The following is a 101,307-nucleotide window of genomic DNA, read 5'->3' as shown; positions in this document are numbered from 1 at the left end:
CTGCACCCAACAGGCCGCACATATGGATGCAAGCGATCCGGTCAAACCTCACAAAGCTCTTGTGCCACGGGGGCCGTCCACATATGGGTCCCGGCGTTCGCCGGGACGACAACCGGTGAGATAGGTCCCAGCTGCGTCAACACCTTCATTGCGAGCGCAGCGAAACAATCAAGAATCCCTCCGCGAAGAGAGCCTGGATTGCTTCGCTGCGCTCGCAATGACGGAGCATGGCGCGAAGCCGGCATTCGCCAATTCGCATTTCAAATTACAGTGACAGCTTTTTGCGGATGTGCGGCCCGCCTCCGTCAGCGCTCGTGCGGCCCAACTCCCGGTCACTTGCTTTTTGCAAGTGACTCTCCTACTTTCCCGCCATGCAGCCCAAATCCCCCTCGATCCTGGAATGCCCGGTCGGCCGTGCCGTGGAGACGGTCGGTGAATGGTGGAGCATCCTGATCCTGCGAGATGCGTTTCAGGGTGCGACGAAGTTCGACGAGTTCTCGCAAAGCCTCGGCATCGCGCCGAACATCCTGTCGCGGCGGCTTGCCCATCTCACCGCATCAGGCATGTTCGTGCGCCGCCGTTATCAGGAGCGGCCGCCGCGTTACGAATACGTTCTGACTGACAAGGCGCGGGATTTCTTCCCGGTGATCGCTACGCTGCTCGCCTTCGGCAACAAGCATCTCGCGCCCAAAGGCGAATCCATCGTGCTGGCGAACCGGAGCGACGCTCGCCCGTTCAATCCGGTCGTGGTCGACGCTGCCGACATGCAGCCGATCACGCTCGCCAATACGATCGTCGTCGCCGGTCCCCGCGCGAGCCGCGGCATGCGCAAGCGGATCGCTTCACTCAAGGCCATGAACCCGGCCGTCGCGCCGGCTGGAGAGTAATATGCGTCGGATCGTCGTGACGGGAATGGGCGCGGTATCGCCGCTCGGCTGCGGTGTCGAAACCTCATGGCGCCGGCTGCTCGCCGGCCACAGCGGACTGCGCCCTCTGCCCGAATGGGCGCAGGCGCTGCCGGCGCGCATTGCCGGACTCGTGCCCGACAAGGCCGACGATGCCGAGGGCGGCTTCGATCCCGCGCAGGCCGCCGCGCCAAAAGACCAGCGCAAGATGGATCGCTTCATCCTGTTCGCGCTGCTCGCGGCCGCCGAGGCGATCGCGCAGGCGAAATGGACGCCGCAGGACGCTGCCGCGCTGGAGCGCACCGCGACGATCATCGCCTCCGGCGTCGGCGGTTTCCCGGCGATGGCGGAGGCGGTGCGCATCACCGAGCAGCGCGGCGCGCGCCGGCTGTCGCCGTTCACGATCCCCTCCTTCCTGGCCAATCTCGCCGCCGGCCACGTCTCGATCAAATATGGCTACAAGGGCGCGCTGGGCACGCCGGTCACCGCGTGCGCCGCCGGCGTGCAGGCGATCGGCGATGCCGCGCGCATGATTCGATCAGGCGAAGTCGACATCGCGATCTGCGGCGGCGCGGAGGCCTGCATCGACATCGTCAGCCTCGGCGGCTTTGCGGCGGCTCGCGCGTTGTCGAGCGGGTTCAACGAGGAGCCGGCGCGCGCCTCACGCCCGTTCGATCGCGACCGCGACGGCTTTGTCATGGGCGAAGGCGCCGGCATTCTTGTGATCGAGGATCTGGAACATGCGCTCGCGCGCGGCGCCACGCCGATCGCAGAGTTGATCGGATACGGCACGACGGCGGACGCCTACCACATGACATCAGGCCCGCCTGACGGCGACGGCGCGCGGCGCGCCATGGAGATCGCGCTCCGGCAGGCGAGCCTTGCGCCGGCGGATCTGCAGCACCTCAACGCCCACGCGACATCGACGCCCGCCGGCGATGAGAGCGAGCTTGGCGCGATCGCGGCGCTGTTCGGCCGCAACCGCGGCATCGCCGTCAGCGCGACCAAATCGGCCACCGGCCATCTGCTCGGCGCCGCCGGCGGCCTCGAGGCGATCTTCACCGTGCTCGCTTTGCGCGACCAGATCGCGCCGCCGACGCTCAATCTCGAAAACCCCGATGCGGGCGCTGAAGGCATCGACATCGTCGCCGGCGCCGCGCGGCCGATGCCGATGCAACACGCGATCTCCAATGGCTTCGGCTTCGGCGGGGTCAATGCCAGCGTGATCTTCCGCCGCACGGGCTAAACGAGAGCCTCCCGCGCCAGAAGACTTGCAATCGCAGCCCGCTCCGTTACCAAAACAGGATGATCGAAACGAATTTCTGGCTGTTCCTGGCCGCAGCCTGTCTCATTGCCGCCGTTCCCGGCCCCGGCATCTTCTACGTCGCGGCACGGACCTTGTCGGAGGGACGCGCCAGCGGCTTCGCATCGACCGCAGGCACGGCGCTGGGCGGGCTGGTTCATGTCGTCGCGGGCAGCCTCGGCATCTCCGCAATCATTCTCGCCAGCGCCGAATTGTTCGCCGCCGTCAAATTCGTCGGCGCGCTCTACCTGGTCTGGCTCGGCATCAAGACTTTCCGCAGCGCCGGCCGCACACTGTCGCTAGAGGGAGAAGCCTTCGGCGACAAGCGCGCGTTCCGCGACGGCGTGCTGGTCGAGGCGCTGAACCCGAAGACCGCCGCGTTCTTCCTCGCTTTCATTCCGCAATTCCTCGATCCCGCGGGGTCGAGCCCCACGCTGCAATTCATCCTGCTCGGCGCGATCTCGGTGGCGTTGAACACCCTCGCCGACGTCGTCGTCGTGCTGATGGCCTCCGCGACACGCAACCAGCTGATTGGACGACCGCATCTGATGCGGCGTCTCACGCAGGGCTCCGGCGTCTTCATTGCAGGCCTCGGCCTGTCGCTGGCATTGGTGCGGCGGCCTGTGAATGGATAGCGCCCCGATGCTCACCCCGCAAAGCCGCTTCTACGAGTCCCATGGCCTGCGGCTGCATTACGCCGATTGGGGCAATGAGGGCGCGCCGCCTCTGATCCTGGTCCATGGCGGCCGCGATCATTGCCGCAGCTGGGACGTCATCGCCCGATCGCTGCAGCCGCATTTTCACGTGGTGACGCCCGACCTGCGCGGCCACGGCGATTCCGACTGGACCAGGGGCGGCAGCTACGCGCTGACCGAATATGTCTACGATCTCACCCAGCTCATCCGCACCATCGCAGCGCCTCAGGTGACCCTCGTCGGACATTCGATGGGCGGCATGGTGAGCCTGATCTTTACAGGGTCGTTTCCCGAGCAGGTCTCGAAGCTGGTCGTGCTCGACGGCGTGACCATGCTGCCGGACTCGCCGAAGCCGCCGGCACATGAGCGCATCGGCAAATGGGTGGCCCAGCTCGACAAACTGCACGACCGCATGCCGCGCCGCTATGCGACCCTCGAAGACGCGGCCGCACAGATGGTGCTTCACAACAAGCGCCTGTCCCGTGACCTCGCGCTGCATCTCGCCACCCACGGCGCACGGCAGAACGAGGACGGCACCTATAGCTGGAAGTTCGATCCCTATCAGCGCGCTAGCGCGCCGCACCGGCTCTGGCCGGACGATCACGTCGCGCTGTGGTCGCGCATCGCCTGCCCGACGCTGCTCTTGAACGCCGGCGAAAGCTTTCTCGCCGGTGCCAGGGCCGCAGGCCTGGAGCGTTACTTCCCGCAAGCGCGCGTCGAGACCATTGCCGGGGCGGGACACTGGCTGCAGCACGACAAGCCGGACGAGGTGCTGAGCGAGATCCGAAAGTTTCTCGGGCTGACCGAGCAAAGCGCGGGTTAGCCGCACTGCCGTAGGGTGGGCAAAGCGAAGCGTGCCCACGCATCTGTCTCCGTATCGGAGAGATGGTGGGCACGGCGCAAAAGCGCCTTTGCCCACCCTACGGCACCGTCTCCGGAGAGAGACTCAGCTCAATGTCCCCGCATGCACCCACCAGCCGGGGTGGTCGCGCCGGATCTTTTCGGCCGCGGCATGCGTATCTGCGGGCGAGCCGTAGATCGCAAAGCACGTCGCGCCTGAGCCGGACATGCGGGCGAGCTTGACGCCGGCGGAGCCACGCAAGGCCTCCAGCACGTCGCCGATGACAGGTTCGATACGTAGCGCAGGCTTTTCGAGATCGTTGGCAACGGTTTCGAGAACGTCGACCCAATCGGCAATCGATCCGCCCTCCTCCGGCCAGGCCGGAGCTCCCAGAACCGAGGTGGCGCCGACCAGAAGCTCGCCGTTGCGCAGGCCCAGCTCCTGGAAAACATCCTTGGTCGCCACAGGCACGCGCGGATTGACCATCACGCAAGGCATGCTCGGCAATGCGAGCGGCAGCAGCTGCTCGCCGACGCCGGTCATGTCGCAGGCGCGCGAGAGCAGGCACACCGGCACATCGGCGCCGGTCGCGAGCGCGACCTTCTGCAGGCGCGGATCGTCAAGCGACAGATTGTTGAGACGCGCCAGGAGCCGCAGCGCCGCTGCCGCATCAGCCGAGCCGCCGCCGATGCCGGCGGCAACCGGCAGCACCTTGTCGAGCGCGAAGGCGCCGAGCTTCAGGTTCGGCACAGCATCGGCCAACAGCCTGGCCGCCTTGAAGACGAGATTGTCCGCGGTATCGCCGCAAGCCGCGGCAAGCGGTCCCGTGGTGGTGAGCTTCAGCTCGCCGCCCGGCTCCAATGTCAGCCGATCGGCGCAATCGGCAAACGCGACCACACTTTCGAGATCATGATAGCCATCGGCACGACGGCCCACGACGCGAAGGCTAAGATTGACCTTCGCCCGTCCTTCTTCAATCAACGCCGGCATCGGCGACACGCCCCCAACTTCAGTTCCTTGTCGCGCATGATCTTGTCGGAAAACCGCTACACGCTTTGCGCTAGCGCGGCCCTTCGGGTCCGGATCATGCGCAAGCCTAGCCGCCCTTGCCGTCGTCCTTCTTCTTTTCCGCCTGCGCGGCCGAAGAGTTCGAATTGTCGTCGGCGAGGCCATTGGCGATCTTGGCCTCGATCTTCGGCAGCTCTTCCGGCTCGGGCTTGAGATCGCGCGCGTGCGACCACTGGAATTTGGCTTCCAGCGTGCGGCCGACCCGCCAATAGGCATCGCCGAGATGGTCGTTGATGGTGGGATCCTCGGGCTTGAGGTCGATCGCGCGCTCGAGGTTCTTCACCGCTTCCTCATAATTGCCGATGCGGTAATAGGCCCAGCCGAGGGAGTCGACGATGTAGCCGTCGTCGGGACGCTGCTCGACGGCGCGCTTGATCATCTTCATGCCTTCGTCGAGGTTCACGCCCTGGTCGATCCAGGAATAGCCGAGATAGTTGAGAACATGCGGCTGGTCGGGCTGGAGCTCGAGCGCCTTCTTCATGTCGGCCTCGGCCTTGGCCCACTGCTTGGAGCGCTCCTCGCAGATACCACGATAATAGTACCAGACGCTGTTGGCCTTGTCGTTGCCGGGCGGCAGCACGTCGACGCCTAGCGAATAGGTCGCGCCGCAGTCGCCGAACCTCTTGCGGCCGCGCTCGATGTTGCCGAGCGCCATGATCGCTTCGAGGTCCTTGGCATCCTCCGATGTAACGCCCTTGAGGATCTTGATCGCCTCGTCGGTGCGGTCGGCGGAATCCAGATCGATGGCAAGCTGGATCTGCGCATTGCGCTTGAGCGGCGAGGTCGACGGCACGCGCTCATAGACCTTGATCGCCATCTGCGGCCGCTTCACGGACTCGTAGAGATCGGCCAGCGAGAGCAGCGCCAGCGGATGGGTCGGCTGGAGGTAGAGCGAGAGCTGGAGATAGACCAGCGCCAGATCCTCGCCGCCGCGGCGGGTCAGCGTGGCGCCGATGCCGTAGAGCGCTTCGGCGGCGCCGGCCTGGGCGGAATCGACCAGCGGCGGCATTTTCTTGCCGGCCTTGGTCTCGCGCAGGCCTTCCTGGATCAGCGGATGGCGCGCGAGCTTCTTGTCGAAGGCCTGGTAGACGGTGGTCGCGGCGGCCGAATCCTTGTTGCGCGACAGCCAGCGCGCATAGGCCTCGGTCACGCGCAGCATGGAATCGTCGAGCTTGTAGGCGCGCTCGAAGCGGGTGCCGGCGTCTTTCTCCTTGCCGGAGAGCTCGAGGATCATGCCGGCGTGCAGGTCCTTGAACAGCGGGTACCATTCGGGACCTGCCAGCTTGTCGATGGTGGCGACACCGCCCTTGGCATCACCCGCGCCATAGGCAGCCCACCCCGACAGCAGCGTGGCGACGAGATCGGTGATCGGACCGCGGATCGACTGGTTGATGTTGGTCTGCGCGGCCGCGTACTTCTTCACCTTGAGATCATGCACGCCGACGACGAGACGCGCGACGCGGTTGGTCTTGTCGATGGTGAGGATGCGCTCGGCGAGCTTGACGGCTTCGTCGATGTCGCCGTCGGCGACCGACGAGATGAAGGCGCGGTCGAGCAGCTCGTTGTTCTTGGGATCGGTGCGCAGCGCCGAGCGGTAGAAGGCGGCGGCGGAGGCGGCGTCGCGCTCGACGCTGGCGTGGCGGGCAGCGAGATAGCTGCCGGCGGTGGTGAGCGACTTCAGATCGTTTCGGGTCGGAAACTGTGCCGCCGTGTCGGACGGATGATCCGGCGTCTGCGCCAGGACCCTGCCGGGGACGGTCGCGATCGCTGTGCCCATGAGGGCGATGGCGGCAACAGTCCAGCGGTTGAAACGATTTGAGAACATCAGGGCTCGCCTTGAGTTGGTAGTGCCTGGGTTTGCAGCAGAGGGCCGTATCGCATGCGAACGCGGCCGGTGGCATCGGGACCCGGAACCGTCCGGCGGACAATGCCGCTTTTGGCGCTTCGCCGCAAGGATTCGGGCCGGGCGATCCCCTCCGCACGCCTTAAATCGGCCAAGAGCGGTCCCAAGACGCTGCCAGTATGGCCTTATCGTGGCCGCGACCGGTGGCCGCAGCGGTGTCCTCACGCGAACGTGCGCCGGATCACCCTCGCGATCAGGTCCTTGTGCTCGGCCGGCTCTTACATCGCCTCATAGTTGGGACCGCCGCCGCCCTCGGGGGGAACCCAGGTGATGTTACCGTTGGGGTCCTTCACGTCGCAGGTTTTGCAGTGAACGCAGTTCTGGGCGTTGATCTGGAAGCGCGGGCTCGTGCCTTCCTCGACCCATTCATAGACGCCGGCCGGGCAATAACGATTCGAGGGACCGGCGAACACGTCGTGCTCGGAGGTCTTCTGCAGGTTCATGTCGGTAACCTTGAGATGGACCGGCTGGTCCTCCTCATGGTTGGTGTTGGACAGGAACACCGAGGACAGCTTGTCGAACGAGATCTTGCCGTCCGGCTTCGGGTAGTTCTTGGGCGCGTGGCTCTTGGCCGGATCGAGCGTGGCGCGATCGGGCTTGGCGTGCGCCTGGGTGCCGAACAGCGAAGCGCCGAACAGCGTGTTGCACCACATGTCGAAGCCGCCCAGCGCGACGCCGAGCACGGTGCCGAACTTCGACCACAGCGGCTTGACGTTGCGGACCAGGAACAGATCCTTGCCGACCGACGACGAGCGCCACGCATTCTCGTATTCGACGAGCTCGTCATTGGCGCGATCGGCGGCCAGCGCCGTCGCGACATGTTCAGCCGCGAGCATGCCGGTGCCCATCGCATTGTGCACGCCCTTGATGCGCGGCACGTTGACGAAGCCGGCCGCGCAGCCAATCAGCGCGCCGCCGGGGAAGCTGAGTTTCGGCACCGACTGGTAACCGCCCTCGGTAATGGCGCGCGCGCCATAGGCGAGACGCTTGCCGCCTTCAAAGGTGCCGCGGATCGACGGATGGGTCTTGAAGCGTTGGAATTCGTCGAACGGCGACAGGTACGGATCGTCGTAGTTGAGATGCACGACGAAGCCGACGGCGACGAGGTTGTCGTCGTAATGATAGAGGAACGAGCCGCCGCCGGTCTTCAGGTCGAGCGGCCAGCCGAAGGAATGCTGGATCATGCCCTTCTGGTGCTTGGCGGGATCGATCTGCCAGACTTCCTTGAGGCCGATGCCGAACTTCGCCGGCTCGCTCTTGGAGTCCAGCGCAAACTTGGCGATGAGCTGCTTGGTCAGGCTGCCGCGGGCGCCTTCGGCGAACAGCGTGTACTTGCCGAGCAACTCCATGCCACGAGTGAAGGAGTCCTTCGGCTTGCCGTCCCGGCCGATGCCCATGTCGCCAGTGGCAATGCCCTTGACGTTGCCGGCGTCGTCATAGAGCACCTCGGCCGCAGCAAAGCCCGGATAGATCTCGACGCCAAGCGCTTCAGCCTTGCGCGCCAGCCAGCGGCAGACATTGCCGAGCGAGCCGATGTAGCAGTGATGATTGTCCATCAGCGGCGGCATCATGAAGTTCGGCAGCTTGATCGCGCCGCCGCCCGTCATCCAGTAGAAGCGGTCGTCCTTCACCTGGGTCTTCAGCGGGCAGTCGGAATCCTCGCGCCAGTCCGGGATCAGCTTGTCGAGCCCTGCGGGGTCGATCACGGCGCCGGAGAGAATGTGCGCGCCGACCTCGGAGCCCTTCTCCACCACGACGACGTTGAGATCGGCATTGAGCTGCTTCAGCCGGATCGCGGCCGACAGGCCCGAGGGGCCGGCGCCGACGATGACGACGTCGAATTCCATGGATTCGCGCGGGGGAAGTTCTTCGGTGCTCATCTGATCTCAGCCCTTGAGACGGTCCTTGGTCATTTGCGCCCTCTTGTTTCCGATTTTTCCGGGTAGGACAACCTCGGAAATGCGTTTCGCCGGGGTGCAAGGGGGGTGCAAGGCGCCCTAAACGGGACCTCCCCGGTTCTGGTAGGCCAGAACCGGGGAAGTCCCATCTTTTTTGACGCGTTTTCTTCACGCGAACCGGGTGGCCACTTCGCTCGAAAACGCTATGCTATAATAGTCAGACTTTCCCATGATACCCGAACCCGCACCCACCGTCCGCGAGCTTCTCGCCTTCTATCTGGAGGCCGGTGTCGATTGCGCGCTCGCGGAGGAACCGATCGACCGCCTGGCGGAATTGGATGCGCCGCCGCCGGCCCCGCGCGTGGCGCCTCCGGTCGAGGCACCTCGTCCTGTCGCCGCCCCCGCGGCCATGCGCGGCGAGGCCGCACCGGCGCCGGACATCGCAATTGCCTCCGCACGCGAGGCCGCGCGCACTGCGCCGACGCTGGAAGCGCTGCGCGAGCTGATGCAGAGCTTCGAGGGCTGCGCGCTGAAACACACTGCGACGCGGCTGGTATTTGCCGACGGCAATCCGCAGGCGCGTATCATGTTCGTCGGCGAGGCGCCGGGCCGCGATGAGGACATCGAGGGGCTGCCCTTCGTCGGGCGCAGCGGCAAGCTGCTCGATCTCATGATCGGCGCCATCGGGCTCAACCGCAGCACGGCCTACATCGCCAACGTGATTCCGTGGCGGCCGCCCGGCAACCGCACGCCGACGCCGCAGGAGACGCAGATCTGCCTGCCCTTCATCCAGCGCCAGATCGAGCTGGTGAATCCCGACGTGCTGGTGACGCTCGGCAATCCCTCTACGCAGACGCTGCTCGGAACGCGCGAAGGCATCATGCGCACCCGCGGGCGCTGGTTCGACTACGACGCCGGCGGGCGCACCATCCGCGCGCTGCCGACGTTCCATCCGGCCTATCTGCTCCGCTCGCCGTCCTACAAGCGGCTGGCCTGGCAGGATCTGCGCGCGATCGCCAAGGTGCTGGCGGGCTAGCGAGCTCTCGTGTCCCGGACGCGGTGCGGCACGCAGCTCTCGTAGGATGGGCAAAGCGAAGCGTGCCCACCACCTATCGTGGGCACGGCGCGTTGCGCCTTTGCCCACCCTACGATTTCAGCGTCCGTAACAACGCGCGCGGCTCACGTCCCCTTCGGCCGCACGATGGCCCAGCCGACGCGCAGGAGCTGCTGACGACCGGTCACCAGCCATTCGAAGGCGCGCGGCACTTCCGGCACGATGCCGGGAAAGCGCTTGAGGATATCCGGCGGCGGCGTGCCGGCCGTATCGGAGGCGCGCCAGACCACGACGCCGCCGGTCTCGCTGAATTTTGCCTGGTTGATCCACGGCGTGCGCGCAGGGTCGGCATCGATGAAGAGATGCGGCCGGCCGGAATGCAGCGTGATCAGGCTCGCAAGCTGCGTCTCGCCGGCCACCGCACGCAGGCGATGGTTGGTGCGGCGGGCAAAGCTCTCGTCGAAGAAGTCCGAGATCGCGCGCGCCGGCATCGAGGTCGCGATCTCGTTCGTGCCGGTCCAGGGCAGCAGCAGGACGGCGAGCACGACGCCGACGGCCGGCGCCACGACGGCGGCGGCCCAGACCGTCCGCAGCATCCGCGCACGGCGCATCGCGATGAGATCGCCGGCTGCGACCACCACGGCAAGCCCGGACACAACCACCACGACGCCGGCGCCGCCGACGACAGACTCGAGCCCGAGCAGGCCGGAGATCAGCACCGCGCCCAGCGCAGGCGCCAGCGCGAAGAAATAGACGAAGTTGCGCCCCAGCGGCTCGACCGGCGGCCGATAGATGATCGGCGGCTCCTCGCCCTTGCCGGCGAACAGGCCGGCGTTGAGGAAGGTCAGCGCCGGGATCGCAGCGGCCCCGAGCACGAGGCCGCCGAACAGCCAGGCCGCATGCAGGGCGCGGGCATTCAGTTCCGCAACTTGCGGCAGGGCCGGCATCACGAGAGTCTCGGCACGCATCAGCCAGACCGCATAGGGCAGCGCCAGCACCGCGACGACAACAAGCGCGAACAGCGGATCGAGCGCGCGCAGCGTCCGGCGGCCGCCGGCGGTCGAGACCGCGAAGACAACGAGCAGCAGCAACAGGAAAATCGCCGCGGGCGTCGTCAGCAGCAGGAGACCGGCCTCGATCGACCAGGCGAACCAGGCATTGCCGCGGCGCTGGCCGATGATCTGCCAGGAGTGCAGCAGCAGCAGCGCCCACAGCGGCCGGGCCAGGACAAGCGGGCCGAAGTCGAGCGTCGACGAGGAGAAGGCGAGCACCGTCATGGTCAAGAGCACCGCGAGCACTGCCTGCTGCGAGCCGACCACGGCGCGGGAGAGATGATAGAGCGCAATGAACGTCGCGATCTCGCAGAGCTCGGCCAGCACATAGACGCCGAACATGTGGCCGCCGGCGGCGCGATAGGCGATGTCGGCGAGCCAGACCGGCAAGGGCGGACCGAGATCGGTGCCGACCTGGTATTCACGTCCGAAAGCCAGGAGCGTCGCGAGGCTGCCGGGCGGGCTGCGGTAGAACACCAGCGCCACGAACAGCCACATCGCGGCCTGCAGCAGCACGGCGATCCAGACGATCAGCCGCGGCCGGGCGCGAATGAGCTCGATGACCAGGGAGGTAAACCGCATGCAACGTCCGAAAGATGCAGCCAACCCGTCCAGCCGGCCCTATTCGCTCACAAACACTTTGATAAGGGGCGTCACGCGTCGTGGCAACGACGGTGTGCTCCCTCTCCCCGTTCTTAAGGGGCGCGACGAGCTTCGCTCGCGCTGGGAGGGTCGGGGTGAGGGGCTGCGTCGGCAATCACGGTGACAGATGGACTCGCGGAGGCTCCCCCTCACCCGCATCCCATCTTGGATGGGAAGCGGCCTCTCCCCGCAGGCGGGAGAGGCGAAGAGGGCAGCGGAGAGAGCCGTTAGAGACCCGCCGACGCGTCGACCTCGACGCTGGCTTCCACCGGCACCTCAACCTCGGTCACCGTAAACAGATCCGGCACCGGCTCGACGGTCCACGGCATGTGCTTGGCACGCGCCGCCGCAACCGGGGCGAAGAAGCGGCGGTGATGGACCGAGGGGCCGAGACGGTCGAGCGCGTCGAGGTGCTCGGGGACGGCGTAGCCCTTGTGCTGCTCGAAGCCATAGCCTGGGCAGTCCTGCGCCAGCGCGCACATCAGGCGGTCGCGCGTCACCTTGGCGATGATGGAGGCCGCCGCGATCGACAGCACGATGCCATCGCCGCCGATCACGGCTTCGCAATCGCAAGGAGTGTCGAGCCGGTCGCGGCCGTCGACGAAGACGTGCCTCGGCGCCTCCGGCAGTGCCACCACGGCGCGCTTCAGCGCCCACAATGAGGCGCGCAATATGTTGTCGCGGTCGATTCGCGAGGGCGAGGCGACGGCGACCGAGACCTGGGCGATGGCGCAGATCTTGTCGAACAGTTTTTCGCGTTCCTCGGCGGTCAGGCGCTTGGAATCGTCAATGCCGCGCGGAATCCGGTCGGGGTCGAGAATCACGGCCGCGGCTACCACGGGGCCGGCGAGCGGCCCGCGGCCGGCTTCGTCGCAGCCGGCGACCGGCCAGACGCCGCGCTTGATCAGCGCGCGCTCGCGCCGGAAGCTCGGCGGTGCGACCGCGATGATGCCTTTCTTGCCTGCGGGAACGGTCGTTGTTTTGGTCGCAGGCGCTTTGCCGGCCTTGGCGGGCGCTGCCTTCTTCGCAGCGTCCTTCCTTGGCGCGTCTTTGGCCGGTGTCTTGGCGGACTTGTCCCGAATCATGGCGGGGATCGTGCGCAAGCGGCCCGGCCGGCGCAACCGGGAACCCCGCGCAATTCCCGTTATTCAGGCTGCCCTATTGCGCCAGATGCACCCGCCGATCCTCGCCGACCTCGATGCCGGGTGCGACCACGACCTCCCAGGGATGGCCGTCGGGATCGGCAAAATAACCGGAATAGCCGCCATAATCGGTCTCGTGCGCGGCCTTCAGCAGCTTTGCCCCCTTGCCGAGAGCAAAGGCCAGCACCGCATCGACTTCCTCTCGGGTCCGACAGTTCCAGGCGATCGTGATGCCGCGGAAGGTCGATGGCCTCGGCTGGTCCGGCAACGTCGCGTCGGCCGAGAGCTGATCCCAGGGATACAGCGCGAGCACCGGGCCACCGGTATCGTAGAAAGCGACGGCCTCGCCGGTCGCCTTTAGCCGGCGCGCAAAACCGAGCGCGTCGTAAAAAGCGATGCTGGCACGGATATCGCTGACGCCAAGCGTGATGACAGTGAGCCGCGGCACCGGCGGGTGAAGTTCCTTGACCATGCGACGCCTCTTCCACTTCCCCGATCAGAACAGGCTGAGCTGATCGCCGTTCCGATTCGGTCGCGCGAAGTGATCGGTCGTCAGCTTGGAGCGCCGTTTGTTGAGGCCGAGCCTGTCGCAGGCGATCTCGAAGCGGCGGCCGATGGTCCAGGCCATTGGTCCGGTGCCCTTCATCCGTTCGCCCCATTTCGCATCGTAGTCGCGGCCGCCGCGCATGTCGCGGATCAGCGTGAAGACGTGGCGATAGCGGTCGGGATAGTTCGCCATCAGCCATTCGCGGAAGAGATCGCGCACCTCCAGCGGCAGCCGCAGCAGCACATAGGAGGCTTCCTTGACGCCGGCATGGGCGGCAGCATCGAGGATGCGCTCGATCTCGGAATCGTTCAGCGCGGGGATCACGGGCGCAACCATCACCGTGGTGGGAATGCCAGCGTCCGAGAGCTGCTTCAGCGCCTCCAGCCGCTTCGGCGGCGTCGAGGCGCGCGGCTCCATGGTGCGCGCGAGCTTCGGATCGAGCGAGGTGACGGAGATCGCGACCTTGGCGAGGTTGCGCTTGGCCATCCGCGCGAGGATATCGATGTCGCGCACCACCAGCGCCGACTTGGTGACGATGCCGACGGGATGGCCGGCACCCTCGAGAACCTCGAGGATGCCGCGCATGATTTTGCGCTCGCGCTCGATCGGCTGATAGGGATCGGTGTTGGTGCCGATCGCGATCATCCGGGGCTCATAGCCGGTCGCGGCGAGCTCTTTCTCCAGCAGCGCCGGCGCCTCGGGCTTGACGAACAGCTTTGACTCGAAGTCGAGCCCGGGCGACAGGCCGAGATAGGCATGGGTCGGCCGCGCGAAGCAGTAGACGCAGCCATGCTCGCAGCCGCGATAGGGATTGATCGAGCGGTCGAAGCCGATATCGGGGGAATCGTTGCGGGTGATCACCTTGCGCGAGGTGTCGACCCCCACACTGGTCTTGAACGGCGGCAGCTCTTCCAGGCTCTGCCAGCCGTCGTCGAAGGCCACGCGCGCCTCCGCCTCATAGCGGCCGCTGGCATTCGACTGTGCCCCCCGCCCCCGCCTGCGTGCGCGGTCGATGGCGACGCCAAGCTCTGGAAAGTCAGAGTCCACACCCGCCGGCTCGGAGGGCGCCTTGACCGGCGGGTGTTTGAGAGCATGAGAGGATGCTGCTGGACTCATGAAGCCAAGATAGCACGACAACGGAACAAATCAAGAACACAAACAAAAAATGGGAAAACAACCCCATGCAAAGTAGCCGCTCAAATTTCGGGCGCGGTCCTTTGACCTCACGCAACACACCCGTCGCAACGATTTCGTTTGATGCCGGCCAGGGATCAATCGTCGCGGAACAATGTTGGTGACGATCGCCGGGTGAAGGTCAGCAGGAACATGACAAATCAACAACAATCGGCCGCGGCAAGCAGCAACCTCGACCTCCTCGATCGCTACTGGCGCGCCGCGAACTACCTCTCCGTCGGGCAAATCTACCTGCTCGACAATCCGCTGCTGCGCGAGCCCTTGCAGGCCGAGCACATCAAGCCGCGTCTGCTCGGCCATTGGGGCACGACGCCCGGCCTGAACTTCATCTACGCCCATCTCAACCGCGTCATCCGCGCGCTGGATGTCAGCGTGCTCTATGTCTGCGGTCCCGGCCATGGCGGGCCGGGCATGGTCGCCAACACCTATCTGGAAGGCAGCTACAGCGAGATCTATCCCGACATCGCGCGCGACACGGACGGATTGCGCAAGCTGTTCAGGCAGTTCTCCTTTCCCGGCGGCATTCCGAGCCACGCGGCGCCGGAAACGCCGGGCTCGATCCACGAGGGCGGCGAGCTCGGCTACGCGCTGGTGCACGCCTACGGTGCGGCGCTGGACAATCCCGACTTGATCGTGGCTTGCGTGGTTGGTGACGGCGAAGCGGAAACCGGCCCGCTCGCGGCCTCCTGGCACTCCAACAAGTTCCTGAACCCCGCGCATGACGGCGCGGTGCTGCCGATCCTGCATCTGAACGGCTACAAGATCGCCAACCCGACCGTGCTCGGGCGGATGCGGGACAGCGAGATCCGCGACCTGTTCCGCGGGTTCGGCCACGAGCCGCTGTTCGTCGCGGGCGACGATCCCAAATTGATGCATCAGGCCATGGCGGATGCGCTCGACGTTGCGCTCGCCAGCATCCGCTCGATCCAGCAGCACGCCCGCGACGGCCGCAAGGCAGTCGAGCGGCCGCGCTGGCCGATGATCGTGCTGCGCAGCCCGAAGGGTTGGACCGGCCCGAAAGAGGTCGACGGCAAGAAGGTCGAGGGTTTTTGGCGCGCGCATCAGGTGCCGGTGGCGGGCTGTCGCGAGAACCCGGCGCACCTCAAAGTGCTCGAAAACTGGATGCGCAGCTACGAGCCCGAAAAGCTGTTCGACCAGAGCGGGGCGCTCATTCCAGAACTTCAGGCGCTCGCGCCCGAAGGCATTCGCCGCATGGGCGCCAATCCGCATGCCAATGGCGGCCTGCTCAAGAAGGAGCTGAAGCTGCCAGACTTCCGCAGCTTCGCCATCGAGGTGCCGCAGCCCGGCGGCGTCGCAGCCGAAGCGACGCGCGAGCTCGGCAAATTCCTGCGCGACGTCATCCGCCTCAACGCGAAGGAGCGCAATTTCCGCATCATGGGCCCGGACGAAACCGCGTCAAACCGGCTGGATGCGGTGTTCGAGGAGACCGAGCGGGTCTGGATGGAGCCGATCGAGCCTTACGACGTGCACCTCGCGCAGGACGGCCGCGTCATGGAAGTGCTGAGCGAGCATCTCTGTCAGGGCTGGCTCGAGGGCTATCTGCTCACCGGACGCCACGGCTTCTTCTCCTGCTACGAGGCCTTCATCCACATCGTGGATTCCATGTTCAACCAGCACGCCAAATGGCTGAAGGTCACGCGCGATCTGCCGTGGCGGCGCCCGATCGCCTCGCTCAACTATCTCCTGACCTCGCATGTCTGGCGGCAGGACCATAACGGCTTCAGCCATCAGGATCCCGGCTTCGTCGATCTCGTCGCCAACAAGAAGGCCGATATCGTTCGTATCTACTTCCCGCCTGACGCCAACACGCTGCTGTGGATCGCCGATCACTGCCTGCGGACCTATAACCGCATCAACGTCATCGTCGCCGGCAAGCAGCCGGCGCCGCAATGGCTCTCGATGCAGGAAGCAGCCACGCATTGCGATGCCGGCATCGGCATCTGGACCTGGGCGGGGACGGAAGATGCAACGGGCGAGCCCGACGTGGTGATGGCCTGCGCCGGCGATGTGCCGACGCTGGAGACGCTCGCCGCCGTCGATCTGTTGCGCAAGGCGCTGCCGAACCTGAAAATCCGCGTCGTCAACGTCGTCGACCTCATGACGCTGCAACCGAGGGATCAGCATCCGCACGGCCTGTCCGACCGCGACTTCGACAGCCTGTTCACGCGCGACAAGCCTGTCATCTTCGCCTATCACGGCTACCCCTATCTGATCCACCGCCTGACCTATAACCGCACCAACCATGCCGGCCTGCATGTGCGCGGCTTTGCCGAGGAAGGCACCACGACGACGCCGTTCGACATGGTCGTGCTCAACGAGCTCGACCGCTACCACCTCGCGATCGAGGCGATCGAACGCGTGCCCGGGCTGGCGGCTAGGGCCGCGCAGGCCAAGCAGCAATTCCGCGACAAGCTGATCGAGCATGCGCGCTACGTGCGCGAGCACGGCGAGGACATGCCTGATGTCCAGGGCTGGGTCTGGCCCAACAGCTCCGGCGGCACTACCCCGACTGAGGCCGGCGACTAGCCATGCCGGACACGGTCCTCGTCCTCAACTCGGGATCGTCGAGCATCAAGTTCGGCCTGTTCGATATCTCTGCTGTTGAACCCAGCCTGCTCTGCAAGGGGCTGCTCGACGAGCACGAGGCAAAGCCCCGGCTGGTGGTGAAGAGCCCGGCGGGCGAAGACCTGTTCGAGACACGAAGAGAAGCGGCGGACGCCGACGGCGACCATCTGTTCGTCGATGTGCTCGCCTTCATCGAGGACCGGTTCGGCGGACATCATCTGCGCGCCGTCGGCCATCGCATCGTTCATGGCGGGCCGGACTATTCAGGCCCGGTCGCGCTGACGGACGACGTCACCGCGAAGCTGGAGGCATTGACCCCGCTGGCGCCACTGCACCAGCCGCGGTGCCTCGCGCCAATTCGCGCGCTCGCGGCGATCCGTCCAGCGCTGAGGCAGATCGCCTGCTTCGATACGGCGTTCCATCACGGCCTGGCGCCGCCGGCGAGCCGCTTCGCCATTCCGAGGCGCTATGAGGAACGAGGCGTGCGACGCTACGGATTTCACGGACTCTCCTTCGAATATGTCGCGGGACGCCTCGCCGAGGTTGCGCCGGAGCTCGTTGCGAAGCGCAGCGTCATCGCGCATCTCGGCAACGGCGCCAGCCTGTGCGCGTTACACCACGGGCGCAGCGTCGACACCACCATGGGACTGACGCCGCTCGACGGCCTGGTGATGGGCACACGCTGCGGCACGATCGATCCCGGCGTGCTGCTCTATCTGCAACAGCACGAAAAGATGTCGATCGAGGATGTCCAGCACCTGCTCTATCACCAGTCGGGCCTGCTCGGCGTCTCCGGCATCTCCGCGGACATGCGCACGCTGCTGGCGAGCGGCGAGATTGCCGCACGGGAGGCGGTCGATCTCTTCACCTTCCGCGCGGCGCAGCAGGTCGCGATGATGGCGACCACGCTTGGCGGCCTCGATTGTCTGGTCTTCACCGGCGGCATCGGCGAGCACGCCAAGGAGATCCGCAGCGCGATCGGCGAGCGGCTCGGCTGGCTCGGCGTGCGGATCGATGCGACGGCGAATGACGCGGCGCGCGAGCGGATCAGCGGGGGCGGAAACGCCGTCGACGTGTTCGTCATCCCGACGGATGAGGAGATGACGATCGCACGCCACTGTGCAGCGGTGCTGCAACCTAAAGGGACAATATCGTAGGGCGGGCAAAAGGCGCAAAAAGCGCCGTGCCCACGATCTTTCTCCCGCGGCGACAGCTGGTGGGCACGGCGCAAGAGCGCCTTTGCCCACCCTACGACACCGGACTCGTGGAGATTGAGGCACAACAGCGCGCGAAAAAAACGCTCAATGCGTTCCCGACCAGATCTGAAAACACCCGATCGCGACCTCGATCACGATCAGCACCACGACCGCGATCTCCAGGCGCAGCGAGCGCTGGGTGTCGATGATGTCGGTCAGCGCGTTGGCGGTCTCCGACACCGCGGTGAGCTTGCGCTCGAGCGTGTCGAGGCGTTCTTTCAGCTCGTACTCGTCCTCGAGGCGGGAATAGAGCCGGTCGAGCTCGGGCTTCTCCCAGAGCACGTCGGGCTTCTCGGCGATCGCGACGCGGCCGGCGACGCGCTGCTGCATCAGCAGTGCATTGCCGATCAGTTGCAGGATGCCCTTGCGACGGCGCGGCGTGCGGCCGTGCTCGGCGAGCTCCCGCGCAAACGGCTCGATCACATCGAAGACCGCGGCGACGCGGCGCTCGTCGCGCGCCAGCGACGTGCTCTTGGCGAGCGCGTCCGCAACCAGCAGCAACCGGTCGTCGGAGAACTTTGCGAGGCAGATCGGCCCGCCCGGCTGGATCGCTTCAGCGCTTTCATCCTTGCAGAGCTGTGCCTGCGCAATCTCTTCCTCATACGGGCTGAGCTCGCCGATCACCCGCGGCTTCAGGCTGTCGATCAGCACTTTCTCCTCGGACGGGAGCAGCCCGATCAGCACCACGACGCCGTAACGGAAGATCACGGCAAGGCCGGCATGGACGCGGAAGGCGGCGGGCGTCGACGAGACCAGCGTGCCGATCTCGAGACCGGCGGCGTTGATGCGGTCGCCCAGCATCAGCGCGCGGATCCGCAAGGTCGGCGCAGCCTCCGGCTTCGGCGACGTTGACGCCGTGCCAACAGCGAGTTGATCGGCGTTCACAGGAAGCCTCCGCCGGCACCAAAGTCACACATTTCCCGTTCGAACCTTTCTTGCAGGGCGCACCCTCCCTGCAGGAGCCGGCTACCCGCGCGCCGCGCAATGTCGCCGTAAAACTCCGGGTTAATACCCCCGGGACGCGCTTGTGCCGAAACATTCGGCAACATCGCCAACCCGCGCGTGACACATTTGGCTGCGAGGACTGGCTGCAGTTTACCATCGCACGCCGAAGCGCGGCCGGAAAGTTGCACTCGGCAACGCCACGTGTTTATGACAACATATAACAAGCTACGCTTCTCCCGAAGTGCAGACATTGAAGCCTCAATCATGCTGAGCGTCATCATTCCGACCGAAGGCGTCGAGCAGACCGCCGTGGCGACTCTGGCCGCGCTGGTCCCCGGGGCCGCCGCCGGCGTCATCCGCGAGGTGCTTCTGGTCGACGGCACCCGCAACGGCGTCATCGAGCGGGTTGCCGACGTCGCAGGCTGCCGTTTCGTCTGCTTCGAGGGATCTTCGCAAGGCGCCGCGCTCGCGGCCGGCGCGCTCCAGGCCCGCTCGCCGTGGCTGATGTTCCTGCCCGCAGGCGCCGTGCTCGAAACCGGCTGGATCGAGGAAACCACCCAGTTCATCCAGGCCGTCGCGACCAGCGGACGGGACCGTGCTGCCGTGTTCCGCTATGCGCGCTCGCCTTACGCCGATACCGGATTGCGCGACGTCCTCCGGGCCGTGGTGCGCAGGGTGATCGGCCCGCTCGGCGATCAGGGTCTTTTGATTGCGCGTGATCATTACGACCGGATCGGCGGTTACCCGCCGCAGGCCCGCCGTTCCGAGGCACGGCTGCTGCGCCGGCTCGGCCGCTCGTCCCGGACCATGCTGCGCAGCCGGATCGTCATGGTCGGCTGAAGTCACCGCATACTTGCCAAAGTCAAATAATTAATTGACAATGGCAAGTATCGAGGTGCCCCATGCCATCAAGCTCTTCCCCATCAGCCCTTGCGATCGAACAGGTCGCTGACGATCGCATCGCGGCGGTCCGCGCCTTCAACCGCTTCTATACTCGCAAGCTCGGTGTGCTCGACCAGCATCTCGGAAAGAGCCCGTTCTCGCTCAGCGAGGCCCGGGTGCTCTACGAACTCGCGCATCGCGACGAGCTGGCGGCAAAGGAGATCGGAAACGAGCTTGGCCTCGACCCCGGCTATCTCAGCCGCATCGTGCAAAGCTTCGACGAAAAGGGGCTGATCACGCGAAGGCCCCTGCCCGCCGATCGCCGGCAATACCAGCTCAGCCTCACCGCCAAGGGCCGCCAGACCTACGCCAAGCTGAACCTGAGCTCGCAAAACGAGGTCGCCGCAATGCTGGCCCAGCTTTCGGCCAGCGATGCAACGCGGCTCACGCAGGCCATGGCGACCATCGAGGCCGTGCTGGAGCAACGTCGAACCCAGCCTGCGGCTTTCATGCTGCGCAGCCACCGCGTCGGTGACATGGGCTGGGTCATCTCCAAGCAGGCCGCCGCCTATGCCGCGGACTACAACTGGGACATCAGCTACGAGGCGCTGGTCGCCGAGATCTGCGCACAGTTCATCAAGAACTATGACGCCGCGCGCGAGCACTGCTGGATCGCGGAAGTGGGCGGCGAGCCGGTCGGCTCGATCTTCCTGGTCAAGGCCACCGACGAGATCGCCAAGCTGCGCCTGTTGCAGGTGGAGAAGAAGGCGCGCGGGCTCGGTGTCGGTCGTGCGCTGGTCGAGCAATGCATCCAGGGCGCTCGCGAGCGGGGCTACAGCAGGATGACGCTGTGGACGCAAAGCATCCTGGTTGCCGCACGCGGCATCTATCAAAGTGCAGGCTTCAAGCTCGTGAAGGAAGAGAAGCACCACAGCTTCGGTGCCGATCTGGTCGGCGAGACCTGGGAGCGGGATCTCTGATTTTGCGACGAGCGCGATGCGCATGAATGTGCCCTCGCCCCTTGTGGGAGAGGGCAGCGACGCCGGCAGACACAGGCTCACTTGGGTGAGGGGTGTGTCTCAGCGTATTCCGTGCGGATAGATACCCCTCATCCGGCGCTTCGCGCCACCTTCTCCCACAAGGGGAGAAGGGAGAAAGCAATCACACCGTCGCGCCTTGCGCCTTCGGCCTTCGCAGATGCTCGTCCAGCCGCGGCATGATCTCGACAAAATTGCAGGGGCGCGTGCGGTAGTCGAGCTGAGCGGCGAGGATGCCGTCCCAGCCGTCGCGGCAGGCGCCGGGGGAGCCTGGCAGGCAGAAGATGTAGGTCGCACCCGCGACGCCGGCGGTGGCGCGGCTCTGGATCGTCGACGTGCCGATCTTGGCGTGGCTGAGCAGGTGGAACGCGATCGAGAAACCGTCCATCCGCTTTTCGAACAACGGCTCGATCGCCTCCGGCGTGACGTCGCGCCCGGTGAAGCCGGTGCCGCCGGTGGTGATGACGACGTCGATGCCGGCATCCGCGATCCAGCGGCGAACGACGGCGCGGATCGCCTCGACATCGTCGGTGACGATCTCGCGGGCGGCGAGGCGATGGCCCGCTGCGGCAAGGCGGTCGGCGAGCGTCTGGCCGGACTTGTCATCCGCGAGCGCACGGGTGTCGGACACGGTGAGCACCGCGATGTCGAGCGGGATGAATTGTTTTGCTTCGTCGATGGAGGCCACGACTTCACTCCTGTTTCCTGCCCACCGCCGTCATCCTGAGGTGCGCGCCGTGCGGTGCAAGGGCACCGCAGGGCGAGCCTCGAAGGATGGGCCGCAAGCTCCGCCATCCTTCGAGGCTCGCCAAGTGGCGAGCGCCTCAGGATGACGCCACTAATAGCTTACTACTGCCCGCCGCCGAACGTGTTGCAGGCCTGGACCGTGCCCTGCTGATAGCCGGTCATGAACCACTGCTTGCGCTGCGCGGCCGAGCCGTGGGTGAAGGAATCGGGCACGACGCGTCCCGTGGCCTGGCGCTGCAGCGTGTCGTCGCCGATCGCGCTCGCCGTGGTCAGCGCGGCGTCGATGTCGCCGGGCTCGAGGAAGTTTGGACGCTTCTTCGCCTCGCGATTGACCCAGACGCCGGACAGGCAATCGGCCTGCAATTCGACCTTCACCTGGAGCGCGTTGGCCTCCGCCTTCGAGCCGGCCTGCTGCTGCAGCCGCGTCACGCGCGGAATGATGCCGAGCAGGTTCTGGATGTGATGGCCGGCTTCATGGGCGATGATGTAGGCGGTGGTGAAATTGCAGGCGGACTTGCCGGAGCAACCGCGGAAGCGCGTCTCGACCTCGCGGAAGAACGAGGTGTCGAGGAAGATGGTGCGATCCGGCGGACAATAGAACGGCCCCATCGCCGACTCTGCCCGGCCGCAGCGGCCCCCATTGGTGACGTTGCGGAACAGCACGACCTTCGGACCAGTGTAGGACTGGCCGGAGGCCTGGAAGATTTCGCTCCAGCGATCGTCGATCTCGCCGAGAATGCCGGAGATCATGCTCCCCATCTCGTCCGTCGGCGCCCCGCGCTTGCCTGACGAGGCCTGGCGATCGGTCTGATAGCTCGGCGCCTGGCCGCCGCCGGTGAGAATCTCGGCACCGCCGATCAGGATGCGCGGATCGATGCCGAAGGCATAGCCGACGAGGCCGAGCACGATGATGGTGCCGATGCCGAGCCCGCCGCCGCCCATCGGCAGGCCGAACCCACCGCCTCCACCGCCGCCACCCTCGTCGCGACGATCCTCGATGTCGTCGCTGCGGCGGAAGTCATCGTAACGCATGGCGGCCTTCCCTTTGGAGCCCCCGATTCCCGGGACCCCTGATTCAGTTTCGTCGGCGCGCAGGAGCGCGAAAGCTCAACGCGCCACACACGTAAAATTTCCCTTGCCTTTATCAATATCGTGGCCGGCAAAAATTGCCTAGTGCGGCAACATGGCGATGCCAGCAATTTTTTCCGAGGGTCGAGCAATTTTTTCCGAGAGAAATTTGGGGCTTTTTTGGCGCCGGGGCTGCTCCCGCAACGCGAAGAATTGCGAAATACACTGTAAAACACGACGAATGCGCACGACGACCAGCGCGCCGGACGCGGTGCGGGGACTGCTCACGAAAGCGGCGGGTTAAGTCGATTTTTACTTTGCCGCTTCAATGTAACGGTCAGTCGGTTGTTTGGTCCCGCGTCGCCGACAGCGTCGCCTGAGTCAGAGTTCTTGAGTCATGGTAGAGTCGCGTCGCGGGGCGTCTGCAAGGGCGCCCCGCACAAACTTTGAGTCCGCCTCGCATCGCATCATTCTCGGTGATTGCGTCGCCGAGATGTCGAAGCTTGAGGCTGGTTCGGTCGATCTCGTGTTCGCCGATCCGCCCTACAATCTCCAGCTCAAGGGCGATCTCAAGCGCCCCGACGAATCCCATGTCGACGCCGTCGACGACGACTGGGACAAGTTCGATTCGTTCTCCGCCTATGACGATTTCACCCGCGCCTGGCTGCTTGCCGCGCGCCGCGCGATGAAGCCGTCGGCGACGATCTGGGTGATCGGCTCCTATCACAACATCTTCCGCGTCGGCACGATCATGCAGGACCTCGGCTTCTGGCTCCTGAACGACATCGTCTGGCGCAAGTCGAACCCGATGCCGAATTTCCGCGGCCGCCGCTTCACCAACGCGCACGAGACCATGATCTGGGCCGCGCGCGACGAAAAGGCCAAGGGCTACACGTTCAATTACGAGGTGCTGAAGGCCGCGAACGAGGACGTGCAGGCACGCTCCGACTGGCTGATCCCGCTCTGCACCGGCGAGGAGCGCCTCAAGGGCGCCGACGGCAAGAAAGTGCATCCGACGCAGAAGCCGGAAGGCCTGCTCGCACGCGTGCTGCTGTCCTCATCCAAGCCGGGCGATCTCGTGATCGATCCCTTCAACGGCACCGGCACCACCGGCGCGGTCGCAAAACGCCTCGGCCGCTCCTATATCGGCTTCGAGCGCGACAAGACCTATGCGAAGGCCGCGGAAGCCCGCATCGCCAAGGTCGAGCCGCTGCCGGAGGAGAGCCTCGCCCCGTTCATGACTGCGCGCGAAGCACCGCGGGTCGCATTCTCCGAGCTGATCGAGCGCGGCATGATCATGCCCGGCACGAAGCTGTTCGACGCCAAGAAGAAGCTCGGCGCATTGGTGCGTGCCGACGGCGCCATCATGTTCGGCGACAAGGTCGGCTCGATCCACCGCATCGGCGCGGTGGCGCAGGGCGCGCAAGCCTGCAACGGCTGGACCTTCTGGCACGTCGAGACCAAGAAGGGTCTCAAGCTGATCGACGAGCTCCGCGCCGAGATCCGCGCCGGCATGGCGGCGGAGTAGCCGCTTCCCACGATCTTCTAGGGTGGGCAAAGCGACTTGTCCGCCATAGCTCGAAGAGCGACGGCGGAAGCGTGCCCACGTCCTGCCCAATTGACGCGAAGACGTGGGCACGGCGCAAACGCGCCCTTGCCCACCCTACGGCGCCTTGAATGGGGCGGCAGTCGGGACTAGATTTGCCCGGTCAGCTCCCGTCCTGACCGGTGGGCCCCATGCGACGACAGTCCGAGACATTGCTGTTGGTGCCGCTGCTGCCGATCTTCCTGCTCGGCATGTTTCCGATGTTCCTGATCGCCCTGCTGGGATTCTTCGGCCTCGCGCTGTTCGGGGTGCTCGTGATCTGCGTCGGGCTCGCCAGCAGCAACGAGGCTCACGACAATTTCAATCACGACGTCATCGTTCACGGCTATGCGCGCGGATCGGAGCGCGCGGCGCGGGCCTCCGACATGCATCTGGCCACGCGGCTCGGGCTGCGGCTGGAAGCGGTCGGCGCCGCGATGGTCATTACGGCGGCAATCGGCCTTTGTTACGCCGGCTGATCTGCGTGGCGCGCAGATACCGCCCGGCAAACTCGCCGGTTGCCCTCCCGCAACGGGTTCAGGCAAGACAGGCGGCGCGGCGATGACGCTGCGTTCGCGCCTTGCAACAAACATTGGGGAGATCGATGCTCAAATTCTATTTCAACGGATCGCCGAACCCGACCAAGGTTGCGCTCTATCTCGAAGAGTCCGGCCTGCCCTTCGAGCCGGTGAAGGTCGACACCCGCAAGGGCGAGCAGTTCACGCCGGAATTCCTCAAGATCAATCCGAATGCCAAGGTCCCGGCGATCGACGATGGCGGCACCATCGTGTTCGACAGCAACGCCATCCTGCTTTATCTCGCCGAGAAGACCGGCAAGTTCCTGCCCGCCGCGAGCGTGCGCGGCGAGACGCTGTCATGGTTGATGTTCATCGCCACCGGCGTCGGGCCGTATTCGGGGCAGGCCGTGCACTTCAAGCATTTTGCGCCGAAGGACCAGAACCACGACTACGCCCATAACCGCTACCAGTACGAGACCGACCGCCACTACAAGATTCTCGACGCTCACCTCAAAGGGCGCAGCTACATGGTCGGCAACAGCTATTCGATCGTCGACATGGCGCTGTGGGGCTGGGCGCGGATGCTGCCGTTCAAGCTCGGCGACGACGCCTTTGCGCGCTACCCCAACGTGAAGCGGCTGGTCGACGAGATCTCGGCGCGCCCGGCGGCTGCGCGTGCGATCGCTCTGAAGGACAAGTTCACCTTCAAGGCCGAGATGGACGACGAGGCGCGCGCCAATATGTTCAAGCACATGGCGACCAAGGTCGCCTGAGCGCACCGCGCCGCTCTTCGAGGCCACGCGCATGCGCGTGGCCTTTTGTGTTTGGGATTCAGGCGGCGTGGACCGAGTTCAGGAACTTGGCCACTTCGAGCTTGAGGCGGTTGCTGTCGGCCGACAGCGAGCGCGCTGCCGACAGCACCTGCGATGAGGCCGACCCGGTTTCGGAGGCGCCGCGCTGCACGTCGCCGATGTTGGACGACACCCTTTGCGTGCCATGAGCCGCCTGCTGGACGTTGCGGGAAATCTCCTGCGTTGCCGCGCCCTGCTGCTCCACGGCGGCCGCGACCGTCGACGAAATCTCCGACAGCCGCTCGATGGTGCCGCTGATCTCCCTGATGGAGCCGACCGATTCCTCCGTCGCGGCCTGGATGCCCGACACCTGCTGGGCGATCTCGCCGGTGGCCTTCGCAGTCTGCTCGGCGAGCGCCTTGACCTCGGAGGCGACCACGGCAAAGCCGCGGCCGGCTTCGCCCGCGCGCGCCGCCTCGATGGTGGCATTCAGCGCCAACAGATTGGTCTGGCCGGCGATGGTGCTGATCAGTTCGACCACGTCGCCGATCCGCGCGGCGGCCTTGGAGAGCGCGCCGACCCGGTCATTGGTCCTGCTCGCCTGACCGACGGCCTCGACCGCGATACGGGCGGATTCCTGCACCTGGCGGGCGATCTCGGACACCGAGGAGGACAGCTCCTCGGTCGCCGAGGCAACCGCCTGCACATTGGCCGAGGCCTCCTGCGAGGCGCTGGCGACCTCCGTCGACAGGTCCTGGGCCCGCGAGGCGGTCGTGGTCAAGGTGCCGGCGGAGGCTTCGAGCTCGTTCGATGCCGACGACACGGTGTTCACGATCTCGCCGACCGCCTGCTCGAACTGATCGGCGAGCCTGACCATGTCTTTCTTGCGGCTTTCCTCCTGCCGCGCCTCGATCTCGGTCTGCTCGGCGCGCAGGCGCTCAGTCTCGACCATGTTGTCCCTAAACACCTGGATCGCCTTGGCCATGTCGCCGATCTCGTCGGCCTTGCCGCGTCCGGGGATCTCGACCTCGAGATTGCCGCCCGCGATCAGTCCCATCGCGCGCGTCATCGAGGTCAGGGGACCGACGATGCTGCGGGCGATCAGGAAGGCGACGATGCCGCCGAAGAGGATGGCGAGGCCGCCGGCGATCTCCTGAATGGTCGTCGTACCGGCGATCACGGCTTCGGCGGTCATACGCGATTCCTGGTAGTCCTTCTTCAGGGTCGTTTCCGCGGCCTTGAGCCGGCCGACGCTGTCGACGATGAGAGGCGCGAGGGTCTTGTGGTAGATCTCGTCGGCCTGAAGCATCGCGGCGGATGTCGTCTCGAACGCCGATTTGTAGATTCCAAGCGAGGTCTTCACCGGCGCGAGCGTGGATCGCAATTCCGCTGCCTGCGGGCTCTTTTCGAGAGCCGCGAGCCGTTGCGCCGCCCGGTCTACGCTCGCCCTGAAATTCGTGGGTCCCTGCGCGTCGCGCAAGGCCAGGAAACGCCAGTTTGCGACCCGAACAAGGAGGACCCTGGATTCGAGGTCGGCGACGAGGGCCGCGGTGTCTTCGTCGACGGCTGCGCGCGCCGCATCGACCAGCTTGCCCATCTTGACGGCCAGCTCTTCGCCGCTCGGCAGCAACGTGGCCTTGCCCGTTCTCGCCTCGTTGACGGCGTCGCCGAGGTTGTCACGCAAGCGTCGCATCTTGGCAATGTCGTCGATGAGGCCGTTGTAGAGCGCTCGCCGATCCTCCGAGAGCGTCCCCTTGGCGCCGACCCGCAACAGCTCGATCGCAGCGGTTTCCCGCTCTTGCGCCTCCTTCATCGCGGGCTCGTTGGCGTCGTAGACGTAACGCAGATTGGCCCGCTGGATCGCCTGAAGATGGGTCGATATTTCCAAAACCCGCGCCGTGCTGTCCGAAAGTGCGGATTGTCTCGCGACCTGATCCTGCACCGCCCGCAAATTCCAGACGGCAACCACCGCCATCGCGAGACCGACCGCCACCAAGGCCATGAAGCCTGCGTACAGGCGTCCCCTGATCCGCAAACGAAACTTCGGCATTCCCACTGTCCACCCAGATGCATTTCACTTCGAGTGGCCGAACAAGTCCGGCAAAATCGTCACGACCACCCTGGCAGCCGCGCGTCTTTGCGACCCACGCTGCACCGCGACACAATGGGGGACACTCGTTAATTGAACCTTCCCATTTTTCGCGCGCATCAAAGCGGCGCGCACAATATCTGCTGATTTTATAGCCAGTTGCGCTACGCCCTTGGCGCAAGGCGTGCGACCCATGCAGATAGATACCTGCATGGGGCGCCCGGATGCATGCCTGCCTACGTGGTGGCCTGCTGCAATTGCCGCCCTGAATCCCTCCGTTCTCTCGATATTTTCAATTCCGCCGGAAGGGCTTCTTCAGCTCGTACTCAATCTCCGAACGAGACATCCCGCATTCCAGAAGCTCCCGATCGCTCATCATGACGAGCTGACGGCGCGCCGAAGACCGCTCGCGCCTGATACGGACGATCTCCGCCAGTCTTTGCCAGACCGACGCGACCATCGCCCACGGTGACGGACGTCGCCGGCGGGCGGACCAGATCATGCTCAAGTCGGTCAGCCCGCGGCTCTGACGCCCCCTTGCGGAAAAGAACCGAGCGCCCGCTCGGTCAGGATCGAGTCGCAGTACTCGCGGATCTCCTTGATCTTGCCGTCCTCGAGACGAAACACCAGGCAATAGTCATTGTCGTAGCGCACGCCGTCAGGCGTGACGTTGTCGCCCTTGGCCTCCACGACGACCACATCGCCGTCGGCGATGAAGCGGTGCGCGACGGTGCGCGTGCGGTCGCGCAGGCGGGTGCGCACATAGCCGTGCAGATCGTTGAGGATCGACTCCTTGCCTGAGAAGGTGCGCGACCAGGAATACTGGCCGGTCACGACCCATTTGGCATCTTCGGCAAGACTTGCGGCGAACAGGGCGCGATCGCGCGCGGCCGGATCGGGATTGGCGGCGGCGGCGAAAATATCCTGCATCAGTTTCTTGTTGGCGCTCGCGTTCATGGCGGCATCTCCGTTTGGTGGGAATGCGGAGATCATCGCCGCAGCATCAGAATTCTTCAAATCGATAGGGAATATGATATCTATTCGCTTGATGAATTTGAATTCGCTTGACCTCAACCTGCTGACCGCGCTCGACGCCCTGCTGCGCGAGGCCAGTGTCAGCCGCGCCGCGCTTCGAATGGGCCTGTCGCAGCCGGCGGCCAGCCACGCACTGCAGCGCCTGCGCGACATTCTCGGCGATCCGCTGCTGGTGCGCACCGGCGCGCGGATGGAGCTGACGCCGCGGGCACAGGCCCTGCGCGCGCCGCTGGCGCAGGCGCTCGATCAGGTGCGCGGCCTGTTCGTGCCCGATGACTTCGATGCCGCACGCAGCGAACGGCAATTCCGCCTGATGATGCCGGATCTCGCAGTCGAGCTGCTGATGCCGCCGCTGATGGAGAAGGTGACGCGGGCCGCGCCCAACGTCCGCATCGACATCGTGCCATGGCGGGGATCGGCGATCTTCCATGCCGAATTCGCCCGCACCATCGACCTCGTGATCTCGATCGGCAACGCCTTCAAGGGTTTTCACCGCCAGCTGCTCTACGTCGACAGCGACGCGCTGGCGGTGCGGCGCGGCCACCCCTTGGCCGCGAAGCTGAAGCGTCGCGAGACGTTCCTGGCCGCGCGCCATGTCGGCGTGATCATCCGAGGCAGCAACGAGGATCTGATCGACACCTGGCTCAGGGCCAAGGGCATCGAGCGGCACATCTCGCTAGTCGTGTCAGGCTATCTCGAAGCGCTGCACGTCGCCGCCCGCACCGATCTCGTCGCCTTCGTGCCACGCCGGCTGATCGCGGCACTGTCGAAACAGCTCGGCCTCGTCACAGCGACCCCGCCGCTCGACCCCGGGATCGACGAGCAGTTCATGTTCTACCCGACCCGCGCGCAGATGGACCCCGGCTCGATCTGGCTGCGGCGGCTGATGCTGGAGACGGGGCGGGAATTGGAGAAGCGGAAGGCCGGGTAGCTCCCGTAGGGTGGGCAAAGCGAAGCGTGCCCACCACCTGTCGCCGCCGGAAAATGATCGTGGGCACGGCGCTTTGCGCCTTTGCCTACCCTACAAGAGCCGGGCTCTTACGCCTTCTGCGCGGCCATCACCTTTGCTACGGCGGGGCGGTCAGACATGCGCTTGAAATGATCGGCGATCTTCGGCGTCGCGTTGATGTCGACGCTGTCGCCTTCGAGCCAGGTCGAGAGCGTGTAGAGATAGGGATCGCAGATCGTGAACTGATCGCCCATCACCCAGGGCCCCCGAAACATCTTCTGCTCAATCAGGGCGAAGCAGGCGCCCATGGTCTTCGGGACCATCGCCTTCATGTCGGCGAACGAGCTCTCCTGCGTCGCCCAGCGCGGACCGCGCATCTTGTGGGCATGATTGATGTGCACGGTCGAGCAGAGGTAGGAGTTGAACGACTGCACCTGGGCGAAGTCGAAGGGATCATCGAGCGGCGCGAGCTTCGCCTTCGGGAAGGTCTGCGCAAGATAGACCAGCATCGCCGGCGTCTCGGTGAGGACGCCGCGATCGGTCACCAGCGCCGGCACGCGCCCCTTCGGGTTGATCTTGAGATAGTCCGGGCTGTTTTGCTGGTTGTCCTTGAAGCTCAGCCGTTCAGCCGTGTAGTCGGCACCCGCCTCCTCCAGGGTGATGTAGGTGGCGAGCGCGCAGGTGCCGGTCGCGTAGTAGAGCTTGAGCATGTCGGACCTCATGGGGGAAAACCCGAGGTTAACGGCCCTCCGCCGCCCCGTCCATAGGGACCTCTTCGCAGTTGCCCACGGCCGCCCGGCCGTGCGAAGACGCCGTCAATCGGAGGGGATTTAGACATGACCGTACTCATCGCCGGTGGCGGCATCGGCGGGCTGACGCTTGCGCTCAGCCTGCAGCAGATCGGCGTTCCCGCAAAAGTGTTCGAGAGCGTCGCGGAGCTGAAGCCGCTCGGCGTCGGCATCAACGTGTTGCCGCATGCAGTGCGCGAGCTAATCGAGCTCGGGCTGATGGACAGACTGGACGCCAGCGGGGTGCGGACGCGCGAGCTCGCCTATTTCTCCAAGCACGGCAAGCCGATCTGGAGCGAGCCGCGCGGGCTGGAGGCCGGCTACAAATGGCCGCAATTCTCGATTCATCGCGGCACGCTGCAACAGCTCCTGCTCGACACCGCGATCGAGCGGCTCGGCCGTGACAACATCCTCACCAGCCACCATCTGACCGGCTGGACGGAGACGGCAGACGGCGTGCGCGCCGACTTCATCGATCGGGCGACCGGCAAGGCCGCCGGGAGTTACGACGGCGCGATCCTGATCGCCGCCGACGGCATTCATTCCGCCGCGCGCGAAAAGCTCTATCCCAATGAGGGTCCGCCGATCTGGAACGGCCGCATCCTCTGGCGCGGCGTCACGCCGTCCAAGGCCTTCCTGACCGGCCGCACCATGATCATGGCCGGCCACGAGATCCTGAAATTCGTCTGCTATCCGATCAGCAAGACGCCGGACGCGGCGGGCAACCATCTGATCAACTGGGTCGCCGAGCGCCACATGCCGCCGACCTATCAGTGGCGGCGCGAGGACTATAACCGCACCGCGCGGCTGGAGGAGTTTCTGCCCTGGTTCGAGAGCTGGCAGTTCGACTGGCTCGACGTGCCCGGCCTGATCAAGAACTGCCCGCACGCCTATGAATATCCGCTGGTGGACCGCGATCCGGTCTCGCAATGGACCTTCGGCAAGGTCACGCTGATGGGCGATGCCGCGCATCCGATGTACCCGATCGGCTCGAACGGCGCCTCGCAGGCCATCCTCGATGCTCGCACCATCACCCGCGAGATTCTCGCGCATGGACCGACGACCGCGGCGCTGCTCGCCTATGAGGCCGAGCGCCGGCCCGCTACCACCGACCTCGTCCTGCTCAACCGCAAGAACGGACCCGAGCAGGTCATGCAACTGGTCGAGGAGCGCGCGCCCGACGGCTTTGAGGTCGTCACCGACGTGCTGTCGCAGCAGGAACTGGAAGACATCGCCGCCAACTACAAGCGCGTTGCGGGCTTCCAGGTCGAGGCGCTGAACGCGAAGCCGCCGATCGTCAGGGGAGATGCGAAGCGCGAGCGCCTGAAGGCGGGGCGGTAAGAGTTGTCCAACCGCCCCGCGTCCGTCACGGCCCATCAATATCCATACTGTCCGGAACACACCCAATTGCCATAGGCATCGTAGCAACGGTTGTTGTAGTAGCCGTATGCACCTGCCGCCGCCGCTCCGACTCCGACTGCCGCGGCTCCGTATGCGGCTCCCCGGTAGACGCCTCTACGCGCCGCAGTACGTGCTACGGGGTACCCTGCTATTGGCCGGGAGACGTGAGCGCGGCCGTAGCGACCAGCGTGAACGGCACCGCCTCTGTAGTGCGCGCCTCCTCCGTGAAATCCCCCTCCCCGATAAGCGCCACCTCCTCCGCGGCCGCCGCGGGCGAGTGCGTCATCGGGAACAAGGCTTGCGCCGACAAGAGCGGCTGCGGCCAAGCCAACCAGAGCATATCGAAACATGGGCGTCCTCCCGTCATTGGAGTGCCGGTTCTATCCGCAGGGTGATGCCGTCAACGGGACAGGCACTTGCCCCATCATTTGGCGCGCCCTGCATGTCCAATTGACCTAGATCAACGCCCGTCTGTTTCAAAGACCCGAATTGGTCCAGCGCTTTCAGGCCGAGGCTGAAGACCATGAGCGGCCGCAACCGCCCGCTGGTGCGCTTCGATCTAAGCCAATCCTTGGATGCGAGAGAAATTTGTCCATTCGATAGACGAATAACCGAGGCTGCGATCATGAAGTTCCGGGCGGGGTTGCTTGCGGCGGCTATCTTGCTGACCGAAATGCACGCAAGTCATGCGGCGATACGGATCGCCGGCGATCGTGGCGGGCTAATCGACGCCTATGTTGACAGATATGAGCGCCTGCGCACTTCCGGAGAGACCGTCATCATCGATGGACTCTGTGCCTCATCGTGCACCATCGTTCTCGGTGCAGTTGCCGCTGACAAAATCTGTGTGACCTCGAAGGCCGCTCTCGGCTTCCACGCTGCTTGGGATTTCGGTCGGAAGGGAAGGACGATTACCGACCATGACGCCACCAATTACCTATACTCCATGTATCCCGGGCCGGTGCAGCGTTGGATCGCGGCACGCGGCGGGTTGAGGCCGCAACTCATCTTGCTGCGCGGCAAAGCACTTCAGGCGCTGTATAAGCCTTGCGCGCAGCACTCCGCGACACGGCCCCGACGGTAACGACTACCGCACCACCCTCGCCGCTTCCAGCAACCGCTCGGTCGCGCTTGCCGTTGCCAGCAAGGCGCCGTCCGCAGCCGTCAGCTTGGCCTCGACGAACGCAATCGTCTTGCCGAGCTGCGTCACCTTCGCCTCCCCGATGATCGGACCGGGCTTGGCGGGGCTGAGGAAATTCACGGTCATGCTGATGGTGGTGGTGTAGAGCCGGCCCTCACTCATCACCAGCACCGCCGGGCCCATGGTGTCGTCGAGCATGGCCGAGAGCATGCCGCCCTGGATGAAGCCCGCCGGATTGCAGAACTCTGGCTTGCCCTCGAAGCCGAGCTTGATCCAGCCCTCCTCGGGGCGGGCATCGAGCAGGCGCCATCCCAACAGCTCCGCACAGGGTGGCCTTGGAAAATTGTCGAGCGCGGTCTTGACCATTGGCAGCCTCCGTTTCGCACCCGATAGCTTAGCGCTGCTGCCAGCGTGCTGTCAGGAGGACGAGCCCGCTGAAAGGTTGAGCGCGTGCGCGATGACCTTGCGCATGACATTGGGCAGCGCCTCGTCCCTAAGGGTGGCGAGCGGCACCCAGCGCATGCCCTCGGGCGCGCGGGTGCGGGCTGCGGCTTTCGCCGTGTAGACCACCAGCTCCAGCGGAAAATGCGTGAAGACGTGGGTGACGACGCCCATTTTGCGCTGCCAGCGCGACAGCCCCTTCAGCGCCGGCGCCTGCAGCTTCGCCGCCGCATCGTCCTGGCCGGCGAGCCAGTCCGAGCCGGGCACTTCGGTCATGCCACCGAGCAGGCCCTTTTCAGGCCGGCTGCGGACCAGCAGCTCCTCGCCGCGTGTGACGACGAAGGCCGCTCCGCGCCGCAGCGTTCCGCTCTTCTTCGGCGCCTTGCGCGGAAAGGTCTCCTGCGTGCCTTGCGCGCGCGCGATGCAATCCTCGTTCAGCGGACACAACGAGCAGGCCGGCTTTTTCGGCGTGCAGATCGAGGCGCCCAAATCCATCAACGCCTGCGCGCTGTCGCCGGCGCGGGAGTTGGCAAGCAGCGTCGCCGCCAATTGCTGGATCAGAGGTTTCGCCTGCGGGAGCTCATCTTCAACTGCAAAGAGCCGCGACACCACCCGCTCGATATTGCCGTCGACCGGCATCGTGTGGCGATCGAAGGCGATCGCCGCGATCGCCGCCGCCGTGTACGGCCCGATGCCCGGCAGCGCACGCAGCCCTTCCTCGGTGTCGGGAAAGATGCCGCCATGCTCGCGTGTCACCGCGACCGCGCAGGCGTACAGGTTGCGCGCGCGCGAGTAATAGCCAAGCCCGGCCCACATCCGCAGCACATCATCCTGCGAGGCCCGTCCGAGCGCAGTGACATCCGGCCAGCGCGCGACGAATTTTTCGAAATAGGGCCCGACCGCCTTCACCGTGGTCTGCTGCAGCATGATCTCCGACAGCCAGACGCGGTATGGATCCGACGTCTCGCCGGGCGCGGCCCGCCACGGCAGACGACGGCGGTGACGGTCGTACCATTGGAGCAGGAGCGTCGGACGCGATGAGACTTTCGACTGAACTGGTTCCGGCTTGGCCTTGAGGGCAGATCTAGGGCTCATGCCTTCATTCTAGCTGCAACGCATCAGTCTCTCCACGTCATGCCAGCGCCTGTCGCTTGCATCCACGTCTTTCTTCGTGGCGAGACGTGGATGGCCGGGACAAAGCCCGTCCATGACGGCGTCAGTTCCTGACACGTCGCGCATGGTGCTATAAGGACCCATGTCCAAATTCCCTCCCAAACCCGGTCCCCTCAGCGCCAAGCCGCTGGGCATCCTGCTCAACGACGTCTTTGCCGAGGCCTATGCCAAGCAGGGTTTTGCGGCGCGCGAGCTGGTGACGCGGTGGGCGCAGATTGCAGGTCCGGAGATCGCGGCCCATGCCGAGCCGCTGAAGATGCAATGGCCGCGCCCGGTGGAGGGCCAGCCGCAGGAGCCGGCGACCCTGGTGCTGCGGGTGGAGGGGCCGATGGCGCTGGAGATCCAGCATTCCGCCGACGTGATCCTGGAGCGCGTCAACCGCTTCTTCGGCTGGAGCGCGGTCGGCAAGCTCGCCTTCCGCCAGGCTCCGCTGTCGCGCCCCCGGCGGCCGGTGCGGCCCGGCCCGCCCGATCCCAAATCGGTGGCCAAGGTGGCGGAGAGCCTTGGTGACATCGAAGATGAACAACTGAAGACGGCGCTGGCGCGGCTGGGGGCCGCCATCAAGCGAAATTGAGCCTTATTTCGCGGTCAATCTGGACCCGTCTCTACCGCTCGCCATTGCCTCAAGCTACGTTTCAAGCTAGCGACAGGCCGCCCGGGCGGGAACTTCATAAGACCCCTGGGGCGAGATTTTTGCCAATTCGGGAGCCGACCTTGATCATCACCCGCCGCGCCTTCACCACGATGCTGTCGCTGACCGGGCTTGCCGCGCTCGCCGGGCTCTCGCCGCTGCAGTTCGTCTCCGAGGCCATGGCGCAGTCGGCCGCCGACGTCGCCAAGCCCGTGTCGCTGCCCGACATGGCGCTCGGGCCCAACGATGCCGCCGTCACCATCACCGAATACGCCTCGATGACTTGCCCGCATTGTGCCGCCTTCAACGAGCAGGTGTTCCCGAAGATCAAGAAGGAATACATCGACACCGGCAAGGTGCGTTACATCTTCCGCGAGTTCCCGCTCGACATCAAAGCCGCCGCCGGCTCGATGTTGTCCCGCTGCATCGCCAATGGCGACGGGCCGAAATACTTCGCGGTCACCGACATGCTGTTCCGCCAGCAGAACGACTGGGTGGTGAAGAACACCACCGAGACCCTGACGCGGATCGGCAAGCAGGCCGGCCTCACCCAGCAGCAGGTCGAGGCCTGCCTGAAGGATCAGGCGCTGCTCGACAAGATTGCCGCCGACCAGAAATATGCCAGCGACGTTCTGAAGGTGGATTCGACGCCGACCTTCTTCATCAACGGCGAGAAGATCAAGGGCGAGACCTCGTTCGAGGAGTTCGCCAAGAAGATCAATCCGCTGCTGAAGAGCTGATTCGCTCGTCAATATCCTGATTCGCATCTCGAAAGCCGTATCTTTCCCGGCATAAATCCCTTGGGAAAAGCGGCTTTCGCCGGTTGCCCTCGCGGCGCACCGCGGCCATTGTCCAGCCGCATGAGGCGCCTCGCGCGACTCGCCCGGATAGCGACACTGCCTTCCATGGTAGTGTCCCGGCAGGGGGATTCGCGCCTGCCAACAGAGATGCGTGCTTATGAAAATCACCCGCCTGCGCCTTCACGGCTTCAAGTCCTTCGTTGAGCCCACGGACTTCGTCATCGAGCCCGGCCTGACCGGCGTGGTTGGGCCCAACGGTTGCGGCAAGTCGAATCTCGTCGAAGCGCTGCGCTGGGCGATGGGTGAGACCTCGTATAAGTCGCTGCGCGCCGCCGACATGGACGCGGTGATCTTCGCCGGCTCCGGCAACCGTCCCGCGCGCAACCACGCCGAAGTGACGATGACGATCGACAATGCCGATCGCACTGCGCCGGCGGCGATGAACGACAGCCAGCTGCTCGAAATCTCCCGCCGCATCGAGCGCGAAGCCGGCTCGGTTTATCGCATCAACGGCCGCGATGTGCGCGCCCGCGACGTGCAGATCCTGTTTGCAGATGCCGCCACCGGCGCGCGTTCGCCGGCCCTCGTCCACCAGGGCAAGATCGGCGAGATCATCCAGGCCAAGCCCGAGCAGCGCCGCCGCGTGCTGGAAGACGCTGCCGGCGTCGCCGGTCTGCACGCCCGCCGCCACGAGGCCGAGCTGCGGCTGAAGGCGGCCGAAACCAACCTGACCCGCGTCGAGGACGTGATCGGCCAGCTCGCAGGCCAGATGGAAGGCCTGAAGAAGCAGGCCCGCCAGGCCGTGCGCTACCGCGAGGTTGCCGCCAAGGTCCGCAAGGCGGAAGCCACACTGTTCCATCTGCGCTGGATCGGCGCCCATGCCGACGTCAACGAATCCGGCCAGACTCATGATCTCGCGGTGCGCGAGATGGCCGAGCGCACCCAGCACCAGGCCGAAGCCGCCCGCATCCAGGCGATCCGCGCCGCCGAAATGCCGGCGCTGCGCGATGCCGAGGCGCGCGCCGCTGCAGGCTTGCAGCGCCTGACCAATGCCCGCGAGCTGCTCGACCGCGAGGAAGAGCGCGCCAAGGAGCGCGTCGCCGAGCTCGAGCGCCGTCTCGCCCAGTTCGAAGGCGACATCTCCCGTGCTCAGCAGCAGACCATGGACGCCGACGTCGCGCTGCAGCGGCTCGACACCGAAGATTCCGAGCTGAAGGAAGAGATCAAGTCGCGCGTCGAGAAGCGCTCGGGCGTCGACGAGCGCGTCGGCGAAGCCGAGGCGGTGCTGACCGAAACCGAGCAGCAGTTCGCCGAGCTCACCACTGCGCTGGCCGACCTCACCGCCAAGCGCAACCAGCTCGAGGCCAACGTCCGCACCCACCGCGACAAGCTGGCCCGTCTCGACCAGGAGATCGCGAACGTCGCCGCGGAAGAGCAGAAGCTTGCCGCCGAGACCGGCGGCTTTGGCGATCTCGACGAGCTGACCGCGACGGTCGAGACCGCGGAGCAGACGCTGGCCGCCTCGGAAGCCGCAGCGCAGGCGAGCGAAGCCGCCCACGTTGCCGCCCGCCAGACGCTGGAATCCTCGCGCTCGCCGCTGGTCGAGGCCGACAAGCGCGCGCAGCGGCTCGAAACCGAGGCGCGCACGATCTCCAAGATCCTCAACGGCGAGACCAAGAATCTGTGGCCGCCGATCATCGACGGCATCACCGTCGACAAGGGTTTTGAGAAGGCCATCGGCGCCGCGCTCGGCGACGACCTCGATGCGCCGATCGATCCGTCGGCGCCGATGCGCTGGACCAATGTCGGACAGACCGACGGCGATCCGGAGCTGCCCGAAGGCGCCGTGCCGCTCGCCAATCATGTGCAGGCGCCGGCCGAGCTGACGCGCCGTCTGGCCCAGATCGGCGTGGTGCCGCGTGAGCGCGGCGCCGAGCTGGTCTCCCAGCTCAAGACCGGCCAGCGGCTGGTCTCGCCCGAGGGCGACGTCTGGCGCTGGGACGGTTTTGTCGCGGCCGCTCACGCCCCGACCGGCGCAGCGAGGCGCCTGGCCGAGCGCGCCCGCCTCGTCGACATCGAGAACGAGCTGGAGCAGGCCCGCATCGACGCGCAGATCAAGCGTCGGGCGCTGGAGAACGCCGAGTCCGAGCTGCAGATGGCGGCCAGCACCGAAGGCGCCAGCCGCGAAGCCTGGCGCGCCGCGCAGCGCGAGCTCAACGTCGCGCGCGAGCGTCATGCCACCGCCGAGCGCGAGATCAGCCGCCATGCCGCGCGCAAGGCAACACTGTCGGAAGCGCACAGCCGTCTCGCCGCCGACCGCGCCGAGGCCGAAGCTGCGTATGAATATGCCGAAGCCGGCATTTCCGAGCTGCCGTCGAGCGAGGACACCGAGACCCGTCTCGCCGCGGTCCGCAGCGACATCGAAGGCCATCGCCGCATGGCCGCCCAGGTCCGCGCCGAGGCGCAGGCGCTGGCGCGCGAGGCCGAGCTCGCCGACCGCCGCGTGCAGGCCATCCTGGCCGAGCGCACCGAGTGGCAGAACCGCAAGGAGAGCGCGGCCTCCCACATCGACACCATCCAGGCCCGTATTGCCGAGCTCACGATCGAGCGCAGCGAGCTTGAAAACGCGCCGCAAGTGTTCGCGGAAAAGCGCAGCGCGCTGATCACCGAGATCGAATACGCCGAGAACGACCGCCGCATGGCCGCCGACGCGCTCGCCACCGCGGAGACCGCGATGGCCGAGACCGATCGCGTCGCCAAGCTGACCTTGGAGGCACTCTCCAGCTCGCGCGAGGCCACCGCCCGCGCCGAGGAGCGCATGGAAGGCGCCCGGCGCCGGCTCGAGGACATCGAGCGCGAGATCCGCGACATGCTCGAGGTCGAGCCGCAAGCCGTCGCCGGCCTCGCCGAGATCGAGCCCGGCGCGGAGCTGCCGCCGCTGCACGACATCGAGGAAGACCTCGAAAAGATGCGCCGCGACCGCGAGCGCCTCGGCGCAGTCAATCTGCGCGCCGAGGAAGAGCTGCGCGAGGTCGAGACCCAGCACACCGGCCTCGTCACCGAGCGCGACGACCTCGTCGAAGCGATCAAGCGTCTGCGCCAGGGTATCCAGAGCCTCAACAAGGAGGCGCGCGAGCGGCTCCTGACCTCATTCGAGGTCGTCAACAACCACTTCAAGCGGCTGTTCGTCGAGCTGTTCGGCGGCGGCGAAGCGGCGCTGCACCTGATCGAGAGCGACGACCCGCTGGAAGCCGGCCTCGAAATCATTGCGAAACCGCCGGGCAAGAAGCCGCAGACGCTGTCGCTGCTCTCGGGCGGCGAGCAGGCCCTGACCGCGATGGCACTGATCTTCGCGGTGTTCTTGACCAACCCCTCGCCGATCTGCGTGCTGGACGAAGTCGACGCGCCGCTCGACGACCACAACGTCGAACGGTACTGCAACCTGCTGCACGAAATGACCGGCTCGACCGACACGCGCTTCATCATCATCACGCACAATCCGATCACGATGGCGCGGATGAACCGGTTGTTCGGCGTCACCATGGCCGAGCGCGGCGTCTCGCAGCTGGTGTCGGTCAGCCTGTCAGAGGCGGTGGACATCCTCGACCAGAACGTGGCGTGACGCTGCGGTCGTTCCACACCCATTGACGTCATCATCCGCCTTGTGCGCAAATTGCGCACTGGAGCGGATGATCCAGTACGCTGCGGCCTTTCGGTCTTGACGGCACTGTCTCGGAGTACTGGATGCCCGCCTTCGCGGGGCATGACCGCAGATGATGATAGCTCCCACCCTCCCGCCTGAACTCAAGGCCGCCCTCGACGGCAAGCTGCAGGGCTTCTCCCGCACCGACGCTGCACAACGGTCGCAGAAAATCTCGACCGCCTACCGCGCCGGCGGCGGCTCCGGCACCATCAAGACCGACTCCGATGCGCTCGCCTATGCGCTCGCGCGCATGCCGGCGACCTACGCGGCCGTGGCCGCCAGCCTCAATGCGCTCACCGAGATTGCGCCCGATCTCGCCCCGGAAACGTTGCTCGATGTCGGCGCAGGTCCGGGCACCGCGAGCTGGGCCGCTGCGGAAGCCTTTCCATCGCTGCAGGATTTTACCCTGCTCGACGCCAACGCCACCTTGAGCCGGCTTGCACTCGAACTGGCGCGCGACAGCTCACGATTGGCGGAGTGCCGCTATCTGCCCGGCGATGCCGGCGGCAACCTCACTGAAGTCTCGCCAGCCGATCTCGTCGTCGCCAGCTACGTCATCGGCGAGCTGGGCGAAAGCGACCAGCGCAAGCTCGCGGAAGCGATGTGGGCAAAAGCGCGCCACGCGCTGGTCGTGATCGAGCCCGGCACGCCCGCCGGCACCGCGCGCATCCTCGCCCTGCGGCAGCAGCTGATCGCGGCTGGCGCTTACGTCGCCGCCCCCTGCCCGCACGAAAAGCCCTGCCCGCTCACCGCGCCCGACTGGTGCCATTTCAACCAGCGCCTGCCGCGCTCGCAGGCGCACCGCCAGATCAAGGGCGCCGAGGTGCCGTTCGAGGACGAGCGTCTTATCTACGTCGCGCTGACCCGAACGCCGCCGACTACCCGTGCCGCGCGCGTGCTGGCGCCCCCGGATGTCGGCAAGGCCGAGATCACGGCCAAGCTCTGCACCGAGGACGGCGTCGCCATCACGAGGGTGCCTCGCCGCGACAAGGCCGCCTATGCTGGAGCACGCCGCTGGCGCTGGGGCGACGCTATTCTGTCCGAAAGTTAACCTCGTTCCGGACTTTTGCCTTGAACGCGGGCGGCTCCACATTCGACCAAGTCTTACCTCCCCTCTGCGCCGGGCTCTCACCCTGCGCCAATTTGGTCTAGGCTAGCGCCTGCCTTCTTCCCCCTTCAGGAGTTCTCCATGTCGACCGGCTGGATCGTTCTCGGCGTCATCGTCGTCCTCGCGCTGTTCGCCTTCAGCGCCTACAACCGCCTGGTGGCGCTGAGCCAGCGCGTCGGCCAGGCTTTTGCCGATATCGACGTGCAGCTCAAGCAGCGCCACGACCTGGTTCCGAACCTGGTCGAAACGGTGAAGGGCTACGCCTCGCATGAGCGCGGCACGCTCGACGATGTCATCAAGGCACGCAATTCGGCGATGTCGGCGCAGGGGCCGGCGCAGGTTTCCGCGGCCGAGAACCAGCTGTCCGGCGCGCTCGGCCGGCTGATCGCGCTGTCGGAGGCCTATCCCGACCTCAAGGCCAACGCCAATTTCCAGCAACTCGCATCCGAGCTTTCCGACCTCGAGAACAAGATCGCGGCGAGCCGCCGCTTCTTCAACAACGCGGTCCAGGAATACAACACCGGCATCCAGCAGCTGCCCGCCGCCTTGTTCGCAGGCATGTTCGGCTTCACCAGGAAGGACTTCTTCGATCTCGGCGCCAGCCGCACCGAGGTCGAGGCCGCGCCGCAGGTGAAGTTCTGATCTTGAGCCGATAGGCCGGCAGGGCACCCGCGTCATGGCCGCGTATGGTCTCTACACGCACATCGCCTCGAACAAGTTTCGTTCGATGCTGCTGCTCGCCGGCCTGTTCATGCTGGTCTACGTGCTGGTCTATGCTGGCGCGCTGGTCGCCGAAGTCGTCATCAACGGCAATGAGACCGTCGTCTATTACCTGAGGCGCGCCCTCCACGATCTGATCGTGGCCGCGCCGGTTGCGACGATCGTGGCGGCGGCCTGGGTCGTGATCGCCTATTTCTTCCACCAGTCGATGATCGACGCGGTGACCGGCGGCCACGACGTCACGAGGCAGGAGGAGCCGCGGCTCTACAATCTGCTGGAAAATCTCTGCATCTCGCGCGGCATCACCATGCCGAAGCTGAAGATCATGGAGAGCCCGGCGCTGAACGCGTTCGCGACCGGCCTCAATCCGCGGCAATATTCGATCACCGTCACCACGGGTCTCCTCGATGCCCTGAACGACAAGGAGATCGAGGCGGTGCTGGGCCACGAGCTGACCCACATCAAGAACGGCGATGTGCAGCTGATGGTGGTCGCCGTCATCATCGCCGGCGTGGTCGGCTTCTTCGGCGAATTGTTCTTCCGCCTGTTCACCAATTTCAACTGGAGCTCCGGCTCCGGCGGCTCATGGTCCTCGGGCTCCTCCTCGTCGTCGCGGTCGTCCTCCTCGTCGAGCGACAACAAGAGTTCCGGCGGCGGCGCGGTAATCGTGATCATCATCGCGATCGTGCTGATCGTGGTGGCCTGGCTGCTGTCCCAGGTGGTCAAGCTCGCACTGTCACGTTCGCGCGAATATCTCGCCGACGCCGGCTCCGTCGAGCTGACGAAAGACCCTGATGCGATGATCTCGGCGCTGCGCAAGATCGAGAATCGCGGCGAGCTGCCCGGCGCGACCTCGGCCGTGATGGAGCTCTGCGTCGACAATCCCCGCGAGGGCTTTGCCGATCTGTTCGCGACCCACCCATCCGTGCAGTCCCGGGTCGACGCGCTGGTCAAGTTTGCCGGCGGCCACGATCCTGGCCCGCGGCCGCTGGCCGAGGAAACGGAGGAGCCCGAGGCGCAAGCCGACCTGCAGGACGCCCCACCGCCGCTGCGTCATGGCCCGTGGGACGACGCCAGCGGCCCGGCCGCTCCTCCGCCGCCCCTGCCCGCACCCGGCTCCTCGGAGACCGCGAGCAGCAAGCCTACAGGCAATCTCATGGGTCCCTGGGGCCGTCATTAAGCACGCGATGTCCTGCCATGCGCGGCGGGTTTCGCCGCGATTGGGAAAAACTTCGGGAATTGCCTTATCGACATGCCGAGGATTTGAATTCTCCCTTGTTTCTGCCATGTTCGCGCCCAACAGCAGACTTGGGACATCCTTGGGACATCGATTTGGGGCCCGGCCGATTGCGACCTCGCGATCGGGGGCGCGTTAGGGGACAGCAATGGCAAAGCCGGCAGTGGTTGTGGTGGGCGCGGACAAGGGCGGGGTCGGCAAGACCACGGTGTCGCGCACCTTGCTCGATTATTTTTCCGCCAACAACGTGCCGACGCGCGCCTTCGACACGGAATCGCCGCGCGGAACCCTGAAGCGCTTCCACCCCGACATCACCGAGATCGTCGACATGACGACGACATCGGACCAGATGAAGATCTTCGACACGCTCAACGCGGTGAGCCCTTCGGTCACTGTCATCGACGTTCGCGCCGGCCTGCTCTCGCCCGCGCTGGCTTCGCTCCGCGACATCGGCTTCCTCGACGCCGCCAAGGCCGGCCAGATCACCTTCGCGGTGTTCCACATCCTCGGACCCTCGATCGCCTCGCTGGAGGAGATCGCCGAGACTGCCGGGTTCATGACCGGCGCAAAATATTTCCTGGTGAAGAACTTCATCAACGACACCCAGTTCTTCCAATGGGACCAGGCGACCTACAATTCCTACTTCCACCGCATCAAGGACGCGACCGAGCTGACCATCCCCAAGCTCAACGAAATGGCCTATGAGCAGGTCGAGGTGTCCTCCGTCCCGTTCCTGAAATTCGTCGCCAACAAGGGCATCAGCGACGAGGCCGCGAACTATTCCTTCGTGCTGCGCGGCTATGTCCGGCACTGGTTGGCGAATGTCTGGAGCGAGTTCGACCGGATCCGGCTGACCGATATCGTCGGCTCGAAGCCCGTCACCCGCAACAGCGAAAAATAGTTGCGCAAGCAGGGCTGATACGGCTGGATTGGTCGCCAGGTTCGACTGATATAGCTGCCGATGCCCGCCACGCCCGTCTACATCATCTGCTCGCCCCGCCCGCAGGTCGGCAAGACGCTGCTGGCGCGGCTGCTTGCGGAATTTCTGCTGCTCAAGAACGGCAATGTCGCGGCCTTCGACGTCAATCTGAAGGAACCGTCGTTGCTCGACTACCTGCCAAAGATCACGGAGACCGCCGACGTGATCGATACCTACGGCAAGATGCAGCTGATGGACCGCGTCATCGTCGATGACGGCATGGCCAAGGTGATCGACCTCGGTTTCCACGCCTTCGACGAGTTCTTCAAGATGACCGACGAGATCGGCCTCTTGAAGGAGGCCGCGCGCCGCCATGTCGCGCCTCAGATCCTGTTCGTCGCCGACACCGACCGCGCCTCGGCCCGCGCCCACGAGATGCTGCGCGGGCAGATCCCGCGGATGAACCTGATCACCGTCGACAATGAATATGTCGTGCGCGGCGAGCTGCCGGCCGCGATGGCCGGCGGCCGCCTGTTCCGCCTGCCGGCCTTGCCCGGCTTCCTCAAGACCTATGTCGACCGGCTGAACTTCTCCTTCACCGGCTATCTGCGCCAGGAGAAGGACGCCTCGACCGAGCTGCACCAATGGACCCGGCGGAATTACTTTGCCTTCCGCGAGCTCGAGCTCAGCCTGATCCTGCAGCGATCCTAGATAATTTCACCCGGATAATATTTACTGCGGGTTGAAGCGGGCTTAGTGAGGCGGACATCGGTATCCCCTCAGCAAGGCCTGTCACCGTGAGCATCGACCGGAAAGCAGCGATCGCCGCCTACAAGGAGCGAAAGACCATCGCGGGCGTCTTTGTCGTCCGCTGTGCGGCCTCCGGCGAGGCCTGGGTCGGCCAGGCACCGAACCTCGAGACGATCCAGAACCGCATCTGGTTCTCGCTGCGCCAAGGCAGCCACACCTGCCGCAGCCTCCAGGCTGCCTGGAATGCGCATGGCGAGGCCGGCCTGAACTTTGGCGAATGCGAGCGCCTTGGAGGATGAGGAAACCGCCTATGTCAGGAACGCACTCCTGAAGGAGCGCCTGCTGCATTGGCGGGATGAACTGAAGGCCGAGGCGATCTGAAGATCGCGGCGACCTCTCAGTGTCCCTCGAACGTCATTAGCGTGCGCACGGGCACGTCCATGGCGCGCAGCTTGGCGGCGCCGCCGAGCTCGGGCAGGTCGATGATGAAGCATGCGGCGACGACGTTGGCGCCGATCTGGCGCAGCAGCTTCACCGCGCCCTCCGCGGTGCCGCCGGTGGCGATGAGGTCGTCGACCAGGATGACGCGCTCGCCGGGCTGGATCGCGTCGACATGCATCTCCATCTCGTCGATGCCGTATTCGAGCGAGTAAGCGATGCGCACGGTGGTGTGCGGCAGCTTGCCTTTCTTGCGGATCGGCACGAAGCCGGCCGAGAGCTGGTGCGCCACTGCGCCGCCGATGATGAAGCCACGCGCCTCCATGCCTGCGACCTTGTCGATCTTGTTGCCGGCCCAGGGATTGACGAGCTCGTCCACCGCGCGGCGGAACGCGCGCGCGTCAGCGAGCAGGGTCGTGATGTCGCGGAACATGATCCCCGGCTTGGGATAGTCGGGGATGGTCCGGACGCTCGCCTTGATATCGTGGTCAAAGGTCATTGGTGCCTCTCAATCGACACGCGCATCCAACCGGAACGCGTTTTCAACAATACGCAAGCCCACCTCATTGCTGAGCGACATCAGCGATTCCGGGTGGAATTGCACGCCGGCGACCGGCAGCGTCTTGTGCTCCAGCGCCATGGCGACACCGTCCTCGGTGCTGGCTGTGACGGACAACACCTCCGGCATGCTGTCGCGCTCGACATAAAGCGAGTGATAGCGGCCGATGACGATCTCGTTCGGCAGATTGCGCATCAATCGCCCGCCGCGCACCTGCACCCGCGAGGGCCGGCCATGGGCGGGATGGGTGAGTTGGCCGAGCTCGCCGCCGAAATATTCGCCGATCGCCTGCACGCCCAAGCAGACGCCGAACACCGGCAGCTTCCTCTCCAGCGCCGCGTCGATCGTCTTCTTGATCCCGAAATCTTCCGGCCTGCCGGGACCGGGCGACAGCACCAGCAAATCCCATGTCTTCCGCTTGAGCATGTCGAGCGCATGCACATGGCGGACCACGGTAACGTCGGCGCCGACCTGGCGGAAATAATCAGCGAGCATGTGCACGAAGCTATCGTCGTGATCGATCAACAGCACCCGCTTGCCCGAGCCGGTCGCATCGGGCGCAAAGGTCGACAGCGGCTTCGGCGGATCGCCGCGCAGCGCCTGGAACAGCGCGGCGGCCTTGACCTGGCATTCGCGGTCTTCAGCGGCCGGATCGGAATCGAACAGGCAGGTGGCGCCGACGCGCACTTCGGCGAGACCATCCTTCATGCGGATGGTGCGGATGGTCAGGCCGGTGTTGATGCTGCCGTCGAAGTTCACCGCACCGATCGCGCCGGCATACCAGCGGCGCGGCGAGCGCTCGTGATCCTCGACGAACTGCATCGCCCAGAGCTTGGGTGCGCCGGTCACCGTCACCGCCCAGGCGTGGGTGAGGAAGGCGTCGAGCGCGTCGAAGCCGGGACGCAGCATGCCCTCGACATGATCGACGGTGTGGAAGAGCTTCGAGTAGGTCTCGATCTGGCGCCGCGCCAGCACCTTGATCGTGCCGGGCACGCAGACGCGCGCCTTGTCGTTACGGTCGACGTCGGTGCACATGTTGAGCTCGAACTCGTCCTTCTCCGAGTTCAGGAGCTGGCGGATCTGCTCGGCGTCGCCGATCGCATCGCTGCCGCGCGCGATCGTGCCCGAGATCGGGCAGGTCTCGACCCGACGCCCGTCCGAGCGCACGAACATTTCCGGCGAGGCCGACACCAGAAATTCGCCCTCACCCAGATTCATCAGCGCGCCGTAGGGCGACGGGTTGATGACGCAGAGGCGCTGGAAGACTTCGGCCGGCGAACGATCGCAAGGCTCGGCGAACAGCTGCCCAGGCACCGCTTCAAAGAGATCACCGCGGGCGAAGGCCGCACGCGCGGTCTCGACGGTTGCCTGATATTCGCCGGGCGCGTGATCGGCAAAACCCTGCCGCGGTGTCTTCAGATACGGACTCTCGGCGGTCTCGCGCGGCAGGCCCTCGGTGGATTTGCCCTTCCAGGCAAAGTCGTACGAGAGCACCACGCCGCGGCCGGTGGCGCGGTCATAGGCCAGCAGGCGATCGGGCACATAGAGCACGATGTCGCGCTGGTCGCTCTCTCGTGCGCGCTTTTGCACAAGGTCCTCGATCTGGAACACGAGGTCGTAGGCGAAGGCGCCGAACAGGCCGAGCAGCCCGTCGTCATTGGCCGAGAAGGCGGCGACGAGATCGCGCACCAGCGACATCACGCTGGCTCGCCGCGTGCGCTGGTCTTCCTCGACCGGCGCATCGCCGCGGATGATGTGGCCGGCAAGCCGCGTCGCCGTCTTCTCGGAGATGACGACGCAGGGCTCGCGCAGCACATCGACCAGGAAGGCGATCAGCACCTGCCCACGCTCGTTCAGCGCTTCCAGCTTGAAATTGACGCCAGTGGTCTCGAGCTTGAGCGGCGGATCGGAGAAGCCGAGGTCAAAGCTCTCATAGCGGCCGGGCACGGTCGTGCCCGAGGACAGCACCACGCCGCGACGGCGGTCGAGCAGGCTCACGAGATCGTCGAGCCTGTTGGCACCGCCGGTGAACTGCTCCGCCACGCGCGTGATCGCGAGACCCGCGCGGGTCACGTAATCGCTTCTGGCCGGGAGGGCAAAGACTGTCCTGTTCATGTGATCCTCTTGGGGTCCTCTTACGAGACTTGCCGAGGAAACGCCACACAGGACAAACGATCAGGCCGCCGCACTGCGTTGGCGACCTCAGACGATTTGGGAAAGGAAAATCGCACCGGCCACCTCGTTAGGAGGTGCGCCACCAAAGACGGGCTGGGCGGACGGCGGTGCTCATGGGCGGATACTCACCATGGCGCGGGGGCGGCGTCAAGGGTGGCCGGGCAGTAGCCCGGATGGAGCGCAGCGCAATCCGGGGTTCGTGCCACAAGGGAAAGTCCCCGGATTACGCTGCGCTCCATCCGGGCTACAGGCTGGGTCAGGCTGCGCTGTTACCGCCGAGATGATTGGCGAAGAACTTGATTGCCCTGCCCCAGGCGAGCTCGGCGGCCTCGCGGTCGTGCACGGCCTGGCGCTGCTCGTTGACGAAGGCGTGCTCGGCGTCATAGCGGAACAGCTCCAGCGACTTCCCGGCGGCCTTCATGGCCTTCTCGAATCCGCCCACCAGCTCCGGCGTGCACCAATCGTCCTTGTTGGCGAAATGGGCCTGGAGCGGGATCTTGACGTCGGCGGGCTTGGCCGCCTGCTCCGGCGGGATGCCGTAGAACACGACGCCGGCCGCGAGCTCCGGCACATGCACCGAGCCGATGATGGTGACGGCGCCGCCGAGACAGAAGCCGGTCAGCCCGACCTTGGCACCGTTACGCGACAGATATTGCGCGGCGCCGCGTACCGTCTGCGTGGTGGCGTCCATGAAGTCGAGCGAGTTCATCTCCTTGTTGGCGCTGTCCGTGTCGTGATACGGCACCACCTTGCCCTTGTAGAGGTCGGGCGCCAGCGCGTCGAAACCGGCCAGCGCGAAGCGGTCGCACAGGCCTTTGATCTGGTCCGACAGGCCCCACCATTCCTGGATCACGACCACGCCCGGCGCGTTGCCGCGCGCGGCATTGGCGAGATAGCCCGAGGCCTCCTTGCCGTCCGGACGCTTGAAGGTGATGGCGGTTCCCATGGTGTCCTCCGATGAGTTCTTGGGGGAGCGGTTGGCGGCATCTTGGCGGGTGCATGCGAATGACGCAATCACCGCGCAAACAAACTCTCGTGCCCCGGACGCTGCGCAGCGCGCCCCCCTTGCGGCGTGATGCGCTGCCGATCCAGGGCCCAGCTACGAGCATTCTGGGTCCCGGCTCGCGCTTCGCGCGTCCGGGACACGGACCCAACAAAAAAGCCCCCTTGCGGGGGCTTCTTCATTTCTCGTCGCATCAGAGCGCTCAGTGCGAGCTGGCCCAGACCTTCTTCTTGGTGAAGTACATCAGGCCTGCGAACAGGATCAGGAACACGAAGACCTGGAATCCGAGGCGCTTGCGCGCTTCCATGTGCGGCTCCGCGGTCCACATCAGGAAGGTGGTGACGTCCTTGGAGTACTGCGCGACCGTGGTCGGCGAGCCGTCGTCATAGGTCACCTGGCCGTCGCTGAGCGGCTTCGGCATCTTGATGGCGTGGCCCGGGAAGTACTTGTTGTAGTACGAGCCCTCCGGAATGGTCACGCCTTCCGGCACCTTGTCCTCGAAGCCCTGCAGCAATGCCGAGACGTAGTCCGGGCCCTGCTCCTGGAACTGGGTGAAGAAGTCGAAGATGAACCAGGGGAAGCCGCGCTTATAGGAGCGCGCCTTGGTGATCAGGGAGAGGTCGGGCGGCGCCGCGCCACCATTCGCCGCGCGAGCGGCCTGCTCGTTCGGGAATGGCGAGGGGAAATAGTCCGCCGGACGCCCCGCACGCTCGAACATGTCGCCGGCATCGTTCGGACCGTCCTTGACCTTGTAGTCCGACGCGAAGGCCGCCGCCTGCGCCACCGAATAGCCGGGCCCACCGGGCTCGGCGAGGTTGCGGAAGGCCACATAGGACAGGCCGTGGCAGCTGGCGCAGACCTCCTTGTAGACCTTCAGGCCGCGCTGCAGCGCGCCGCGGTCGAACTTACCGAAAGGGCCGGAGAACGACCATTTGTTGCCCGGAGGCGTATCGCTGCCTTCAGACGCCTTCGCGCTGTCGACCGAGCCTGCGAACAACGAACCGGCGAGCGCCAGCATGATCGCGGTCGAAACCATCGGCGTCGATCGGCTGCCGGTCTTGGCCAGCACCGCATCCGAGATCGAGTTCGGCACCGGCCGCGGCTTCTCGATGCGCGAGAGCAGCGGCAGCACGATCAGGAAGTAGGCGAAGTAGCAGACCGTCAGGACCCGGCCGGCAATGACGTAGATGCCTTCCGGCGGCTGCGCCCCGAGATAGCCGAGCAGGATGCAGACCACGACGAAGATCCAGAAGAACTGCTTGGCCAGCGGGCGATACTTCGACGACCTCGTCTTCGCGGCGTCCAGCCAGGGCAGGAAGCACAGGATGATGATCGCACCGAACATCCCGATGACGCCGGCGAGCTTGTTCGGGATCGAGCGCAGGATCGCGTAGAACGGCAGGTAATACCACTCCGGCACGATGTGCGGCGGCGTCACGCCCGGGTTCGCCGGAATGTAGTTGTCGGCGTCGCCGAGATAGTTCGGCATGTAGAAGATGAACCAGGCGTAGAGCAGCATGAAGCAGGCGACGCCGAACATGTCCTTGATGGTCGCATGCGGCGTGAACGGCACCGTGTCCTTTTCCGTCTTCGGCTCGACGCCGTCCGGATTGTTCTGGCCGGCGACGTGCAGCGCCCAGACGTGGAGCACGACGACGCCCGCGATCAGGAACGGCAGCAGGTAATGCAGCGAGAAGAAGCGGTTGAGCGTCGGATTGCCGACCGAATAACCGCCCCACAGCAGCGTCACGATGCTCTCACCGACATAGGGAATGGCGGAGAACAGGTTGGTGATGACCGTGGCGCCCCAGAAACTCATCTGGCCCCAGGGCAGCACGTAGCCCATGAAGCCGGTCGCCATCATCAAGAGGTAGATGATGACGCCGAGGATCCACAGCACCTCGCGCGGCTCCTTGTAGGACCCGTAATAGAGGCCGCGGAACATGTGAACGTAGACGGCGACGAAGAACATCGATGCGCCGACCGCATGCATGTTGCGCAGCAGCCAGCCGTAGTTCACGTCACGGACGATCAGCTCGACCGATTTGAAGGCGAGATCGGCATGCGGCGTATAATGCATCGCCAGGATCACGCCGGTCAGGATCTGCATCCCCAGCATGAAGGAGAGGATGGCGCCGAAGGTCCACCAATAGTTCAGGTTACGCGGGGTGGGATAGGCAACGAACGAGGAGTGCATGAGGCCGAGGATCGGCAGGCGCCGCTCGATCCATTGCAGGGCCGGATTGCTCGGCTGGTAGTCGGATGGTCCGCTCATGATGCGATCCTGAGGAAATAGTACGACGAGACGGCGCGAAGCTTCGGACGAGGATCCGAGGCTCAGCCGATCTGGATTTTGGTGTCGGAAACGAACTGGTACGGCGGCACCGGCAGGTTCGCGGGCGCGGGCCCCTGGCGGATGCGGCCGGACGAATCGTACTGCGAACCATGGCAGGGGCAGAAGAAGCCGTCGTAGCTGCCTTCATGAGCGATCGGGATGCAGCCGAGATGGGTGCAGATGCCGATCACGACCAGCCATTGCTCGTGGCCGGACTTGACCCGGGCCTCGTCGGACTGCGGATCGGGCAGGCTCGCCACGTTGACGGCGCGCGCCTCGTCGATCTGCTTCTTGGTGCGGTGGCTGATGTAGATCGGCTTGCCGCGCCAGAACACCTTGATGTCCTGACCTTCGGCGACCGGACTGAGATCGACCTCGATCGGCGCACCGGCGGCGATGGTCGAGGCGTCAGGATTCATTTGGGAAATGAAGGGCCAGAGCGCAGCTGCGCCCCCTACTGCTGCAGCTGCCCCCGTTGCAACGAATAAGAAATCACGGCGTGTCGGATGGTCCGCCGAAGACGCTGTCGTCACGATTCCAACCCTTTCTTCTTGTGCAACCGGTGGAACCGCTCCAGGGGGCGCCCATGAGGTCCCCGGAAAGGCTGCCGGCGCCCGCGGCCCCCCGCGGCGGCAGAACTTCGCATGTTCACCTCTAAACGGGCAAAACAGCAGTCCAGAATCGTTCTATTGGCACCCTTGCCGGGCGAGCGCAAGCCCGCTATCGGCGCGGGAGCGTGCAATGCACGAATTCCCGGGCAGGCGATGTTTTATTGAGACATTTCCGCCCCGCCTCGCCCCCGAGACAGCCCTCGCACAGCCCATGCAGATAGCGCTTTTCCAACCCGACATCGCCCAGAACACCGGCACGATTCTCAGGCTTTGCGCCTGCCTGGGCATCGCCGCCCATATCATCGAACCGGCGGGCTTCCCCGTCTCAGACCGCCTGTTCCGCCGGGCGGGAATGGACTACCTCGATCATGTCAGCCTTATCAGGCACGACTCCTGGGCCAAATTCGAGGACTGGCGCGCGGCACATGGCTACCGCCTGCTGCTGTTCACCACGAAAGCTGCCACCGACTACCGCGATTTCCGTTACCAGACGTCGGACATCCTGCTATTCGGGCGCGAGAGCGCCGGTGTCACCGACGCGGTGGTCGAGGCAGCGGATGCGCGGCTGGTGATCCCGATCAAGGCGGGGCTGCGGTCGCTCAATGTCGCCATGACCGCGGCCATGGCCGCCGGCGAGGCGCTGCGGCAGATCCGGAACCCGCAAGCCTGACAGATTGAGGAGAGACGATTGAGTTACGCGGTCAAGGAGATCTTCCTGACCTTGCAAGGCGAAGGCGCCCATGCCGGGCGCGCGTCCGTGTTCTGCCGTTTTGCCGGCTGCAACCTCTGGAGCGGCCGCGAGGCGGACCGTCTTGAGGCCACCTGCAAGTTCTGCGACACGGATTTCGTCGGAACCGACGGGACCCTCGGCGGCCGCTACGGCTCGGCCGCGGACCTCGCCGACACCATCGCCGCGCAATGGACTGCGGCCGCCGCCAACCGCTACGTGGTGCTGACCGGCGGCGAGCCGCTGCTCCAGGTCGACGCCGCGCTGATCGAGGCGCTCCACGCCCGCGGCTTCGAGATCGGCGTCGAGACCAACGGCACCATCGCAGCGCCGGAAGGGCTCGACTGGATCTGCGTCAGCCCCAAGGGCGGCAGCGAATTGGTGCTGCGCCAGGGCCACGAGCTGAAGCTGGTCTATCCGCAGGCCCTCGCCGCGCCCGAGACGTTCGAGCACCTCGCCTTCGAGCGCTTCTCGCTGCAGCCGATGGACGGACCCGAGGTCATCGAGAACACCGCGCGCGCGATCGACTACTGCCTGCGTCATCCGCAATGGCGGCTCAGCGTGCAGACGCATAAATCGCTCGGCATCCGATAGGGACAGATTTGTAGGGTGGGCAAAAGCGGAGCGTGCCCACCATTCAAGATGACGGTAGAAGACGTGGGCACGGCGCAAGGGCGCCTTTGCCCACCCTACGGCACACTCCGCGTGGTAAGCGACCGGGAATGAAGATGGACATGTCGACGATCGAAGACCGCAAGGGCCGCGCCCGCGCCTGGTTCGAGGCCTTGCGTGACGACATATGCGCGAGCTTCGAGCGGCTCGAGGACGACGCTCCGCAAAGCCTCTATCCAGGCGAAGCCGGCCGCTTCAAGCGCACGCCCTGGCAACGCACCGACCATACCGGAGCGGCCGGTGGCGGTGGCGTGATGTCGATGATGCATGGCCGCCTGTTCGAGAAGGTCGGCGTGCACTGCTCGACCGTGCATGGCGAATTCGCGCCCGAGTTTCGCGCGCAGATTCCCGGCGCCGCGGACGATCCAAAATTCTGGGCCTCCGGCATTTCGCTGATCGCGCATATGCGCAATCCGAACGTGCCCGCCGTGCACATGAACACCCGCTTCGTGGTCACCACCAAGGCCTGGTTCGGCGGCGGCGCCGATCTCACGCCGGTGCTCGACCGACGGCGCACCCAGGACGATGCCGACAGCATCGCTTTCCACGCCGCGATGAAGCAAGCCTGCAACCAGCCGAACGGCGTTGCCGACTACGACAAATACAAGAAATGGTGCGACGAATATTTCTACCTGCCGCACCGCAAAGAGGCGCGCGGCATCGGCGGCATCTTCTACGACTGGCACGACAGCGGCGACTGGGACGCCGACCTCGCCTTCACCAAAGACGTCGGCCGCGCTTTCCTGAAGATCTATCCTGACATCGTCAGGCGCAATTTCGCGGCGGGCTGGACCGCCGCGGACCGCGAGGAGCAATTGATCCGGCGCGGCCGCTACGTCGAATTCAACCTGCTCTACGATCGCGGCACCATCTTCGGGCTGAAGACCGGCGGCAATGTGGATTCGATCCTGTCGTCGATGCCGCCGGAGGTGAAGTGGCCATGACTGTCTCGAGGCCGCTGCCGCGCGCCATGCTGATCGATATGGACGACACCATCCTGTCGGCCTATGGCCGGCCCGAGATCGCCTGGAACACGATCGCGAACGAGTTTGCCGAGGAGCTGGCGCCGCTGCCGCCGCCGCAGGTCGCAACCGCAGTGCTCGCCTTTGCGCGGCAGTTTTGGTCGACTGCGGAGCCGATCTGGCGGATGAAGCTCGGCGAGGCGCGGCGGCTCACGGTGCGCGGCGGCTTCGCCGCGCTCGCCGCAAACGGCCATCGCGCCCTGTCCGACGATCTCGCCGATCGCATCGCCGACCGCTTCACCACCTATCGCGAGGAAGCCATCTTCGTCTTCCCCGGCGCGCACGATGCCATCGACGCGTTCAGGGCACGCGGCATCAAGCTCGCGCTGGTCACCAACGGCGCCGCCGACATGCAGCGCGCCAAGGTCGAGCGGTTCGAGCTGACCCATCGCTTCGACCACATCCAGATCGAAGGCGAGCACGGCTTCGGCAAGCCGGAGGAGCGCGCCTATCTGCACGCGATGGAGGCGCTGGGCGTTTCCGCGGAGGATACCTGGATGATCGGCGACAATCTGGAATGGGAAGTGGTGACTCCGCAGCGCCTCGGCATCTATTCGATCTGGATCGACGTGCACGGCGACGGCCTGCCCGAAGGCTCGACGGTCAGGCCCGACCGCATCATCCGCTCGCTGACCGAGCTGGTGCCGGGCTAGCCCTGAGCAGGGCACACAACAAAATATCGAAAAACAACCCCATGCACAGTAGCGGCCCCCTGCAAGATCAATGACTTACGGATTTTTCGAAACGACTTTGATCCGTCGGCCAAAACAGGGGTATGATGTCATCGTCGAAACTTGCGATGGACTGGTTTCCGCGCCCGCGTTTCCGCGTTCGTCGCGAGAAGATCACCGCCCTACGGCAGCTCGGGTGCGGGAAATTTCTTCGCCTGCTGACGTAACGCCCCATCAAGCCAGCACGTAGATGTCCCCTGCGGGCGCTTTTGCCCCGAGGGAGGGCGCGGCATCGTGAGTGGGGAATTGAGCATCCGTAGAGCTGAGGCGGGCGATTACGCTGCGGTTCGGAGCCTTGCGGAAGCGTTGGCGGCCCATATCGAAGAGCCGCCACCGCCTCTGACGCTCGAGCGCTATCTCGCCTTCTATGTCCGCGAGCATGCGCCCGTGCACCTCTTCGTCGCGCTGCTGGAAGATCGCGTGCGGGCCTGATCGCCTGGATCCTGACCCACGAGCTCTATAGCGCCCAGGCGGGCATGTACATCAGTGACATCGCGGTGCATGCCGAGGCGCGCAGGAAGGGCGTCGGCAGAGCGCTGATGACGAAGGCCAAGGAATGGGCTGCCGATCACGGCGTCACGAAGCTCGGCTGGGATGTCTGGAAACACAACGCGTCAGCGATGCAGTTCTACGCGCGCCTGGGCGCGACCGTCGACACCGAGGCCCTGCCGCATCTCCTGCTGCTGACGAACCGCTAGCTTCATCATTGCCGATTGGCGACTGCGGGCGTCGCACGCGATCCTCATCCTGAGGGCTCGCCAACGGCGGGCGTCTCGAAGGATGGCCACGGAGAAAGCCGCTGCCATATGCGATTGCCCAGCGTGTCGACCGGGATCGCCACCCGCCGCTGGAATTTCCCGGCACGGCCGACCGGCGTGATCGGCCTGTCATGACCGCTTGCTAGGCTCCCGTCCGGATCGATCGCGAGAAAGGACAATCCATGGACTTGAAAGCCGGTGATGTCGTGATGCTGAAATCCGGCGGCCAACCGCTGACGGTCGCGGAAGTGAAGCAGGACGAGGTGCTCTGCCTCTGGATGGGCATGGAAGGCGACCTGTTCCGCGAAACGCTGCCGCTGGCCGTGCTCGTGCAGGTGGAAGAGGAGGAAGAGGATGATGAGGACGAGGAAGAGGACGAAGAGTAGGCCCGCCTACACCGCATCCTATCTGGATCGGGTGTGCCTCAGCTCCAGCACGTCGGATCTCCCTCTCAGAACAGAAATGAAGGATCGGGCCGAGGACTCGGCCCCGATCTATCAGGTCGCGTTCGATGGCGACTTGCGCACGATGCGATTTCGTTCGCCCTATTGGATAAAGGCGATTTCGAAATGCATGCCATCGGGCCGGCTTCCAAAGTGCCCGCCCCAATAAAATCCATGTTTGTTGGCGATCGGGACCAACTCCCGGACCGCTCCGCGCGCGCCCACGAGCTTGGGCCGAGCCCCCAACGGATTCTCGTCGGCGTTTACGTCGAACGCGCTTCCGAAAGCGTGGTTGCTCAATTGCGTCGTCGATCCCCTGATGAAGCGAGGCACGAAAGCTCCGTCAAATGACAGGATCCTATCCAGCAGACTCGCGCTCTCCCACTCCTCCCAAAGCGCCTTGAGCTGTGCCGCCGCGAGCTTATGGAATTGCATGGAGGCAGGAGCATGCGGTCCCAAAGCCTTCCGCAGTTGGGGAATGGGAACGCTCACGATGTTGTCCCTGGTCCAAGTCCCGAGGATCCGGATGTTCTCGCGGTTATCCGGACGAGGCTCCGAGACGAAGTTGAACGCGCCAAAAACCGCCCGTCTCGCGGCCGTATTTTCGAGCGGCGGAAAATCCGGCCGTGGCGGGAAGTTTGAACCCGTCATGTCAGCGGCCGGCTCTTCAATGAGCTCAAATCCGAGCTGCATGGCTTTCATCATCGTTTCGCGACCTGCCACGCCGTCGCTCGTCAGTCCGTTTGCCGCCTGAAACGCACTCGTCGCCGCCTGGGTCTTGTCGCCGAACTCTCCGTCGAGGCCACCCGGATCGAAATGCTGTCCCTGCAGGAAGCTTTGCCAAGCTTTCACGAGTGGTCCCTGCGAACCGAGCCGAAGCGCACGCAAAGCAACGGGCCTGGTCGACTCACTCGTCAATGGAGCGGATATCTCTGCGATTGGCGCGATCTCCGCAGAAGCGTCCGCAACGCCACTCGACAGCATTGCATTGGTCGCGGCCCGTGATGCGCTGAAGCCGCGAGATTGAGGCTGAATCCTGGGGCTTTCGATCTGCGTATCGGTCAATGCAACCTCCTCTGAGCTGGTGATAAAACTCTTTGCGACGTTCAATGCGTTATTCCACCGGTTGACCAGGCCCTTCCAAAACTTGCTCGTCTCACTGCGTTTCGCGACATCCCGCTCGTACTGTTCGCGCGCAGCGCGCAGGTCCTGCAGGAGCTCCAACGTGTCGTCCTCGCGGGCGGCTACGAGCGCTCGTCCGGCGTCATCGATCACGCCACTGTCAGGAACATGCAATGCTCTTTGGAGTATTCGCGCAGCACCGCGAGGACCGCGGTTGAAGCAGCAATCTCGCAAGTAACATTCGATCGCCGGCTTTCTCGACCAACTCGACACACCATCAGTGTAAGTGGCTATGATTTCGCAGGCCGCCCGTTCCGCCTCTTGAAAGTGGCCCCCCTCGATCAAATCGGCCAGCATCCGTGCTTCTTCGGGATGGAAACGTTCGTTGATGCCCGCGACTTCATATGCTCCTCCACCGTCGTCAGCCGGCAGCCTGTAGATCGTCAGGCGTCCCTGTTTATCGCGCCGGGCTTCGAAGCTGAGAATGGAGGCTGCCATCCGGTGACGATCCGCCGACGTGCTCATGCAAGGCCTCTGCAATATGTAATGTTAGGCGGCGCAGCTTCTGGCGGCTTTCATAGCTCGGGCATGGTCGTGAACTGGCCAGCGCCGACCACGCCGAGGAGCCCGCCGCATCCGCAACACGCCTCAATGACGCTGAGCTTACGCCACGCGCTGAAGCTGTGTTGTGAAGTGCTTCACAACCCGGTTGCGATTCGATGACGCATTGCCGCGCGAACTGCGGGGATCGGAATCCTTCCCGCGTTCGTTTGCCGGTATGGATTAAACGTCAGGGTCAGGGCCGTCTGCGCTTCAGCTCGGAAGCGGGCGCGCGATCAATTCGGCCTTCGCGATTGCCAGCCGATCTATGCAATGTGCGCTGCCCCTCTGCGCTGCTGATGTTGCTCACGCCGATCTACCCGACGAGCTGCTTCGCCGCCGCCGAGATCATCACCAGCCCGCCGGTGATCACCGCGACATCAAGGATCGCGGTGTGGATGTGCAGCGGCATACGCTCGACGAAGGCCTTTGCGAGGAACGCGCCGGGGATGGCGATCGCTCCGATCAGCAGCGCGAAGGCGAGCACCTGCGCGGTCACGGCGCCGGCGAGGCCGAACACCGAGATCTTGATGAGGCCGGTGCCGAGCGAGATCATCGCGTCTGTTGCGACCACGGCGGCGCCTTCGAGGCCGGCGGCCATCAGCAGCGATAGCAGGATCACGCCGGAGCCCGAGGTGCCGCCGACCAGCACGCCGTAGCCGACTGAGCCAGCGGCAAGGCCGCTGTCGCCGATCTTGACCTTTCGGCGGCGGAGCACGCGGCGCAGCGGCACGCTCAGGATCAGCATGGAGCCGATCACGAGCGCCGCGCCGGCATTGGTGAGACGCGTGTAACCGTAGGCGCCGAGTGCGGTCGTCAGCGCGGCGCAGGCGAGCACGATCAGCGCGCGGCGGCGGTCGGCGTAGCGCAAGTAAGCAATCGCTCGGCTGGAATTGGTGAAGAGTGCGGAGATCGCGATGATCGGCACCACGGGCTCGGCGCCGACCAGCGGCACCAGCACCAGCGGCATCAGGGCGCCGGTGCCGTAGCCGGCGAGACCACCGATGATCGAAGCAAACAACGCCATCAACGCGACCAGCAGGAGCTGAAAGATCGAGATGTCGGCGAAGCCTGAGACGATGGTCACGTTCTCTCGTCGCGGCTGATTCGTGCCGCAGCTTGATCGGCGATGGAAGCGAGTGCGGCTTCCTCTAGGGGAAAATCCGCCGCAAGCCAAGCGTCCTCGGCGAGCGTCAACACATGTCCGAGCGCGGGTCCTTCGGCCAGACCGCGGGCGATGAAGTCGGCGGCCTTCAGCGGAAATTTCGGCGCAGTCCAGCGCTGCGGCAGCTCGGCGAGAGCGCGCCAGCGCATCGAGGTGACGTCGCCGCCGGCCCGCGCCCAGCCGAGCAACACACGATCGTGATAACGCTCGGGGCCGAGCCGATAGAGCAGACGCCGCGCATTGGCCTCGTCCTTGGTCGTGAAGCGCCACCAGCGATGGCCCATCGAATCCAGTGCCTTGGTCTCGGCATTGGAGAGCCGCAGGCGCGCGGCGACGCGCTTGGCATCTTCGGTCACCGCGACGGTCAGCGCCGCGAGGCGCCGCGTGCTGCTTGCAGCAAGGCCGAGTTCGCGCTCGATCGCGATCATCGTTTCCAGCGGGCCGGTATAGGCGACACCGCCGATCAGCGCCTGCAGCAATCCGCCATCGGCCATGGCCAGCACGGCCGCGGAGGCGCGAGCTGCCACCAGCAGCTTCAGCATCTCCATGCGCACGCGCTCGGCCGAGAGGCTGGCAAGACCCGCGCGTCCGCGGATGCAGGCGAGATAGCCGTCGCGGTCGGGATCGCCGGCACCAAAGGCGGCGTGGATGCGGAAGAAGCGCAGGATGCGCAAATAATCTTCGGCGATGCGCTGGTCGGGATCGCCGATGAAGCGCACGCGACGCGCCTTGGCATCCGCGATGCCGCCGACATGGTCGTAGACCACGCCTGCCGCATCGACCGACAGGCCGTTCATCGTGAAGTCGCGCCGTTCGGCGTCCTTGACCCAGTCGCGGCCGAACGCGACCTTGGCCTTGCGGCCGAAGGTTTCGGTGTCCTCGCGCAGGGTCGTGACTTCATAGGGGTGGCTGTCGATCACCAGCGTGACGGTGCCGTGGTCGATGCCGGTCGGTACACTCTTGATGCCGGCAGCCTTGGCGCGCCGGATCACCTCCTCCGGCCGCGCGGTGGTCGCGATATCGATGTCGCCGGGCTGAAGACCGAGCAGCGCGTTGCGTACGGCGCCGCCGACCACGCGCGCTTCCTCGCCGCCAGAGTTGAGCAATTGCAGGACGCGCGCGGTCCCGCCTGCGGTCAGCCAGGCCGCATCGGCAAGAATTGGCGCAAGTATCGGCTCCGCGCTCATCGTGCGGCCCCTATTTTTCCACGCCCGGCACCAGCCGGCCATTCTCGATATGGGCGGGAACGTAGGTCGAATCCGGGGCGGCGCCGGAGAAATGCGCAAGTCCGATCAGGCCCGCGATCACCAGCACGATCGCCGCCAGCGCAAGGCGCGCGACGACCGCGACCGGCCAGGAGGAACGCGCGAACAGGCCGGACCGCGTCGCGGCCAGGAACAACGCGTAGACGGCAAAGGGAATGAGGAAGATTCCGATCTCGGTCAGAACCGTCCGGATCATGATGAATAGATCCGCTCATACAGCACACGCAGCATGCCCGCCGTCGCACCCCAGATGTAGCGTTCCGCGAACGGCATCGCGTAGTAGAACCGCTCCATGCCGCGGAATTCCTTGCTGTGCACCTGATGGTTCACCGGGTTCATCAGGAAGGATAGCGGCACCTCGAACGCGTCATCAACCTCGGAATGGTTGATGGTGAGCTCGAAGCCGGGCCTGACCCTGGCGACCGTCGGCAGGATGCGGAAGCCGAAGGCGGTGCCGTAGAGATCGAGATAGCCGATTGGCTCGACGAAATCTCTGGACAGCCCGACCTCCTCCTCGGCCTCGCGCAGCGCCGCATCCAGCGGCGAGGCGTCGGTGGCGTCGATCTTGCCGCCGGGGAAAGCGATCTGGCCGGCATGGTCGTTGAGATGCGCCGAGCGCTGCGTCAGCAAGATGGTCGGCTCGGGATGATCGACCACCGCGATCAGGACCGCCGCGGGGCGCACCGGCTGCTCGCGCGCGACGATCTCGAGCATCTTGTCGGTGCCGGGATCGCCCGAGGCGGGAATGATGTTCGGATCGTAGAGGCCGAGCGGAACGTCGAAGCCGAGCTTCGCCCTGGAACGGGCGAAGAAATCCGCCGCGCCGAGCGGAACCGGATCGGTCGTTAGAATAGGCTTGTTCAAAGCGCGGCCCTCACCTGCTCCGCATCGGCCATGGGGAAGAATTCGCCTGATGATTCGACGCCGAACATCGGCTGGCCATCGACCATCCGCTCCTCACCCATGTCAACCAGATCGTAATAGAGCGCCCTTGTGACCTTGGCCCAGAGCTCGGCGCGAACATGCAGATAGGGCGTCAGCCCGCCGTCTTTGGCCTGCTCGAAACGCAGCCGGTGCGCGGCATCGCAGGTGACCCAGTCATCGACATTGGTGCGGAAGCGCAGCACGCGATGGTTGCTCTCGCCGTCCTTCTGCATCTCGACCGCCATGAAGGGCGCGTCGTCGACGCGGATGCCGACCTTCTCCACCGGCGTGACCAGGAAATGCTTGTCGCCCTCGCGCTTGAGGATGGTCGAGAACAGCCGCACCAGCGCGGGGCGCCCGATTGGCGTCCCCAAGTAGAACCAAGTACCATCGGAGGCGATTCGGATGTCGAGATCGCCGCAAAACGGCGGATTCCACAGATGCACCGGAGGCAGGCCTTTCTTGGCGCCTTCGGCATTGGCAGCACTTTTGGCGGCGGCAGTCAGTCCCTCGAGACCGCGATCCGCGCTCTGCCCTTGGTTCGCCATGGTTTGCCCTGACTTTGTCCTTGGCACGATTGGTGCAGGTCTACGTTGTTCTCGGGTGCACGGTTCCACCCCGGATTAGTCCGGTGGGGGAGGTCGCCACTTCGTGATGCCGTACATAACCCGAAGCCGATAAGGTGGGGATAGGTTAATTCAACGAATACATGGCCTTCCTGCAAGTCTAGCATAGGGCCCATGATCTAGCGTGATGGCCTGGCGGGATGCGATGACATCGCGACGCAAGCCGCATGGCGCGCTGAAGGAGCGAACGGATGGCGGAGAGTGTCGAGAAACTCGAGGACGGAATCGTTCGTTCGGCCGAGCAGGTGTCGAGCCAGATTCGCGCGGCGAAGGATGCGATCGCGTCCGTCATCTTCGGCCAGGATCGCGTGATCGAGAACACGCTGGTCACCATCCTCTCCGGCGGCCACGCACTGCTGATCGGCGTGCCCGGCCTTGCCAAGACCAAGCTGGTCGAGACGCTCGGCGTGACGCTCGGCCTCGATGCCAAGCGCATCCAGTTCACGCCGGACCTGATGCCGTCGGACATTCTCGGCGCCGAGGTGCTGGATGAGAGCACCGCGGGGAGGCGCGCCTTCCGCTTCATCGCAGGTCCGGTGTTCGCGCAACTGTTGATGGCCGACGAGATCAACCGCGCCAGCCCGCGCACCCAATCGGCGCTGCTGCAGGCGATGCAGGAGCAGCACATCACCGTGGCCGGCGCGCGCCACGATCTGCCGAAGCCGTTCCACGTGCTCGCGACGCAGAACCCACTGGAGCAGGAAGGCACCTATCCGCTGCCCGAAGCGCAGCTCGACCGCTTCCTGATGGAGATCGACGTCGACTATCCCGATCGCGACGCCGAACGCCGTATCCTGTTCGAAACCACCGGCGCCGAGGAAACGCTGGCGAGGGGTTCGATGACCGCCGACGCGCTGATCACGGCGCAGCGGCTGATCCGGCGCCTGCCGGTCGGCGATTCCGTGGTGGAGGCGATCCTGTCGCTGGTGCGCTCGGCCCGTCCAGGTCCCGACGCCGGCGAAGCCGGCAAGTTCATCGCCTGGGGCCCCGGCCCGCGCGCCAGCCAATCGCTGATGCTGGCGGTGCGTGCGCGTGCGCTGATCGACGGACGGCTGGCGCCCTCGGTCGACGACGTGCTCGACCTGGCCGAGCCCGTGCTGAAGCACCGCATGGCGCTGACGTTCCAGGCGCGCGCCGAAGGCCGCACGATTCCGGACGTGATCCGGCAATTGAAGACACGGATCGGTTGATGGCAGCGGAGAACGGGCACACAGCGAAGGAGATCATTGCGATCCGACGTGCCGATGGCGAAAGCCGCACGCTCGCTGCTTCCTTGCCGCGCCTGGTGCTCGAAGCCCGCCGCATCGCCGCCAACGTCATCCACGGCCTTCACGGCCGCCGCCGCGCCGGCTCCGGCGAGAATTTCTGGCAATACCGCCGCTTCGTTTCCGGCGAGCCGGCGCAGAACGTCGACTGGCGCCGCTCGGCGCGCGACGACCATCTCTATGTCCGCGAGCTCGAATGGGAAGCCTCGCATACGGTGTGGATCTGGCCCGACCGCTCGCCGTCGATGGCGTTCGCCTCCAAGACCGCGCGGGAGTCCAAGCTCGAGCGCACGCTGATCGTCGCCTTCGCGCTGGCCGAGCTGCTGGTGTCCGGCGGCGAGCGCGTCGGCATTCCCGGCCTGATGGCGCCGACCGCGAGCCGCAGCGTGATCGACAAGATGGCGCAGGCGATGCTGCATGACGATGCCGACCGCCTCAGCCTGCCGCCGTCCTTCGTGCCCGCAGCGCTGGCCGAGATCATCGTGCTGTCCGATTTCTGGTCGCCGATCACGGAGATCAAGACGACACTCGCAGGCCTCTCAGGCTCGGGCGCGCATGGCACCCTGGTGCAGGTCGTCGATCCCGCCGAGGAATCGTTCCCCTATTCCGGCCGCGTCGAGTTCGTCGAGCCCGAAGGCTTCGGCGTGATCACCGCCGGCCGCGCCGAGAGCTGGGCGCAGGATTACACCGCGCGGCTCGCGCTGCACCGCGACCAGATCCGCGCAGAGACCAACAAGCTGGACTGGCTGTTCACCACGCACGCCACCGACCGCTCCGCCGCCGAGCTGCTGCTGTTCCTGCATGCCGGCATGCAGGTGAGCAAGTCGGGCGCCCGCACCACGACGATCAAGGTGGGGCCGGCCGCATGATGGGACTGCCGCTCGCCTTCACCGAACCGCTGCTCCTGATCGGCCTCGTCAGCCTGCCCGTGCTGTGGTGGCTGCTGCGCGTGATGCCGCCGCGGCCGCGCCGCGTCGAGTTTCCGCCGACGCGCCTGTTGTTCGACATCGCGCCGCGGGAGGAGACGCCCTCGCGGACGCCGTGGTGGCTGACCGCATTGCGTCTCCTGGCTGCGGCTCTCGTCATTTTCGCGGCCGCCGGCCCGATCTGGAATCCGCAATCAGGCGCAGCCGACAGCAAGGCGCCGCTGATGATCATGCTCGACGACGGCTGGAGCGCGGCGTCGCACTGGGACATCAGGATCAGGGCCGCCGACGAGCTGATCGCCAATGCCGACAACGACCGTCGCGCCATCGCGCTGGTGCCGCTGTCCGAGCCGAACCGCGACATCACCCTGATGCCGGCGGGCGCCGCGCGCGTCGCGCTGCGGCAGCTCGCGCCAAAGCCCTATTCGATCGACCGCGTCGAGACGCTGACTGCGGTCGACCGCTTCCTGAAGGCCACCGGCGACTGCGAGATCGCCTGGCTGTCCGACGGCGTCGACACCGGCCGCGGCGAGGACTTCGTGGCTGGCCTCGGCAAGACCATCGGTGATCGCAGCCTGACCGTGTTCGAAGGCGGTACCTCCGCGCCGCTGGCGCTGGTCGCGGCCGAGAACGCCGCGGCGAAGATGACGGTGAAGGTGCTGCGCACCGACAGCGGCATCGCCATGGGCACCGTGCGCGCGCTGGACCAGAAGGCCTCGCCGATCGGAGAAGCCCGCTACACGTTCGGTCCGCAGGACAAGGAGACCGACGCCGCGTTCGACCTGCCGGTCGAGCTGCGCAACGACATCACGCGGCTCGAGATATCCGGCGAGCGCTCCGCCGGCGCGGTGCAGCTGCTCGACAAGCGCTGGCGCCGCCGCGCCATCGGCATCGTCTCGGGTGCGACCAGCGAGACCGCGCAGCCGCTGCTGGCACCGACCTTCTACCTCACCCGCGCGCTGGCGCCGTTCGCCGACGTCAGGCTCGCCGACAAGGGTTCGCCGCAGCAGGGCATCACACAATTTTTGGACCAGAAGCTGCCGATGATCATCCTCGCTGATGTCGGCACCATCGCGCCGGAGCTGCGCGAGCGCCTCAATGCCTGGGTCGACCAGGGCGGCGTGCTGGTGCGGTTCGCCGGTCCCCGGCTGGCGCAGGCCGAGGACGATCTCGTGCCGGTCAAGCTGCGCAAGGGCGGCCGCACGCTCGGCGGCAGCCTGACCTGGGAGAAGCCGCAGCATCTTGCGACCTTCGCGGCCGACGGCCCGTTTGCCGGCGTCGCCGTCCCCAAGGACGTCACCGTGAGCCGCCAGGTGCTGGCCGAGCCCGATGCGGTGCTCGCCACCAAGAGCTGGGCCTCGCTGGAAGACGGCACGCCGCTGGTCACCGGCGAGCATCGCGGCAAGGGCCTCGTCAGCCTGTTCCACGTCAGCGCCGACATGCGCTGGTCGGATCTACCGATGTCGGGCACCTTCGTCGAAATGCTGCGGCGGGTGGTCGACATGTCCGGCTACACGTCCAAGCCCGGCGCAGGCGTTGCCGGCGAAGCGACCACCGAGACGGTGGCCCCGTTGCACATCCTCGACGGCTTCGGCGCCTTCGGGCCGCCGCCGGCCACGGCAAAGCCGTTGCCCGCGGATTACCGCGACCGGGCCACATCCGATCATCCGCCGGGCTTCTATGGTCCGGCCGAAGGACCGCTCGCCGTGAACACGCTTGCCAGCGCCGACCGCATCGCCGCGCTGAACACCGCGAGCCTGCGCGCCCGGCATGCCACCTACACCAATGCCGAGCCGCGGGACCTGCGCGGCTGGCTGCTGTCGACCGCGCTCGCGCTGTTCCTGGTCGATGCCATCATCGTCGCGGTGCTCGGCGGCGGGATCGCCGCGCTGCTGCGCCGCCGCGCCGCGCCCGCGATGATCGTGCTTGGCCTGCTGTTCGCCTCGCTCTCGCCAACGCCGTCACGCGCCGACAGCGCGACGGACGATTTCGCGATGAAGGCGACGTCGCAGACCCGCCTCGCCTATGTCGTGACGGGCAATGCCGACGTCGATTCCATCGTAAAAGCGGGGATGAACGGACTGACGCTGTTCCTGGCGCAGCGCACCGCGCTCGAGGCCGGCGATCCCGTCGGCATCGACCCCGCGCGCGACGAGCTCGCCTTCTTCCCGCTGATCTACTGGCCGATCGTGCCGGGCGCGCCGAAGCCGCCGCAAGACGCCATCAACAAGATCGACGCCTACATGAAGCAGGGCGGCACCGTGCTGTTCGACACCCGCGACGCGATCGAAGCCCCGCCCGGCGCCAACGGCGCGGCGCAGACCCCGGGCATGCGGACGCTGCGCGAGATCCTGTCCTCGCTCGACGTGCCCGAGCTCGAGCCGGTGCCGCGCGAGCACGTGCTGACCAAGACATTCTACCTGCTGCGCGACTTCCCCGGCCGCTTCGTCACCGGCCAGACCTGGGTCGAGACCCTGCCGCGCGACGAGGACGAGGACAGCGCGCAGCGGCCGGCGCGCGGCGGTGACGGCGTATCGCCGATCATCATCACCTCGAACGATCTTGCCGGCGCCTGGGCGGTGCGGCCCGACGGCCAGGCCATGCTGCCGGTGACCGGCGGCGACACCCGCCAGCGCGAATTCGCCTACCGCGCCGGCGCCAACATCGTGATGTACACGCTGACCGGCAATTACAAGGCCGACCAGGTGCACGCACCGGCCCTGATCGAACGGCTGGGGCAATAGGACCGATATGAATTACGGCATCGCATTCACGCCGCTTGTTCCCGCGATCGTGCTGTGGCTCGCGCTCGCCGCGATCGTCGTCATCGCGCTTCTGCTGCTGGTTGCGCGCGCGCGCGGCGCCGCTGTGCGCGTAGCCGCGCTGGCGCTGTTCCTGCTGGCGCTCGCCAATCCCTCCTTCACCCGCGAGGACCGCGATCCCCTCACCTCGGTCGCGGCCGTCGTCGTCGACAAGAGCCCGAGCCAGAATTTCGGCAACCGCAATCGCGAGGCTGCGCAAGCGCAGGAGGCGCTGGTCGACGGCCTGAAGAAGGTCAAGGGGCTGGAGGTCCGTGTCGTCGAGGCCGGACAGGCCGACGGCGAGACCGACGGCACCAAGCTGTTCGGCGCCCTCGCCTCGGCCTTGTCGGACGTGCCGGTCGACCGTGTCGCCGGCGCGTTCCTGATCACCGACGGCCGCGTCCACGACATTCCGGCCAGCGCCACGGCGCTCGGCTTCCAGGCGCCCGTGCATGCGCTGATCACCGGCCAGAAGGACGAGCGCGACCGCCGCATCGCGATCACGGCGGCGCCGCGCTTCGGCATCGTCGGCCAGACCCAGACCATCAGCTATCGCCTCGACGACCAGGGCGTCTCCGGCGAGCGCGCCAAGGTCACGATCCGCAGGGACGGCGAGGTCATCAACGAGCGCACGCTCTCGAGCGGCCAGGCCGCGAGCGTCGACGTCGACATCAAGCATGCCGGCCCGAACATCGTCGAGATCGAGGCCTCGCCGCTCGAGAGAGAGCTGACGCCGGTGAACAACCGCGCCGTCGTTGCCATCGACGGCGTGCGCGACAAGCTGCGCGTGCTGCTGGTCTCGGGCGAGCCGCATTCGGGCGAGCGCACCTGGCGCAATCTGCTCAAGTCCGACGCCAGCGTCGATCTCGTCCATTTCACCATTCTGCGTCCGCCGGAGAAGCAGGACGGCACGCCGATCAACGAATTGTCGCTGATCGCGTTTCCGACCCGCGAGCTGTTCCAGCAGAAGATCAACGAATTCCAGCTGATCATCTTCGATCGCTACGCCCGCCAGGGCGTGCTGCCGATCGCCTATTTCGACAACATCGCGCGCTATGTGCGCGGCGGCGGCGCGGTGCTGGTCTCGGCCGGCCCCGACTACGCCTCCAACACCAGCATCTGGCGCACGCCGCTGGATTCGGTGCTGCCGGCAGAGCCCGTGGGCGTGACGGAAAAGCCGTTCTATGCGCATCTGTCCGACATCGGCAAGCGCCACCCCGTCACGCGCGCCCTGGAGGGCTCCGCCAGCGAGCCGCCCCGCTGGAGCCGTTTCTTCAGGACCGTCGACACCCGCAATTCCGTCAACCCGCCGGTGATGACGGGAGCCGACGGCAAGCCGCTTCTGTTCCTGTCGCGCTTCGGCGAGGGCCGCGTCGCGCTTCTGCTCTCCGACCACATTTGGCTGTGGGCGCGCGGCTATGAGGGCGGCGGCCCGCATCTGGACCTGCTCAGGCGAATGTCGCACTGGCTGATGAAGCAGCCGGACCTCGACGAGGAGGCGCTGCGTCTGCAGGTGCAGGGCAAGAACCTCGTCGTGGTGCGTCAGACCATGGCCGACAGCGTCCAGCCGGTGAGCGTGACCTCGCCGTCCGGCGCGTCGCAGGATCTGACGCTGAGCCCCGGCGATCCCGGCGAATGGCGCGCCAGCCTTCCCGCGAGCGAGCTCGGCCTGTGGCAGGCCACCGACGGCACGCTGAAGGCGCTGATCAATGTCGGCCCGACCAATCCGAAGGAGTTTTCGGAGGTCACCTCGACCGTCGAGACATTGAAGCCGCTGACGCAGGCGACCGGCGGCAATGCCGTGCGCGTGGCCAGCGGCGCCGACGTCGAGCTGCCGCGCATCCTGCCGGTGCGCTCGGCCAGCGTCTTCGCCGGCGACGGCTGGATGGGTGTGCGGATGCGCGATGCCAGCGTCGTCAAGGGTGTCGGCGTGCTGCCGATCTTTGCCGGGTTGATTGGCCTCCTGCTGCTACTCGGCGCGTTTGCAGCAACCTGGGTCCGCGAGGGACGGTAGTTGCCCGAAGCTTGATTGGACGAGACTCGCGTAGCGCCGCGACGGCGGTGCGTTCCGTCCCCCCTTGTGGGGGAGGGCCAGGGAGGGGGGTAGCCAAGGAAAAGGGGCCGGTTGTTGACGATGCATCGGGCCTGTGCGCGACGGTAAGAGTCCCCGTGTGGCACCCCTCCCTGTCCCTCCCCACAAGGGGGGAGGGAACGGAGAGAGCAACGCTGTCCGCTGAACTGGATTTGAATCCATCGTGTCTAGTTGCCCGAACGACACATCGGGCCGGCTGCCTGCACAGAGGCCTGAGGCGCCGTTGACATCCGCCGACCTGTCGCGCGATGTTACATTGTAACGTCGCGACGTCAGGGAATTGATGTGCCGCGACGTGGGGTGGCTTTCCAGATGAAGTGGTTCCGGTCGAATATCAGGCACGGCGCCCGGCTCGCGTTGTTCGCGATGCTGGTGCAGTTCGCGCTGACGTTCGGGCACAGCCACTGGTTCGCGCAGGCCGCGCCGCTTGCCCAGGCCTCGCTCCAGCAGACCGACAGCGCCAAAGGTGCTGCCATCGACCGCGCCGCGGTCCAGAAGCAATCGCCCGCCGCTCCCGACCGCGAGCATCAGGGCGAGGACAATTGCGCGATCTGCGCCGTCGTCGCGATGGCGGGCACCGTCATATCGGCAGCGCCGCCCGTGCTGCTGCTGCCGCAGGCGATCGAGCTGCTCCACCGCACCACTGATGCCGAATTTCTCCATCTGAAATCGGCCGGCACGGCGTTCCAGCCGCGCGCGCCTCCCGCGTCCTGACTCTCAACATCGCTTGATCACGCCCGGGCTCGCCGCGCATCGGCAAATACCCGGGAGAAGTTGAAGTCGAATTCCGTCGCGCCGCGACGGCAGGCCGCCTCCCGATCAAAAGACCATCACGCGGACGGCGCCTGAATGGAATCAGGACCATGTCATTCAAATTGCGACGCGCGCAGCGTCTTGGCGGAGCAAGCCTGCTCCTGCTCGGCGCTGCCGCCACGCCTGCTTTCGCCCAAACGCCTGCACAAGACAAATCGTCGACCGAGATCCCCGCCGTCACCGTGACGGCGCCGAGCCCCATCGTGCGCAGAGCGGTGGTGCCGTCGCGCAATCCGGGCCGCGGCACGCGGACCGCGCGAGTGCGCAGCCGCCAACAAGCGGCGGAAGCAGAGCCGGCTGCCGCCGTGCCCGCCGCGCCTCAGCAGGGCGTGCTGCCTATCGTGACCAACCAGTTCGCGACGGTCACGGTGGTGCCGAACGAGGAGATCCGCCGCGAGGGCGGCGGCCAGCTCGGCGATCTCCTGTTCTCCAAGCCGGGCATCACCGGCTCGAGCTTCGCGCCCGGCGCCTCCAGCCGGCCGATCATCCGGGGTCTCGACGTCAACCGCGTCGGCATCGTCGAGAACGGCACCAATTCGAGCGGCGCCTCCGATCTCGGCGAGGATCATTTCGTCCCGATCGATCCGCTCGCGACCAACCAGATCGAAGTGGTGCGCGGGCCCGCCGCGCTGCGCTACGGCTCGACCTCAATCGGCGGCGTCGTCAGCGCCACCAACAACCGGATTCCGGATGCCGTGCCGTCCTGCGCGCCGTCATTCCAGGCTTACGGCCTGCCGACCAAGGCGCCGCTCGCGACCGCCGCGACCTCGCCTTGCGTCACTGCCGAGACCCGCACCGCGTTCTCTTCGGTCGATCGCGGCGTCGAAAGCGGCGTGCTGCTCGACACCGGCGGCGGCAATTTCGCGTTCCACGCCGACGCCTATGGCCGCACGACCTCGGACTATTCCATCCCGAGCTATCCCTATCTGAACGATCAGTCGCGGCCCGTGAACGGCCGCCAGCCGAACTCGGCGACGCGCTCGGACGGCGCCTCGATCGGCGGGTCCTATTTCTTCCAAGGCGGCTATATCGGCGCATCGATCACGCAGAACGACTCGCTCTACCACATCCCCGGCATCGACGGCGCCGACCACCGCACGCGGATCGACGGCCATCAGACCAAGATCAACGTCAAGGGCGAGTATCATCCCGACGCCGCCGCGATCGACGCCGTCCGCTTCTGGGCCGGCGCGACCGACTACCGCCACAACGAGATCGGCCTTGCCGATCCCGCCGACCTCAACAGCGACGGCATCAGGCAGACCTTCACCAACAAGGAGCAGGAAATCCGCACCGAGGTGCAGCTGATGCCGTTCAACGCGCGCTTCGCAGAAGTGACGACGGCGCTGGGCTTCCAGGTCGGGCACCAGGAATTGAGCGCGCCGAGCCCGGACAATCCCGGCACGCTGTTCAACGGGCTGTGGGACCCCAACAACAGCACGCGCGTTGCCGGTTACGCCTTCAACGAGTTCAAGTTCACGGAGGCGACGCGGGCGCAGATCGCCGGCCGCATCGAGCATGTCGAGCTGCACGGCACGACGCCGGACTTCCCGGCCGACTATTTGCCCGACGGCACGCCGCAGGCGGCGATCGCGCGCAATCCGTCGTTCACGCCCAAGAGCGGCAGCATCGGCCTGCTGCAGGATCTGCCGGGCGGCATGGTCGGCAGCATCACCGCGCAATATGTCGAGCGCGCGCCGAAGGCGGCCGAGCTGTTTTCACGCGGCGGCCATGACGCGACTGCGACCTTCGACATCGGCAATCCCAACCTCACCATCGAGACCGCCAAATCGGTCGAGCTCGGCGTGCGCAAGGCGACGGGGCCGTTCCGCTTCGAAGCGACCGTCTACTACACGCATTTCGACAATTTCATCTATCGCCGCCTCACCGGCGTGTCCTGCGATGACGACTTTGCCTCCTGCGGCACGCCGGGTGCCGAGCTGAACCAGGCGGTGTATTCGCAGCGCAACGCCAATTTCCGCGGCGGCGAATTCCAGTCGCAGCTCGACGTCGGCGCGTTCCAGGGCGGCATCTGGGGCATCGAGAACCAGCTCGACGTGGTCCGCGCCACCTTCAGCGACGGCACCAACGTGCCGCGCATTCCGCCGGTGCGGATGGGCGGCGGCGTGTTCTGGCGCGACGACAACTGGCTGATGCGCGTCAACCTGCTGCACGCCTTCGCGCAGAACAACATCGCCGTGATCGCCGAGACGCCGACGGCGGGCTACAATCTGCTGAAAGCCGAGGTGAGCTACAAGACCAAGCTCGACCGCAACTGGTTCGGCGCGCGCGAGATGATGGCCGGCATCGTCGGCAACAATCTCCTCAACGAGAACATCCGCAACTCCGTATCCTACACCAAGGACGAGGTGCTGATGCCCGGCATCGGCGTGCGTGCGTTCGCGAACTTCAAGTTCTGACGGTGATCAAGCCGGGGCCCGCGGGCCCCGGCAACGACGGAGTGTCAGGCGCGGCCGCGCGCGCATCGTAGCCCGGATGGAGCGCAGCGAAATCCGGGGCGGTGCATCTGTAGCGAGAGGTTTCCCGGATTGCACTTCGCTCCATCCGGGCTACGAACTACGCGTCAGCCGTTTCTCGAAGCGCCACTGATCCACAGGGAAAGGCCCCTTCGAGGTTTCCGACATCATCACGAAGGTGCCGGCGTTGCGCCAGCCGCTCTTCTCGTAGAACCGGGCGGCGCGCATGTTGCCGACCGCGCAGGCGAGCCACGCCAGCTCCACACCACGCGCGGCGAGCCGTGCTTCCGCATCGGCGATCAGTGCCGCAGCCACGCCTGTCCCGTGGGCGGTTGGCGACACGAAGAGCTGGTACAGTTCATCGCCCTTGAGGGCGCACAAGCCAAGCGGCGTACCGGAGGGGCCGACGGCGCAGATGTCGGCAAGCATGACTGCGAGGCGATCGCGAAAGCTCGCCAGCGTGCGGAGGCGGACCAGTTCGGGCGGCGCAAGATGCGCATGCGACCCGTGCCAGGCATCGTGCCACAGCTGCGCGAGGTGGTCGATCTCAGTGGAATCGGCTGGACGCACCTGCATTGGCGATACTCCGTATGAGCCTCGTAGCCCGGATGAACGAAGCGACATCCGGGGGCGGTGCATCTGCATCGACAGGTTTCCCGGACATCGCTTCGTTCATCCGGGCTACAGGCTACGAGCCTGACGCCCTATCCTGCCCGCGCCTTGCTCCAGTCCGGGCCGACCGGGCCCGACACGCCTTCGAAGGCGCCATCGACGAGCTCGAACACCAGGATGCGGGCGGCGTCGACGGGACCCGGCATGGTAACGCGGCCCTTCGGGACCGGCTTGAAGCCGACACGGCTGTAATAGGGCTCGTCGCCGACCAGCAGCACCAGGCGGTGACCTTTCGCCTTCGCGTCCTTTAGCGCGCGCTCCATCAGCAGACGGCCGACACCGCGGCCGCGGAACGGCGGCTCGACCGTCAGCGGGCCGAGCAACAGCGCCGGCGTCTCGCCGACCAGCACCGGCAATTGCCTGACCGAGCCGACCAGCAGCGTGCCGATGCGCGCGGTGAAGGACAATTCGAGCAGATGGTCGACGTGCTCGCGGATCCGGTAGGCGCTGAGCACGAAGCGGCCGGGACCGAAGGTACGTTCGTGCAGCCGCTCGATCGACTGGGCATCGCCGGCGGCTTCAGGGAGGATGGTCAGTGAGAGATCGGTCATGTCAATTCGCGGGATAGCACCTGAACGCAGCGCGGTCCATCGGGCAGCGACCGCGCTCAGCTCCTTTTCGAGGTCGAGGGGAGGTGTTCCGAAACCCTCGGCTTGCATTCGTTCAACGACATCTCCTGATGCATCAGCACAGGCCGACCTCAGCGCCACGTCGCAATCATTGGCCGGCCGTCCAGCACTTCCGCGATCCGCAGCCGCGTCCCTCGCGTGGTGCCGTCGGGCAGCGCCGTGAGCGCGAAGAACCCGCACTCGACGATCTCGCGGTTGGGCTCGGGCTGGCGGTCCTGCCTGAACTGCCTGACGACGTAGACCGCGACGTGGTCGCGGCGGGAAACATGGCTGTTGAGGAAGATGCCGTGCAGCACGGCCTCGCCGGTGAGGTCGATATCGCCCTCCTCCTTGAGCTCGCGCCGCATCGCCTGCTCCATGCTCTCGCCGTGATCGACGCCGCCGCCGGGCAGGTACCAGCCGCTGACATAGCTGTGCCTGACCAGAAACACCCGATTCTCGGCATCCAGCACCACGGCGCGGACGCCGAGCGTCATGCCGCGGACGATGAGGAAATAGGCGTGGAAGACTCGCCGCAGCAGCGGCTCGAATTTTCGTCGAATGCGGTCCAGACGATCTCCCATCAGGCTTCCTTGAGGCCGCTGTCCCGGCGCCGCTTGCACAGTCCCCGCGACCTTGCCATTACAACGGAGCAATAGCGAGGCAATCGCACGCCATGACTCCCAACACGCTGGCCCCCTTCACGCTCGCCCATCTGTCCGATCCGCATCTAGCGCCGTTGCCGAAACCGCGGCTGATCGAGCTCGCCGGCAAGCGCGTGCTCGGCTACGTCAACTGGACGCGTAACCGCCACAAGTACCAGCGCCGCGAGGTGCTCGATGCGCTGGTCGCCGACATGAAGGCGCAGGCGCCCGACCACATCGCGGTGACGGGCGATCTCGTCAACCTCGCGCTGGAAGCCGAGTTCGCCCCTGCCCGCGCCTGGCTCGAAGGCGTCGGCCCGCCCGACCGCGTCACCACGATTCCCGGCAATCACGACGCCTATGTCCGCGCCACCTCGCATCGCTTCGGCGAGACGTTTGCGCCCTATCTCGCCGGTGACGACGGCGGCATCGGCTTTCCATCCGTGCGCCGGCGCGGACCGCTCGCGTTGATCAGCCTGTCCACGGCGGTGCCGACCCTGCCGCTGATGGCGACGGGCACGCTCGGGCGCGATCAGCTCGACTCGCTTGCAGCAATGCTCGAACGGCTCGCGGCCGAGGACGTCTTTCGCGTGCTGCTGGTGCATCATCCCCTGAAGTCCGATGCGCGGCAGAAGCGGATGACCGATTCGGCCGCGCTGCTGACGCTGCTCAAGCGCCACGGCGTCGAGCTGATCCTGCACGGGCACGACCACATTCATTCGACGATGTGGTTCGAGGGTCCCAACGGCAACATTCCCGCGCTCGGCGTGCCCTCCGCCTCCGCGCTCGCGCACGGGCGCTACCCGGCGGCGGCCTACAACCTTTTCAGAATCGAGAAGGACAATGCCGGCTGGCGCTGCGAGCAGACGGTGCGGAGCCTCGGCGCGGGATTTCAGATGGGGCAGATCAAGCATGTGAGGCTGATCTAGTTCGATGTCATTGCGGGGCGCGCGATGCGCGAGCCCGGAATCCATCGGGCCGCAGAATTGGTGGATGAATGGATTCCGGGCTCGCGCCTTTGGCGCGCCCCGGAATGACGGCGGAGAATACCTCACCAGCTCCGCAGGGCCGCCAACAGGGCGAGGCCGAACAAGGCGGCGGCGCCGAGCACGAAGCCGAACACGAACGGCCACAGGCGCGAGCGGCGCGGCGGCGGCGCGACTGCGGGCTTCGGTTCGGGCGGGACCACCATCGCGTGCTCGCGCTCGACCATGCGGCGCGCGACATAATCGGTGACGGCCTCGACGATCACAGCGGTGTCGTGCGATTCGGCGAGCACGATGCGGCCGAAGCGGGTGTCCTGGACGAAGCGGTACATCCGCTTGTCACGCCCCATCACGATGTGGGCGACAACATCGATCCAGAGTCTGGGCGTATCGCCCTGGCTGATGCCGCGGTCAAACAGATCGATTCTGTCAGGCACCTGCGCGAACAGGGGATCGAGCGCATCGTTGAGGATCTCGAGCCGCGCCACCTCGGCATCCCTGAGATCGACGACGACGCCGGTCCTGTCGGCCGCCTCGATCCGCGCGCGCAGCAGCGCATCGCGCAGCCGCACCGGGCGTGGCTGGCCGGGATGGGTCCCGCTGGTTTCGGGCTCTGACATTGTCGGCCTCGTCCTCGACTTTCCTCCATTAACCTATCAGCAACCTTGAGGCCCGCAAAGGGTCCATAATTCCAGATACTTACGGCACCCACAGGCGATTGACCTGTGCCAAAAACAGACGATCCCACCCAGGCAGAGCCTGGATGGGACCATCCGTCCTTGGACGTCTTCTTAATTCAGGTCGGCACCAGGCCCTTTAGGCCGAGACGCGCGACGGCTCTTCCACGATGGAGAAGCGGACGCCGGCCTTGTGGCGGTTCTCTTCCGAGACCGTGCGCCAGGCATCCTCGGCCTCCTTGCGGGTCTTGAACGGACCCTGCACCTGGGCCGAGCCTTCCACGAGCTTGTGGAAGTTCATCGAACCGAACTCGCCGCCGATCACCCAGAAATTGCTGCCTTTGGTCATTGTCAGTCTCCTGTCCAATAGCGTGCTGTGTTAGCCGAACTGGTTCATGGTGTTGTGGACGCCGCCCGCCTTCAGGGCAGCCTCGCCGGCGAAATATTCCTTGTGGTCGTCGCCGATGTCGGAGCCGGCCATGTTCTGGTGCTTGGCGCAGGCGATGCCCTGACGGATCTCGGCGCGCTGGACGTTCTTGACGTAGCCGAGCATGCCCTGGTCGCCGAAATATTCCTTCGCCAGATTGTCGGTCGAGAGCGCCGCCGTGTGATAGGTCGGCAACGTGATCAGGTGATGGAAGATGCCGGCACGCTTGGCCGAATCCGCCTGGAAGGTGCGGATGCGCTCGTCGGCTTCCTGCGCCAGCGGCGTATCATCGTATTCCGGCTTCATCAGCTCGGCACGGTTGTACTTGCTGACGTCCTTGCCGGCTTCCTTCATCGCGTCGTAGACCTGCCAACGGAAGTTCAGCGTCCAGTTGAAGGACGGCGAGTTGTTGTAGGCGAGCTTCGCGTTCGGGACCACCTTGCGGATGCGATCGACCATCTTGGCGATCTGCTCGATATGCGGCTTCTCGGTCTCGATCCAGAGCAGGTCCGCGCCGTTCTGCAGCGAAGTGATGCTGTCGAGCACGCAGCGGTCTTCGCCGGTACCCGGGCGGAACTGGTAGAGGTTCGAGGGCAGCCGCTTCGGACGCATCATCTTGCCGTTGCGGTTGATGATGACGTCGCCGTTGCGGGCGTTCTCCGCGGTGATTTCCTCGCAATCCAGGAAGCTGTTGTACTGGTCGCCGATGTCACCGGGCTTGTGGCTGACGGCGATCTGCTGCGTCAGGCCGGCGCCGAGCGAATCGGTGCGGGTCACGATGACGCCGTCTTCGACGCCGAGCTCGAGGAAGGCGTGGCGGCAGGCGCGGATCTTCGCGATGAACACTTCGTGCGGCACGGTGACCTTGCCGTCCTGGTGGCCGCACTGCTTCTCGTCCGAGACCTGGTTCTCGATCTGCAGCGCGCAGGCGCCCGCTTCGATCATCTTCTTGGCGAGCAGATAGGTCGCCTCGGCGTTACCGAAGCCGGCGTCGATGTCCGCGATGACGGGGACGACATGGGTCTGGAAGTTGTCGATCTTCTCGATCAGCTCCTTCTCGCGGGTCTTGTCGCCTTCCTTGCGCGCCTTGTCGAGGAGACGGAAGATGTCGTTGAGCTCGCGCGAGTCGGCCTGGCGCAGGAAGGTGTAGAGCTCCTCGATCAGCGCCGGCACCGAAGTCTTCTCGTGCATCGACTGGTCGGGCAGCGGGCCGAACTCGGAGCGCAGCGCCGCGATCATCCAGCCCGAAAGATAGAGATAGGTGCGATCGGTCTTGCCGCCGAAGTGCTTCTTGACCGAGATCAGCTTCTGCTGGGCGATGAAGCCGTGCCAGCAGCCGAGCGACTGGGTGTACTTGGTGGGGTCGTTGTCATAGGCGGCCATGTCGGCCCGCATCAAGGCGGCGGTGTAGCGGGCGACGTCGAGACCGGTCCTGAAGCGGTTCTGCAGGCGCATGCGTGCGACGGCCTCGGCCGTCACCCCGTTCCAGGTCGGCTGGGTCTTGAGGAGCGCCTGGGCCGCCTCGACCTCGTTCTGATACGAACCCGGGCCCTGAAGGGTGCTGATGCCGCGCGGCTGGTAGTTCATGTGCCTGATCCTTTCGCTGACGATGGCGATGGCTGGCCATCGACATTCTTGACAGTGCATTGCGAGATGCGGGTCAGGAGCTAAACGCGAAAACAGAAACTTCGGATAGATGGCTTGTTTTTTATTGGTGATGTCATGTAACATCGGAACATGTAATAGATGTTATTTTGTAAATTTTGTAAAAATTATAGGTCAGTTAGGCTGTCCTTAATGTGCATGGAGTCCTGAGAAATGCCCGCCAATTCCGGCAAGAAACTCTTCGTCGGCCCGCGGTTCCGCAGGATCCGGCAGCAACTGGGGCTGTCGCAGACCCAGATTGCCGAGGGGCTCGGGATCTCGCCGAGCTATGTCAACCTGATCGAGCGCAACCAGCGCCCGGTGACGGCGCAGATCCTGCTCCGGCTGGCCGAGACCTATGACCTCGATTTGCGCGACCTCGCCACCGCCGACGAGGACCGTTTCTTCGCCGAGCTCAACGAGATCTTCTCCGATCCGCTGTTCCGCCAGATCGACGTTCCCAAGCAGGAGCTGCGCGACCTCGCCGAGCTCTGCCCCGGCGTCACCCATGCGCTGCAACGGCTCTACGCCGCCTATACCGAGGCGCGCCAGGGCGAGACGCTGGCGGCGGCGCAGATGGCCGACCGCGACGTCGGCACGCGCTTTGAGGCCAATCCGGTCGAGCGCGTCCGCGAGCTGATCGAGGCCAACCGCAACTATTTTCCGGAGCTCGAGCAGGCCGCGGAGGCCCTTCGCGATGAGCTGAACGTGCCGGCCGAGGGACTCTATGCAGCGCTCGCGGCGCGGCTGCGTGAGAAGCATTCGATCCAGACCCGCGTCATGCCGGTCGACGTGATGCGCGAGACGCTGCGGCGTTTCGATCGCCATCGCCGCCAGCTGCTGATCTCCGAGTTGGTCGATCCGCCCGGCCGCGCCTTCCAGCTCGCCTTCCAGCTTGGCCTCGGCGAATGCGCGCAAGCCCTGGAGAGCATCATCGGCCGTGCCGGACCGCTCGACGACGCGCCGCGCCGGCTGTTCCGCATCACGCTCGGCAACTACTTTGCAGCGGCCGTGATGATGCCCTACCCCGCGTTCCTCGCCGCGGCCGAAGCCCTGAATTACGACATCCACGTGCTGGCGCAGCGATTCAATTCCGGCTTCGAGCAGGTCTGCCACCGGCTCACCACCCTGCAGCGGCCGAACGCGCGCGGCATTCCGTTCTTCCTCTTGCGCGTCGACAATGCCGGCAACGTCTCCAAGCGCTTCTCGTCCGGCACTTTCCCGTTCTCGAAATTCGGCGGCACCTGTCCGCTGTGGAACGTGCACTCGACCTTCGACACGCCCGATCGCCTGCTCAAGCAGGTGATCGAGCTGTCCGACGGCACGCGCTATTTCTCGATCGCGCAGATGGTGCGCCGCCCCGTCGCGCCGCACCCGCTGCCGCAACCGCGCTTCGCCATCGGCCTCGGCTGCGAAATCCGTCACGCCGCGCGCCTGACCTACGCCGCCGGCATCGACCTGGAGAAGACCGAGGGCACTCCGATCGGCGTCAACTGCCGCCTCTGCGAGCGCGAAAACTGCGCCCAGCGCGCCGAGCCGCCGATCACGCGCACGCTGATTTTGGACGAGACAACGCGGCGGGTATCGAGCTTCGCGTTCTCGAATGCGCGGGAGTTGTGAGAGCTCTCCCCTCTCCCCGCTTGCGGGGAGAGGGTCAGGGTGAGGGGGAGTCTCCGCGGGGACGGTGAGAGTTGACTCGCGGAGAGTCCCCCTCACCCGGATTGCATTTTCGATGCAATCCGGCCTCTCCCCGCACGCGGGGAGAGGCGAAGCACTGGCGATCTACGCCAGCGTATGCACGATCACCGGCCCCGCAGCCGCGCTCGCATGGCCGGCAAGCAACGGCCCGAGATCCTTCTCGATCCAGGCGATCGCCCGCCGGTTCGCCTCCTCCGCCTGCTCGAACTTGTCGAAGATCGAGATCGCGGTCACGGTATCGTCGCCGGCATAGACGACGTAGTAGGCACGGAAACCGTCGACGTCGCTGATGATCGGAACGGCGCCGTCCTTGATGCGGCGCGCCAGCTCTTCCGCGCTCCCGCTTTTCGCCTTGGCCTGACGGATGGCGGCATACATGGCATCCTCCCCTTCCGGCTGTCTGGACTTTTGGGCTCTGTGCCCGGAGCCGATGTTACGCCGAAGCCCGCCGCCAATCCACGCTTGGTTAACCCCGCACTAATCTGCCGCAGCGATCTGCAACCAACGGTTAAGCACGCCTCAACATCGGTGCCTTAGTCTTGCCCCACTCACTTTTCGCAAACAACGGTGGCCTATTCTGCCGGGCGAAGTGACATCAGGGGGTTCATCATGCGCATTGCGTTGCTGCTGACCGCAACCATTGTCGGCGCGCTCTTCGCCAATCCATCCCAAGCCGGATCGCTCGATGCCGATGCAGCGCAGTCGCTGCCGCCGGGCTTCCAGAGCTATCGCGGCTACATGTTCGACCTGTCGGAGAATTCCGACCGCAAGGATGTCGACAAGCTCACCGACAATCTGAAGAGCCAGATCGACGCGGTCGAGGCGGCCGGCCTGTCGCCGCGCGTGCTGCGCTTCTTCCGCACCGTGCCGATCATCGCCAGCGAGCTCGCCTGCCTCGACGAAGGGGCCGCCACCGCCTGCTACGGCCGCGTCGCTCCCAACGTCGAACGCCGCGTGCCGCGGACGCTGACGGTCTGGGACCACGACAAGCAGCGCTGGACCAATCCGAACGCCGTCGACCTCGCGGTCGATTCGGGCCTCGGCGTGATCATGCTGCGGCCGGACATGATGCGCTACGAAAAGGAGGCGGTGCTGCTGCACGAGCTGCTGCACGCCTACCACGCGCGGCTGTTGCCGGACGGCTACGCCAACAAGGGCGTGATCGCCTATTTCGCCCTTGCCAAGTCCAAGGACTTGCTGCCCAAGGAATCCTATGCGTTGAAGAACCCCATGGAGTTCTTTGCCGTGACCGCCAGCATCTTCCTGGCCGGAAAGAGCGAATTCCACGATCCGAAGTCGCGCGAGACGCTCAAGGAGAAGATGCCGGACTATTACAAATATCTGGTCGGAGTGTTCGGCTTCGACCCGGAGCCGGCGGCTGCAAACGGCCCGGTCGCCTCGCTGAAGTGAGGCGAACCTCGAGCTGCCTCAGCCAGATCAACCAAAGAGCCGCGCCAAATGCGCGGCTTTTTTGTTTTGCAGGCCGGAAGCTGCGGATGACGCCCTGGCGGGAATTGCCAAGGCGGGGCCCGATCTGCATAGTCCCGCCCGCATCGAGACCCATTTTTCGAAGAGGATAGAACAACATGGCGGACGCCGACCTGGATGTCGTGATCCGGCAACTGGCCAGACAGCTGCATACGGGCCTGATGACCCGCGCCAAGGAGCGGCGGGATCGCTTCAACGGCCTGGCGGCCAAGGCCAAGGGCAAGGAGACCGGCGACCGCTTCAAGATGATGGCCAAGGCCACCATGGAGCAGGCCACCGCCGCCGCCAAGCGCCTGCAGATGTCCGCCGACAACGTCGCCGACAGCTACGCGCGGTCAATGCGGCTTGCCGCTAGCGCCCCGGTGGCGGCGAAGGTCGAGAAGAAGGCGAAGGAAGAGAAGCCGGCGAAGAAGGCCGCGAAGGCGAAGAAGGCCAAAGCCAAGAAGGCGAAGTAGGCGGACGAGAAGTATCTCTCCGCACAATCAGCACCTAGGGTGGGCATAGCGACTTGTCCGCCGTAGCTCGAAGAGCGAAGGCGGAAGCGTGCCCACGCGTCTGTTGCCGTATTGTAGAGATCGTGGGCACGGCGCAAGGGCGCCTTTGCCCACCCTGCGATTCCAGGATTCGGTGGATAGAGCCCCCTCACTGCCTCGGCACTGACACCTGCGGCGGCTCGGCGCTGGCGAGCTCGGCGAGCCTGGCGCGCGCGGCTTCGCGGGTTTGACCGTCCTTGCCGGCCGGCAGCGCCAGCGCCGCCTCGAAATCGGCGCGCGCATCGTCGGCCTGGCCGCGGGCGAGGAACGCCAGGCCACGGTCGAGGCGGGCCTGCGCATCCGAGGGGTCGAGGCGAACCGCCGTGTTGTAGCTCAGAATCGCGCGGTCGAGATCGCCGGTGGCGGCGAGCGCGAGACCGCGCTGGTGATAGGGCGCGGCGCGCTTGGGATCATGCGCGATCGCCTCGTCATAGTCGGCGATGGCGAGTTCGAGGTCGCCGTTCTGACGGCGCGCGAGCGCGCGGTCGCGATAGAGCGAGGCGCGGTTGGGATTGAGGTGAATGGCCTCGTCGAAATCGGCGACCGCCCGCCTGAAGTCGCCGTGGCGCAGCGCGATCCGTCCGCGCCCCTCATAGGCAAAGGCGATCAGCGATCCGCGCAGCGGCGAGAAGCCGATCACGGCGGAGCAGATGTCGGGATCGTCCTCGTCGCCGCAATTGACGACCATGTGCGTGGACAGGCCGACGAGCACGCACAGGACGATCAGCAATGGTACGGCAGCTCTGGTCATCTTCGACGGTGGCCGGCAGCGGGCCGGTCACGCATCCCCTTTCGAAGGAAGTGTCTCGCCGGGGTCTTAACACCGGCTCGGACCATCCTGTGTGCGCCAGGTCACAAAGCCGACCGTAAATTGCCGCAGGTTCCATATCAGCCCCAGGGACCACGCGAGGACGAGCGCCCCCATGGGCTGCGTGGCGGATAGTTCTCGTTGGCGCCGACCGATGGCGCCGGCCGCGTGCCGAGCTCGGCCGCGAGCTGCTGAAGCGCCGCAATGCGGTTCTGCGTCGAGGGATGGGTGGCGAACAGATTGTCCACGCCATGGCCCGACAGCGGATTGATGATGAACATGTGCGCGGTCGCGGGGTTTCGCTCGGCCTCATAGTTCGGCACCTGATGCGCGGCGCCCTCGATCTTCACCAGCGCGGAGGCCAGCCACATCGGCTGCCCCGCGATGCGCGCACCGAGATTGTCCGCGGCATATTCGCGGGTGCGGCTGATCGCCATCTGCACCAGCATGGCGCCGAGCGGGGCGAGGATCATCATCAGGATCGAGCCGACGACGCCGAGACCATTGTTGTTCTCGCGGTTGCCGCCGAAGAACATGCCGAACTGCGCCAGCATGGAGATCGCGCCGGCGATGGTCGCAGTGATCGTCATCAGCAGCGTGTCGTGATTCTTGATATGGGCGAGCTCGTGCGCGATCACGCCGGCGAGCTCCTCGCGGCTGAGCTGGCCCATCAGGCCGGTGGTGACGGCGACGGCGGCGTTTTGCGGATTTCGGCCAGTCGCGAACGCGTTGGGCTGCATCTCATCCATCAGGAACACGCGCGGCATCGGCAAGCCTGCCCGGCCCGCAAGTTCCGCGACCAGCCCGACCAGCTCCGGCGCGGTCGAACGATCGACCTCATGGGCGCCGTACATCGAGAGCACCATGCGGTCGGAGTTCCAGTAGGTGAAGAGATTGGTCGCGGCGGCAATAACGAGCGCGATCATGGCGCCGGAGGCGCCGCCGATCAGATAGCCGACGCCCATGAACAGGGCGGTGAGGCCTGCGAGCAGCATTGCGGTACGAAAATAGTTCATGGCCGTCTCCCAAGGCGGCCGCGGGCGAACCTCTGGCCGGCACCCCGGAGGTATGAAGGCTGCCTGCGACCGCAAGGTTCGTGCGTCGCCCGGCCGCACATTCCATCGCGGCGTCAGCCTTTCCCGCGCCGCTAAAGCTTGAGCGGGATTTGCGCAAAAACACGCGCGGACGTTTAGCAACCTGGAAAGCGCAATCGCGGCTTAATTCGCGGTAACCGGGCACGCCGCGCGGTCGCAGCGCATTGACCGGTTCCGTTGGCACCCCGTCAGCAAGGTGACCCGTCATGATGGACCGCTCGAGCGCCGCCTCCCTCGATCCCGCATCTGCTCCCTCCCCTCACGACGCCAAGATTGACGCCAAGATCGACGCGAGGACTGACGCGAAGGGATTGCAGGAGGCGCTGTACGAGCAGATGTTCGCCAATGACGAGCCCGGTCCCGCGCCCGATGCGAAGACAGAGCCGGAATCCCAGCGGCGCTGGCCACGTCTGAGGCGCGGCGCGAAGATCGCGATCGGACTTGCCCTCATCGCCATTTTCGGCTGGCTGCCGCTGCGCGCGGTCTGGGAGTATTCAAGCGTCGAGGCCGTATTGAATTCCCGCCTCGTCACCCTGCGCACGCCGATCGGCGGCCGTGTGGCAGCCGCGCAGCGCTTGACCGATCAGGCCAGGCTCGACGCCGGGACCGTGGTCCTGCGCGTGGTCAACCCGCGCGGCGATCGCACCAGGCTCGACGATCTCCGGCGGCAGAAATCGCGCCTGGAGAACGAGCGGCCGAGCCTTGCCGCCAAGCTTGCCTCGGCCCAGGCCGCGCAAAAGGACCTGGCGCGACAGGCGACGCAATTCCGCGACGGGCGCGTGCTCCAGCTCGAGGCCCGGATCGCCGAGATCCAGACCTCGATCGAGGCCGCGGCAGCGCGGCGGGAGGAAGCCAGTGCCGCGGTCGACCGGGCTTCCTCGCTGGCGAAATCCGGCAACGTCTCGACCGTCGAGCTGGCACGGCTGACGCGCGAGCTCTCCGTGTCGCAGCAGATCGAGCTCGGTGCGCGCAAGCGGCTGGACGCGGCCATGGTCGAGCTTGCCGCGGCACGGAACGGCTCCTTCCTCGGCGACAGCTACAACGACCGGCCAAGCTCGGTGCAGCGCGAGGAAGAGATGCGCCAGCGTGCTGGCGACCTCGACGCCGACCTCGCACGCATCGACACCGAGATCGCCTGGCTCGCCAGCGAGATCATCACCGAAGAGGTTCGCTTCGCCGATCTGTCCGAAGCCAACATCACGACGCCCGTCGCAGGGCGCGTCTGGGAGATGATGACCTCGCCGGGCGAGGACGTGCAAGCCGGCCAACCGCTGCTCAAGGTGCTCGATTGCAGCAGCGCCGTCATCACCGCGAACGTCACCGAGAACGTCTACAACCGTTTGCAGCTCGGCGACCACGCGACCTTCGAGCCGAACGACGGTGGTGCGCCGATCTCCGGCACCGTGGTCAACCTGACCGGCGCCGCCGGCGCGCCCGCCAATCTCGCCATCAATCCCGACGCGCTGAGCAAGGAGCCCTATCGCGTGACCGTTGCGCTCGGTGATGGCGCTGCCCACGCATGCACGGTGGGACGCACCGGCCGCGTGGTGTTTGCAAGGCAAGAGACCGCGCCGTGACGACGGCGCTGACGCCCGGCCTGATTGCGCTCGGCGCCTTCATGGCGATCGTGCCGCTGCTCAGGCGCGACAGCACGATGGCACGCTCGTTCCTGGCCATCGTGTCACTCGTTTTCCTGCTCCGCTATCTCCATTGGCGCGTCACGGCGACTCTCCCGCCGCCGCATCTGACCGCGGATGCCGTGATCGGCTATCCCTTCATGCTGCTGGAAGCGGCCTCGCTCGTCGCGGTCAGTTTGTCTTTGCTGTTCCTGAGCCGAACAATCGATCGTTCCAGATCAGCCAGGATCGACAGCCGCGCCTTCGATCCCGGCGCGCCGCTGATCGACGTCTTCATCTGCACCTACAACGAGGAACGATCGATCCTCGAGCGCACGATCATCGGCGCGACCGGCATGGCGTACGGCAACTACCGCGTCTGGGTGCTCGACGACGGCCGACGGCCCTGGCTGCGGCGACTCGCGGGTGAACTCGGCTGCCATTATCTCACGCGGCCCGACAACCATCACGCCAAGGCCGGCAATATCAATCATGCGCTCCGACATGTCGGTGCGATGCCGAAGCCGCCGCAATTCGTGGCCATCCTCGATGCGGACTTCGTGCCGCGGCCCGACTTCCTGGCGCGGACCATCTCGCTCATGGACGATGCTTCGGTCGGAGTGGTGCAGACGCCGCAGCACTTCATCAATCCCGACCCGATCCAGAGCAACCTTGCTGCAACCGACGTTTGGCCGGACGAGCAACGCTTCTTCTTCGACATCCTGCTGCCGGCGAAAGACGCCTGGGGCGTCGCATTCTGCTGCGGCACCTCATCGCTCATTCGCTACGACGGACTGGTGCGGATCGGGGGGTTTCCAACCGATTCCGTCACAGAAGACTACCTCGTCACGCTTCGCCTGAAGGAGCACGGTCTCAAAACGATCTATCTCAACGAGCGGCTGACGATCGGGCTCGCGCCGGAAGGGTTGAAGGAATACATCACCCAGCGCGCCCGCTGGTGCCTCGGCTTGATGCAAATCGTGCGCGGCCGCAGCGGACCGCTCTCGCGCGAGTCGAAGCTTTCCTTCATCGACCGGCTCTCGCTGGTCGATGCTTTCATGAGCTGGTCCGCGGTCTACACGTCGAAGGTGGCGGGCCTCGTGGTGCCCTGGCTGTTCCTGCTCTTCGGTATCAAGGCGGTCCGTGCCGACCTGAGCGAGCTGCTGCGGTTCTTTCTGCCGTTCTATGTCTGGCACAGCCTCAGCATGGCCTGGCTGTCGCACGGCCGCTCGCTGGCCATGATGACGGACGTGTCGCAACTCATCGCCGCGCCCGCAGTGCTGAAGGCGGTGGCAACCGGTCTGCTGAAGCCGAAAGGACACAAGTTCAAGGTCACGGCGAAAGGCGGGGACCGGGACAGGAGGTTTGTCGAATGGCCGCTGCTGCGGCTCTATGGCACCGCGCTTCTCGTTACGCTCGCGGCCATCGCTTATGCCTTCATCCTGCACCTGCGCGGCGAGAACATCGCCTACGGCGGGCTGGCTTTGGCCTGGAGCCTCTACAACGCGTTCATCCTCACCGTGGTCTGCTTCGTCTGCATCGAGCAACCGCGCAAGCGCAAGGCGGAGCGTTTTGATCGCAACGAGACGGTGCTGCTGCGCCAGCACGGCAAGTCGCATCTCGCGCGGCTCGCCGACATCTCGATCACCGGCGCCCGCCTGATCGATCCCGATCCGCCGCACCCGGGCAGCGCGATCGAATGCCGGATTTATGGCCGCCCGATCGCCGCGGTCGTGGTGCGGCAGACCGCGGATGGATTCGCGGTGCGTTTCGAGGAAGGCATGGATACACGCGTGCATGCGATCAGGGCGTTCTATGCCGGCGAGTATGTTCGCGCCTATCAGGGCGTCAGGGCGCTCCCGGTCGGGAAAGCGCTGCTGATGCGACTGTTCGGCTAGGCCGGCGTCCACTCGCATTACCCATGCTGGCATGGCACGGAAGGGATGGCCTGAGGCCATCACTTCACCTAAACTTCGGGCGAATCCACGCCTGCCCCTTCCCCGCCGGAACCCCTATGGTCCAGACCCGATTTCTGATCGCGGCCGTCGCGCTCCTCGCATGCTCCGCCACTGCCTCCGCCCAGTTCGCGCCGCCGCCCACCAAGCCCGTGGCGCCCAGGACCACCGCAGCCTCGCCGCGTGCGGCGTCCTGCCATAACGGTGCGAGCTTCGATCGCTTCCTCGCCGACGTGAAGCAACAGGCTGTGGCCGCCGGCGTATCGCAGCGGACGATCGCGGAGGCTTCGCCCTACCTCGTCTACGACCAGGGCATCGTCAACCGCGACCGCGGTCAGCGCGTGTTCGGCCAGCTCTTCATCGAATTCGCCGGACGCATGGCGGCGCCCTATCGCATGCAGAACGGCCAGCAGCACATCAAGCAATACGCTGCCGCGTTTGCACGAGCCGAAAAGGAATATGGCGTGCCGCCGGCGGTGATCGCCGCGTTCTGGGGGCTGGAGAGCGACTTCGGCGCCAACATGGGAAATCTGCCGACGCTGAAATCGCTGGTGTCGCTCGCCTATGACTGCCGTCGCTCGGAGATGTTCGTGGGCGAGACCATCGCCGCGCTGAAGATCATCGACCGCGGCGATCTGCATCCCGACGAGATGATCGGCTCCTGGGCCGGCGAGCTCGGCCAGACCCAGTTCCTGCCTGTGCATTACGTCAACTACGCCGTCGACTATGACGGCGACGGACGGCGCGACCTGTTGCGGTCGCCAGCCGACGTGATCGGCTCGACCGCGAACTACATTGCCAACGGCCTGAAGTGGCGGCGCGGCGAGCCGTGGCTGGAAGAGATCAAGGTGCCGCAAAACCTGCCATGGGATAAGACCGATCTCACGGTGCGAGAGCCGCGCTCGACATGGGCGCAGCTTGGCGTCACCTATCCCGACGGCCGGCCGCTGCCGAATGACAATCTCGCAGCCTCGGTGCTGCTACCGATGGGACGCAATGGTCCGGCCTTCATGGCGTACCCGAATTTCGCGGCCTACACCGAGTGGAACAACTCGTTGATCTATTCGACCACCGCGGGCTATCTCGCCTCGCGCATTGCAGGTGCCGCACCGATGCGCAAGCCGACGGCGCCGGTGGCGCAGCTGCCGTTCAACGAGCTCAAGGAACTGCAGCAACTGCTCGTGCGTGCGGGCTTCAATGTCGGCAAGGTCGACGGCGTGCTGGGCCAGCAGAGCCGCGCGGCCGTCAAGGCGATGCAGATCAAGCACGGCCTGCCGGCCGATTCCTGGCCGACCGCCGAGCTGCTGGCGCGCATGCGCGGCGCCACGGCGCAGGCCCAGCCGGCGGGCACGTTGCGTTGACTGATCTATCCGTAGTCATTCCCCGCGAAGGCGGGGAATCCAGTACGCCGCAGCTTCTCGGTTCAATCACCGCCGTCTCGGAGTACTGGATCGCCCGGTCAAGCCGGGCGATGACAGCCGAGGATTGGCTATGAGAGCGGAGGGTGTAGCAACGACCGCGCGGGAGTGGCGCGGGAGAATTTTCGCACTGCACAAGCAGCTTCCCGCGATTGTATTTTTCCGTGAGCCTCCCATGTGAGTAGCTCAGGTTTTCTCCTGAGATTTCCCATTCACAAGCGAGCATCACATGTCCTTCTACGACGCCGTCGTCCCCGCCTATTTGCAAATGCTGAACAGCGTGACCGGCCTGCTCACCAAAGCCGAGGCGCATTGCGCGGCCAAGAAGATCGACCCGAGCGTGCTGCTCGGCTCCCGCCTCTTCCCGGACATGCTGCCGCTGTCGAAGCAGGTCCAGCTCGTCGGCGATTTCGCCGCCAAGGGCTGTGCTCGGCTCACTCATAGCGAGGTGCCCTCCACGCCTGACACCGAGACGACCTTCGCAGAGCTGAAGCAGCGGCTGGCCAAGACCATCGACTATGTGAAGTCGTTCAAGCCCGAGCAGTTCGAAGGTGCCGAGACCAAGGACGTCACCTTCCCCGCGGGCCCCGACAAATCCGTCACCATGAAGGGCCAGCAATTCCTGAGCGCGTTCTCGCTGCCGAACTTCTATTTCCACGCCGCGACCGCCCACGGCATTTTGCGCCACAATGGCGTCGAGATCGGCAAGCGCGATTTTATGGGCGCGAACTGATTTGCGAAATCGCACGGCCGTGGCAGTCGCAATCCACTGTCACGGCCAAAATCGCACATGAATTATGCTACGCGGGCCCCGCCGCGTAGCTCGCCTGCACTTTCCGTATGGCTTCTCCCTTGCGCCCGATGTCGCGATGCACAAGTGTTCGGGACCTCACACCCCTGGAAGCATTCCCCATGAGCCGTTCGACCAAACTGTTTGAGACCTACAAGCTCGGCCCGATCACGCTGGCGAACCGCCTGGTGATGGCGCCGCTGACGCGCAACCGTGCCGTGCCCGGCACGTTCGTGCCTGGTGCGCTCGCCGCCGATTATTATGGCCAGCGCGCCTCCGCAGGGCTCCTGATCACCGAAGCGAGCCAGGTCTCGCAGCAGGGCCAAGGCTACCAGGACACGCCCGGCATCTACTCCAAGGACCAGGTGGTCGGCTGGCGCAAGCTCACCGACAAGGTCCATGCGCGCGGCGGCAAGATCTTCATCCAGCTCTGGCATGTCGGCCGCATCTCGCATGTCGACCTGCAGGCGGGTGGCGCAGCCCCCGTGGCACCGAGCGCGATCCGCGCCAAGGGCAAGACCTTCGTGAACGGCGGCTTCGCCGACGTCTCCGAGCCGCGCGCGCTCGAGCTCTCCGAAATCCCCGGGATTATCGACGATTTCAAGCGCGCCACGAAGAACGCGCTGGAGGCCGGCTTCGACGGCGTCGAGATTCACGGCGCCAACGGCTATTTGCTTGAGCAGTTCGCCAAGGACGGCGCCAACACGCGCACCGATGCCTATGGTGGCTCGATCGAGAACCGCGCGCGGCTGATGCTGGAGGTGTCCAAGGCCGTCGTGGCCGAGGCCGGCGCCGACCGTACCGGCATCCGCATCTCGCCGGTGACGCCGGCCAACGATATCTCGGATTCCAACCCGCAAGCCCTGTACGACCATATCGTCGACGGCCTCAGCGCGCTGAAGCTGGTCTATCTCCACGTCGTCGAAGGCGCCACCGGCGGCCCGCGCGACATCGCGCCGTTCGACTATGCATCCTTGCGCAAGCGCTTTGCCGGCGCCTATGTCGCCAATAACGGCTACGATTTCGATCTCGCCACCAAGGTGCTGGACACCAATGCGGCCGACCTCATCGCCTTCGGCAAGCCGTTCATCTCCAACCCCGACCTCGTCGAGCGGCTGAAGCAGGGCGCAACGCTGAACGACTGGGACAAGACCACGTTCTACGGCGGCGGTGCGAAGGGTTATACGGACTATCCGACGCTCGCGGCCGAGCCGGCGGAGTAACGACCAACCACACGACAGCTGTCATGCCCCGCGAAAGCGGGGCATCCAGTACGCCGCGGCCTCTCGGTTCAATCGCGACCGTCTCGGAATACTGGATTGCCAGCCTTCGCGGGCAATGACACCCAGTGTGTAAGACGCGCTGGTGCCACAAGCGCAAAACAAAAAGGCCGGGATTGCTCCCGGCCTTTCGTCCTTGTGAGACCTTGCCTTACTTCGCTTCCGCCCGCTTGGGCGGGGTGGCCGGCCACGATTTGATCAGAGTGTCGTAGTCGACGGTCTCGCCCTTCGGCTTCTCGTTGGCGAGCTTGCGCTGCGGAGCAATCGTGCCGTCCTTCTGGGCCTTGGCGAACCAGTATTCGGCCGTCTCCTTCTTGTGCAGCTTGGGACCGCAGGCGCCCTGCACGCCGGACTTCTCCAGGCGCTCCATGACGGAGTCCTGAGCGGCGGCCAGCGCGTCCATCGCCTGCTGCGGGGTCTTCGCACCGGACGACGCATCGCCGATGTTCTGCCACCACAGCTGCGCGAGCTTCGGATAGTCGGGCACGTTGTTGCCGGTCGGGGTCCACTGCACGCGCGCGGGCGAGCGGTAGAACTCGATCAGGCCGCCGAGCTTCGGCGCACGCTCGGTGAACGACTTGTCCCAGATGTCGGATTCACGGATGAAGGTGAGACCGACATGGCTCTTCTTCAAGCTCACCGACTTCGAGATGATGAACTGGAGATAGAGCCAGGCCGCCTTGCGGCGATCCGCCGGGGTCGACTTCAGCAGCGTCACGGAGCCGGCGTCCTGGTAGCCGAGCTTCATGCCTTCCTTCCAGTACGAACCGTGCGGCGAGGGAGCCATACGCCATTTCGGCGTACCGTCCGCGTTCATCACGGCGATGCCCGGCTTCACCATGTCGGCGGTGAAAGCGGTGTACCAGAACATCTGCTGGGCGATGTTACCCTGCGCCGGCACCGGGCCTGCTTCGGAGAACGTCATGCCCTGCGCCTGCGGCGGCGCGTACTTCTTCAGCCACTCGAGATACTTGGTGATCGAGTAGACCGCGGCCGGACCGTTGGTGTCGCCACCACGCTCCACCGAGGAGCCGACCGGACGGCAGCCTTCCATGCGGATGCCCCATTCGTCGACCGGCAGGCCGTTCGGAATGCCCTTGTCACCGTTGCCGGCCATCGACAGCCAAGCGTCGGTGAAACGCCATCCGAGCGAGGGGTCCTTCTTGCCATAGTCCATATGGCCGTAGACCTTGACGCCGTTGATCTCCTTGATGTCGTTGGTGAAGAACTCGGCGATGTCCTCATAGGCGGACCAGTTCACGGGCACGCCGAGCTCGTAACCATACTTGGCCTTGAACTTGGCCTTGTAGTCGGCGTTGGTGAACCAGTCGTAGCGGAACCAATAGAGGTTGGCGAACTGCTGGTCGGGCAGCTGATAGAGCTTGCCGTCCGGCCCCGTGGTGAATGACTTGCCGATGAAGTCGTTGACGTCGAGCATGGGATCGGTGACGTCCTTGCCCTCGCCGGTCATGTAGTCCGACAGCACGACGGTCTGGCCGTAGCGGAAATGCGTGCCGATCAGGTCGGAATCGTTGATCCAGCCGTCATAGACGTTCTTGCCGGACTGCATCTGGGTCTGCAGCTTCTCGACGACGTCACCTTCCTGGATGAGGTCGTGCTTCAGCTTGATGCCGGTGAGCTCGGAGAACGCCTTGGCCAGCGTCTGCGACTCATATTCGTGAGTCGTGATGGTCTCGGAGACGACGTTGATCTCCATGCCCTTGAAGGGCTCGGCGGCCTTGGCGAACCACTCCAGCTCCTTCTTCTGGTCTTCCTTCGACAGCGTCGAGGGCGTGAATTCCGCGATCCACTTCTGGATCACGGCGTCGTCGGCGGCGCGGACCGGCGCCGAGACGGCGAACGACACCGCAATGATGGCGGCGGCGCTGGACATGGTCAGAAAACTATTCTTGGCCAATGGACCTTTCCTTCTCCTAAACTGTCGCATGTTGTTCCTCCGTTGCAGCGACAAACTTTTATACAGACCCGGATTGCCCCCGGATCTGGCCGTCCCTTCGCGAGCTTCAGACCGTGCGAAAAATGAGCACGGCCGTGACCAGCGAAATTCCACTTGCGAGCCACAGGCGCGAGATTTCAACGCCCTCCTCGCCGATCGGCAGCGTTGCGATCGCATCGGTGCCGAAGAAGCCGATCCAGAGAAGGTGGATGACCGCCGCTGATATCAGCGAGATGAACAGGCGGTCGCCGCGCGTGGTCGGAATTCGGAGCACACCGACGCGCTCGGCTTCGGGATAGACCGCCGCAAGCCACGTCATCACGGCGAGCGTGCAGGCCAGCGCGGCGAAGAAGATCGCCGTGGGCAGCGTCCAGGCCATCCATGCGATGGATTCCATGCTCTTACTCCTTGCGCATGATCTGGTCCGAAAACCGGTTTCCACTTTTCGGGATCATGCGCGCTCTCCTTACACGCGACCGAGCGCGAAACCGCTCGCGATGTAGTTGCGGACGAACCAGATCACGAGCGCGCCCGGGATGATGGTGAGCACGCCGGCGGCTGCCAAGAGGCCCCAATCCATGCCCGACGCCGACACCGTGCGCGTCATGATCGCCGCGATCGGCTTGGCCGACACCGAGGTCAGCGTGCGCGCGAGCAGGAGCTCGACCCAGGAGAACATGAAGCAGAAGAAGGCGGCGACGCCGATGCCGCTTGCGATCAACGGCACCAGGATCTTGATGAAGAAGCGCGGGAAGGAATAGCCGTCGAGGAAGGCAGTCTCGTCGATCTCGCGCGGCACGCCGGAAACGAAGCCTTCGAGGATCCACACCGCCAGCGGCACGTTGAAGATGCAGTGCGCGAGCGCGACCGCCCAGGGCGTATCGAACAGGCCGATCGCCGAATAGAGGTTGAAGAAGGGCAGCGCGTAGACCGCGGCCGGCGCCATGCGGTTCGACAAGAGCCAGAAGAACAGATGCTTGTCGCCGAGGAAGCGGTAGCGCGAGAACGCATAGGCCGCCGGCAGCGCCACCGAGATCGAGATGATGGTGTTGAGAACGACATATTCCAGCGAGTTGATGTAACCGGAATACCAGCTCTCGTCGGTGAAGATGCGCTTGTAGTGCTGCAGCGTCGGGGTATGCGGCCATAGCGTCATCGTCGAGACGATCTCGCTGTTGGTCTTGAAGCTCATGTTGACGAGCCAGTAGATCGGCAGCAGCAGGAAGATCAGAAACAGCCCCATGATGAGGCGGCGGCCGGGAATCGAATGCATCACGCCACTCCTTCCTTTGGCTTGAGCACCGGCACGGGCTTGAGCGCGGCCGCAGGCTTCGGTTCGGCCGCCGGCTCGCTCTCCGCCTGGACTTTGCGCTCGACACCGGCGTTGGTCATGACGGTGTAGAAGATCCAGCAGACGATCAGGATGATGAGGTTGTAGACCAGCGACAGCGCCGCGGCCTTGCCGAGGTCGAACTGACCCAGCGCGATCTTGACGAGCTCGATCGACACGAAGGTGGTGGAGTTGCCGGGTCCGCCGCCGGTGACGACGAACGGCTCGGTGTAGATCATGAAGCTATCCATGAAGCGCAGCAGCACCGCGATCAGCAAGACGCGGTTCATTTTCGGCAGCTGGATTGCCTTGAACACGGCCCAGCGCGAGGCGCCGTCGATCTGGGCGGCCTGGTAATAGGCTTCGGGAATCGACTTCAGGCCGGCATAGCAGAGCAGCGCGACGAGGCTGGTCCAGTGCCAGACGTCCATCACGATGACGGTGACCCAGGCGTCGATGTCGTTGGAGACGTAATTGTAGTCGATGCCCGCGGCGTTGAGGACGTAGCCGAGCAGCCCGATGTCGGGACGCCCGAAGATCTGCCAGATCGTGCCGACCACGTTCCACGGAATCAGCAGCGGCAGCGCGAGGATCACGAGGCAGGCCGCCACCGTCCAGCCCTCGCGCGGCATCGACAACGCGACCACGATCCCGAGCGGCACCTCGATCGCGAGGATCACCAGCGAGAAGAACAGGTTGCGGCCGAGCGAAGCGAGAAAGCGGCCGCCGAGATCGGTCGAGGGATCAAGCAATTCCTTGAACCAGCCGACGCCGTTCCAGAAGAACTGGTTGTTGCCGAAGGTGTCCTGCATCGAATAGTTCACTACCGTCATCAGCGGCAGCACCGCCGAGAAGGCGACGACCAGGAACACCGGCAGCACCAGGAACCAGGCTTTTTGGTTGACGGTCTTGTCCATCAGGCGGCTCCCTCCACCAGAAGGCTATCGGCATAGACGTGGACGTGGGACGGGTCGAATTTCAGTCCGGCCATGCCGTCCGCGCTCGTGAAGCCCGCCGGCGCGCGCGCCGCGAGCTTGGCGTCACCAAGGCGTGCCCGCGCAAAACGGATGCGGCCGAGATCGTCGAGGCGCTCGATCTTCGCCGTGAGCAGGCCGGGCGCAGGTGCCACGACCTCGACGAATTCGGGACGGACGCCGATCTCGATCTTTGCGCCGGCAGGCAGATTGTCGTAGGCGCGGTTCAGCGCGATGACGTGACCACCAATGCGCGCCTCGCGTCCCCTCACCTCGGCCGGCAGGATGTTCATGCCGGGCGAGCCGATGAAATAGCCGACGAAGGTGTGTGCCGGCTTGTCAAACAGCTCGGCCGGGGTGCCGCTCTGCACCACGCGGCCGTCATGCATGACGACGACGGTGTCGGCGAAGGTCAGCGCCTCGGTCTGGTCGTGGGTCACGTAGATCATCGTGAGGTCGAGCTCGCGATGCAGCGCCTTCAGCTTGGAGCGGAGCTGCCATTTCAGCTCGGGATCGATCACCGTCAGCGGCTCGTCGAACAGCACGGCGGCGACGTCGGAACGGACGAGACCGCGGCCGAGCGAGATCTTCTGCTTGGCATCGGCCGTGAGCCGCGTCGCCTTGCGGTTCAGATAGGGTTCGAGATCGAGCAGGCGGCCGATCTCGGCGACGCGCTTGTCGATTTCGGCCTTCGGCACGCCGCGGTTCTTCAGCGGAAACGCCAAATTCTGTCCGACCGTCATGGTGTCGTAGATCACCGGAAACTGGAACACCTGCGCGATATTGCGCTTCTGGGTTGACAGAGGTGTGATGTCCTTGCCGTCGAACAGGATTTGCCCCCGCGACGGCGTGATGATGCCGGAGATGACGTTGAGCAGCGTGGTCTTGCCGCAGCCGGACGGACCAAGCAGCGCATACGCGCCGCCCTGCCGCCAGGTCATGGTCACCGGCTTCAGTGCAAAGCTGTCCTGCGGCGCATCATTGCCGCCGTAGGAGTGGGCGAGATCGACGAGGTCAATGCGGGCCATGGCGCATCCCCTCCTACGATCCAGGTGCTGCGACCAGCCGGTCGGCAGCATCGAACACAAAAACGTCGTTGGGATCGAGCACGGCGTCGAGCGTCTGGCCGGGCTCGAACTCGTGCACGCCGTGCAGCACCGCCACCCAGTTCGATCCTTCGCGGGTCAGATGCACGAAACTCTCCGAACCGGTGATCTCGGTCACCGTGACAGTGGCATGGAAGGCATGGCGATCAGCCTCGCCATTGGCGAGCGCGAGCTGATGCGCGCGAAAACCGACGCGATAGGCGCCGTCGGCCAGCGACGAATAGAGGCCAGAGGCCGGCGAGGCGGTGCCGCCGGCATAAGCGACCTGCCCGTTCTTCTTCTCGATACCGACGAGGTTGAGCGGCGGATCGGAAAACACCTGGGCGACGCGCAGGGTCTGCGGCCGGCGGTAGACATTGGCAGTCTCGCCGATCTGGAGCGCCTGGCCTTCCCACATGCATACAGTGTTGCCGCCGAGCAGCAACGCCTCGGTTGGCTCGGTCGTGGCATAGACGAAGATCGCGCCCGAGGCCTCGAAGATGCGCGGCAGCTCGGCGCGCAGCTCCTCGCGCAGCTTGTAATCGAGATTGGCGAGCGGCTCGTCGAGCAGCACGAGATCGGCGCCCTTGACCAGCGCGCGCGCGATCGCGGTGCGCTGCTGCTGGCCGCCAGAGAGCTGGAGCGGCGTGCGCTTCAGAAACGGCTCGAGCCGGAGCAGCTTTGCGGCTTCCGCCACCCGCGTCTCGATCTCGTCGCGCGGCTTGCCCTGCACGCGCAGGGGCGAGGCGATGTTCTCGTAGACCGTCAGCGAGGGGTAGTTGATGAACTGCTGATAGACCATCGCAACCGAACGCTGGCGCACGTCGGCGCCGGTAACGTCCTTGCCGTTGACCAGCACCTTGCCCGAGGTCGGCTTGTCGAGGCCGGCGAGCAGCCGCATGATCGAGGTCTTGCCCGACAGCGTCGGCCCGAGCAGCACGTTCAGCGTGCCGCTCTCAAGCGTCAGCGAGACGTCGCGGATATGCTGGACCCCCTCGACGGTTCGGGTCACGTGATCGAGCGTCACGGTCATGAGCGTCCTCCCGCTTCCAGCAGAGGACTTTGCGGCACGGCGTGGGTCCTGATCCAGTCGTCAAGCGCAGCAATCTCATCGGCAGATAGTCGCAGGCCGAGCTTGGAACGGCGCCAGACGACGTCCTCGGCGGTCACGGCCCATTCATTGGCCATGAGGTAGCGGACCTCGCGCTCGGTCAGCGTCGCGCCAAAGGCCTGGCCGAGATCGGCCGATGATTTGGCGTCGCCGAGCAGCTTGATGGCCTTGGTGCCATAGGCGCGCGCGAGCCGCCTGGCGTGCTCGTGGCTGAGGAAGGGATAGCCGCGCTGCAGCTCGGCGATCAGGCCGTCGATGTCGGACACATTCATGTCGCCGCCGGGCAGCGGCCATTTGCCGGTCCACCCCTCCCGCGCTTTTGCGCTGCGAAGATAGGGTGCCAGCCGCTCCAGGGCCTCCTCGGCGAGGCGGCGATAGGTGGTGATCTTGCCGCCATAGATCGACAGCAGCGGCACGCCGCCGGGCGTGTCGAGCTCGAACACGTAGTCGCGCGTCGCGGCCTTGGCTTCGCTGGCGCCGTCGTCATAGAGCGGGCGCACGCCGGAATAGGTCCAGACCACGTCGTCCGGCGTCACGGGCTTCGCCAGATATTCGCTCGCCGCGGTGCAGAGATACTGGATCTCCTCCGCCGTCGCCTTCACCTTGGCGGGATCGCCGTCATAATCGCGATCCGTGGTGCCGATCAGCGTGAAATCGTCCTGGTACGGGATCACGAAGATGATGCGGCCGTCCGCGTTCTGGAACATGTAGGCGCGGTCGTGGTCGTAGAGCTTCCTGACCACGATGTGCGAACCCTGCACCAGGCGCACCTTGGCTTTCGCGTTGACGCCGGCGCCGCGGCCGAGCACGTCCTCGACCCAGGGGCCGCCGGCGTTGACCAGAGCCTTTGCCTGGACCTGCGAGCGCTCACCGGTCAGCGTGTTGACCATGCTCACGGTCCAGAGGCCGTCGGACTGCTTGATATCCGTTGCGCGGGTGCGGGTGCGGATCTCGGCGCCCTTGTCGGCGGCATCGCGTGCATTGAGCACGACGAGGCGGGCGTCATCGACGAAACAGTCGGAATATTCAAAGGCGCGACTGTAACGATTCGGGATCAATGGCTTGCCGACCTCGTCACGGCGCAGGTCAACCGAGCGGGTCGCCGGCAACAGATGACGGCCGCCGATGTGATCATAAAGGAAGAGGCCGAGCCGCAGCAGCCAGGCGGGGCGCAGACCGGCGTGGTGCGGCAATACGAAACGCAAGGGGCGGATGATGTGGGGCCCGATGCCCCAGAGGATCTCGCGCTCGATCAGCGCCTCGCGAACGAGGCGAAACTCGTAATATTCGAGATAGCGCAGGCCGCCATGCACCAGCTTGGTCGACCAGGACGACGTCCCGCTCGCCAAATCGTTCATTTCGCACAGGAAAACCGTGTTGCCGCGGCCCACCGCGTCGCGCGCGATGCCGCAGCCATTAACACCGCCTCCAATGATGGCGAGGTCGAAAATACGCTCCAACAGACGCATCCCCCGGCGACCGCTCGTTCCGTCGAGCGGCTACTTTCGTTTTTGATTAGATCACACCGAAAAACGAAAGCAAGACGAAAGAGAGGAGGAAGGAAGTGAAAGCGAAACTTTTTTCAACGCCATACGGCGGAGAAATCAGCAGGAGAACGGACAAGTTTTGAGGCAGACGGCTCGACTGATCGGCTCACGGGGCACACCGCACCGCTTCAGCCGACTTGAATGTAGCAACATGGCTACATACAATTTGCCCCAACGCAGGCGAGGAGGCGCGAACCGATGGTCACCACCCTGACCAGCCGAGAGTTCAATCAGGATACGAGCGGCGCCAAGAAGGCAGCAGCAAAGGGGCCCGTCTTCATCACCGACCGCGGCCGTCCAGCCCATGTCCTGCTGAGCATCGAAGATTATCTGCGCCTGAGCGGTGGACACATGAGCCTTGCTGAAGCTTTGGCACAGGCGAACGCGGACTTCGATTTCGATCCGCCTCGCATCACCGGCGGAATCTCCAGGCCAGCCGATCTCGACTGATGTTTCTGCTGGACACCAACGTCATTTCCGAACTGAGGCGGCCGGATAAGGCTGATCGCAACATGCTTGCTTGGGCCAATACAGCGCCCGCGGCGAATTTCTTCATGTCTGTCATCTCGATTCTCGAAATTGAACTTGGCGCGCGCCTGATCGAGCGCAAAGACGCGGTGCAAGGTGCTGTCCTGCGCGCCTGGATCGACGATCACATTCTGGCCCGCTTCGAAGGGCGGATCCTGGCTATCGATACGGCCGTGGCGCAGCGTTGTGCCCAACTTCACCTCCCCAATCCGCGGGCCGAACGCGACGCCCTTATTGCAGCCACCGCGCTTGTCCACGGCCTGACCGTCGTTACGCGCAATGTGGGGGATTTTGAACCTACGGGCGTGCCACTGCTCAATCCGTGGAGCAGTACATAAGCCTCTATCTCAGCCGCACCACCGGCGCGGCTTCCGGTGCCGCATCCTGGGCATCTGCCGGCGCATCGTCGATGTCCGCGCCCTTCGGCAGCGCTTCCACCACTTCGATGCCCTTGCTGTGGCAGATGGTGGCGAGGCGCTCCGGAAGCTCCTGGTCGGTGACGAAGGTCTGGATCTGGGTCATGTGGGCGATGCGCACCGGCGCGCTGCGGCGGAGCTTTGTGGAATCGGCAACCAGCATCACGCTGCGGGCATTGGCGATGATGGCCTGCGCCACCTGCACCTCGCGATAGTCGAAGTCGAGCAGCGCGCCCTCCTCGTCGATCGCGGACGCACCAATGATGGCGTAGTCGACCTTGAACTGACCGATCAGCTGCGTCGCGGTGGAGCCGACCACGGCGCCGTCGGCACGCCGGACCGTGCCGCCGGCGACCACCACCTCGATGCGGGGATGACGGTAGAGCAGCATCGCGACGTTGAGATTGTTGGTGATGACGAGGAGATCCTCGTGCGAAGTCAGCGCGCTCGCGACCTCCTCGGTCGTGGTGCCGATGTTGATGAAGAGCGAGCAGCCGTTCGGGATCAGCGAGGCGGCCGCGGCTCCGATCGCCTTCTTTTCGTCGGCGGCGACGAAGCGCCTTGCCTCGTAAGCGAGGTTTTCGACGCCGGAAGCGATGATGGCGCCGCCATGGATGCGGGTCAGCGATCTCCGCTCGCAGAGGTCGTTGAGATCCTTGCGGATGGTCTGCGCCGAGACTTCGAAGCGGCGCGCGAGCTCCTCGACCATGACGCGGCCCGAGGCCCGCGCGATGTTGAGGATTTCGGCTTGGCGATGGGTTAGTCCGGTCACGGCAAAGGCCTCAAATCAGGAGAATGCATGGTGCGGCGGTTCGCGCCTTCGGTCAATGCGCGCGCCGATCACGGTTAACTTATGCGGCCCGTCACCACGCCATGGTGCTCGCGAGACGCGCGAGCAGCTGCGGATCGTCGAAGGCACTGGCGGACGCGACTGCGCCGGCTGCAACCAGGTCAGCATGGCTGAGGCTGGTCCGGACGCCGATGGTCGGAATGCCGGCCGCCGTGGCCGATTGCACGCCGGTACGGGAGTCCTCGAATGCGATCGAAGCCTCTGCGCTCGCACCGACGAAACGCAGCCCTTCCTGATAGGGCAGCGGATGCGGCTTGCCGTGCGGCAGCTCGGCGCCGATCACGAGCGCCTTGAAACGATGCGAGATGCCGAGGCCGGAGAGCAGCAGCTCGGCATTGAGACGCGGCGCATTGGTCACGGCCACCATGGGAACGCCGGCTGCGTCCGCCCGGTCGAGCAGCGCCATCAGGCCCGGCAGCGGCTCGATCTGCCCGGCCACGAGCGCGCGGAAGACCTCCTCCTTCTCATCGAGGATCAAGGCGCGCCGCTCCGGCGCCTCGTCGGGCAGAAAGCGCTCGCCGATCGCGACATTGGCGAAACCTTGCAGCTCTCTAGAGAACCGCGCGTGATCGAAGACGTGGCCGCGAGGGCCGAGCACCTGGTTGAACGCCTTCAAGTGCAGCGGGTCGGTGTCGGCCAGCGTGCCGTCGATGTCGAACAGCAAAGCCCTGCCCATCGCTTCCGTTTTGGCCTCGATCATTTCCGTACTTTCCCAAATCCACGGCGTATTGATGCGCGAGACGTATCAATATGGCTTCGACCGCGCAATGACGCATGCTGATGACGACGACGTGACACTCGACAAAGTCGCGCGCGGCTGCAACACTCGCCACAAGATCAAAAAGGAGGAAACGATGACGATCAACCGACGCGATCTGGCTCTCTCGACTCTTGCCGTCTCCGCGCTTGCGCTCACGACACCGGCGCTCGCCGCTTCGGCGGACGAGGACGCCGTGGCGAAGAAGGTCGAGGCCTTCCGCCTCGCCCAGATCGCGGCCGATCCGAAGGCGCTCGGCGCACTGTGCTGGGACGACCTCAGCTACAGCCATTCCAGCGGCAAGGTCGAGGACAAGGCGA

92 protein-coding genes and 1 pseudogene (1 of these 93 cut by a window edge) are annotated in these 101,307 nt (G+C 65.4%); 49 read left to right on the top strand and 44 right to left on the bottom strand.

The window, feature by feature from the left end; genetic code table 11:
* Positions 1-371 precede the first annotated feature (371 nt).
* From GGD66_RS29630 to GGD66_RS29615, 4 genes are read left to right on the top strand one after another with little or no spacing between them, the layout of a single operon-like run.
* Positions 372-887: a helix-turn-helix domain-containing protein gene (locus GGD66_RS29630; RefSeq protein WP_018323352.1), complete on the top strand. Its 516-nt coding sequence runs from the start codon at positions 372-374 to the stop codon at positions 885-887.
* Between the two features lies 1 nt (position 888).
* Positions 889-2,151 carry a beta-ketoacyl-ACP synthase II gene (gene fabF / locus GGD66_RS29625; RefSeq protein ID WP_183259796.1) on the top strand — a complete coding sequence of 421 codons (1,263 nt, stop codon included), beginning with the start codon at positions 889-891 and terminating at the stop codon, positions 2,149-2,151.
* A 59-nt stretch (positions 2,152-2,210) separates the two neighbouring features.
* The gene (locus GGD66_RS29620; protein WP_183259795.1) at positions 2,211-2,843 is read left to right on the top strand and encodes a LysE family translocator; all 633 of its coding nucleotides are present in this window, start codon (positions 2,211-2,213) and stop codon (positions 2,841-2,843) included.
* Positions 2,844-2,850: 7 nt separating this feature from the next.
* Positions 2,851-3,726 (top strand): alpha/beta fold hydrolase, encoded by an 876-nt coding sequence (locus GGD66_RS29615; protein ID WP_183259794.1) that lies wholly within the window; start codon positions 2,851-2,853, stop codon positions 3,724-3,726.
* A gap of 123 nt (positions 3,727-3,849) precedes the next feature.
* On the opposite strand, the gene GGD66_RS29610 is transcribed toward GGD66_RS29615, so the two are convergent.
* The 3 genes from GGD66_RS29610 to GGD66_RS29600 all read right to left on the bottom strand — a co-directional run bounded on the left by GGD66_RS29610 (position 3,850) and on the right by GGD66_RS29600 (position 8,595).
* A complete protein-coding gene (locus GGD66_RS29610) occupies positions 3,850-4,734 on the bottom strand; it encodes a 4-(cytidine 5'-diphospho)-2-C-methyl-D-erythritol kinase (RefSeq protein ID WP_177237505.1) in 885 nt (294 codons plus the stop codon).
* Between the two features lie 106 nt (positions 4,735-4,840).
* On the bottom strand, positions 4,841-6,637 hold the full coding sequence (locus tag GGD66_RS29605) for a tetratricopeptide repeat protein (protein ID WP_018323347.1): 1,797 nt from the start codon (positions 6,635-6,637) through the stop codon (positions 4,841-4,843).
* Between the two features lie 296 nt (positions 6,638-6,933).
* Complete coding sequence (locus tag GGD66_RS29600) at positions 6,934-8,595, bottom strand: electron transfer flavoprotein-ubiquinone oxidoreductase (RefSeq protein ID WP_183259793.1); 1,662 nt, start codon at positions 8,593-8,595, stop codon at positions 6,934-6,936.
* Between the two features lie 247 nt (positions 8,596-8,842).
* Between GGD66_RS29600 and GGD66_RS29595 the strand changes: the two genes are divergently transcribed.
* On the top strand, positions 8,843-9,649 hold the full coding sequence (locus tag GGD66_RS29595; protein ID WP_179735190.1) for a uracil-DNA glycosylase family protein: 807 nt from the start codon (positions 8,843-8,845) through the stop codon (positions 9,647-9,649).
* 143 nt (positions 9,650-9,792) lie between these two features.
* On the opposite strand, the gene GGD66_RS29590 is transcribed toward GGD66_RS29595, so the two are convergent.
* The 4 genes from GGD66_RS29590 to GGD66_RS29575 form a co-directional block, all read right to left on the bottom strand.
* A complete protein-coding gene (locus tag GGD66_RS29590; protein ID WP_183259792.1) occupies positions 9,793-11,301 on the bottom strand; it encodes a glycosyltransferase family 39 protein in 1,509 nt (502 codons plus the stop codon).
* Positions 11,302-11,588: 287 nt separating this feature from the next.
* Positions 11,589-12,446 carry a ribonuclease HII gene (locus GGD66_RS29585; protein WP_183259791.1) on the bottom strand — a complete coding sequence of 286 codons (858 nt, stop codon included), beginning with the start codon at positions 12,444-12,446 and terminating at the stop codon, positions 11,589-11,591.
* A 73-nt stretch (positions 12,447-12,519) separates the two neighbouring features.
* Positions 12,520-12,975, bottom strand: a complete 456-nt coding sequence (locus GGD66_RS29580; protein ID WP_183259790.1) for a VOC family protein — start codon at positions 12,973-12,975, stop codon at positions 12,520-12,522.
* 24 nt (positions 12,976-12,999) lie between these two features.
* Positions 13,000-14,166, bottom strand: coding sequence for a PA0069 family radical SAM protein (locus tag GGD66_RS29575; RefSeq protein ID WP_183259789.1), 1,167 nt, complete (start codon positions 14,164-14,166; stop codon positions 13,000-13,002).
* 210 nt (positions 14,167-14,376) lie between these two features.
* On the opposite strand from GGD66_RS29575, the gene GGD66_RS29570 reads away from it, so the two are divergent.
* Both GGD66_RS29570 and GGD66_RS29565 read left to right on the top strand, forming a co-directional pair.
* Positions 14,377-16,791 carry a phosphoketolase gene (locus GGD66_RS29570; RefSeq protein ID WP_183259788.1) on the top strand — a complete coding sequence of 805 codons (2,415 nt, stop codon included), beginning with the start codon at positions 14,377-14,379 and terminating at the stop codon, positions 16,789-16,791.
* 2 nt (positions 16,792-16,793) lie between these two features.
* A complete protein-coding gene (locus tag GGD66_RS29565; RefSeq protein WP_183259787.1) occupies positions 16,794-17,987 on the top strand; it encodes an acetate/propionate family kinase in 1,194 nt (397 codons plus the stop codon).
* 144 nt (positions 17,988-18,131) lie between these two features.
* On the opposite strand, the gene GGD66_RS29560 is transcribed toward GGD66_RS29565, so the two are convergent.
* The gene (locus tag GGD66_RS29560) at positions 18,132-18,971 is read right to left on the bottom strand and encodes an RMD1 family protein (RefSeq protein WP_183259786.1); all 840 of its coding nucleotides are present in this window, start codon (positions 18,969-18,971) and stop codon (positions 18,132-18,134) included.
* A gap of 324 nt (positions 18,972-19,295) precedes the next feature.
* Here GGD66_RS29560 and GGD66_RS29555 point away from each other — a divergent pair, with 324 nt between their 5' ends.
* Positions 19,296-19,871, top strand: coding sequence for a glycosyl transferase (locus GGD66_RS29555; RefSeq protein WP_183259785.1), 576 nt, complete (start codon positions 19,296-19,298; stop codon positions 19,869-19,871).
* A gap of 62 nt (positions 19,872-19,933) precedes the next feature.
* Positions 19,934-20,893 carry a helix-turn-helix domain-containing GNAT family N-acetyltransferase gene (locus tag GGD66_RS29550; protein ID WP_092262377.1) on the top strand — a complete coding sequence of 320 codons (960 nt, stop codon included), beginning with the start codon at positions 19,934-19,936 and terminating at the stop codon, positions 20,891-20,893.
* Between the two features lie 181 nt (positions 20,894-21,074).
* Here the strand turns inward: GGD66_RS29550 and moaB are convergent, their stop codons facing one another.
* On the bottom strand, positions 21,075-21,638 hold the full coding sequence (gene moaB / locus GGD66_RS29545; protein ID WP_092261518.1) for a molybdenum cofactor biosynthesis protein B: 564 nt from the start codon (positions 21,636-21,638) through the stop codon (positions 21,075-21,077).
* Positions 21,639-21,799: 161 nt separating this feature from the next.
* Complete coding sequence (locus tag GGD66_RS29540) at positions 21,800-22,729, bottom strand: neutral zinc metallopeptidase (protein WP_018323334.1); 930 nt, start codon at positions 22,727-22,729, stop codon at positions 21,800-21,802.
* A 433-nt stretch (positions 22,730-23,162) separates the two neighbouring features.
* On the opposite strand from GGD66_RS29540, the gene GGD66_RS29535 reads away from it, so the two are divergent.
* The 3 genes from GGD66_RS29535 (at position 23,163) to GGD66_RS29525 (ending at position 25,641) form a co-directional block, all read left to right on the top strand.
* The gene (locus GGD66_RS29535) at positions 23,163-24,293 is read left to right on the top strand and encodes a site-specific DNA-methyltransferase (protein ID WP_283814495.1); all 1,131 of its coding nucleotides are present in this window, start codon (positions 23,163-23,165) and stop codon (positions 24,291-24,293) included.
* A 209-nt stretch (positions 24,294-24,502) separates the two neighbouring features.
* The gene (locus GGD66_RS29530; RefSeq protein ID WP_018323332.1) at positions 24,503-24,829 is read left to right on the top strand and encodes a hypothetical protein; all 327 of its coding nucleotides are present in this window, start codon (positions 24,503-24,505) and stop codon (positions 24,827-24,829) included.
* Between the two features lie 125 nt (positions 24,830-24,954).
* On the top strand, positions 24,955-25,641 hold the full coding sequence (locus tag GGD66_RS29525) for a glutathione S-transferase family protein (RefSeq protein ID WP_183259783.1): 687 nt from the start codon (positions 24,955-24,957) through the stop codon (positions 25,639-25,641).
* A 58-nt stretch (positions 25,642-25,699) separates the two neighbouring features.
* Here the strand turns inward: GGD66_RS29525 and GGD66_RS29520 are convergent, their stop codons facing one another.
* Together GGD66_RS29520 and GGD66_RS29510 are read right to left on the bottom strand one after the other, a co-directional pair.
* Entirely contained in the window at positions 25,700-27,709 is a 2,010-nt protein-coding gene (locus tag GGD66_RS29520; protein WP_183259782.1) for a methyl-accepting chemotaxis protein, read from the bottom strand.
* 552 nt (positions 27,710-28,261) lie between these two features.
* On the bottom strand, positions 28,262-28,705 hold the full coding sequence (locus tag GGD66_RS29510; RefSeq protein ID WP_183259781.1) for a nuclear transport factor 2 family protein: 444 nt from the start codon (positions 28,703-28,705) through the stop codon (positions 28,262-28,264).
* A 91-nt stretch (positions 28,706-28,796) separates the two neighbouring features.
* Here GGD66_RS29510 and GGD66_RS29505 point away from each other — a divergent pair, with 91 nt between their 5' ends.
* Positions 28,797-29,714, top strand: coding sequence for a LysR family transcriptional regulator (locus GGD66_RS29505; RefSeq protein WP_183259812.1), 918 nt, complete (start codon positions 28,797-28,799; stop codon positions 29,712-29,714).
* Positions 29,715-29,821: 107 nt separating this feature from the next.
* On the opposite strand, the gene GGD66_RS29500 is transcribed toward GGD66_RS29505, so the two are convergent.
* Positions 29,822-30,442, bottom strand: a complete 621-nt coding sequence (locus GGD66_RS29500) for a glutathione S-transferase family protein (protein ID WP_183259811.1) — start codon at positions 30,440-30,442, stop codon at positions 29,822-29,824.
* A gap of 126 nt (positions 30,443-30,568) precedes the next feature.
* Between GGD66_RS29500 and GGD66_RS29495 the strand changes: the two genes are divergently transcribed.
* Both GGD66_RS29495 and GGD66_RS29490 read left to right on the top strand, forming a co-directional pair.
* Positions 30,569-31,861, top strand: a complete 1,293-nt coding sequence (locus GGD66_RS29495; protein ID WP_183259780.1) for a flavin-dependent oxidoreductase — start codon at positions 30,569-30,571, stop codon at positions 31,859-31,861.
* Between the two features lie 685 nt (positions 31,862-32,546).
* Positions 32,547-33,005 (top strand): hypothetical protein, encoded by a 459-nt coding sequence (locus GGD66_RS29490; RefSeq protein ID WP_018323322.1) that lies wholly within the window; start codon positions 32,547-32,549, stop codon positions 33,003-33,005.
* A gap of 3 nt (positions 33,006-33,008) precedes the next feature.
* Here the strand turns inward: GGD66_RS29490 and GGD66_RS29485 are convergent, their stop codons facing one another.
* Together GGD66_RS29485 and mutY are read right to left on the bottom strand one after the other, a co-directional pair.
* On the bottom strand, positions 33,009-33,428 hold the full coding sequence (locus GGD66_RS29485; RefSeq protein WP_183259779.1) for a PaaI family thioesterase: 420 nt from the start codon (positions 33,426-33,428) through the stop codon (positions 33,009-33,011).
* Positions 33,429-33,479: 51 nt separating this feature from the next.
* Complete coding sequence (mutY, locus tag GGD66_RS29480; RefSeq protein WP_183238441.1) at positions 33,480-34,598, bottom strand: A/G-specific adenine glycosylase; 1,119 nt, start codon at positions 34,596-34,598, stop codon at positions 33,480-33,482.
* Between the two features lie 160 nt (positions 34,599-34,758).
* Between mutY and GGD66_RS29475 the strand changes: the two genes are divergently transcribed.
* From GGD66_RS29475 to GGD66_RS29435, 9 genes and pseudogenes are all read left to right on the top strand, one after another.
* Positions 34,759-35,250 (top strand): DUF721 domain-containing protein, encoded by a 492-nt coding sequence (locus GGD66_RS29475; RefSeq protein WP_018323319.1) that lies wholly within the window; start codon positions 34,759-34,761, stop codon positions 35,248-35,250.
* A gap of 140 nt (positions 35,251-35,390) precedes the next feature.
* Positions 35,391-36,047: a DsbA family protein gene (locus GGD66_RS29470; RefSeq protein WP_092261530.1), complete on the top strand. Its 657-nt coding sequence runs from the start codon at positions 35,391-35,393 to the stop codon at positions 36,045-36,047.
* 217 nt (positions 36,048-36,264) lie between these two features.
* Positions 36,265-39,729, top strand: a complete 3,465-nt coding sequence (gene smc / locus GGD66_RS29465) for a chromosome segregation protein SMC (RefSeq protein ID WP_183259778.1) — start codon at positions 36,265-36,267, stop codon at positions 39,727-39,729.
* A 151-nt stretch (positions 39,730-39,880) separates the two neighbouring features.
* Positions 39,881-40,861, top strand: coding sequence for a small ribosomal subunit Rsm22 family protein (locus GGD66_RS29460; RefSeq protein WP_183259777.1), 981 nt, complete (start codon positions 39,881-39,883; stop codon positions 40,859-40,861).
* Between the two features lie 138 nt (positions 40,862-40,999).
* Positions 41,000-41,560: a LemA family protein gene (locus GGD66_RS29455; RefSeq protein ID WP_183259776.1), complete on the top strand. Its 561-nt coding sequence runs from the start codon at positions 41,000-41,002 to the stop codon at positions 41,558-41,560.
* A gap of 34 nt (positions 41,561-41,594) precedes the next feature.
* The gene (locus GGD66_RS29450) at positions 41,595-42,818 is read left to right on the top strand and encodes a M48 family metallopeptidase (protein ID WP_183259775.1); all 1,224 of its coding nucleotides are present in this window, start codon (positions 41,595-41,597) and stop codon (positions 42,816-42,818) included.
* Between the two features lie 205 nt (positions 42,819-43,023).
* On the top strand, positions 43,024-43,776 hold the full coding sequence (locus tag GGD66_RS29445) for a hypothetical protein (protein ID WP_018323313.1): 753 nt from the start codon (positions 43,024-43,026) through the stop codon (positions 43,774-43,776).
* Between the two features lie 60 nt (positions 43,777-43,836).
* Positions 43,837-44,505: a hypothetical protein gene (locus GGD66_RS29440; RefSeq protein WP_028141698.1), complete on the top strand. Its 669-nt coding sequence runs from the start codon at positions 43,837-43,839 to the stop codon at positions 44,503-44,505.
* An 86-nt stretch (positions 44,506-44,591) separates the two neighbouring features.
* A pseudogene (locus tag GGD66_RS29435) lies at positions 44,592-44,925 on the top strand (GIY-YIG nuclease family protein).
* A gap of 16 nt (positions 44,926-44,941) precedes the next feature.
* Here the strand turns inward: GGD66_RS29435 and GGD66_RS29430 are convergent.
* The 5 genes from GGD66_RS29430 to petA all read right to left on the bottom strand — a co-directional run bounded on the left by GGD66_RS29430 (position 44,942) and on the right by petA (position 51,587).
* Complete coding sequence (locus tag GGD66_RS29430; RefSeq protein WP_018323310.1) at positions 44,942-45,481, bottom strand: adenine phosphoribosyltransferase; 540 nt, start codon at positions 45,479-45,481, stop codon at positions 44,942-44,944.
* 9 nt (positions 45,482-45,490) lie between these two features.
* A complete protein-coding gene (locus GGD66_RS29425; protein ID WP_183259774.1) occupies positions 45,491-47,656 on the bottom strand; it encodes an anthranilate synthase component I in 2,166 nt (721 codons plus the stop codon).
* Positions 47,657-47,972: 316 nt separating this feature from the next.
* A complete protein-coding gene (locus GGD66_RS29420) occupies positions 47,973-48,662 on the bottom strand; it encodes a dienelactone hydrolase family protein (protein WP_018323308.1) in 690 nt (229 codons plus the stop codon).
* 259 nt (positions 48,663-48,921) lie between these two features.
* On the bottom strand, positions 48,922-50,994 hold the full coding sequence (gene fbcH, locus GGD66_RS29415) for a cytochrome b/c1 (protein ID WP_018323307.1): 2,073 nt from the start codon (positions 50,992-50,994) through the stop codon (positions 48,922-48,924).
* A gap of 62 nt (positions 50,995-51,056) precedes the next feature.
* Positions 51,057-51,587, bottom strand: coding sequence for a ubiquinol-cytochrome c reductase iron-sulfur subunit (petA, locus tag GGD66_RS29410; protein WP_018323306.1), 531 nt, complete (start codon positions 51,585-51,587; stop codon positions 51,057-51,059).
* 289 nt (positions 51,588-51,876) lie between these two features.
* Between petA and GGD66_RS29405 the strand changes: the two genes are divergently transcribed.
* From GGD66_RS29405 to GGD66_RS29375, 7 genes are all read left to right on the top strand, one after another.
* Positions 51,877-52,335 (top strand): tRNA (cytidine(34)-2'-O)-methyltransferase, encoded by a 459-nt coding sequence (locus tag GGD66_RS29405; protein ID WP_018323305.1) that lies wholly within the window; start codon positions 51,877-51,879, stop codon positions 52,333-52,335.
* Between the two features lie 18 nt (positions 52,336-52,353).
* Positions 52,354-52,986 carry a 7-carboxy-7-deazaguanine synthase gene (gene queE, locus GGD66_RS29400; protein ID WP_179735142.1) on the top strand — a complete coding sequence of 211 codons (633 nt, stop codon included), beginning with the start codon at positions 52,354-52,356 and terminating at the stop codon, positions 52,984-52,986.
* Positions 52,987-53,120: 134 nt separating this feature from the next.
* Positions 53,121-54,008 (top strand): oxygen-dependent coproporphyrinogen oxidase, encoded by an 888-nt coding sequence (hemF, locus tag GGD66_RS29395; protein ID WP_092261539.1) that lies wholly within the window; start codon positions 53,121-53,123, stop codon positions 54,006-54,008.
* Positions 54,005-54,739, top strand: a complete 735-nt coding sequence (locus GGD66_RS29390) for an HAD family hydrolase (protein WP_183259773.1) — start codon at positions 54,005-54,007, stop codon at positions 54,737-54,739. The genes hemF and GGD66_RS29390 overlap by 4 nt, the downstream gene beginning before the upstream one ends.
* Before the next feature lie 324 nt (positions 54,740-55,063).
* On the top strand, positions 55,064-55,249 hold the full coding sequence (locus tag GGD66_RS29385; protein ID WP_183259772.1) for a hypothetical protein: 186 nt from the start codon (positions 55,064-55,066) through the stop codon (positions 55,247-55,249).
* A complete protein-coding gene (locus GGD66_RS29380; RefSeq protein WP_183259810.1) occupies positions 55,246-55,515 on the top strand; it encodes an N-acetyltransferase in 270 nt (89 codons plus the stop codon). The genes GGD66_RS29385 and GGD66_RS29380 overlap by 4 nt, the downstream gene beginning before the upstream one ends.
* Positions 55,516-55,757: 242 nt before the next feature.
* The gene (locus GGD66_RS29375; RefSeq protein ID WP_183259771.1) at positions 55,758-55,961 is read left to right on the top strand and encodes a DUF2158 domain-containing protein; all 204 of its coding nucleotides are present in this window, start codon (positions 55,758-55,760) and stop codon (positions 55,959-55,961) included.
* A gap of 159 nt (positions 55,962-56,120) precedes the next feature.
* On the opposite strand, the gene GGD66_RS29370 is transcribed toward GGD66_RS29375, so the two are convergent.
* From GGD66_RS29370 to GGD66_RS29345, 6 genes are all read right to left on the bottom strand, one after another.
* A complete protein-coding gene (locus GGD66_RS29370; protein WP_246789008.1) occupies positions 56,121-57,665 on the bottom strand; it encodes a M15 family metallopeptidase in 1,545 nt (514 codons plus the stop codon).
* A gap of 391 nt (positions 57,666-58,056) precedes the next feature.
* On the bottom strand, positions 58,057-58,827 hold the full coding sequence (locus GGD66_RS29365) for a sulfite exporter TauE/SafE family protein (protein ID WP_183259770.1): 771 nt from the start codon (positions 58,825-58,827) through the stop codon (positions 58,057-58,059).
* Positions 58,824-60,092, bottom strand: a complete 1,269-nt coding sequence (locus GGD66_RS29360; RefSeq protein ID WP_183259769.1) for a CCA tRNA nucleotidyltransferase — start codon at positions 60,090-60,092, stop codon at positions 58,824-58,826. The genes GGD66_RS29365 and GGD66_RS29360 overlap by 4 nt, the downstream gene beginning before the upstream one ends.
* Before the next feature lie 10 nt (positions 60,093-60,102).
* Entirely contained in the window at positions 60,103-60,366 is a 264-nt protein-coding gene (locus GGD66_RS29355; RefSeq protein ID WP_018323296.1) for a DUF6111 family protein, read from the bottom strand.
* Positions 60,363-61,034: a CoA pyrophosphatase gene (locus tag GGD66_RS29350; protein ID WP_018323295.1), complete on the bottom strand. Its 672-nt coding sequence runs from the start codon at positions 61,032-61,034 to the stop codon at positions 60,363-60,365. Before GGD66_RS29350 ends, GGD66_RS29355 begins: the two co-directional genes overlap by 4 nt.
* Entirely contained in the window at positions 61,031-61,642 is a 612-nt protein-coding gene (locus GGD66_RS29345; protein WP_179735126.1) for a DUF1285 domain-containing protein, read from the bottom strand. The genes GGD66_RS29350 and GGD66_RS29345 overlap by 4 nt, the downstream gene beginning before the upstream one ends.
* Positions 61,643-61,911: 269 nt before the next feature.
* On the opposite strand from GGD66_RS29345, the gene GGD66_RS29340 reads away from it, so the two are divergent.
* The 6 genes from GGD66_RS29340 (at position 61,912) to GGD66_RS29315 (ending at position 72,037) form a co-directional block, all read left to right on the top strand.
* Positions 61,912-62,910, top strand: coding sequence for a MoxR family ATPase (locus GGD66_RS29340; protein WP_018323293.1), 999 nt, complete (start codon positions 61,912-61,914; stop codon positions 62,908-62,910).
* A complete protein-coding gene (locus GGD66_RS29335) occupies positions 62,910-63,854 on the top strand; it encodes a DUF58 domain-containing protein (protein WP_183259768.1) in 945 nt (314 codons plus the stop codon). The genes GGD66_RS29340 and GGD66_RS29335 overlap by 1 nt, the downstream gene beginning before the upstream one ends.
* Complete coding sequence (locus tag GGD66_RS29330) at positions 63,851-66,655, top strand: DUF4159 domain-containing protein (RefSeq protein ID WP_183259767.1); 2,805 nt, start codon at positions 63,851-63,853, stop codon at positions 66,653-66,655. Before GGD66_RS29335 ends, GGD66_RS29330 begins: the two co-directional genes overlap by 4 nt.
* 7 nt (positions 66,656-66,662) lie before the next feature.
* Positions 66,663-68,726 (top strand): membrane protein, encoded by a 2,064-nt coding sequence (locus GGD66_RS29325; protein ID WP_018323290.1) that lies wholly within the window; start codon positions 66,663-66,665, stop codon positions 68,724-68,726.
* Positions 68,727-69,116: 390 nt separating this feature from the next.
* Positions 69,117-69,518 carry a DUF2946 family protein gene (locus GGD66_RS29320; protein WP_183259766.1) on the top strand — a complete coding sequence of 134 codons (402 nt, stop codon included), beginning with the start codon at positions 69,117-69,119 and terminating at the stop codon, positions 69,516-69,518.
* 149 nt (positions 69,519-69,667) lie between these two features.
* On the top strand, positions 69,668-72,037 hold the full coding sequence (locus GGD66_RS29315; RefSeq protein ID WP_183259765.1) for a TonB-dependent receptor: 2,370 nt from the start codon (positions 69,668-69,670) through the stop codon (positions 72,035-72,037).
* 150 nt (positions 72,038-72,187) lie between these two features.
* Here the strand turns inward: GGD66_RS29315 and GGD66_RS29310 are convergent, their stop codons facing one another.
* From GGD66_RS29310 to GGD66_RS29300, 3 genes are all read right to left on the bottom strand, one after another.
* Positions 72,188-72,670 (bottom strand): GNAT family N-acetyltransferase, encoded by a 483-nt coding sequence (locus GGD66_RS29310; RefSeq protein WP_183259764.1) that lies wholly within the window; start codon positions 72,668-72,670, stop codon positions 72,188-72,190.
* Positions 72,671-72,798: 128 nt separating this feature from the next.
* Positions 72,799-73,317, bottom strand: coding sequence for a GNAT family N-acetyltransferase (locus GGD66_RS29305; RefSeq protein WP_018323286.1), 519 nt, complete (start codon positions 73,315-73,317; stop codon positions 72,799-72,801).
* Positions 73,318-73,466: 149 nt separating this feature from the next.
* Positions 73,467-73,958 (bottom strand): NUDIX domain-containing protein, encoded by a 492-nt coding sequence (locus tag GGD66_RS29300; protein WP_092261555.1) that lies wholly within the window; start codon positions 73,956-73,958, stop codon positions 73,467-73,469.
* Between the two features lie 107 nt (positions 73,959-74,065).
* On the opposite strand from GGD66_RS29300, the gene GGD66_RS29295 reads away from it, so the two are divergent.
* On the top strand, positions 74,066-74,947 hold the full coding sequence (locus GGD66_RS29295) for a metallophosphoesterase (protein WP_092261623.1): 882 nt from the start codon (positions 74,066-74,068) through the stop codon (positions 74,945-74,947).
* A gap of 122 nt (positions 74,948-75,069) precedes the next feature.
* Here the strand turns inward: GGD66_RS29295 and GGD66_RS29290 are convergent, their stop codons facing one another.
* From GGD66_RS29290 to GGD66_RS29280, 3 genes are all read right to left on the bottom strand, one after another.
* A complete protein-coding gene (locus GGD66_RS29290; RefSeq protein WP_018323283.1) occupies positions 75,070-75,624 on the bottom strand; it encodes a hypothetical protein in 555 nt (184 codons plus the stop codon).
* A gap of 196 nt (positions 75,625-75,820) precedes the next feature.
* Positions 75,821-76,030, bottom strand: coding sequence for a hypothetical protein (locus GGD66_RS29285; RefSeq protein WP_018323282.1), 210 nt, complete (start codon positions 76,028-76,030; stop codon positions 75,821-75,823).
* Positions 76,031-76,060: 30 nt separating this feature from the next.
* Entirely contained in the window at positions 76,061-77,695 is a 1,635-nt protein-coding gene (locus GGD66_RS29280) for an isocitrate lyase (protein ID WP_026202905.1), read from the bottom strand.
* Positions 77,696-77,926: 231 nt separating this feature from the next.
* Here GGD66_RS29280 and GGD66_RS29275 point away from each other — a divergent pair, with 231 nt between their 5' ends.
* Entirely contained in the window at positions 77,927-79,372 is a 1,446-nt protein-coding gene (locus GGD66_RS29275; protein WP_018323280.1) for a short-chain fatty acyl-CoA regulator family protein, read from the top strand.
* 162 nt (positions 79,373-79,534) lie between these two features.
* Here GGD66_RS29275 and GGD66_RS29270 read toward each other — a convergent pair whose 3' ends face one another.
* Positions 79,535-79,828, bottom strand: coding sequence for an antibiotic biosynthesis monooxygenase (locus tag GGD66_RS29270; protein ID WP_014497428.1), 294 nt, complete (start codon positions 79,826-79,828; stop codon positions 79,535-79,537).
* A 231-nt stretch (positions 79,829-80,059) separates the two neighbouring features.
* Here GGD66_RS29270 and GGD66_RS29265 point away from each other — a divergent pair, with 231 nt between their 5' ends.
* Together GGD66_RS29265 and GGD66_RS29260 are read left to right on the top strand one after the other, a co-directional pair.
* On the top strand, positions 80,060-80,860 hold the full coding sequence (locus GGD66_RS29265; RefSeq protein WP_026202904.1) for a hypothetical protein: 801 nt from the start codon (positions 80,060-80,062) through the stop codon (positions 80,858-80,860).
* Between the two features lie 176 nt (positions 80,861-81,036).
* Complete coding sequence (locus GGD66_RS29260; protein ID WP_183259763.1) at positions 81,037-81,393, top strand: hypothetical protein; 357 nt, start codon at positions 81,037-81,039, stop codon at positions 81,391-81,393.
* Between the two features lie 187 nt (positions 81,394-81,580).
* Here GGD66_RS29260 and GGD66_RS29255 read toward each other — a convergent pair whose 3' ends face one another.
* Positions 81,581-82,222 (bottom strand): tetratricopeptide repeat protein, encoded by a 642-nt coding sequence (locus GGD66_RS29255; protein ID WP_183259762.1) that lies wholly within the window; start codon positions 82,220-82,222, stop codon positions 81,581-81,583.
* A gap of 137 nt (positions 82,223-82,359) precedes the next feature.
* On the bottom strand, positions 82,360-83,295 hold the full coding sequence (gene htpX / locus GGD66_RS29250; RefSeq protein WP_183259761.1) for a zinc metalloprotease HtpX: 936 nt from the start codon (positions 83,293-83,295) through the stop codon (positions 82,360-82,362).
* 284 nt (positions 83,296-83,579) lie between these two features.
* Between htpX and GGD66_RS29245 the strand changes: the two genes are divergently transcribed.
* The 5 genes from GGD66_RS29245 (at position 83,580) to GGD66_RS29225 (ending at position 90,375) form a co-directional block, all read left to right on the top strand.
* Entirely contained in the window at positions 83,580-84,950 is a 1,371-nt protein-coding gene (locus GGD66_RS29245; protein WP_179737158.1) for an HlyD family secretion protein, read from the top strand.
* Entirely contained in the window at positions 84,947-86,887 is a 1,941-nt protein-coding gene (locus tag GGD66_RS29240) for a glycosyltransferase (RefSeq protein WP_183259760.1), read from the top strand. Before GGD66_RS29245 ends, GGD66_RS29240 begins: the two co-directional genes overlap by 4 nt.
* A 116-nt stretch (positions 86,888-87,003) precedes the next feature.
* On the top strand, positions 87,004-88,305 hold the full coding sequence (locus GGD66_RS29235) for a lytic murein transglycosylase (RefSeq protein WP_183259759.1): 1,302 nt from the start codon (positions 87,004-87,006) through the stop codon (positions 88,303-88,305).
* 286 nt (positions 88,306-88,591) lie between these two features.
* Entirely contained in the window at positions 88,592-89,095 is a 504-nt protein-coding gene (locus GGD66_RS29230) for a DUF1993 family protein (RefSeq protein WP_183259758.1), read from the top strand.
* Between the two features lie 179 nt (positions 89,096-89,274).
* A complete protein-coding gene (locus GGD66_RS29225) occupies positions 89,275-90,375 on the top strand; it encodes an alkene reductase (protein WP_183259757.1) in 1,101 nt (366 codons plus the stop codon).
* A gap of 208 nt (positions 90,376-90,583) precedes the next feature.
* Here the strand turns inward: GGD66_RS29225 and GGD66_RS29220 are convergent, their stop codons facing one another.
* The 7 genes from GGD66_RS29220 to glpD all read right to left on the bottom strand — a co-directional run bounded on the left by GGD66_RS29220 (position 90,584) and on the right by glpD (position 98,358).
* Positions 90,584-92,326, bottom strand: coding sequence for an ABC transporter substrate-binding protein (locus tag GGD66_RS29220; RefSeq protein WP_026202903.1), 1,743 nt, complete (start codon positions 92,324-92,326; stop codon positions 90,584-90,586).
* A 130-nt stretch (positions 92,327-92,456) separates the two neighbouring features.
* Positions 92,457-92,786, bottom strand: a complete 330-nt coding sequence (locus tag GGD66_RS29215) for a DUF2160 domain-containing protein (RefSeq protein ID WP_018323269.1) — start codon at positions 92,784-92,786, stop codon at positions 92,457-92,459.
* Between the two features lie 69 nt (positions 92,787-92,855).
* Positions 92,856-93,662: a carbohydrate ABC transporter permease gene (locus GGD66_RS29210; RefSeq protein ID WP_018323268.1), complete on the bottom strand. Its 807-nt coding sequence runs from the start codon at positions 93,660-93,662 to the stop codon at positions 92,856-92,858.
* Positions 93,662-94,636, bottom strand: coding sequence for a carbohydrate ABC transporter permease (locus GGD66_RS29205; protein ID WP_183259756.1), 975 nt, complete (start codon positions 94,634-94,636; stop codon positions 93,662-93,664). The genes GGD66_RS29210 and GGD66_RS29205 overlap by 1 nt, the downstream gene beginning before the upstream one ends.
* On the bottom strand, positions 94,636-95,721 hold the full coding sequence (locus GGD66_RS29200) for an ABC transporter ATP-binding protein (RefSeq protein ID WP_179737149.1): 1,086 nt from the start codon (positions 95,719-95,721) through the stop codon (positions 94,636-94,638). Before GGD66_RS29200 ends, GGD66_RS29205 begins: the two co-directional genes overlap by 1 nt.
* Positions 95,722-95,734: 13 nt before the next feature.
* Positions 95,735-96,811 (bottom strand): ABC transporter ATP-binding protein, encoded by a 1,077-nt coding sequence (locus GGD66_RS29195; RefSeq protein ID WP_183259755.1) that lies wholly within the window; start codon positions 96,809-96,811, stop codon positions 95,735-95,737.
* On the bottom strand, positions 96,808-98,358 hold the full coding sequence (glpD, locus tag GGD66_RS29190; RefSeq protein WP_179737145.1) for a glycerol-3-phosphate dehydrogenase: 1,551 nt from the start codon (positions 98,356-98,358) through the stop codon (positions 96,808-96,810). The genes GGD66_RS29195 and glpD overlap by 4 nt, the downstream gene beginning before the upstream one ends.
* Before the next feature lie 276 nt (positions 98,359-98,634).
* Between glpD and GGD66_RS29185 the strand changes: the two genes are divergently transcribed.
* Both GGD66_RS29185 and GGD66_RS29180 read left to right on the top strand, forming a co-directional pair.
* Positions 98,635-98,886, top strand: coding sequence for a type II toxin-antitoxin system Phd/YefM family antitoxin (locus GGD66_RS29185; RefSeq protein ID WP_092261567.1), 252 nt, complete (start codon positions 98,635-98,637; stop codon positions 98,884-98,886).
* The gene (locus GGD66_RS29180) at positions 98,886-99,302 is read left to right on the top strand and encodes a type II toxin-antitoxin system VapC family toxin (protein ID WP_183259754.1); all 417 of its coding nucleotides are present in this window, start codon (positions 98,886-98,888) and stop codon (positions 99,300-99,302) included. Before GGD66_RS29185 ends, GGD66_RS29180 begins: the two co-directional genes overlap by 1 nt.
* Positions 99,303-99,306: 4 nt before the next feature.
* Here GGD66_RS29180 and GGD66_RS29175 read toward each other — a convergent pair whose 3' ends face one another.
* Positions 99,307-100,152: a DeoR/GlpR family DNA-binding transcription regulator gene (locus GGD66_RS29175; protein ID WP_092261569.1), complete on the bottom strand. Its 846-nt coding sequence runs from the start codon at positions 100,150-100,152 to the stop codon at positions 99,307-99,309.
* Between the two features lie 91 nt (positions 100,153-100,243).
* Positions 100,244-100,930, bottom strand: coding sequence for an HAD family phosphatase (locus GGD66_RS29170; protein ID WP_092261570.1), 687 nt, complete (start codon positions 100,928-100,930; stop codon positions 100,244-100,246).
* A gap of 154 nt (positions 100,931-101,084) precedes the next feature.
* On the opposite strand from GGD66_RS29170, the gene GGD66_RS29165 reads away from it, so the two are divergent.
* Positions 101,085-101,307, top strand: the beginning of a protein-coding gene (locus GGD66_RS29165; protein ID WP_026202902.1) for a nuclear transport factor 2 family protein. The gene runs 230 nt beyond the window's last position; 223 of the gene's 453 nt are visible here — the first part of the coding sequence; it begins with the start codon at positions 101,085-101,087; its stop codon lies beyond the right edge, outside the window.

The organism is Bradyrhizobium sp. CIR48 (assembly GCF_014198315.1).
Classification (GTDB): domain Bacteria; phylum Pseudomonadota; class Alphaproteobacteria; order Rhizobiales; family Xanthobacteraceae; genus Bradyrhizobium.
This window is presented reverse-complemented; position numbering and strand designations above follow the sequence as displayed.

Excerpts from the sequence above, each read along its gene's own strand:
- GGD66_RS29375 (WP_183259771.1), top strand. The coding sequence starts at position 55,758 with ATGGACTTGAAAGCCGGTGATGTCGTGATGCTGAAATCCGGCGGCCAA.
- GGD66_RS29290 (WP_018323283.1), bottom strand. The coding sequence starts at position 75,624 with ATGTCAGAGCCCGAAACCAGCGGGACCCATCCCGGCCAGCCACGCCCG.
- GGD66_RS29195 (WP_183259755.1), bottom strand. The coding sequence starts at position 96,811 with ATGACCGTGACGCTCGATCACGTGACCCGAACCGTCGAGGGGGTCCAG.
- GGD66_RS29490 (WP_018323322.1), top strand. The coding sequence starts at position 32,547 with ATGAAGTTCCGGGCGGGGTTGCTTGCGGCGGCTATCTTGCTGACCGAA.
- GGD66_RS29255 (WP_183259762.1), bottom strand. The coding sequence starts at position 82,222 with ATGACCAGAGCTGCCGTACCATTGCTGATCGTCCTGTGCGTGCTCGTC.
- GGD66_RS29425 (WP_183259774.1), bottom strand. The coding sequence starts at position 47,656 with ATGAACAGGACAGTCTTTGCCCTCCCGGCCAGAAGCGATTACGTGACC.
- GGD66_RS29320 (WP_183259766.1), top strand. The coding sequence starts at position 69,117 with ATGAAGTGGTTCCGGTCGAATATCAGGCACGGCGCCCGGCTCGCGTTG.
- GGD66_RS29370 (WP_246789008.1), bottom strand. The coding sequence starts at position 57,665 with ATGAGCACGTCGGCGGATCGTCACCGGATGGCAGCCTCCATTCTCAGC.
- GGD66_RS29620 (WP_183259795.1), top strand. The coding sequence starts at position 2,211 with ATGATCGAAACGAATTTCTGGCTGTTCCTGGCCGCAGCCTGTCTCATT.
- GGD66_RS29180 (WP_183259754.1), top strand. The coding sequence starts at position 98,886 with ATGTTTCTGCTGGACACCAACGTCATTTCCGAACTGAGGCGGCCGGAT.
- GGD66_RS29495 (WP_183259780.1), top strand. The coding sequence starts at position 30,569 with ATGACCGTACTCATCGCCGGTGGCGGCATCGGCGGGCTGACGCTTGCG.
- GGD66_RS29280 (WP_026202905.1), bottom strand. The coding sequence starts at position 77,695 with ATGAACTACCAGCCGCGCGGCATCAGCACCCTTCAGGGCCCGGGTTCG.
- GGD66_RS29340 (WP_018323293.1), top strand. The coding sequence starts at position 61,912 with ATGGCGGAGAGTGTCGAGAAACTCGAGGACGGAATCGTTCGTTCGGCC.
- GGD66_RS29485 (WP_183259779.1), bottom strand. The coding sequence starts at position 33,428 with ATGGTCAAGACCGCGCTCGACAATTTTCCAAGGCCACCCTGTGCGGAG.
- GGD66_RS29245 (WP_179737158.1), top strand. The coding sequence starts at position 83,580 with ATGATGGACCGCTCGAGCGCCGCCTCCCTCGATCCCGCATCTGCTCCC.
- GGD66_RS29355 (WP_018323296.1), bottom strand. The coding sequence starts at position 60,366 with ATGATCCGGACGGTTCTGACCGAGATCGGAATCTTCCTCATTCCCTTT.
- GGD66_RS29360 (WP_183259769.1), bottom strand. The coding sequence starts at position 60,092 with ATGAGCGCGGAGCCGATACTTGCGCCAATTCTTGCCGATGCGGCCTGG.
- GGD66_RS29200 (WP_179737149.1), bottom strand. The coding sequence starts at position 95,721 with ATGGCCCGCATTGACCTCGTCGATCTCGCCCACTCCTACGGCGGCAAT.
- GGD66_RS29600 (WP_183259793.1), bottom strand. The coding sequence starts at position 8,595 with ATGAGCACCGAAGAACTTCCCCCGCGCGAATCCATGGAATTCGACGTC.
- GGD66_RS29315 (WP_183259765.1), top strand. The coding sequence starts at position 69,668 with ATGTCATTCAAATTGCGACGCGCGCAGCGTCTTGGCGGAGCAAGCCTG.
- htpX (WP_183259761.1), bottom strand. The coding sequence starts at position 83,295 with ATGAACTATTTTCGTACCGCAATGCTGCTCGCAGGCCTCACCGCCCTG.
- GGD66_RS29540 (WP_018323334.1), bottom strand. The coding sequence starts at position 22,729 with ATGCGTTACGATGACTTCCGCCGCAGCGACGACATCGAGGATCGTCGC.
- GGD66_RS29325 (WP_018323290.1), top strand. The coding sequence starts at position 66,663 with ATGAATTACGGCATCGCATTCACGCCGCTTGTTCCCGCGATCGTGCTG.
- GGD66_RS29510 (WP_183259781.1), bottom strand. The coding sequence starts at position 28,705 with ATGAACGCGAGCGCCAACAAGAAACTGATGCAGGATATTTTCGCCGCC.
- mutY (WP_183238441.1), bottom strand. The coding sequence starts at position 34,598 with ATGAGCCCTAGATCTGCCCTCAAGGCCAAGCCGGAACCAGTTCAGTCG.
- fbcH (WP_018323307.1), bottom strand. The coding sequence starts at position 50,994 with ATGAGCGGACCATCCGACTACCAGCCGAGCAATCCGGCCCTGCAATGG.
- GGD66_RS29585 (WP_183259791.1), bottom strand. The coding sequence starts at position 12,446 with ATGATTCGGGACAAGTCCGCCAAGACACCGGCCAAAGACGCGCCAAGG.
- GGD66_RS29260 (WP_183259763.1), top strand. The coding sequence starts at position 81,037 with ATGGCGGACGCCGACCTGGATGTCGTGATCCGGCAACTGGCCAGACAG.
- GGD66_RS29475 (WP_018323319.1), top strand. The coding sequence starts at position 34,759 with ATGTCCAAATTCCCTCCCAAACCCGGTCCCCTCAGCGCCAAGCCGCTG.
- GGD66_RS29595 (WP_179735190.1), top strand. The coding sequence starts at position 8,843 with ATGATACCCGAACCCGCACCCACCGTCCGCGAGCTTCTCGCCTTCTAT.
- GGD66_RS29215 (WP_018323269.1), bottom strand. The coding sequence starts at position 92,786 with ATGGAATCCATCGCATGGATGGCCTGGACGCTGCCCACGGCGATCTTC.
- GGD66_RS29305 (WP_018323286.1), bottom strand. The coding sequence starts at position 73,317 with ATGACCGATCTCTCACTGACCATCCTCCCTGAAGCCGCCGGCGATGCC.
- hemF (WP_092261539.1), top strand. The coding sequence starts at position 53,121 with ATGGACATGTCGACGATCGAAGACCGCAAGGGCCGCGCCCGCGCCTGG.
- GGD66_RS29430 (WP_018323310.1), bottom strand. The coding sequence starts at position 45,481 with ATGACCTTTGACCACGATATCAAGGCGAGCGTCCGGACCATCCCCGAC.
- GGD66_RS29450 (WP_183259775.1), top strand. The coding sequence starts at position 41,595 with ATGGCCGCGTATGGTCTCTACACGCACATCGCCTCGAACAAGTTTCGT.
- GGD66_RS29550 (WP_092262377.1), top strand. The coding sequence starts at position 19,934 with ATGCCATCAAGCTCTTCCCCATCAGCCCTTGCGATCGAACAGGTCGCT.
- GGD66_RS29235 (WP_183259759.1), top strand. The coding sequence starts at position 87,004 with ATGGTCCAGACCCGATTTCTGATCGCGGCCGTCGCGCTCCTCGCATGC.
- GGD66_RS29230 (WP_183259758.1), top strand. The coding sequence starts at position 88,592 with ATGTCCTTCTACGACGCCGTCGTCCCCGCCTATTTGCAAATGCTGAAC.
- GGD66_RS29185 (WP_092261567.1), top strand. The coding sequence starts at position 98,635 with ATGGTCACCACCCTGACCAGCCGAGAGTTCAATCAGGATACGAGCGGC.
- GGD66_RS29535 (WP_283814495.1), top strand. The coding sequence starts at position 23,163 with ATGGTAGAGTCGCGTCGCGGGGCGTCTGCAAGGGCGCCCCGCACAAAC.
- GGD66_RS29285 (WP_018323282.1), bottom strand. The coding sequence starts at position 76,030 with ATGACCAAAGGCAGCAATTTCTGGGTGATCGGCGGCGAGTTCGGTTCG.
- GGD66_RS29630 (WP_018323352.1), top strand. The coding sequence starts at position 372 with ATGCAGCCCAAATCCCCCTCGATCCTGGAATGCCCGGTCGGCCGTGCC.
- GGD66_RS29210 (WP_018323268.1), bottom strand. The coding sequence starts at position 93,662 with ATGCATTCGATTCCCGGCCGCCGCCTCATCATGGGGCTGTTTCTGATC.
- GGD66_RS29205 (WP_183259756.1), bottom strand. The coding sequence starts at position 94,636 with ATGGACAAGACCGTCAACCAAAAAGCCTGGTTCCTGGTGCTGCCGGTG.
- GGD66_RS29605 (WP_018323347.1), bottom strand. The coding sequence starts at position 6,637 with ATGTTCTCAAATCGTTTCAACCGCTGGACTGTTGCCGCCATCGCCCTC.
- GGD66_RS29310 (WP_183259764.1), bottom strand. The coding sequence starts at position 72,670 with ATGCAGGTGCGTCCAGCCGATTCCACTGAGATCGACCACCTCGCGCAG.
- GGD66_RS29520 (WP_183259782.1), bottom strand. The coding sequence starts at position 27,709 with ATGCCGAAGTTTCGTTTGCGGATCAGGGGACGCCTGTACGCAGGCTTC.
- GGD66_RS29440 (WP_028141698.1), top strand. The coding sequence starts at position 43,837 with ATGCCCGCCACGCCCGTCTACATCATCTGCTCGCCCCGCCCGCAGGTC.
- GGD66_RS29330 (WP_183259767.1), top strand. The coding sequence starts at position 63,851 with ATGATGGGACTGCCGCTCGCCTTCACCGAACCGCTGCTCCTGATCGGC.
- GGD66_RS29615 (WP_183259794.1), top strand. The coding sequence starts at position 2,851 with ATGCTCACCCCGCAAAGCCGCTTCTACGAGTCCCATGGCCTGCGGCTG.
- glpD (WP_179737145.1), bottom strand. The coding sequence starts at position 98,358 with ATGCGTCTGTTGGAGCGTATTTTCGACCTCGCCATCATTGGAGGCGGT.
- GGD66_RS29445 (WP_018323313.1), top strand. The coding sequence starts at position 43,024 with ATGGCAAAGCCGGCAGTGGTTGTGGTGGGCGCGGACAAGGGCGGGGTC.
- GGD66_RS29335 (WP_183259768.1), top strand. The coding sequence starts at position 62,910 with ATGGCAGCGGAGAACGGGCACACAGCGAAGGAGATCATTGCGATCCGA.
- GGD66_RS29420 (WP_018323308.1), bottom strand. The coding sequence starts at position 48,662 with ATGGGAACCGCCATCACCTTCAAGCGTCCGGACGGCAAGGAGGCCTCG.
- GGD66_RS29225 (WP_183259757.1), top strand. The coding sequence starts at position 89,275 with ATGAGCCGTTCGACCAAACTGTTTGAGACCTACAAGCTCGGCCCGATC.
- smc (WP_183259778.1), top strand. The coding sequence starts at position 36,265 with ATGAAAATCACCCGCCTGCGCCTTCACGGCTTCAAGTCCTTCGTTGAG.
- GGD66_RS29170 (WP_092261570.1), bottom strand. The coding sequence starts at position 100,930 with ATGATCGAGGCCAAAACGGAAGCGATGGGCAGGGCTTTGCTGTTCGAC.
- GGD66_RS29500 (WP_183259811.1), bottom strand. The coding sequence starts at position 30,442 with ATGCTCAAGCTCTACTACGCGACCGGCACCTGCGCGCTCGCCACCTAC.
- GGD66_RS29455 (WP_183259776.1), top strand. The coding sequence starts at position 41,000 with ATGTCGACCGGCTGGATCGTTCTCGGCGTCATCGTCGTCCTCGCGCTG.
- GGD66_RS29300 (WP_092261555.1), bottom strand. The coding sequence starts at position 73,958 with ATGGGAGATCGTCTGGACCGCATTCGACGAAAATTCGAGCCGCTGCTG.
- fabF (WP_183259796.1), top strand. The coding sequence starts at position 889 with ATGCGTCGGATCGTCGTGACGGGAATGGGCGCGGTATCGCCGCTCGGC.
- GGD66_RS29275 (WP_018323280.1), top strand. The coding sequence starts at position 77,927 with ATGCCCGCCAATTCCGGCAAGAAACTCTTCGTCGGCCCGCGGTTCCGC.
- GGD66_RS29270 (WP_014497428.1), bottom strand. The coding sequence starts at position 79,828 with ATGTATGCCGCCATCCGTCAGGCCAAGGCGAAAAGCGGGAGCGCGGAA.
- GGD66_RS29505 (WP_183259812.1), top strand. The coding sequence starts at position 28,797 with ATGAATTTGAATTCGCTTGACCTCAACCTGCTGACCGCGCTCGACGCC.
- GGD66_RS29220 (WP_026202903.1), bottom strand. The coding sequence starts at position 92,326 with ATGTCCAGCGCCGCCGCCATCATTGCGGTGTCGTTCGCCGTCTCGGCG.
- GGD66_RS29390 (WP_183259773.1), top strand. The coding sequence starts at position 54,005 with ATGACTGTCTCGAGGCCGCTGCCGCGCGCCATGCTGATCGATATGGAC.
- GGD66_RS29575 (WP_183259789.1), bottom strand. The coding sequence starts at position 14,166 with ATGAGTCCAGCAGCATCCTCTCATGCTCTCAAACACCCGCCGGTCAAG.
- GGD66_RS29610 (WP_177237505.1), bottom strand. The coding sequence starts at position 4,734 with ATGCCGGCGTTGATTGAAGAAGGACGGGCGAAGGTCAATCTTAGCCTT.
- GGD66_RS29530 (WP_018323332.1), top strand. The coding sequence starts at position 24,503 with ATGCGACGACAGTCCGAGACATTGCTGTTGGTGCCGCTGCTGCCGATC.
- GGD66_RS29405 (WP_018323305.1), top strand. The coding sequence starts at position 51,877 with ATGCAGATAGCGCTTTTCCAACCCGACATCGCCCAGAACACCGGCACG.
- GGD66_RS29555 (WP_183259785.1), top strand. The coding sequence starts at position 19,296 with ATGCTGAGCGTCATCATTCCGACCGAAGGCGTCGAGCAGACCGCCGTG.
- GGD66_RS29580 (WP_183259790.1), bottom strand. The coding sequence starts at position 12,975 with ATGGTCAAGGAACTTCACCCGCCGGTGCCGCGGCTCACTGTCATCACG.
- GGD66_RS29265 (WP_026202904.1), top strand. The coding sequence starts at position 80,060 with ATGCGCATTGCGTTGCTGCTGACCGCAACCATTGTCGGCGCGCTCTTC.
- GGD66_RS29345 (WP_179735126.1), bottom strand. The coding sequence starts at position 61,642 with ATGGCGAACCAAGGGCAGAGCGCGGATCGCGGTCTCGAGGGACTGACT.
- GGD66_RS29565 (WP_183259787.1), top strand. The coding sequence starts at position 16,794 with ATGCCGGACACGGTCCTCGTCCTCAACTCGGGATCGTCGAGCATCAAG.
- GGD66_RS29525 (WP_183259783.1), top strand. The coding sequence starts at position 24,955 with ATGCTCAAATTCTATTTCAACGGATCGCCGAACCCGACCAAGGTTGCG.
- GGD66_RS29570 (WP_183259788.1), top strand. The coding sequence starts at position 14,377 with ATGACAAATCAACAACAATCGGCCGCGGCAAGCAGCAACCTCGACCTC.
- GGD66_RS29590 (WP_183259792.1), bottom strand. The coding sequence starts at position 11,301 with ATGCGGTTTACCTCCCTGGTCATCGAGCTCATTCGCGCCCGGCCGCGG.
- GGD66_RS29460 (WP_183259777.1), top strand. The coding sequence starts at position 39,881 with ATGATGATAGCTCCCACCCTCCCGCCTGAACTCAAGGCCGCCCTCGAC.